The 115,343-nt window shown below is 33.4% G+C and carries 107 protein-coding genes, 1 tRNA gene and 1 pseudogene (2 of these 109 cut by a window edge); 56 read left to right on the top strand and 53 right to left on the bottom strand.

The genetic code is table 11. The features are described 5' to 3' along the window. A protein-coding gene (locus QMA06_RS07000) for a DUF2911 domain-containing protein (protein WP_290206155.1) crosses the window boundary here: on the bottom strand, positions 1-12 show its 5' portion. The gene continues 555 nt to the left of window position 1, outside the view; the window shows 12 of its 567 coding nt (coding positions 1-12); the start codon lies at positions 10-12; its stop codon lies beyond the left edge, outside the window. A gap of 320 nt (positions 13-332) precedes the next feature. Here QMA06_RS07000 and QMA06_RS06995 point away from each other — a divergent pair, with 320 nt between their 5' ends. Both QMA06_RS06995 and QMA06_RS06990 read left to right on the top strand, forming a co-directional pair. Further along, the gene (locus tag QMA06_RS06995) at positions 333-1,016 is read left to right on the top strand and encodes a peptidoglycan DD-metalloendopeptidase family protein (protein WP_290206154.1); all 684 of its coding nucleotides are present in this window, start codon (positions 333-335) and stop codon (positions 1,014-1,016) included. Positions 1,017-1,055: 39 nt separating this feature from the next. After that, the gene (locus QMA06_RS06990; RefSeq protein ID WP_290206153.1) at positions 1,056-2,012 is read left to right on the top strand and encodes a lipid A deacylase LpxR family protein; all 957 of its coding nucleotides are present in this window, start codon (positions 1,056-1,058) and stop codon (positions 2,010-2,012) included. On the opposite strand, the gene QMA06_RS06985 is transcribed toward QMA06_RS06990, so the two are convergent. After that, the gene (locus QMA06_RS06985; RefSeq protein ID WP_290206152.1) at positions 2,002-2,406 is read right to left on the bottom strand and encodes a hypothetical protein; all 405 of its coding nucleotides are present in this window, start codon (positions 2,404-2,406) and stop codon (positions 2,002-2,004) included. The two genes, QMA06_RS06990 and QMA06_RS06985, sit on opposite strands and share 11 nt — an antisense overlap. A gap of 195 nt (positions 2,407-2,601) precedes the next feature. On the opposite strand from QMA06_RS06985, the gene QMA06_RS06980 reads away from it, so the two are divergent. Further along, a complete protein-coding gene (locus QMA06_RS06980; RefSeq protein WP_290206151.1) occupies positions 2,602-3,258 on the top strand; it encodes a hypothetical protein in 657 nt (218 codons plus the stop codon). Positions 3,259-3,317: 59 nt separating this feature from the next. Here QMA06_RS06980 and QMA06_RS06975 read toward each other — a convergent pair whose 3' ends face one another. The 9 genes from QMA06_RS06975 to QMA06_RS06935 form a co-directional block, all read right to left on the bottom strand. Then, a complete protein-coding gene (locus QMA06_RS06975; RefSeq protein ID WP_290206150.1) occupies positions 3,318-7,274 on the bottom strand; it encodes an AsmA family protein in 3,957 nt (1,318 codons plus the stop codon). A gap of 365 nt (positions 7,275-7,639) precedes the next feature. Beyond that, positions 7,640-8,320, bottom strand: a complete 681-nt coding sequence (locus QMA06_RS06970; protein WP_290206149.1) for a hypothetical protein — start codon at positions 8,318-8,320, stop codon at positions 7,640-7,642. Between the two features lie 16 nt (positions 8,321-8,336). Next, on the bottom strand, positions 8,337-9,041 hold the full coding sequence (locus QMA06_RS06965; RefSeq protein ID WP_290206148.1) for a CPBP family intramembrane glutamic endopeptidase: 705 nt from the start codon (positions 9,039-9,041) through the stop codon (positions 8,337-8,339). A gap of 283 nt (positions 9,042-9,324) precedes the next feature. Next, on the bottom strand, positions 9,325-12,681 hold the full coding sequence (gene secA / locus QMA06_RS06960; RefSeq protein ID WP_290206147.1) for a preprotein translocase subunit SecA: 3,357 nt from the start codon (positions 12,679-12,681) through the stop codon (positions 9,325-9,327). Between the two features lie 318 nt (positions 12,682-12,999). After that, the gene (locus tag QMA06_RS06955) at positions 13,000-13,221 is read right to left on the bottom strand and encodes a DUF2795 domain-containing protein (RefSeq protein WP_008272287.1); all 222 of its coding nucleotides are present in this window, start codon (positions 13,219-13,221) and stop codon (positions 13,000-13,002) included. 319 nt (positions 13,222-13,540) lie between these two features. Next, entirely contained in the window at positions 13,541-14,116 is a 576-nt protein-coding gene (locus QMA06_RS06950; protein WP_290206145.1) for a cob(I)yrinic acid a,c-diamide adenosyltransferase, read from the bottom strand. Positions 14,117-14,413: 297 nt separating this feature from the next. Further along, complete coding sequence (locus QMA06_RS06945) at positions 14,414-15,103, bottom strand: ABC transporter ATP-binding protein (protein WP_290206144.1); 690 nt, start codon at positions 15,101-15,103, stop codon at positions 14,414-14,416. Positions 15,104-15,194: 91 nt separating this feature from the next. Then, positions 15,195-15,965, bottom strand: coding sequence for an O-methyltransferase (locus tag QMA06_RS06940; protein ID WP_290206143.1), 771 nt, complete (start codon positions 15,963-15,965; stop codon positions 15,195-15,197). A 92-nt stretch (positions 15,966-16,057) separates the two neighbouring features. Further along, positions 16,058-17,920: an ABC-F family ATP-binding cassette domain-containing protein gene (locus QMA06_RS06935; protein WP_290206142.1), complete on the bottom strand. Its 1,863-nt coding sequence runs from the start codon at positions 17,918-17,920 to the stop codon at positions 16,058-16,060. A 100-nt stretch (positions 17,921-18,020) separates the two neighbouring features. Here QMA06_RS06935 and QMA06_RS06930 point away from each other — a divergent pair, with 100 nt between their 5' ends. Genes QMA06_RS06930 through QMA06_RS06910 form a run of 5 tightly spaced genes read left to right on the top strand, consistent with a single transcriptional unit; the run spans position 18,021 to position 24,178 of the window. Beyond that, positions 18,021-18,821 carry a polysaccharide biosynthesis/export family protein gene (locus QMA06_RS06930; protein WP_290206141.1) on the top strand — a complete coding sequence of 267 codons (801 nt, stop codon included), beginning with the start codon at positions 18,021-18,023 and terminating at the stop codon, positions 18,819-18,821. Positions 18,822-18,827: 6 nt separating this feature from the next. Then, positions 18,828-21,299, top strand: coding sequence for a polysaccharide biosynthesis tyrosine autokinase (locus tag QMA06_RS06925; protein ID WP_290206140.1), 2,472 nt, complete (start codon positions 18,828-18,830; stop codon positions 21,297-21,299). Between the two features lie 19 nt (positions 21,300-21,318). Beyond that, complete coding sequence (locus QMA06_RS06920; protein ID WP_290206139.1) at positions 21,319-21,909, top strand: sugar transferase; 591 nt, start codon at positions 21,319-21,321, stop codon at positions 21,907-21,909. Further along, entirely contained in the window at positions 21,906-23,201 is a 1,296-nt protein-coding gene (locus QMA06_RS06915; RefSeq protein WP_290206138.1) for a nucleotide sugar dehydrogenase, read from the top strand. Before QMA06_RS06920 ends, QMA06_RS06915 begins: the two co-directional genes overlap by 4 nt. Then, positions 23,201-24,178 (top strand): SDR family oxidoreductase, encoded by a 978-nt coding sequence (locus tag QMA06_RS06910; protein ID WP_290206137.1) that lies wholly within the window; start codon positions 23,201-23,203, stop codon positions 24,176-24,178. The genes QMA06_RS06915 and QMA06_RS06910 overlap by 1 nt, the downstream gene beginning before the upstream one ends. Before the next feature lie 278 nt (positions 24,179-24,456). Here the strand turns inward: QMA06_RS06910 and QMA06_RS06905 are convergent, their stop codons facing one another. Next, positions 24,457-25,206 carry a hypothetical protein gene (locus QMA06_RS06905; protein ID WP_290206136.1) on the bottom strand — a complete coding sequence of 250 codons (750 nt, stop codon included), beginning with the start codon at positions 25,204-25,206 and terminating at the stop codon, positions 24,457-24,459. A gap of 609 nt (positions 25,207-25,815) precedes the next feature. Here QMA06_RS06905 and QMA06_RS06900 point away from each other — a divergent pair. The 15 genes from QMA06_RS06900 (at position 25,816) to QMA06_RS06830 (ending at position 40,796) form a co-directional block, all read left to right on the top strand. Next, complete coding sequence (locus QMA06_RS06900) at positions 25,816-26,157, top strand: hypothetical protein (protein ID WP_290206135.1); 342 nt, start codon at positions 25,816-25,818, stop codon at positions 26,155-26,157. Positions 26,158-26,860: 703 nt separating this feature from the next. Continuing rightward, complete coding sequence (locus QMA06_RS06895; RefSeq protein WP_290206134.1) at positions 26,861-27,706, top strand: ABC transporter permease; 846 nt, start codon at positions 26,861-26,863, stop codon at positions 27,704-27,706. Positions 27,707-27,931: 225 nt separating this feature from the next. Then, positions 27,932-29,155: an ABC transporter ATP-binding protein gene (locus QMA06_RS06890; protein ID WP_290206133.1), complete on the top strand. Its 1,224-nt coding sequence runs from the start codon at positions 27,932-27,934 to the stop codon at positions 29,153-29,155. A gap of 3 nt (positions 29,156-29,158) precedes the next feature. Continuing rightward, positions 29,159-29,803: a sulfotransferase gene (locus tag QMA06_RS06885; RefSeq protein ID WP_290206132.1), complete on the top strand. Its 645-nt coding sequence runs from the start codon at positions 29,159-29,161 to the stop codon at positions 29,801-29,803. Then, a complete protein-coding gene (locus QMA06_RS06880) occupies positions 29,800-30,873 on the top strand; it encodes a DegT/DnrJ/EryC1/StrS family aminotransferase (RefSeq protein ID WP_290206131.1) in 1,074 nt (357 codons plus the stop codon). The genes QMA06_RS06885 and QMA06_RS06880 overlap by 4 nt, the downstream gene beginning before the upstream one ends. Further along, the gene (locus QMA06_RS06875) at positions 30,870-32,168 is read left to right on the top strand and encodes a polysaccharide pyruvyl transferase family protein (protein ID WP_290206130.1); all 1,299 of its coding nucleotides are present in this window, start codon (positions 30,870-30,872) and stop codon (positions 32,166-32,168) included. The genes QMA06_RS06880 and QMA06_RS06875 overlap by 4 nt, the downstream gene beginning before the upstream one ends. Beyond that, on the top strand, positions 32,169-32,882 hold the full coding sequence (locus QMA06_RS06870) for a WbqC family protein (RefSeq protein ID WP_290206129.1): 714 nt from the start codon (positions 32,169-32,171) through the stop codon (positions 32,880-32,882). Next, positions 32,875-33,306, top strand: a complete 432-nt coding sequence (locus tag QMA06_RS06865; protein ID WP_290206128.1) for a GNAT family N-acetyltransferase — start codon at positions 32,875-32,877, stop codon at positions 33,304-33,306. Before QMA06_RS06870 ends, QMA06_RS06865 begins: the two co-directional genes overlap by 8 nt. After that, the gene (locus QMA06_RS06860; protein ID WP_290206127.1) at positions 33,299-34,210 is read left to right on the top strand and encodes a glycosyltransferase family 2 protein; all 912 of its coding nucleotides are present in this window, start codon (positions 33,299-33,301) and stop codon (positions 34,208-34,210) included. Before QMA06_RS06865 ends, QMA06_RS06860 begins: the two co-directional genes overlap by 8 nt. Beyond that, positions 34,203-35,348, top strand: coding sequence for a glycosyltransferase family 4 protein (locus QMA06_RS06855; protein ID WP_290206126.1), 1,146 nt, complete (start codon positions 34,203-34,205; stop codon positions 35,346-35,348). The genes QMA06_RS06860 and QMA06_RS06855 overlap by 8 nt, the downstream gene beginning before the upstream one ends. Then, positions 35,338-36,330 (top strand): glycosyltransferase family 2 protein, encoded by a 993-nt coding sequence (locus QMA06_RS06850; protein WP_290206125.1) that lies wholly within the window; start codon positions 35,338-35,340, stop codon positions 36,328-36,330. The genes QMA06_RS06855 and QMA06_RS06850 overlap by 11 nt, the downstream gene beginning before the upstream one ends. Before the next feature lie 82 nt (positions 36,331-36,412). Then, on the top strand, positions 36,413-37,378 hold the full coding sequence (locus QMA06_RS06845) for a glycosyltransferase family 2 protein (RefSeq protein ID WP_290206124.1): 966 nt from the start codon (positions 36,413-36,415) through the stop codon (positions 37,376-37,378). A 31-nt stretch (positions 37,379-37,409) separates the two neighbouring features. Then, entirely contained in the window at positions 37,410-38,633 is a 1,224-nt protein-coding gene (locus tag QMA06_RS06840; protein WP_290206123.1) for a glycosyltransferase, read from the top strand. 98 nt (positions 38,634-38,731) lie between these two features. After that, on the top strand, positions 38,732-39,706 hold the full coding sequence (locus QMA06_RS06835; protein WP_290206122.1) for a sulfotransferase family protein: 975 nt from the start codon (positions 38,732-38,734) through the stop codon (positions 39,704-39,706). Between the two features lie 76 nt (positions 39,707-39,782). Then, the gene (locus tag QMA06_RS06830) at positions 39,783-40,796 is read left to right on the top strand and encodes a hypothetical protein (RefSeq protein ID WP_290206121.1); all 1,014 of its coding nucleotides are present in this window, start codon (positions 39,783-39,785) and stop codon (positions 40,794-40,796) included. A gap of 129 nt (positions 40,797-40,925) precedes the next feature. On the opposite strand, the gene QMA06_RS06825 is transcribed toward QMA06_RS06830, so the two are convergent. The 5 genes from QMA06_RS06825 to QMA06_RS06805 all read right to left on the bottom strand — a co-directional run bounded on the left by QMA06_RS06825 (position 40,926) and on the right by QMA06_RS06805 (position 45,781). After that, positions 40,926-41,798, bottom strand: coding sequence for a hypothetical protein (locus tag QMA06_RS06825; protein WP_290206120.1), 873 nt, complete (start codon positions 41,796-41,798; stop codon positions 40,926-40,928). 3 nt (positions 41,799-41,801) lie between these two features. Then, on the bottom strand, positions 41,802-43,238 hold the full coding sequence (locus tag QMA06_RS06820; protein WP_290206119.1) for an MBOAT family O-acyltransferase: 1,437 nt from the start codon (positions 43,236-43,238) through the stop codon (positions 41,802-41,804). Between the two features lie 6 nt (positions 43,239-43,244). Beyond that, complete coding sequence (locus QMA06_RS06815; protein ID WP_290206118.1) at positions 43,245-44,003, bottom strand: class I SAM-dependent methyltransferase; 759 nt, start codon at positions 44,001-44,003, stop codon at positions 43,245-43,247. A gap of 86 nt (positions 44,004-44,089) precedes the next feature. Further along, positions 44,090-44,809 carry a methyltransferase domain-containing protein gene (locus QMA06_RS06810; RefSeq protein WP_290206117.1) on the bottom strand — a complete coding sequence of 240 codons (720 nt, stop codon included), beginning with the start codon at positions 44,807-44,809 and terminating at the stop codon, positions 44,090-44,092. Positions 44,810-45,037: 228 nt separating this feature from the next. Then, positions 45,038-45,781, bottom strand: coding sequence for a sulfotransferase family protein (locus tag QMA06_RS06805; RefSeq protein ID WP_290206116.1), 744 nt, complete (start codon positions 45,779-45,781; stop codon positions 45,038-45,040). A gap of 223 nt (positions 45,782-46,004) precedes the next feature. On the opposite strand from QMA06_RS06805, the gene QMA06_RS06800 reads away from it, so the two are divergent. The 17 genes from QMA06_RS06800 to QMA06_RS06720 all read left to right on the top strand — a co-directional run bounded on the left by QMA06_RS06800 (position 46,005) and on the right by QMA06_RS06720 (position 66,171). After that, the gene (locus tag QMA06_RS06800) at positions 46,005-46,817 is read left to right on the top strand and encodes a hypothetical protein (RefSeq protein WP_290206115.1); all 813 of its coding nucleotides are present in this window, start codon (positions 46,005-46,007) and stop codon (positions 46,815-46,817) included. Positions 46,818-47,109: 292 nt separating this feature from the next. Next, entirely contained in the window at positions 47,110-48,039 is a 930-nt protein-coding gene (locus tag QMA06_RS06795; protein WP_290206114.1) for a glycosyltransferase family 2 protein, read from the top strand. Between the two features lie 129 nt (positions 48,040-48,168). After that, positions 48,169-49,071: a glycosyltransferase family 2 protein gene (locus QMA06_RS06790; protein ID WP_290206113.1), complete on the top strand. Its 903-nt coding sequence runs from the start codon at positions 48,169-48,171 to the stop codon at positions 49,069-49,071. Between the two features lie 19 nt (positions 49,072-49,090). Beyond that, positions 49,091-49,864: a class I SAM-dependent methyltransferase gene (locus QMA06_RS06785; protein WP_290206112.1), complete on the top strand. Its 774-nt coding sequence runs from the start codon at positions 49,091-49,093 to the stop codon at positions 49,862-49,864. Between the two features lie 164 nt (positions 49,865-50,028). After that, complete coding sequence (locus QMA06_RS06780) at positions 50,029-51,417, top strand: asparagine synthase-related protein (RefSeq protein WP_290206111.1); 1,389 nt, start codon at positions 50,029-50,031, stop codon at positions 51,415-51,417. A gap of 44 nt (positions 51,418-51,461) precedes the next feature. Further along, complete coding sequence (locus QMA06_RS06775) at positions 51,462-52,583, top strand: glycosyltransferase (protein ID WP_290206110.1); 1,122 nt, start codon at positions 51,462-51,464, stop codon at positions 52,581-52,583. A 56-nt stretch (positions 52,584-52,639) separates the two neighbouring features. Beyond that, on the top strand, positions 52,640-53,821 hold the full coding sequence (locus QMA06_RS06770) for a glycosyltransferase family 4 protein (RefSeq protein ID WP_290206109.1): 1,182 nt from the start codon (positions 52,640-52,642) through the stop codon (positions 53,819-53,821). Next, positions 53,818-54,984, top strand: coding sequence for a glycosyltransferase family 4 protein (locus tag QMA06_RS06765; RefSeq protein ID WP_290206108.1), 1,167 nt, complete (start codon positions 53,818-53,820; stop codon positions 54,982-54,984). Before QMA06_RS06770 ends, QMA06_RS06765 begins: the two co-directional genes overlap by 4 nt. Positions 54,985-55,358: 374 nt before the next feature. Next, entirely contained in the window at positions 55,359-56,402 is a 1,044-nt protein-coding gene (locus QMA06_RS06760) for a glycosyltransferase family 4 protein (protein ID WP_290206107.1), read from the top strand. Positions 56,403-56,508: 106 nt separating this feature from the next. After that, complete coding sequence (locus tag QMA06_RS06755; protein WP_290206106.1) at positions 56,509-57,597, top strand: glycosyltransferase family 4 protein; 1,089 nt, start codon at positions 56,509-56,511, stop codon at positions 57,595-57,597. A 37-nt stretch (positions 57,598-57,634) separates the two neighbouring features. Beyond that, on the top strand, positions 57,635-58,963 hold the full coding sequence (locus tag QMA06_RS06750; protein ID WP_290206105.1) for a glycosyltransferase family A protein: 1,329 nt from the start codon (positions 57,635-57,637) through the stop codon (positions 58,961-58,963). Between the two features lie 249 nt (positions 58,964-59,212). Continuing rightward, positions 59,213-60,304 carry a glycosyltransferase family 4 protein gene (locus tag QMA06_RS06745; protein WP_290206104.1) on the top strand — a complete coding sequence of 364 codons (1,092 nt, stop codon included), beginning with the start codon at positions 59,213-59,215 and terminating at the stop codon, positions 60,302-60,304. Further along, the gene (locus QMA06_RS06740) at positions 60,301-61,425 is read left to right on the top strand and encodes a glycosyltransferase (protein ID WP_290206103.1); all 1,125 of its coding nucleotides are present in this window, start codon (positions 60,301-60,303) and stop codon (positions 61,423-61,425) included. Before QMA06_RS06745 ends, QMA06_RS06740 begins: the two co-directional genes overlap by 4 nt. Positions 61,426-61,493: 68 nt before the next feature. Then, on the top strand, positions 61,494-62,300 hold the full coding sequence (locus QMA06_RS06735) for a transglutaminase-like domain-containing protein (RefSeq protein ID WP_290206102.1): 807 nt from the start codon (positions 61,494-61,496) through the stop codon (positions 62,298-62,300). A 93-nt stretch (positions 62,301-62,393) separates the two neighbouring features. Beyond that, positions 62,394-63,758 (top strand): O-antigen ligase family protein, encoded by a 1,365-nt coding sequence (locus QMA06_RS06730; protein WP_290206101.1) that lies wholly within the window; start codon positions 62,394-62,396, stop codon positions 63,756-63,758. Beyond that, positions 63,709-64,725: a glycosyltransferase family 4 protein gene (locus QMA06_RS06725; protein WP_290206100.1), complete on the top strand. Its 1,017-nt coding sequence runs from the start codon at positions 63,709-63,711 to the stop codon at positions 64,723-64,725. Before QMA06_RS06730 ends, QMA06_RS06725 begins: the two co-directional genes overlap by 50 nt. Positions 64,726-64,776: 51 nt before the next feature. Then, entirely contained in the window at positions 64,777-66,171 is a 1,395-nt protein-coding gene (locus tag QMA06_RS06720) for an exopolysaccharide biosynthesis polyprenyl glycosylphosphotransferase (RefSeq protein ID WP_290206099.1), read from the top strand. Between the two features lie 139 nt (positions 66,172-66,310). Here the strand turns inward: QMA06_RS06720 and QMA06_RS06715 are convergent, their stop codons facing one another. Together QMA06_RS06715 and QMA06_RS06710 are read right to left on the bottom strand one after the other, a co-directional pair. Beyond that, positions 66,311-67,501 carry a lipoprotein N-acyltransferase Lnb domain-containing protein gene (locus QMA06_RS06715; RefSeq protein WP_290206098.1) on the bottom strand — a complete coding sequence of 397 codons (1,191 nt, stop codon included), beginning with the start codon at positions 67,499-67,501 and terminating at the stop codon, positions 66,311-66,313. An 8-nt stretch (positions 67,502-67,509) separates the two neighbouring features. Next, positions 67,510-68,580 carry a putative type IX sorting system protein PorV2 gene (locus tag QMA06_RS06710; protein ID WP_290206097.1) on the bottom strand — a complete coding sequence of 357 codons (1,071 nt, stop codon included), beginning with the start codon at positions 68,578-68,580 and terminating at the stop codon, positions 67,510-67,512. Between the two features lie 144 nt (positions 68,581-68,724). Between QMA06_RS06710 and QMA06_RS06705 the strand changes: the two genes are divergently transcribed. Both QMA06_RS06705 and QMA06_RS06700 read left to right on the top strand, forming a co-directional pair. Beyond that, complete coding sequence (locus tag QMA06_RS06705; protein WP_290206096.1) at positions 68,725-69,483, top strand: CDP-alcohol phosphatidyltransferase family protein; 759 nt, start codon at positions 68,725-68,727, stop codon at positions 69,481-69,483. Positions 69,484-69,523: 40 nt separating this feature from the next. Continuing rightward, entirely contained in the window at positions 69,524-70,405 is an 882-nt protein-coding gene (locus tag QMA06_RS06700; RefSeq protein WP_290206095.1) for a DUF808 domain-containing protein, read from the top strand. A gap of 131 nt (positions 70,406-70,536) precedes the next feature. Here the strand turns inward: QMA06_RS06700 and lptB are convergent, their stop codons facing one another. The 4 genes from lptB to QMA06_RS06680 all read right to left on the bottom strand — a co-directional run bounded on the left by lptB (position 70,537) and on the right by QMA06_RS06680 (position 73,617). After that, entirely contained in the window at positions 70,537-71,277 is a 741-nt protein-coding gene (gene lptB / locus QMA06_RS06695) for an LPS export ABC transporter ATP-binding protein (RefSeq protein WP_290206094.1), read from the bottom strand. 160 nt (positions 71,278-71,437) lie between these two features. Then, the gene (locus QMA06_RS06690; RefSeq protein WP_290206093.1) at positions 71,438-71,800 is read right to left on the bottom strand and encodes a carboxymuconolactone decarboxylase family protein; all 363 of its coding nucleotides are present in this window, start codon (positions 71,798-71,800) and stop codon (positions 71,438-71,440) included. Between the two features lie 3 nt (positions 71,801-71,803). Further along, on the bottom strand, positions 71,804-72,652 hold the full coding sequence (tatC, locus tag QMA06_RS06685; protein WP_290206092.1) for a twin-arginine translocase subunit TatC: 849 nt from the start codon (positions 72,650-72,652) through the stop codon (positions 71,804-71,806). Beyond that, positions 72,652-73,617, bottom strand: a complete 966-nt coding sequence (locus QMA06_RS06680) for a KpsF/GutQ family sugar-phosphate isomerase (RefSeq protein ID WP_290206091.1) — start codon at positions 73,615-73,617, stop codon at positions 72,652-72,654. Before QMA06_RS06680 ends, tatC begins: the two co-directional genes overlap by 1 nt. 88 nt (positions 73,618-73,705) lie before the next feature. Between QMA06_RS06680 and recQ the strand changes: the two genes are divergently transcribed. Next, the gene (recQ, locus tag QMA06_RS06675) at positions 73,706-75,907 is read left to right on the top strand and encodes a DNA helicase RecQ (protein WP_290206090.1); all 2,202 of its coding nucleotides are present in this window, start codon (positions 73,706-73,708) and stop codon (positions 75,905-75,907) included. Between the two features lie 187 nt (positions 75,908-76,094). On the opposite strand, the gene QMA06_RS06670 is transcribed toward recQ, so the two are convergent. Then, positions 76,095-76,541 (bottom strand): hypothetical protein, encoded by a 447-nt coding sequence (locus QMA06_RS06670; RefSeq protein WP_290206089.1) that lies wholly within the window; start codon positions 76,539-76,541, stop codon positions 76,095-76,097. Between the two features lie 131 nt (positions 76,542-76,672). Here QMA06_RS06670 and QMA06_RS06665 point away from each other — a divergent pair, with 131 nt between their 5' ends. The 3 genes from QMA06_RS06665 (at position 76,673) to QMA06_RS06655 (ending at position 78,916) form a co-directional block, all read left to right on the top strand. Continuing rightward, positions 76,673-77,605, top strand: coding sequence for a peptidylprolyl isomerase (locus tag QMA06_RS06665; protein WP_290206088.1), 933 nt, complete (start codon positions 76,673-76,675; stop codon positions 77,603-77,605). 87 nt (positions 77,606-77,692) lie between these two features. Next, a complete protein-coding gene (locus tag QMA06_RS06660) occupies positions 77,693-78,394 on the top strand; it encodes a tetratricopeptide repeat protein (protein WP_290206087.1) in 702 nt (233 codons plus the stop codon). Between the two features lie 96 nt (positions 78,395-78,490). Beyond that, a complete protein-coding gene (locus tag QMA06_RS06655; protein ID WP_290206086.1) occupies positions 78,491-78,916 on the top strand; it encodes a hypothetical protein in 426 nt (141 codons plus the stop codon). A 52-nt stretch (positions 78,917-78,968) separates the two neighbouring features. Here the strand turns inward: QMA06_RS06655 and QMA06_RS06650 are convergent, their stop codons facing one another. Further along, complete coding sequence (locus QMA06_RS06650; protein WP_290206085.1) at positions 78,969-79,529, bottom strand: type 1 glutamine amidotransferase domain-containing protein; 561 nt, start codon at positions 79,527-79,529, stop codon at positions 78,969-78,971. 467 nt (positions 79,530-79,996) lie between these two features. Between QMA06_RS06650 and QMA06_RS06645 the strand changes: the two genes are divergently transcribed. Then, positions 79,997-81,469, top strand: coding sequence for a T9SS type A sorting domain-containing protein (locus QMA06_RS06645; RefSeq protein ID WP_290206084.1), 1,473 nt, complete (start codon positions 79,997-79,999; stop codon positions 81,467-81,469). A 301-nt stretch (positions 81,470-81,770) separates the two neighbouring features. On the opposite strand, the gene QMA06_RS06640 is transcribed toward QMA06_RS06645, so the two are convergent. The 7 genes from QMA06_RS06640 to recF all read right to left on the bottom strand — a co-directional run bounded on the left by QMA06_RS06640 (position 81,771) and on the right by recF (position 87,800). Beyond that, positions 81,771-82,205 carry a BLUF domain-containing protein gene (locus tag QMA06_RS06640; protein ID WP_290206083.1) on the bottom strand — a complete coding sequence of 145 codons (435 nt, stop codon included), beginning with the start codon at positions 82,203-82,205 and terminating at the stop codon, positions 81,771-81,773. Between the two features lie 168 nt (positions 82,206-82,373). Further along, positions 82,374-82,733, bottom strand: a complete 360-nt coding sequence (locus tag QMA06_RS06635) for a hypothetical protein (RefSeq protein WP_290206082.1) — start codon at positions 82,731-82,733, stop codon at positions 82,374-82,376. Continuing rightward, complete coding sequence (locus QMA06_RS06630) at positions 82,733-85,147, bottom strand: penicillin acylase family protein (RefSeq protein ID WP_290206081.1); 2,415 nt, start codon at positions 85,145-85,147, stop codon at positions 82,733-82,735. The genes QMA06_RS06635 and QMA06_RS06630 overlap by 1 nt, the downstream gene beginning before the upstream one ends. Positions 85,148-85,245: 98 nt before the next feature. Beyond that, positions 85,246-85,728 carry a CIA30 family protein gene (locus tag QMA06_RS06625; protein ID WP_290206080.1) on the bottom strand — a complete coding sequence of 161 codons (483 nt, stop codon included), beginning with the start codon at positions 85,726-85,728 and terminating at the stop codon, positions 85,246-85,248. Positions 85,729-85,838: 110 nt separating this feature from the next. Beyond that, on the bottom strand, positions 85,839-86,135 hold the full coding sequence (locus QMA06_RS06620) for a DUF721 domain-containing protein (RefSeq protein ID WP_290206079.1): 297 nt from the start codon (positions 86,133-86,135) through the stop codon (positions 85,839-85,841). 90 nt (positions 86,136-86,225) lie between these two features. Further along, complete coding sequence (locus QMA06_RS06615; protein ID WP_290206078.1) at positions 86,226-86,717, bottom strand: lipocalin family protein; 492 nt, start codon at positions 86,715-86,717, stop codon at positions 86,226-86,228. Continuing rightward, positions 86,718-87,800 carry a DNA replication/repair protein RecF gene (gene recF, locus QMA06_RS06610; protein ID WP_290206077.1) on the bottom strand — a complete coding sequence of 361 codons (1,083 nt, stop codon included), beginning with the start codon at positions 87,798-87,800 and terminating at the stop codon, positions 86,718-86,720. A gap of 140 nt (positions 87,801-87,940) precedes the next feature. Between recF and QMA06_RS06605 the strand changes: the two genes are divergently transcribed. From QMA06_RS06605 to QMA06_RS06575, 7 genes are all read left to right on the top strand, one after another. Continuing rightward, on the top strand, positions 87,941-88,705 hold the full coding sequence (locus QMA06_RS06605) for a tetratricopeptide repeat protein (protein ID WP_290206076.1): 765 nt from the start codon (positions 87,941-87,943) through the stop codon (positions 88,703-88,705). A 3-nt stretch (positions 88,706-88,708) separates the two neighbouring features. Beyond that, complete coding sequence (gene ribH, locus QMA06_RS06600) at positions 88,709-89,215, top strand: 6,7-dimethyl-8-ribityllumazine synthase (protein WP_290206075.1); 507 nt, start codon at positions 88,709-88,711, stop codon at positions 89,213-89,215. Positions 89,216-89,670: 455 nt separating this feature from the next. Then, positions 89,671-89,955, top strand: coding sequence for a riboflavin synthase subunit beta (locus QMA06_RS06595; protein WP_290206074.1), 285 nt, complete (start codon positions 89,671-89,673; stop codon positions 89,953-89,955). Then, the gene (gene mutL / locus QMA06_RS06590; RefSeq protein WP_290206073.1) at positions 89,955-91,814 is read left to right on the top strand and encodes a DNA mismatch repair endonuclease MutL; all 1,860 of its coding nucleotides are present in this window, start codon (positions 89,955-89,957) and stop codon (positions 91,812-91,814) included. The genes QMA06_RS06595 and mutL overlap by 1 nt, the downstream gene beginning before the upstream one ends. 3 nt (positions 91,815-91,817) lie before the next feature. Beyond that, positions 91,818-92,570: a rhomboid family intramembrane serine protease gene (locus QMA06_RS06585; RefSeq protein WP_290206072.1), complete on the top strand. Its 753-nt coding sequence runs from the start codon at positions 91,818-91,820 to the stop codon at positions 92,568-92,570. A gap of 2 nt (positions 92,571-92,572) precedes the next feature. Further along, entirely contained in the window at positions 92,573-93,445 is an 873-nt protein-coding gene (locus tag QMA06_RS06580) for a rhomboid family protein (protein ID WP_290206071.1), read from the top strand. A 30-nt stretch (positions 93,446-93,475) separates the two neighbouring features. After that, entirely contained in the window at positions 93,476-94,498 is a 1,023-nt protein-coding gene (locus tag QMA06_RS06575; RefSeq protein WP_290206070.1) for an endonuclease/exonuclease/phosphatase family protein, read from the top strand. Here QMA06_RS06575 and QMA06_RS06570 read toward each other — a convergent pair whose 3' ends face one another. The 14 genes and pseudogenes from QMA06_RS06570 to QMA06_RS06505 form a co-directional block, all read right to left on the bottom strand. Then, entirely contained in the window at positions 94,499-94,807 is a 309-nt protein-coding gene (locus tag QMA06_RS06570) for a DUF6122 family protein (RefSeq protein ID WP_290206069.1), read from the bottom strand. 101 nt (positions 94,808-94,908) lie between these two features. Next, positions 94,909-95,526, bottom strand: a complete 618-nt coding sequence (locus tag QMA06_RS06565) for a WbqC family protein (protein ID WP_290206068.1) — start codon at positions 95,524-95,526, stop codon at positions 94,909-94,911. A gap of 219 nt (positions 95,527-95,745) precedes the next feature. Next, positions 95,746-97,353 (bottom strand): signal peptidase I, encoded by a 1,608-nt coding sequence (lepB, locus tag QMA06_RS06560; RefSeq protein ID WP_290206067.1) that lies wholly within the window; start codon positions 97,351-97,353, stop codon positions 95,746-95,748. Between the two features lie 61 nt (positions 97,354-97,414). After that, positions 97,415-98,116 carry a 4-hydroxy-tetrahydrodipicolinate reductase gene (gene dapB, locus QMA06_RS06555; RefSeq protein WP_290206066.1) on the bottom strand — a complete coding sequence of 234 codons (702 nt, stop codon included), beginning with the start codon at positions 98,114-98,116 and terminating at the stop codon, positions 97,415-97,417. A gap of 29 nt (positions 98,117-98,145) precedes the next feature. Beyond that, positions 98,146-98,748, bottom strand: a complete 603-nt coding sequence (locus tag QMA06_RS06550; protein WP_290206630.1) for a DUF5683 domain-containing protein — start codon at positions 98,746-98,748, stop codon at positions 98,146-98,148. Then, a complete protein-coding gene (locus QMA06_RS06545; RefSeq protein WP_290206065.1) occupies positions 98,738-99,643 on the bottom strand; it encodes a ParB/RepB/Spo0J family partition protein in 906 nt (301 codons plus the stop codon). Before QMA06_RS06545 ends, QMA06_RS06550 begins: the two co-directional genes overlap by 11 nt. Then, complete coding sequence (locus tag QMA06_RS06540) at positions 99,643-100,410, bottom strand: ParA family protein (protein ID WP_290206064.1); 768 nt, start codon at positions 100,408-100,410, stop codon at positions 99,643-99,645. The genes QMA06_RS06545 and QMA06_RS06540 overlap by 1 nt, the downstream gene beginning before the upstream one ends. Positions 100,411-100,741: 331 nt before the next feature. Then, positions 100,742-101,683: an alpha/beta hydrolase gene (locus QMA06_RS06535; RefSeq protein ID WP_290206063.1), complete on the bottom strand. Its 942-nt coding sequence runs from the start codon at positions 101,681-101,683 to the stop codon at positions 100,742-100,744. A gap of 15 nt (positions 101,684-101,698) precedes the next feature. Next, on the bottom strand, positions 101,699-103,822 hold the full coding sequence (scpA, locus tag QMA06_RS06530) for a methylmalonyl-CoA mutase (RefSeq protein ID WP_290206062.1): 2,124 nt from the start codon (positions 103,820-103,822) through the stop codon (positions 101,699-101,701). Between the two features lie 56 nt (positions 103,823-103,878). Then, a complete protein-coding gene (locus QMA06_RS06525) occupies positions 103,879-105,258 on the bottom strand; it encodes a methylmalonyl-CoA mutase subunit beta (protein WP_290206061.1) in 1,380 nt (459 codons plus the stop codon). After that, positions 105,251-105,577 (bottom strand): FtsB family cell division protein, encoded by a 327-nt coding sequence (locus QMA06_RS06520; RefSeq protein WP_290206060.1) that lies wholly within the window; start codon positions 105,575-105,577, stop codon positions 105,251-105,253. Before QMA06_RS06520 ends, QMA06_RS06525 begins: the two co-directional genes overlap by 8 nt. Next, positions 105,577-106,182 (bottom strand): uridine kinase, encoded by a 606-nt coding sequence (gene udk, locus QMA06_RS06515; RefSeq protein ID WP_290206059.1) that lies wholly within the window; start codon positions 106,180-106,182, stop codon positions 105,577-105,579. The genes QMA06_RS06520 and udk overlap by 1 nt, the downstream gene beginning before the upstream one ends. Positions 106,183-106,240: 58 nt before the next feature. Beyond that, positions 106,241-106,684 carry a c-type cytochrome gene (locus QMA06_RS06510; protein ID WP_290206058.1) on the bottom strand — a complete coding sequence of 148 codons (444 nt, stop codon included), beginning with the start codon at positions 106,682-106,684 and terminating at the stop codon, positions 106,241-106,243. Beyond that, positions 106,681-107,780: pseudogene (locus tag QMA06_RS06505) on the bottom strand (PQQ-dependent sugar dehydrogenase). Before QMA06_RS06505 ends, QMA06_RS06510 begins: the two are co-directional and overlap by 4 nt. Positions 107,781-107,881: 101 nt before the next feature. Here QMA06_RS06505 and QMA06_RS06500 point away from each other — a divergent pair. After that, a tRNA-Pro gene (locus QMA06_RS06500) sits at positions 107,882-107,956 on the top strand. A 135-nt stretch (positions 107,957-108,091) separates the two neighbouring features. Here QMA06_RS06500 and QMA06_RS06495 read toward each other — a convergent pair. The 6 genes from QMA06_RS06495 to QMA06_RS06470 form a co-directional block, all read right to left on the bottom strand. Further along, entirely contained in the window at positions 108,092-109,120 is a 1,029-nt protein-coding gene (locus tag QMA06_RS06495; RefSeq protein WP_290206057.1) for a cytochrome-c peroxidase, read from the bottom strand. A gap of 76 nt (positions 109,121-109,196) precedes the next feature. Continuing rightward, positions 109,197-110,066, bottom strand: coding sequence for an MbnP family protein (locus QMA06_RS06490; RefSeq protein ID WP_290206056.1), 870 nt, complete (start codon positions 110,064-110,066; stop codon positions 109,197-109,199). A 38-nt stretch (positions 110,067-110,104) separates the two neighbouring features. Next, positions 110,105-110,467, bottom strand: a complete 363-nt coding sequence (locus QMA06_RS06485; RefSeq protein WP_290206055.1) for a hypothetical protein — start codon at positions 110,465-110,467, stop codon at positions 110,105-110,107. Between the two features lie 27 nt (positions 110,468-110,494). Beyond that, positions 110,495-112,483, bottom strand: coding sequence for a TonB-dependent receptor plug domain-containing protein (locus QMA06_RS06480; protein ID WP_290206054.1), 1,989 nt, complete (start codon positions 112,481-112,483; stop codon positions 110,495-110,497). Positions 112,484-112,485: 2 nt separating this feature from the next. Continuing rightward, positions 112,486-113,409, bottom strand: a complete 924-nt coding sequence (locus QMA06_RS06475) for a hypothetical protein (protein ID WP_290206053.1) — start codon at positions 113,407-113,409, stop codon at positions 112,486-112,488. A 311-nt stretch (positions 113,410-113,720) separates the two neighbouring features. Further along, positions 113,721-114,086, bottom strand: coding sequence for a hypothetical protein (locus QMA06_RS06470; protein ID WP_290206052.1), 366 nt, complete (start codon positions 114,084-114,086; stop codon positions 113,721-113,723). 166 nt (positions 114,087-114,252) lie between these two features. On the opposite strand from QMA06_RS06470, the gene QMA06_RS06465 reads away from it, so the two are divergent. Beyond that, a complete protein-coding gene (locus QMA06_RS06465; RefSeq protein WP_290206051.1) occupies positions 114,253-115,212 on the top strand; it encodes a bile acid:sodium symporter family protein in 960 nt (319 codons plus the stop codon). A 35-nt stretch (positions 115,213-115,247) separates the two neighbouring features. Here QMA06_RS06465 and QMA06_RS06460 read toward each other — a convergent pair whose 3' ends face one another. Next, positions 115,248-115,343, bottom strand: the 3' portion of a protein-coding gene (locus QMA06_RS06460) for a hypothetical protein (protein ID WP_290206050.1). It continues 57 nt past the right edge of the window; 96 of the gene's 153 nt are visible here — the last part of the coding sequence; the start codon falls outside the window, past its right edge — the gene reads right to left on this strand; its stop codon occupies positions 115,248-115,250.

Raw genomic sequence — 115,343 nt, 5'->3', positions numbered from 1 at the left:
GCGTTTTAGCATAATTAACCTTAAGAGATTTTAGTTTAAAATTTCACAAACTTAGGTGTTTAAGAATTAAAGATAATTGAAATCTCTAACTTTATATATACAAACGCCGAATTTTAAGCAAATCTTATAATGTGTTGTTGTTTTTAATAGAAAGCTATGACCACAAATACATATCAGAAATTTTTAAATACTACAGCATTCGCTTACAGAACGCAATTATCATGTAGAAAATAAAGATTGCAAGTGGCATTAAAATAAGATTTTTCGCTTCTCATTTTTTTCTTCTCATTTCTTTAAGATAGTTTACTATTTTTAAAGAAATTTTATTTTTTATGTCTGTTTCAAATTTTGAAGGTTTTTTAAAGTCATTCAAACCGCATCCATTAGTCGATTCTAGTATATCACCAAGTGATTTTATTCACATTAATTTATCACTACATAATTTTAATTTAAGTGCCGTAGATATTTCTTCATCCAACGAATTGCAGCAATTTATTTGGAAGTATATAGCAATACACCAAGCTAAAGTAGCCTATGGCGGATATCTAGAGCAGCGAGGCATTTACCGACGTAGCACATATTTCAACCGAACGAATCATGAAACAGAACGAAATATTCACTTAGGTTTAGATTTATGGTCTGAAGCCAATACACCAATTTTTGCACCCTTAAATGGTACTATTCATAGTTTTAAAAACAATACCAATCACGGTGGTTATGGGCCGACTATTATTTTGAAACACGACATAAATGATGTAGTATTTTACACATTATATGGTCATTTGAGTTTAGAATCTCTATGGCAATTAGAAGTTGGAGTAGAAGTAAAGCAGGGAGAACAAATAGCAACTTTAGGAACTGCAGAAGTGAATGGGGACTACCCACCACATTTACATTTTCAGATTATAAGGGATATTCAGAATTACAAAGGTGATTACCCTGGCGTATGTTCAAAACAAGGTATTGAGTTTTACAAACAAAATTGTCCTGATCCTAATTTGCTTTTAAAAATATAAAAAGAAAACTACGAATATGATATTCTCGTATGTATAAGTATGAGACTAACGTTAATCAGTTTACTCTTTTTGCTTCCCATCGGTCTATTGGCACAAAAAATAGATAATACCATTTCATTTCGCCATATCGAAAAAGATGGCTATTTCAGGTTTCATTACGATAATGATTACTTTGCGGCCACAGATGAAAATTATACCCAAGGCTACAATATTGAATTGGTTTTACCGTGTTTAATAAAAAATCCTATCAATTATATTTTTTTTAAACCAGAAGAATCGTTCATCAAATATGGACTTTCTATAGAACATATTGGGTTTACCCCAAACGATTATGAGCGTGAAACCATACAATTTGGAGACCGACCTTTTGCTTCAGCCATTATGTTAAATAGTTTTACCGTAGCGACTGATACGATCCGTAAAATTAGGAGGTCTCAAACTATGAGTTTAGGGATAATTGGTCCTGCAGCTTTCGGTAAGGAAATGCAAGTAGGCATTCATGAAGCTACAGGAAATAAAATTCCCATGGGTTGGGATAATCAGATTAAAAATGATCTGGTACTAAATTACAGTATTGAATATGAAAAACAACTGTATAAACATCGAAATCTATTTGGATTTCAAGGCAGCGCTTCGGCACAAGTGGGCACCTTGTATACCAATGTATCTGTAGGTTTTAATGTGCAATTAGGTGTTTTAAATTCTGCATTTGATCATTTAGAAAATAAAAGAAAATTCCAAGTTTACTTTTACGGACAACCTAGGTGGAGTGCGATTGGTTATGATGCCACATTGCAAGGTGGTTTGCTCAATAATAAAAGTCCTTATACAATCTCTTCTCAAAACTTAGAGCGCTTTACGGCACAATATAATTATGGTATAGTGGTAAAAACGAAAACGCTTTATTTTGAATATATGAGATCAGCCATCACCAAAGAATTCAATTCGGGTTCGTCTGCAAAATGGGGTGGTATTAGAATTGGATTTACATTGTAATTTGTTTTTGAGCTAAAGTTTTTCCAATTAAGAATCCGGCAATAGCTAATAATCCATCAGATATGGTGAACCACAACTCTTTCGGTAACATAATAATGTTAAAACAGGTTGCAGCGAGCATCAACAAACCAACAATGAATGAGGGTATCATACTTTGTTTAGATATTTTTACGGCTGCAAACATTCCGACAATAATCCCCACAAAATGAGCAATCACTACAAAAATTTTAGAACCGATAGGTATTTTATCCATATTATGTTTGAGCCACTCCATGTCCATGGCATTCGCACCATCAGGAAGTGGAAATAAATTATGACCTATAAGGGATTCAATGATATAAACCGTTAGAGATGCAACAATAAATCCAACGATGGTTGCTAAAATGTTTTTCATGTTTTTTTACTGATTTGTTAGGGATTTCAAGGTAAGAAAAAATAATTATAGGTTTTTATAGTACCCATGTGAATCAAATTTTTTGCTTTGGATAAAATAAGTTGATTTAGAGTAGTATTGTCATTAGCTTTTGTTAATGATTTGATTTAATGCTATTTTTAAAAGCCATAAAATATCAGTTTAAACTAAAATAGGATGACAAAAACAGTATTTCGAATTTTTGATTTAATCAAAAAGGGAGAACTAAAATTCATGATTAATGGTATACTTAAGCGGATTTTGTCAACTAATAAAGCCTTCGGTTTAAAACGAGATCTCAATGTGACTTTTCAAAACCCTGAAGCGCAAATAATTATAAATATAAGGCCTTTTGTTGCAAAAGACAATGAGCATTTTGTAATGGATTTGCAAAATGATGGACTTGTAGATTTCGATATTCCTAATTGTTATGTGGCGACTACTACTGAAGATATTCCTTGTTTTAGACAATGGCTTATTGGTCCTAAACAAAAGAAAAGCATTAAAGAATTTTGGGGTGGAGCTTTCCCAGTATTACAAGATGATGAATTGTTATTAGAAGGTGGTTTCACCGTTCCTAGTTACCGACGTATGGGGATTATGCCATCCGCAATTGCCAAAATTGTAGATAAAAGGCCAAATCTAAATATGAGATGGGTAATAACATTTGTAGGTATAGAAAATATTGCATCTTTAAAAGGTATAGCGCGCTCGGGTTTTGAGCCTTATGTGCTTAGAACCGAAAAATGGTTTTTGTTTAAGCGATCTGTTACTTTTCATGAGATACCAGAACATTTAATGATAAATTATACAAAAACTGTTCTGAAAGCCTAGCATATAATACTGATTCCACCATCTTTAATTATTTTCTATTGTTGTTATGAGCAACAGAATTATTGCTTATCACGTTTCATTTTTCGTAATTTTCTATTACTTAATCTCACTTTAACTTTAATATCACGATGCTTCTCTTTTTCTTCAGTTTTATCTTGAATCATTTGTAAAAAGAACTTAGCACCTGCATTTTCATAACTTGTCTTTTCAGGTAAATTAATACCATCCTTACTTTTTAAATTTTTCCATGGCAAGGCTAACCATATATTCATATATTCATCAAATTTGAATTCACCTTCAGCAAATAAATGGAGGGCAGACGATTGAATCTCAGTTCTAGGAATAATAAGTACTCCATTTTTGATTTCAAATGTTTGAATTATGGGTCTAAAAGTTAATTTTTCAAAACGTTCGTCTTTCATTAAAAACGACTTATTCATTATGGGTTTATAATTGTAAAGTTCTAAACCAGATAAGTTTATGTGAATTTTACCATTTAGCGAATTAATATTTAATTTACCATCATTATTTAATAGTCCCGTAGCGTCCAAATTGAAATTTAGGTTACCTTCTATTTTATCTGTATTTCTCAGAGGCTCATCATTAAAATAATTGAACCTAGTGGCCAGTTCGTTAAGGTTAATAGCGTTTGTTTGCATTGCTATATTAATGGGAATATTGGTTTCATTATTAGTGCCGACATCCACATTCATAGTTAACGATCCTCCATAAAAATTAAGTTGTGTGTTTTTAATTTTAAAATCCCCTTGTTTAGTGAACGAGAGATTAGATCCGAACTCAGTCAAATTCAAATCGTTATGTTTAAGTGTGTCAATCTTTACGTTTACTGTAGGGTAGAATGACGAATTAATTCCAATTAAGGCTGACTTTAATTTTTGAATAGTAAATTTACTATCGCTCGATTTTTTTTGTTGCGATGAGGATTTTGCTAAAAATTCTTTAATATCCGCTGAATTTAAATACGGAGAATAAATTGAAAAATAAGAACTTCGGGTTTCATCTTCTATAGCGTTATTAATAAAATTAGAAAAATGCTTAATAGAGCCCGAGAAAAATACGGAACTTTTACCAGGTAAATCGATATCTAAGCGCTCTAGTCTTGCCGTGTCATCATTGATTTCAATATGTAAACTATCTACAGGTATTCCCAGTGAGGCCGCTTTATAATCTACTAATGCTCTACTAATTTTTAAGTCCCCATATCCTTTAGTATTTAGAATGTTAAGATTTTCAGATTGTGCTTTGTAGTGCCCGTTGAACTCAAAATCACCAGATTTAAAAATAAAGTTTTTCGATTTTAAATAGGCGTTTAAATCTTCGGATTTGCCTTTCGCATTAATCACAAAATCTAAGTCAAAAGGGTTTTTTCTTAACGAATCTTGCTGCTTGGTGAACGCACTAACCTTACCGCGAATGTTAGCTGTAGATTGGTTATAATCAAGGTTTAAATGCCTTAATTTAAGGATGGAATCGTTTTCAAAATAAACAAGTGCTTTGACATTTTTTGTAGTTAAATCTTGATATTTAATGGAGTCAACCGCTAATTCTATTTCTGGACTAAATTTATTTATGTCCTTAAAAAGCCGATATAAGTTGCGTTTAACTTTATCGCGCTTGTTATTGTCTTTTAATGACTCAACGGTAGTTAACCATGAATTACTATCAATAAAAGGTGCGGTAATTTTTAAAAAAATGGCACCTTTTTTTTGCTCCTTGTCAATTAAAAAACTTGGGTAATTCTTAATGTCTCCTTTTAGTTTCAACGGATAAAGTTCTCCAATTTCTAAATTGAATTTTTTTAGTAGCATATCAGATTTATCAACAAAGAGCGCTAAAGAATCGACATCGATATCGAGTTTTGCAGGTTCGTAATAGAGCTTAGTTTTAAGTAAAGTGAAATCGCCTTGTGCAGAGTTTAGCAATTCCCTCACATGTCTTACGTTCCCTTTAACATGGCCTTCAAATCCATAATTCCCAGAGACAAACTTGAAAAGTTGAATGTCAAATAGTTTTTGAAAAACTGTAATGTTGCCCTGCGATGTAGCTTTAGCATTAATATAAATAGCATCTTTTAATTTACTTTCTGTTTCAGGAACAATAATGCTACCTTCTAAGTTTGTTTTGGTCTCCAAATAATTGAAATCAAAATTTTTCAATTGAATGGTTTTAGAGTTGACTAAATCTATTTGAGTTTTTAAATTGTTTATTGTGATGTCTTTATAAGTTAAAGCATCAACATTGATATTAAAACTAGGATGAAATTGGGTGTAAACGGCATCTAAGGTTTCATGTAGGTTTTTACGATCATCGATTTTTTTATCAGATTTTGGTATAAATTGTTTTGATAATGAAATTATGTCGTCGATATTTAGTTTTTTAGAGTTAAGTAATATATTGCTCGTGGTTGGTTTATCAGGATTTTTAGCTAAAAGTCCAGAACTATTTGTTAGTTGCCCCTTTAGAACTAAGTCCTCACCATTAGGAAAATTGACGATTAATTTACGTAATGTGGAATGCGCTCTCTCTAAATCTAGATCTATAATCTCAATAGGCAATTGTAAACCGTTTTTTCTAAGAATGACTTGCGTATCTTTTAATTTAAAATTGCCGGTTGCCTTATTAATAAACTGACGCGCATCTGGTATGTCCCCAGAAACGACAGCTTTTAATTGAAAAGTTCCTCCTTTAAAATCAAAATTGTCGGTTTCAATTAATTTTGCCAATGCTTCATTGCTTCCTGCTAAATTGATATTTGCTTCTATGAAATTTAAAATTTCTGGAGTACTTTGTAAATAGGCATTATTAATACTAACGTCAATATCATCTATATTCGCATCAAAAGTATTGAAGGTTATTTTAAAATCTTTGGTTGACTTTAAAGCACGACGTAAGCTATCCGTTGGATAAATATTATTAGTGAGGTGACCATTAAAAATAACATTTTTAAGATGTATTTTATTATCGATTGCAACGTTATTTTTATTCGTAGAAAAATCTAATTCAATATCTGGATTGCTGCCATAGGCAAATTTCCCGAAGAGTTTAAGGTTGGTATTTATGGGGTTTTGAAAATTGTATTTTTTTATTTCGGTAGACAAATTATTAGGCAATAAGTTTTTAGTCGCTTCAAAATCAGTTTCGGAATTTTCAAGATTAAATTCATATTGGTTGGAGTCTACAAGATCAAAATTTGCACTTAAATTAAATACTTGCTTATCAACTTTAAATAAAAATTTGGGTACGTTAATAATATCGTTTTCTAAATCGATTTTAAATTTCGGATGTCCAGAAACACGAGCTCCGTTAAAATAACTGCCTTTCTTGGTGTTAAAACCAAGATTATTAACGGTAATATTCATTTTTAAGTTGCCGTTGAGCTCTAATTCATCTCCGTTATATGAACCCTCAATTGTATGAATATCTATATTAAAATACTTATCTAACATAGAATCTTTAGTTATGTATTTTACATTGTTCAGTAAAAATGTAGCGCCATTGTCATGTAGCCATTCTGGCATTTGAATACCCTTACGGTTACTATTTTCTTTGTCTTTTTTTAACTGTTCATGGTAGGCTAACGATCTTTTAGAAATGACCTCTGAAGAGATAACCGCATTTTTTATAACGATATTCTCAAATTTAATGTTTCCGCGTAATAAATTTGCAGCTCCAATAACTAGTTTAGCTTCCTCAATTTTTACGCTCGAAAATTTATCTGATATTGTATCTACATTAGTTTGTTCAATGTCTTTTAAGGTAAAGCCCACGTTTGGGAAGTCGCTAATAAAGCTGGCATTCACTTTGCTAATGATTAAAGTACCAGAGTTATTTTCACTATACCACTCTTGTAAAACATCTAGAATCGTATTCCTATTAAACCAACCTATGGTAAAAAGAACAGTAGGTACCAAGATAATAACCAATAAGACAGCAAAAGCCCGCTTACGCCATTTGCGGTAATTGGATTTATTGTTCTTAGGTTTTGGGGTGTCCAAAGTAGAATTTTATGGGAAATTAAGAAGAATATTTGAATTGAAAATATAACGGTTAAAATACTTTCGCAAGTATTCAATCGGAAAAACTTGAAGTATCTATAAGTGATGTGAATATAATATAGCTCTTCTTAACCTATCTCTAGTAATTTAATCATGTCATTGCTATTAAGTCTAAGTATACTAAACCTCCATTTGCAATTTTTTATGGAAATAAACTCAATCAATTAAACTCAATTTTTCTACGTCAACTATATTGATATATAATGTTTAGAATTAAAAAGTGTTTAATTGAATGAGTATTCAGCTACAATCACTCGTCTATTAGAGTAATTTTTTATTCGACTTACTTAATACCTAGGCATTAATTATTTCTCTTCATCAGCTAAAGGAGAAATCATAATATGCGCTCTATGCGTTCCAGGATTCATAATCCAAGGATGATTTGAAGCAACTGGCGCTTCAGGTAAGCCCGTAGATTCCGCTGTAGCCCATGGTAGGTACACCACATAACGGAGTTGTGCTTTATCTACTTTAGATGTTTTAGGATTATATTCAGTGTTTGGTCCGGAGTAGATGTGTAACGTCGCTCCAGTCGTGATATCAAATTTACCAGCTTTCATTTCTTCCTCGCGAATATCAAATATTTCTTGATGTTTCTTTCCTTCCGCCTTTAAGGTTCTTCCTCTAGCCATAAAGGGCTCTAGGTCTTTGTGGTAACAAGCAGCACTAAATCCTTCTTTATTGGGATCGTCTGCAAGAACAATAAATTCATTGTCACCTTCTTTTAAGGTAACAAATTCGCCAGCCATATTGTAACCAATTACTTTACAATTTTCTCGACTTGCTTCTGGTGCAGCCATCAATGCGGTTGCAATTAGGGCATCGTTTGTATCAATAGGTTTTAAGTTTTTATTGACCTCTTTAACCACGCTTTTTTCTGTCGTTTCTCTGTCTTGGGCTTCCGCTGTGGTTGTTTGTGTTTTTTCATTTGAATTACAGGATAATAATACTCCTGTAAGAACTATTGTTTTAAATAAATGTTTCATGTTTACGTGTTGTTTTTTAGTTAACTGTTAAATTTAAGTCGTTTTCTTTTTTTACAAAATAGGTTACATAAATTAAGATTAAGAAAGGTATAATGACCATTCCACTAACAAAATTAAGGAGCGAATTCCATTCCGTTAATTCATGTCCGCCTTTAGCGATTAGGAGCATTTCACCCAAAGGGCCTTGAGAAAAAATGGTGTTATGAATAAAATTCCAGCCTAAGTGAAGCCCAAACGGTAGCAAAATCGATTTGGTTTTATAAAAAGCTAGAGCCCAAGCATAACCCATTACACCAGTTCCAATGAAAATTAAAACCATGGCCACTACATTCCCTATCACTCCCAAAGAGAACCAATGATAAACCCCAAATGCAATTGCCGAAATTAGCAAACTCTTATTTGACCCAATTTTCTGAATTAAAATATATAGTAAAGCTCCTCTAAAAATCAGTTCTTCAGTCAGTACAGATTTAAAATCCCACCAAAATGAATGTAGAATGGTTTGACTTAGAATCGCCTTATTGAAAATCCAATCTGAAGATTTTAAATAGGCCTCTAAATATTGAATAAGAATACAGCACACTGCACTAATTAAAAATCCTATGGAGAATTGTTTTAATCGTTTTGGAACAGGACACATTCCTAGAACTACTAATGTCTTCTTTTCAATTAGACGCAAAAGCAACCACGAAATGGCAATTGCAATTAAGATTCCTAACATTTAGTGGTTGTTTTAAATTGGCTGAACTATTTTTAAAGTTACTAAAATCTATGGACTTCTATTAAATTAAGTTTGAATTACAATAATGAATAAAAAATTAATAGTGCTTCTTTACGAATTCCACAAACTCGGTTTTGGCCACCGCTTCATCATATTTTATAAAAAAATCCTGATGGGTTACATCAGGATTTTAATATTAATCTGCTATTAGAGCAAAATTATGTTAGAATCTTATAATTTTTTCAAGATCACGAAGTTACGAGACTGCGTTGGTAGGAATAAATTACTCAACAAGAACCCATTCTCCTTTGTCAATTAATGGGATAGCTTGTTTGTATTTTACCTCTTTAGCTTCTCCACTCATAACATGTTTAATCGTCACTTTATCATTACGACCAATTTTTGGTTGTTCTCTAACGATGGTTTCCACCACTTGCGGTTGTTGCTGAGAAGCACCTTCGCCAGCACGTCTACTTTGAGAAGCACGTTCGTCTAAATTTTGAATCTCATCTTTCTGAGTTTCTAATTTTTCTTGCTTACGTACTCTGGCTTCCTGAATCGTATTAGCCGTTTCTTGTGGAATTTCTCCTTTAAATAAAAACGATATCACATCCTTATTCACTTGGTCAATCATCAATTTAAACAACTCAAAAGATTCGAACTTATAGATAAGTAATGGATCTTTCTGCTCGTGTACAGCTAACTGAACCGATTGCTTTAATTCGTCCATTTTACGTAAATGCACTTTCCAAGCATCATCAACAATCGCTAAAGTAATGTTCTTTTCAAAATCATTAATTAACTGTGTTCCTTTGGTTTCGTAGGCTTTTTCTAAATCGGTAACTACTTGTAGGTTTTTAACCCCATCTGTAAACGGAACCACGATACGCTTAAATTTATCGCGTTGGGTGTTGTATACATTTTCTATAACAGGAAACGCTAAATCTGCAGCACGTTGCATTTTTTCTCTGTAATGTTTAAACGCTGCTTTATAAATGATTCCTGCGATATCTTGAGCACTCTTTTTTCCAAAATCGGCTTCAGAAATTGGCGATTCCATAGAGAAGTAACGGATGAGTTCAAACTCAAAGTTCTTATAATCGTTAGCATCTTTATTACTAAAGGCAATACCTTCAGAAGTATCAAAAATCATATTGGCCAAATCTACTCTTAGTCGCTCTCCATGTAATGCATTACGACGACGTTTGTACACCACCTCACGTTGGGCGTTCATGACATCATCATATTCTAACAAACGCTTACGAACTCCGAAGTTATTTTCTTCAACTTTTTTCTGAGCACGTTCAATAGATTTAGAAATCATACCATGTTGAATCACTTCGCCTTCTTTCAAGCCCATTCTATCCATCATCTTAGCAATACGCTCAGAACCAAATAGACGCATCAAATTATCTTCAAGAGACACATAAAACTGTGAACTTCCTGGATCTCCTTGACGGCCAGCTCTACCTCGTAACTGTCTATCTACACGACGCGAATCATGACGTTCGGTACCAACGATGGCCAAACCTCCCGCGGCTTTAACTTCTTCACTTAATTTAATATCCGTACCACGACCAGCCATGTTCGTCGCAATGGTCACTTGACCTGCATTACCAGCTTGTGCAACAATGTCGGCTTCTTTTTTATGTTGTTTCGCGTTTAAGACGTTGTGGTTGATTTTTCTAATGCTCAACATTTTTCCTAATAGTTCTGAAATCTCAACGTTGGTTGTACCAATTAATACTGGTCGTCCTGCGTTAGCTAATTCAGTAACTTCATCAATAACAGCATTGTATTTTTCGCGCTTAGTTTTGTATACTAAATCGTCTCTATCATCTCTGGCGATTGGTCTATTAGTTGGAATTTCAACCACATCTAATTTATAGATTTCCCAAAGTTCTCCAGCTTCTGTAACCGCTGTACCTGTCATACCAGACAGTTTACGATACATTCTAAAATAATTTTGAAGCGTTACCGTGGCGAAGGTTTGCGTTGCCGCTTCAATTTTTACATTTTCCTTAGCTTCAATCGCTTGGTGCAGTCCATCCGAATAACGACGACCATCCATAATACGACCCGTTTGCTCATCGACAATCATAACCTTGTTGTCCATAACCACATATTGGTTATCTTTTTCGAAAAGCGCGTAAGCTTTTAATAATTGGTTTAATGTGTGAATACGTTCGGACTTCACACCAAAGTCTCTAAATAAATCTTCCTTTAAATTGGCTTCTTCTTCAGACGATAAGCCTTGGCTTTCAATCTTAGCGATTTCTGTTCCCATTTCTGGCATCACGAAGAAATCTGGATCGTCCTTACCAGATAAAAATTCTACACCTTTATCGGATAATTCAACTTGATTATTTTTTTCGTCAATTACATAATAGAGTTCTGCATCTACTTTAGGCATTTCTCTATTGTTATCTTGCATATAGAAGTTTTCCGTTTTTTGAAGTAGTTGCTTAATACCTTCTTCACTAAGGTATTTAATTAAAGCTTTATTTTTTGGAATACCTCTATAAGCTCTTAATAATTGAAAACCGCCTTCCTTAGTATCACCTGAAGCAATTAACTTTTTTGCTTCGGCTAAAACACCCACTAAATATTTACGTTGTACTTCTTCAATTTGCTGCACTTTTGGTTTTAAAGCATCAAACTCATGCTCATCTCCTCTCGGCACCGGACCAGAAATAATTAATGGGGTACGTGCATCATCGACTAAAACCGAATCAACCTCATCGACAATAGCATAATGATGCGGACGTTGCACTAAATCGTCTGGCGAATGTGCCATGTTATCACGTAAATAATCGAAACCAAATTCGTTATTAGTTCCGTAAGTAATATCTGCGTTATAGGCTTTACGACGTGCATCAGAGTTTGGTGAGTGGTAATCAATACAATCGATACTCATACCATGAAACTGAAAAATTGGTGCCATCCATGCGCTATCACGTTTTGCTAAGTAGTCGTTAACCGTTACTAAGTGAACCCCTTTGCCTGCCAATGCGTTTAAATACACAGGCAATGTAGCTACTAAGGTTTTACCTTCACCAGTTTGCATCTCTGCAATTTTACCTTGGTGCATGGCCACACCACCAATGAGCTGCACATCATAATGTATCATATCCCAGGTAATTGGTTTACCTGCTGCATCCCAAGAATTAGCCCAAATAGCTTGGTCTCCTTCTAAGGTTACATAATCGTGCTCACCAGAAATTTCACGGTCAAAAGCATTTGCTGTAACAGGGATTTGTGTATTATGAACAAAACGTTTCGCCGTTTCTTTAACCACAGCAAAAGCTTCAGGAAGAATATCGTTTAAAACTCCCTCTGTTACTTCGTAAATGTCATCATCAATTTTATCGACTTCTAGGTAGATATCTTCGCGTTCGTCTATATCTTCGGTGACTTTTGCTTTTTCTAAAAGTTCATCTTTTTTAGTTTGAAGCGGTTTTCTGGCTTCTGCAATGGTAGCTTTAAATTCGGCTGTTTTTGCTCTAAGTTCGTCGTGAGATAGGGCTTCGAGCGCTGCTTCAAACGTTTTTATTTTTGCTACGATGGGTTTAATAGCACTAACATCTTGTTTGGATTTATCTCCAACAAAAACTTTAAGTACTTTATCTAAAAAAGTCATATTGTATGTTTTCTAATCGATTGAATGGTTTCAATCTTATTGTTTGTTTCAGTTAGTTTGAAATTATCGTGCTGATATTGTTGTAATAAATTTCAAATTTAGATGTGTTTTAAATTTTAAAACACCCCTAATGAGCTTCGCTCGGTATTTTCGTTAAAAGAATTCTTTCATCTCAATAATCCTCAAGGGGACAATTTTTCAATTGTAAATTCTATAAATCTGATTCCGTTTTAATTTTAAATTAAAATAGCATCCGAAAATAAAAAAAGTCTCTTAGTTAAGATAACGCAAGAGACTTTTTTATAATAATTTTATATGTTAATATTCATCCTCGTTCCAGAGGTAGTCTTCGTCAGTTGGATAGTCTGGCCAAATTTCTTCAATAGAATCGTAAGAATCTCCTTCATCTTCTATTGCTTGTAAATTTTCAACAACCTCTAAAGGTGCTCCTGTTCTAATTGCGTAGTCAATAAGCTCATCTTTGGTTGCTGGCCAAGGTGCATCACTTAAATAAGATGCTAATTCTAATGTCCAATACATAATTGTGTGTGTAATTTAATTTTTGCAAAAATAATTTTTTAGTTGAACAATCCAAGAAAAAATCAAATTAATTCGTAAACGATACTTATTAATTTATCGGTCTCATCAAACATTTATAATGGTGTATTTTAAATAAATCAACGTACACTCATAAATGTTTTATCATTAATACAAAGAACGTGTAATCTTCAACTTTTATATTCGGATATCGTTTGCCTCTGTTATCCTAATCTGAAAATTTATTCTCGGCAAGATCACTTCGTTTTGCAACGCTTGAATAATAAAAAATTTACCTCTAACGAAGCACAACGATTGATCTCTATGATTCTTTTTTTGGAATCCACTTAATCTCTTCAGCTTGTAACTCATGAGACAACTTCCGTGCCAATACAAAAAGGTAGTCAGATAGTCTATTAATATACATTAACGTTTCGGGTTGAAACGGTTCTAAATCATTAAGATGGGACGCCAAGCGCTCTGCTCTACGGCAAACGGTTCTTGCAATGTGACAGAATGACACGGTTTGATGACCCCCAGGCAATACAAAATGCGTCATTGGTGGAAGACTATCTTCCATAAGATCCATTTCTTTTTCTAATCTTTCAATATCCTCATTAGAAATTTTGGGAATGTTTAATCGTTCTTTTCCGCTTTTTAGGGTGGCCTTTTCTGGATCTGTAGCTAATATGGCACCAACTGTAAATAAACGATCTTGAATGTCCATCAGCGTATTTTTATACAATTGGTCAATCTTTTGATCTCTAATTAGGCCAATATGCGAATTTAATTCGTCAATTGTTCCGTAGCTTTCTATTCTTATATGATATTTAGGGACACGTGTGCCTCCGAAAAGTGCAGTTGTACCTTTGTCTCCTGTTTTTGTATATACTTTCATATTTCAAAGTTAAGCGTTTAGAATGATATGTTGAAAGAGAATTTTTTTCATTCCTTTTGTCTCGCTACAAAACGAATCAGTAAACCATAATCAAAATATGGGAAATTGTTAAAGCACCCTTCGCTATCGAAACTTTATGTTTGAAGCTGCGCTTCACAGTTACTTTTCTTCGCTCTCTAATCTGAAATCTGATGATTTCGACTATGTTAAAATTTGAGACTTGACTATTAACAAAGATTTGTCACTTCATTCAAAATGTTGAATGATTCCAAGTTATACCTGTAAACTACGAACTGCTTAATTGTTAAAGGTGTCACTCTCAATAACACCATCACGAAGGCGGATAACACGTTTGGCGTGTGCTGCGATTTCTTCTTCGTGAGTTACCATAATTACAGTATTTCCTGCGGCATGGATTTCATCGAAAAGCGCCATAATTTCGGTACCTGTTTTAGAATCTAGGTTACCTGTGGGTTCATCAGCAAGAATTATAGAGGGTTTGTTGACTAAGGCTCTACCGACGGCAACACGTTGTCTTTGTCCACCAGAAAGTTGATTGGGTTTATGATCCATTCGATCTGCGAGTCCTACATCAGTTAACACTTGAGATGCACGTTCTTCTCTCGCTTGTTTAGACGCGCCTGCATAAACCATAGGCAAGGCCACATTATCTAAAGCCGTAGTTCTTGGTAATAAATTAAATGTTTGAAACACAAAACCAATTTCGGTATTTCTAATATCTGCGAGATCATCGTCTGACATTTCACTTACATCATTACCATTTAGGTTATAAGAACCAGCCGTTGGTGTATCTAAGCAACCTAATAAATTCATAAGTGTGGATTTGCCTGAGCCAGATGGTCCCATAATAGCGACATATTCACCGCGCTTAATGTCTAAATCAATGCCTTTTAAAACATGAACAATCTCTTGGCCTAATTTAAAATCCCTAATGATATTTCTAATTTCAATGACGTTGTCACTCATATTTAAATGGTCTTGTGGTTGCTTATTATATGCTGCAAGATAATGGATTTCGCAGTAATTTGTTTAATAAGACGTTAAAGTTGAGCGATTGTTACACCCTAATTGTAAAATGTTCTTTTACTTGTTCTTTTCTAAAGAATACAAGACCTAAATAGAAGCAATCTATACTGACTGTTACGGCATTGTGAGATTTTATGTATTCCCAGGCTTCAGTCATGCCTTTTGACCAGTAAATATCGTCGAAAACGAAAACGGTTTCATTATGTGTTTTCGGTAATAAGGTTTCAAAATATTTAATTGTGGCTTCTTTATTATGATGACCGTCGAAGAAAATAAAATCAAAACTATCTTCTTTTAATTTAGGGATCGCTTCAGAAAAATTACTAATAAGAAATTGCACATTTGTAATCTGCATATTGTCTAGTTTAGATTTGGCAAAAGTAGACGTAATTGAACAGCCTTCAATAGTTGTAATTTTAGCTTCAGAATTAGCTAAAGCCAAAGCATAGGTTCCCATGCCTAAAGATGTACCTAATTCTAACGTATTTTTAAAATCAAAATATTTTGCAATCCGATAAAGTAATTTCGAATTCGTTTTAGAACTGCTCGATGTTTTTGCCATTTGGCTCACATTCCGCTGTTTAGTGTCAAATATTTTTGAACCTTCTCCCAAATCCTCCACATTAAGTATAGTGTCAGAATTTAATAAATTAGTTCTGTATTGATCTAGTTTTTGATCCTCATCTAATTTAGATTTGTCATACAAGCATTTGGTGACAAAATTATAGACAAAAGGGGAGTGGACACCATGTTGATTGGTGGATCTGATTAGGAATTTTATATATGATATTATTTGGTACACTGTTGTTTTTTCACGCGAAGCGCAAAGAAAAAGACGTTAGAAAATTAAACATTATGACATTTCACTTTTTTCTATGAATGGAACACTAAACCTTAATTTTCAAGTTTCTCAGACAACTCAAACCATCGCATCTCTTTCTCTTCAATTGTATCAATAATAACTTGTAGCTTTTCAGAGAGTTTAGTAATCTCGTCTTGTGATAAATCAGGGTTAAGGAATTTCGCTTCCATTGCCTTTTTATCAAGTTCTAAGGCCCTAATTTTTGATTCTATATTCTTGTATTCTTTTTGTTCGTTATAATCTAATTTTTTGGCTTCGTTTTGTTTTACCGCTTTAGTATTATCCGTTTTTTCTGCTTGTTCAATTTGTTTTGGTTGGCTATTGTCATAAGCTCTAAAATCTGAATAATTCCCAGGAAAATCGTCAACGACACCTTCGCCTCTAAAAACAAACATGTGATCTACAATTTTATCCATAAAGTAACGATCGTGAGAGACAACTAAAAGTACACCGGGGAAATCCATAAGAAAATCTTCAAGGACGTTTAGTGTTACAATATCTAAATCGTTAGTGGGCTCATCGAGTATGAGTACGTTAGGGTTTTGGATTAGAACGGTACACAAATACAGTCGTTTTTGTTCACCTCCACTTAATTTTTCAACAAAATCCCATTGTTTTTTGCGATTGAATAAAAAACGTTCTAATAATTGCTGTGCACTAATTTGTCGGCCTTTTGCTAATGGTATGTAATCCCCAAATTCTTTAATGACATCAATCACTTTTTGGTTGGGTTTAGCCTTAATTCCGCCTTGTGTGTAATAGCCAATTTTTACGGTTTCGCCAATGACAATTTTTCCTGAATCAGGTTGCAACGTCTGCGTTAACAAATTAAGAAATGTGGATTTACCAGTGCCATTTTTCCCGATGATCCCAATACGTTCGCCTTTTTTAAAAGTATATTCAAAACCGTCTAAAATAGTTTTGTCTTTAAAGGATTTTGACACATTATGAAATTCAATAATTTTGCTCCCTAAACGCTCCATGTTTATCTCCAATTGAATTTGGTGATCGTTTCTGCGTTTATGTGCTTTGCTCTTTATTTCGGAAAAATCATCAATTCTACTTTTAGATTTTGTAGTACGCGCTTTTGGTTGGCGACGCATCCATTCGAGTTCTTTTTTGTAGAGTTGTTTTGCTTTGCCAACTTCGGTGGCTTGGTTTTCAATTCTAGCTTCTTTCTTTTCTAAATAATACGAATAATTTCCTTTGTAGGTAAATAATTCACCTTGGTCTAACTCTATGATTTCATTACAAACACGCTCTAAAAAATAACGGTCGTGCGTTACCATAAATAAAGTCTGTTGTGTTTTAGCGAAATACTCTTCTAGCCATTCAATCATTTCTAAATCGAGATGGTTGGTAGGCTCATCTAAAATTAATATATCTGGCTTGCTTAAAAGGGCTTGCGCTAACGCTAAACGCTTTTTCTGTCCTCCAGAAAGTGTTTTCACCTTTAACGTAAGGTCCTCTAATTTTAATTGCGATAAGGTTTGTTGGTATTGCGTTTCAAATTCCCAAGCATTGTTTCTGTCCATCGCCTCAAACGCTTTTTGGTAGACGTCAGTATCCTCTGGATTCTTTAACGCTTTTTCATAAGCTTCAATAACTTTAATGGTTGGGATGTCTGAGGCAAAAATGGTTTCTTCAAGCGTAAGATTAGCGTCTAAATCGGGTTCTTGATCTAAGAAAGCCAATCGTAATCCGTTTCTAATCACTATTTGACCATTATCTGGAGACTCTTTTCCTGCTAAAATATTTAGTATAGACGTTTTTCCGCTTCCGTTTTTAGCGACAAAAGCAATTTTTTGGTCTTTATGAATACTGAATGATAAATCTTTGAAAAGCACTAGCTCTCCATAAGACTTTGATATGTTTTCGACGTTGAGGTAATTCAAACTTTTTTTTACAAAGAACGGAAATAAACCAAAAAGAATAGTAATAGTTTTGATATTACTATTGATACATTATATTTGTCTTTAAAGATTTGTAATATTTATGAAGCGCATAAAGCTTTTAATTCTCTTATTGAGTTGTGTAATTGTGTCCTCTTGTATTCCCCATAAAGACACGATATATCTTCAGAACAAAGCAGACTCTACAAACGACAGTATTCCAAATAATCTTACGGAAATTCAGAAACCTTATCGGGTTCAAGTTAATGATATATTAAATGTTAGAGTAAAAGCACTCGACCAGGAAACGGTATCTATATTAAATCCAACGGGAGAAGGCAATTTAAATGCCAGTAGTGCAGAGCGTGCTTTTTTTGATGGTTTTACGGTAGATGTGCATGGTAATATTAGAATTCCTACCCTCGGTTACGTTAATGTATTGGGTTTTACAACTGAGGAAATAGAAAAGAAAATTGAAACACAATTGTTAGAAGAGCAATTTAAAGAAACCGCTAATATTTTTGTTTCGGTAAAATTGGCTGGTCTACGCTATACGGCTAATGGCGAGGTTGGATCCCCTGGAAGTCAGGTGTTATTTACAGAACGTGTTAATATTTTTGAAGCCATTGCCAATGTGGGTGAAATACCTGTTACTGGAAATAAGAAGGACGTATTGATTATTCGTCAATATCCACAAGGTCAGAAAATCCATCATCTCGATTTAACAGATATTAGAGTGATGCAATCTCCCTATTATTACATACAGCCTAATGATATTATTTATGTAAAACCATTAGTTCAAAAATCAATAGGTACCGGCACAACTGCCATATCTAGTATTGCTACGATAGCTTCGATTATGTCTTTAATCACCACTGGAATCTTACTTTATTCACGCCTATAATTTACTATGAGAGATTACGATGAGATAGAAGAACAAGAGTCACAAAATATAAGTTTTGACTTTAGAGGTTATCTGTTTAAAGTATTAAACCTTTGGAAATTTGTGCTCGTTTGCGTCGGGGTCGCCATGCTGATAGCCTACTTTATAAACGTTAGAAAGCAGAACGTTTACAAACTAGATTCTTTAATATCGGTCGATAATGATCAAAACCCATTCTTTACTGCAAATACCAGTATATCTTTTAATTGGGGCGGTGCATCTGGAAAAGTAGGGAAGGTGATGACCGCTATAAAAACACGTACGCATAATGAAATAGTCGTCGATTCCCTTCAATATTACATGGAGTATTTGCAAGAAGGCAAGTATCGAAAAATAGATATTTATAAAAAGGCTCCTTTTGAATTTATTATCGATAAATCTAAGGCGCAGGTGTTAAATTACCCTGTTGGTATTCGGTTTTTTAATGCTAACGAATTTGAGGTGTTTACGGCTTTTGAAGGTACAAGTGCATCAGGTCAACAATACAATGATAAATCTAGAACCAGGGTTAAGATGCCGGAAGGACCCTTTACCAAAACCTATAAAAGTGGTGAGGTTATCGATTTGTCATTTCTTCATGGTAAAATCATAATTAAGCCTACTGCAAATATAAAATCAGGAGACGAATACTTTTTGAAGTTTAGTAATTTCGATGGTGTTGTTAATGGTTATAAGTCTAGAATAATTATTGGGTCGTTTGCGTCCTCATCGGCTTCTATTTTAAGATTGCAACTTGCTGGAAATAACAAAGACAAAATCGTTGATTTTCTTAATACAACTTCCGTAATTTTAAGTAAAACAGAATTAGAACGCAAAAATTTATATGCCACAAATACCATAAAGTTTATTGATAGTAGTTTGGCGGCTGTCAACGTAGATCTCAAAGATTTTACGGATGAAATGAATGACTTTAGACGGGATAACAAGGTGTTTAATGTGAGCACGGAAATATCTCAAATTTCAGAAGAGTTGCGTCAATTTGAATTAGCAAAGCAAGAAGAAGAGTCAAAATTAGAATATTTAAACAATCTTGAAGTTTATTTAAATACCAAAACAGATTATACAAATATAGCCGCACCGACTAGTGTTGGTATTGATGAAGGAAATATATTAAGTGGTGTTTCTAAAATTGTTTCGTTAGCTGCAGAACGTCAAAATCTAGAGTATACTACAAAAGAAAGTTCTGGACTTTTTAAAGAAATAGATCGTCGCATCGATTCTGAAAAAAATGTATTGCTTGAAACTATAGACGCTACAAAAGAAACCATTGGTGTAAGGATAGGAACGTTACATCGGAATATTGCGAATTTAGAAGCGAAATTGAGTGGTTTACCTGAGGATGAACAACAATTTTTAAAGATTCAACGGAAATTAGACATCAGTCAAGATGCCTATAATATTTATATGGCTAAACGCAGTGAAGCCGCTATTGTAAAAGCTGCAAATATTTCGGACATCACCATTATTGATGAGGCTAAAGATATAGGGGGAGGCTTAATAGGGCCTAATAAAACCCTGAATTATATGATGGCGTTAATGATGGGATTCTTTACTCCTATGCTGTTGATATTTTTCTTGTACTTGTTAGATAATACCATACACGGCTCTGATGAGATCACAAGAATGTCTAAAATTCCTATTCTAGGTTTAGTCGGGAAATACCGTTATAAAAATAACTTAGTCGCTTTCGAAAAACCGAAGTCAGCAGTGGCGGAATCGTTTAGAGCCATTAGATCGAGTTTACAATTTATATTTAAAAAGCAGTTAACGGAGAGCAAGGCCAATACCTTGATGGTGACCTCTTCCGTTAGTGGTGAAGGAAAAACATTTACGTCTATTAATATTGCGACTGTTTATGCCCTTTCTGGAAAAAAGACGATGTTATTAGGTCTAGATTTACGGAAACCAAAAATCTTTGATGATTTTAACATGACCAATGATAAAGGTGTCGTCAATTATTTGATTGGTGATGGCACTTTGGACGAAATAACGACGCATACACATATTGACAACTTAGATGTTATTCCTTCGGGGCCTATTCCTCCTAATCCTTCTGAATTATTAATGAGTGGTAATTTAAAAACACTGATCCATACTCTAAAACAAGAGTATGACATGATTGTTTTAGATACGCCACCTTTAGGCTTGGTAACAGATGCTTTAGAGTTGGTGCAATATACAGATGCCACCATTTTTATGTTGCGATTGGACTATACGAAAAAAGGCATGCTACAGTTGGTTAATGCTAAATACCGTACAGGTGAATTAAAAAATGTGAGTTTTGTGCTTAACTTTTATAAGCACAAGAACAATCACAATTATGGTTACGGCTATGGGTATGGTTATGGTTACGGCTATGGTGTTTATGGGAATTCTTATCATGAAAAAGATAAGCCATCACTATTTAAACGATTTAAAAATTTCTTAAGAAGAATATAACCTGTTTTAATCCTTTATTTTGATTACCAAAACCCAACTTCAGGTTAAACGTGTATTTGATGTGGTTTTAGTTGTAGCGTTACTCCCACTTTTAACCATACCGGTGCTGTTATTAATTATTATAGCTTCATTTGATACGCAACAATTCGGGGTATTTTCACAATATCGTGTAGGTCAACATGCTAAGCTCTTCAGAATCTATAAAATTAGAACGTTAAAAGGCAGTAATCATCAACTGGGTCGAATTGAATATAGTGCTACTAGACTAGGCAAATACTTAAGACGTTCTAAACTCGACGAATTTCCTCAACTATTTAATGTGCTTGTAGGCGATATGAGTTTTGTAGGGCCTAGACCGGACTTGCAGGGATTTGCGGATACATTAGAATCAGACGATAGAATTATTTTAGTCGTTAAACCAGGTATTACTGGTCCTGCTACATTAAAATACAGAGATGAAGAGCGTATTTTAAAACAACAATCAGATCCAAATGCCTACAATAGAACGGTTATTTGGGCTGATAAAGTGAAAATCAATAAAAAGTACGTTCAAAATTATAGTTTTTACTTAGATTTGACACTTATTTTAAAATCCATTTTAAACAAATGACACAATCAGAAGATAAAATTGCAATTATAGGATTAGGTTATGTCGGCTTACCTCTTGCTGTAGAATTCGCAAAGCAATTCTTTGTAGTTGGTTTCGATATTAATAAACAACGTATCACCGAATTAAATACGGGTTTAGATAAAACACTTGAGGTTGATAATGACCATTTAAAATCTGTTTTAACAACGGATTTAAATGCAGACAAGGGCTTATATATTACAGATAATATTGAGGTTTTAGAGACTACGAACATTTACATTATTACCGTACCAACACCAACGGATGCCTTAAACAAGCCTGTATTTACTCCTTTAATTAAGGCTAGTGAAACGGTAGGAAAAACCATGTCTAAAAACGATATTGTAATTTATGAATCTACAGTCTATCCTGGAGCCACTGAAGATATATGTGTTCCTATTTTAGCAGACGTCTCTGGACTAACCTATAATACAGATTTTTTTGCAGGGTATTCGCCAGAACGTATTAATCCGGGTGACAAGGAGCATACGGTAACAAAAATTTTGAAGGTAACGTCGGGTTCAACACCTGAAATTGCCCAAAAAGTTAATGATTTATATCTCAAAGTGATTACCGCTGGTACCCATTTAGCACCTTCCATTAAGGTTGCTGAAGCCGCTAAAGTTATTGAAAATTCTCAGCGTGATATTAATATCGCATTTGTAAATGAATTGTCTAAGATATTCAGATTATTGGATATTGATACTAAGGACGTTTTAGAAGCTGCAGGCACTAAGTGGAATTTCTTAAAATTCTCACCAGGTTTAGTCGGTGGTCATTGTATAGGAGTGGACCCTTATTACTTAGCTCAAAAAGCTATAGAATCTGGTTATAATCCTGAAATTATTTTAGCAGGTCGTAAGATGAATGATAGTATGGGAAGTTATGTGGCTACCGAGACGGTTAAAATGATGATTAAAAAAGGAGCGACCATCAAAGATTCGAAGGCTTTAGTTTTAGGCATCACGTTTAAAGAAAATTGTCCTGATATTAGAAATTCTCGTGTTATTGATATTATTGAAGAATTAGAAACTTATCACGTTAATGTAGATGTGTATGATCCCTGGGCTTCAAAAGAAGAAGTTAAGAACGAGTACAATCTCGATTTAATAAGCGATTTTGAAGTTTTAAGTTCAGATTACGATGCAGTCATATTAGCCGTTTCTCATAACGAGTTTTTAAAATTAGATATTACAAAATTAAAATCACAAACAGGTGTTGTATTTGACGTGAAGTCCTTACTTCCTATAGACACCGTAGACGCCAGATTATAATGTATTCAAACCCATATCACACGACCGACCTATCTCAATTAAGTTTTTTAATCACGGGAGGTGGAGGCTTCATTGGCTCAAATTTAACGGAATATTTATTAAAATATAAGGCGAAAAAAGTAAGGGTATTGGATAATTTTTCCAATGGTCATCTTGAAAACTTAACTGAATTCATGGATAATCCCGCTTTCGAATTGATTGAAGGTGATATTAGAGATTTAGAGACGTGTAAAAAAGCAATGGATGGGATAGATTATGTATCTCACCAAGCTGCTTTAGGTTCTGTGCCACGTTCTATTAATGATCCGGCAACGACCAATGAAGTTAATATCTCTGGGTTTTTAAATATGATGATTGCTTTAAAAGATAGTCCAACCGTAAAACGTATGGTTTATGCGGCTTCTAGTTCAACTTACGGAGATAGTAAAGCCTTACCAAAGGTAGAAGAGACTATAGGGAAGCCATTATCTCCTTATGCTGTAACAAAATATGTCAATGAATTGTATGCCGATGTTTTTGGTACTACTTATAATACGGATGTTATTGGCTTACGTTATTTTAATGTTTTTGGACCAAAACAAAGCCCCGATGGTGCTTATGCAGCAGTTATTCCTTTATTTATGCAAGCCTTAAAAGATGATGCCTCTCCTAATATTAATGGAGATGGTGAGCAGACTAGGGATTTTACATTTATCGATAATGTAATACAAGCTAATGTCAAAGGCTTTTTTGCTTCTGAAGCGGCTAAGAATGAGGTTTTTAATGTGGCCTGTGGTGAGCGTATTACTATTAATTATTTATGGGAGTCGCTGCGACTTGCTGCTGACTCTGATTTAAAAGCGACTTATGGTCCTAACAGGCAAGGAGATGTGAGGGATTCTTTGGCTGATATATCAAAAGGAGAAAAGCTTCTAGGCTATAAACCTCAATATACGGTTCGGGAAGGCTTGGGGATTACTTGGGATAGTTTTGCTTGAACACCCATTTCTTTGCCTTCGTTCCACTATAGCAAATTCATACCTCCCTTTGAAAAAAAGAGGGGAGCTGGATGGGGTTGTACTAATGAGCTTTGGTTTTTAGAATTTTACTTTTTGGGTTATTTATGCTTTTAAAATAAAGGTGGCGGTTTGTGCTGTGACGTGCAGTTTAATTTATAATTCTTTACCCTGCCGAAGTAAGTTGAGACGGTGGGTTTTGATTTATATAACAAAAAAAGCTGTCTTTATAGACAGCTTTTCGATTTGTGCATGTGTGTTTACAATACCTCTATTAACTGAAGTGCATTGAATGCACCATTATTTAAAGGGTATTGAACATTGTTTACCTCTTGAAAGAATGCGACTTTTAAGAAATACATTTGATTTCCAGTGCCGGTTGGTGCCGCTGGAGGTGTTAACGTAACCGATGTTGTTGTACCATTAATGGGTAGGTTTTCGGTAGGACTAATTTGCAAATCCTTTTCACCTGTTTCAAAATCTAAATTTAGAAATCCAGTATTGAAACTCACGTGGGTAGCGCCTCCTGGTTTTCCTAAATCGTGATTGGGGGTTAGGTCAACGATGTTCACCTCACCAGTTACCGAATCTAAAGTGAAATCGGATAATAACACGGCACTCATTTGCGCATTGTTATTAAAGTCAAAATTTTTTAAATGGGCTTTGCCTTCTGGCGTTGCCAATCCGACCGCAACTTGCCTTTGCCCACGAACCGAGGTAAGGTCTTCATTTTTAACATAACTCATGGTCTGACCTAAGCGTGAAGTTACACGGTTATCCTTGGCATCTGCCACTAAGTTTAGAATGGCACGGCGCAAAAGTTTCCCACTTTTTGCACAGTGACCGAATTCTGTACCATTTTCTCGGGTTCTTGCAAATGCAGGATCGTTTTTAATACGGTTAGCACTTACGCCTCCTTTGGTTCTTACTAAGTACCCGTCTTTGCCCTTATAAAAGGTAAGATCGTCTAGGGTTCCTTCGATCTTGATTAAGCTTCTTAATTTAGCCATACGACTTGGGTTTTTAAAATATTAATAAAAATTTTTATAAATAGTTCATATTAAACTTCAGTTTTCACGGGCGCCTAAGTGTTTTAGAAGTTTGCATATCCACTATTGATACGGTAAATTTAGTGAGGTAAAAGAGCTTTTAATTTTCACATTGCCGATATTGCGTATGAGGGCATGTTGTTGCCGATTGTGACTTTTATTTCCGTATTTGCACTTATGAGTTCTGTTATTAAAATATTTACTGTATTCTCTTGACTCACTAATTATACATTTTCCATACACTATCCATACACTATCCATACACTATCCATACACTATCCAGGCAGTACTTATATAGCATCTATAGCATTAATGTGCCCTATCTTTTAATTTGAGTCCTCTTATGTAAAATTTTTCTAAATTTATATCGTTCAAATACATATATAATCGTTGAAAGTTTGTAAAACTTTAATTTAATAAGTTTTTTCTGATATTTTAATGTGTTTTGTCGAAAAGAAATGTTTTTAAACGTTTGATATGTAGATGATTGCGTAAATTACAGTCAATTAAACATTGAACTTAAACCCTCCCCAAATGGAAAAAAAGAAGCTTTTTTTAATCTCCACAGATGTGCAACATATTACAGGATTGAGTATGCGTTCTGCACGAAACATTATGCAGTTTATACGCGATGAACGTCGCTTAGGAAAGCAACAGCTAGTACATATTTATGAATTTTGTACTGTATTTAATCTTCCTGTTAGTGTGATATTTGACTATGTAAATACGAGTATTTATTCTAAAAAGCCTATTGATGATGAGTCATTACGCGATGATTATCTAAAAAGATCCCTTGAAAACGGATATGATAGTTATTTGAAACACAAGGATTTTGAAATTTGTATGACGGCAAAGGATTTAAAGACCTATTCGGATGTGACTGATTTGGATGATGAGACTGATGTTGCTTAATGATTGAACACCTTTTTCTTGACTCTGTTTTTCCGTAATTATGGCTATGCTTGGGTTTGCTCTTTTTTTTAATAGTCCACTGGACAATTTCAATGCGCTCAGTCGTCCTCTTTGCCGCTGGGCTGTGAATGTTAATCTTAAATTGGTTTTGTTTTTAAATTTTTGGTGTTTGTTATGGGTTTTGGGAGACCCCTTTCTTCACTTTGTGCTTCGGGAATTTTGCCTATGCCCCAGCTCGCCACTTCACTAAAACAGTCCACAGAACTATTTCTTTACGCTCGGTCGCTTCTTTGAAAAAAAGAGGGGAGCTAGGTGAGGTTGTACTATTTAGCTTTGGTTTTTGGGATTTTCCTTTTTTGGGTTATTTATGCTTTTCTTTATAATCAAGGTGGCGATTTGTGGTCGGTGGTCTGAGCTGTGACCTGCTGTTAATTTTATAAGTTTTTTTCTTATAAATAGAACCCAAAATTTTGTTGTTTTCATTATTTGTTCTGGTCTCCAATATGTGCTCATCCATATTAAAAAAAAAAGGAGGTGGCTAAACCTCCGAAAAAGGTTTGGTCGGTGGATTTGATTTTTACCCTGAATCAGGACTATTGAAAAGCATATTTTATTCTACTGACCATCTTTCTGTTTCTTAATGGAATTAGTATATTAGCCCAATTGAAAAAAAGGATACTTTCCTTAATATTTGTAATAAGGTATGGCTTTAGAAACTCGAGTTTATCAGAAAGAACGAACCATAAAATTTGGTGCGCTTTTGAGAGCGAGCTTAGGTAATATGTTTCAATCACGGTTTTTAGCGCGTCAATTGGCAGAACGTGATATTAAAGCCATGTACAGACAATCATATCTAGGAATTATTTGGGCTTTTATAATGCCACTAACCACTGCTGCTGTGTGGATATTTTTAAACAGTAGTGGTACGATTAGATTATCGGATACTGGTATTCCCTATCCTGTATTTGCGTTTTCAGGTACTTTGATTTGGTCCATTATAGTCGCTTCAATTAATTCTCCAATGCAGAGTACACAAGCTGCTAAGGGGATTTTGACAAAAATTAATTTCCCAAAAGAAGCGTTGTTGCTCTCAGGTATTTATAAGTTATTATTTGATACGTCTATTAAAATAATCATTTTAGTTTTATTTGTGCTTATATATGGTGTTGGATTGCAATGGAGTTTACTCTTTTTTCCAATTGCTATTTTAGGTGCCATTATTTTTGGAACGACTGTGGGCTTATTTTTAACACCTATAGGGCTTTTGTATAAAGATATAGGTAAAATTATCACCTTTGGTATGCAATTTTTAATGTATGTAACACCTGTCGTTTACGCTATTCCTAAAACAGGTATTATGAAAACTATTATGACCTGGAATCCTATTACACCTATTTTATTAACTGCAAGAGATTTGGTTGTTGGTTTTACACCAGTCCATCTTAATTATTTTTTGGTGGTATTGGCTGTATGTATTCCGTTTTTGTTTTTAGGGTTGATTATTTATCGTATTTCAATTCCAATTATTGTGGAACGGTTGAGTGCGTAGTGGTAAAGTTAGGTATGAGGAATTAGGAATGAGGAATTAGGTGGTTAGAGGAGAACTCGAAGTTGAACTTGAAAAAGAAGTTTGAAGTTGGAAGTGAACTCTTCCACCTTTGATTTCTTTTAGGGAAAACAAATCCACATTCCCTTGAAAAAAGGGAAGGAGCTTGAGATGAGCAGGGAGCGTTTTAAGATAAGGTATATAGATAGAAAAGATTAATACATTTAGATGTCTGATAAAAATGAAATAGTAGTTGATGATGAGATTCTTGTAAGGGTTGAAGGTTTGAGCAAAAAGTTTTGCAAGGAACTTAAATCTAGCCTTTGGTATGGACTAAAAGATTTGGTGAGTGGTGTCTCAGGTTCTAGTGAAGACCGCTTATTGCGCCCTAAAGAGTTTTGGGCGGTTAAGGATATTAGTTTTGAACTGCGACGTGGTGAGTGTTTAGGTTTAATTGGCCATAATGGAGCAGGTAAAAGTACCTTGTTAAAAATATTGAACGGACTTATTAACCCAGATGCAGGTAAAGTTATCATGAAAGGCCGGGTTGGGGCGCTTATAGAATTGGGTGCTGGATTTAATCCTATTCTAAGTGGTCGTGAAAATATTTATAACAATGGCGCCATCTTAGGATTTAGCCGTAAAGAGATAGATAGTAAGCTAGATACCATTATTGCTTTTGCCGAGCTGGAAGAATTTATAGATATGCCCGTACAGCATTACAGTTCTGGTATGAAAGTACGCTTAGGTTTTGCCGTTGCCGCACAAATGGAACCCGATGTTTTAATTATAGATGAGGTTTTGGCTGTAGGAGATTTAGGCTTTGTTCTAAAGTGTTTTAAAACGATAGATACTATTTTACCTAACACAGCGATTATTTTTGTGAGTCATAGCATGCCTATGATCTCTCGTATATGTTCTCAAATTATTCTAATGGAACATGGTGCATCAAAGTTTCAAGGAGACGATGTGGGTAAAGCCATTGATTTGTATTATACTCGCTTTGCCTCTAATGATAGTAATGTGGTTTTTGATGATGGAAGTGTAGTTTTGGATAAAGTAGATATTTTAAATGTAAAAAAAGAGCATGGTCTAGCGCAATTAAATTGGGGTGATGATTTATGTATTGATTTATCATTTAAGAACAGAAGCTTAAAAAAATTACCTGCTTTTAATATCACTATTTTTGATAAAGAACAACGGCCTGTGGCTTTATTAACGCCAAATATGTCTTCATCTGAAATAGAATTTAATACAAATGAGATTCGATTTAAAATAATTCACAAAAAGTTACAGCTTTCTAAGGGTATTTATAGTGTTAATATTTCTGTTAGTAATTTGGAGAATAAAGCCCCTTTTTTAAGAATAAATAGTGTTTTAGATTTTCAAATGATAAATGATGTAGAAACTTGGCCACCTTTTTTATTGGAAGCTAATTATTCAAGGAAATAGAATATGAATTTTCTAAGAAAAAACAAACCAAAAATATTCTGTATAGGTCAAAATAAAACAGGAACTACGTCTTTAGAATCTTTTTTTAAGGACCATGGTTTTAAAGTGGGGAATCAGCGTAAGGCAGAACTATTGATTGATGCTTATATAAAAAGGGATTGGCAACCTATATTAACATACTGTAAGACCGCTCAAGTATTTCAAGATATACCATTTAGCAACGATTATTTATATATTTTATTAGATCATTATTTTCCTAATGCTAAATTTATTTTAACAGAACGTACTACTTCAGAAGATTGGTATAATTCTATTACAAAGTTTCACAGTAAACTTTTTGGTAAAGACGGTAGAATACCTACAAAAGATGATTTGCAAAATGGTACATATATTTATAAAGGTTTTATTTGGAAATCTTTTTATGAGAAATATGGGGAAACGGTTAATGATATCTACAATAAAGAAAAGTTGATTGATGCATATGAAGTTAGGAATAAGGGCATTAGAAATTATTTTAAAAATAAAAACAATTTATTGATTCTTGATGTCGCAGAAACTGATAGCGTGATTAAACTCGCAGATTTTATAGGAGCAACTCCAAAGTACTCAACATTCCCTTGGGAAAATAAAACGAATGAATTAAAGTGATAAACATTACCAAAACTTTTTTACCTACACAAGAAGAGTATAATGCTATCTTAAAACGTGCATGGGATACAGGTTGGATGACTAACCGTGGAGTTTTGGTGCAAGAATTAGAAGCTAAATTAAAAACGTATTTAGATATTCCTCATATAATAGCAACTACAAACGGTACTTTACCCATACAAATTGCTATAAAAGCATTGGGATTAACCGGAGACATTATTACCACGCCTTTTAGTTATGTTGCCACCACTAGCAGTATAGTTTGGGAAGGTTGCAAACCGGTATTTGTAGATATTCACCCAGACTATCTAACTATCGATGAAACTAAAATAGAAGCTGCTATCACAGATAAAACATCAGCTATCTTGGCTACCCATGTCTTTGGAAACCCTTGTGCAGTTGAGGATATTGAACAAGTTGCAAAAAAGCACAATTTGAAAGTTATTTATGATGCTGCGCATTGTTTTGGAGTAACTTTCAAAGGCAAAAGTATATTTGAATATGGAGATGTTAGTACCTGTAGCTTTCATGCAACTAAATTGTTTCATACAGGTGAAGGTGGTGCTATGTTTGCTCAGTCTAAAGAATTACATGATAGATTATATTATTATCACAATTTTGGTCATAAAAATAAAGAAGAATATCATGGCTTAGGCATTAATGCGAAGATGAGTGAACTTCAAGCAGCATTAGGTTTAGCAGTTTTCCCATACATGGAAACAATTATTGAAGAAAGAAAAAAAATAGTAGATTTTTATAATGAAAATATTAATTTTGAATTATATGATAAACTAAGAATACGAGAGGATGTCCTATGGAATTTTTCCTATTTTCCTATTGTTTTTGATAGTGAAGACTCACTTTTAAGAGTCTTAAAGCAATTAAATAATATAGATGTTTTTCCAAGGCGCTATTTTTATCCTAGCTTGGAGAATTTACCGTATATAAATAAGAGAAATTGTGAAGTTGCTAGTGATATATCAAAAAAAATACTATGCTTACCGTTATTTGTGGGTTTACAAGAGGAGGACTTAATTAAAATTACAGAAATTATTAATAATCATATATGAAAATTCTTGTTATAGGTCAGTGCACGCTGCATTGGGGCAGAATGGAGTTTGGTAATATAGGTAATTACTATATTATGGAACCGTTTTTTAGATTGCTTCACAAGGAGTTTCCTAATGCAACAATTAGTACGACCTTTCAAATGTCAAATCGATTTTGTATTGATGAAAATATCGAATCTTTACCCATGGAATTATATTATTCTTGGGAAAACGATTTAGAAAAAGCAAATCATGAATTAACAATTGCTGAAAAATATTTAATAACGGGTATTCCTGAATCTACACCTTACATTGATCTTGTAAAAGAAATGGATTTAGTTATTGATTTCAGCGGAGATATTTGGGGTGATAATGCTGATTTTTTAGGTAAAGATAGATTTTTAGTTGGTTTAATTAAAGATAGGGTGACTCAGATATATGCGAAAAAGACCGTTATGATTGCTGGTTCTCCGGGACCTTTTAAAAACAAAGAACATATAGATTTTGCAAAAGAAGTCTATAAAAACTTTGATTTGGTTACTAACCGAGAATTTATAAGTAAAGGGTTATTAAATAATTATGGCTTTGATACTTCTAAAACATATAGCCTGGCCTGTCCTGCTTTTAGATTTGAACCTGCTTCAAAAGAGAAGCTAAATGGCTTTCGTGAGTTAGACAATATTTTATCTCATAAACGAAAAAGTATAGGGTTTTTAATTTGCGGGTGGAATTTTACCGAAGGTCCATTTGATAAATGGCCTAGGCCAGATTCTGATTATCTCGTTTTTGCTGAAGCAATAGAAGAATTTAGTAAAAAAAATAAGGATGTGGATATTTATTTAATGTCACATTCTAATGGTTTTCCTTTACCACCAGAAACGTTTCAATTAATCCACGGCAGGGATTACCCTATAATGAAACAGCTAAAATCTGTGCTTGATAAAAGAGAAAAGATACATAATGTTCATTTGCTTAATGGTGTTTATGATGCTTGGCAAACAAAATCTCTTTTAGGACAGTTTGATATGGTTGTTAGTGGAAGAGTACACGCAGCTGTTGGAGCAATGAGTCAATGTGTTCCAACTGTTGTTATAGATTATGGACATGAACCTAAAGCACATAAATTAAGAGGTTTTGCGGCTGTTGCAGGGCAAGAAAGCTTTGTTGCTTCTCCAGATAAGGTGAATGATTTAATAGCAAAAATAGATGAAGTTTGGAGTAATATAGAGGATGTAAAAAACAGTTTGGAAATTAACATTCCTAAGGTACAATCTTTGAGTTCTAAAAATTTTGAAATGTTGAAAACATTATTTTAGATGAAAAATAAAAAAATTGCAGTAATGCAACCTTATTTTTTGCCTTATTTAGGATATTTTCAGCTTATTAATTCTGTAGATGAGTTTGTTATTTACGATAATATTCAATTTACAAAAAGGGGGTGGTTTCATAGAAATAGGATCCTTGAAGGTGGTAAGCCAAAATATATAACACTTCCTTTAAAAAAAGATTCTGATTACTTACATGTTAAGGACAGGTTTTTAGCTGACGATTTTGAAAAGCATAAAAATAAAATCTTAGCAAGAATACAGAATGCATATTGCAAAGCTCCTTATTATGATAATGTATTTCCTGTTATTGAAAAGTTAATGTCTTACAATTCAAATAATCTTTTTGAATTTAACTTAAACTCCATTCGCATTCTATGCGACGTTTTAAAAATTGATACTAAGATTCGGATATCTTCTAGTATTGATATTGATCATGGTCTAAAGTCTGAAAAAAAGGTTATAGCCTTGTGTAAAGCTTTAGAAGCAAATCATTATATTAATCCAGAAGGAGGAATTCAGCTTTATAGAAAAGAGGACTTTGAAATTTATAATATTAGTTTGAGTTTTTTAAAGTTTAAACCGACTTTATATCAACAAAATATTCCAGATTTTCAATCACATTTGTCTATAATTGATGTATTGATGTTTAATTCCTCAGACGAGGTTAATGAATTTTTATTTAAAGACTATGAGATTGTCTAATATAGAATTAAACAGAAGTGATGAGGTTAGTGTAAAAGATCATTTAAATAAATGTGATGTGTACTTTAAACCCAAACTTTCATCATACGTTGATATTGACATGTATTCAAAAAAACTTATTAAGTCTGCAAATCGGCTTGAGGTTTGGGATGGTTCTTATTTAATCGCTTTATTAGCTTATTACAAGAAAGAAGATAAAATATATATAAGTAATTTAAGTGTAGACTATAATTATTTTGGAAATTCAATTGGTTTTAATTTATTAACCTATTTAATAGGGAAATATAAAAAAATGAATATTTTAAATATTTCATTAGAAGTATTTAAAGAGAATAAAAAGGCTTTAAAGTTTTATAAATTGAATGACTTTTATATTATAAACCAGGATGATAATAAGTTTTTATTAAATTATGATTATGTCTAATCCTATTGTAAGTGTGTGCTGTATTACCTATAACCATCAAAAATATATTGAGAAATGTTTAGAGGGTTTTTTAATGCAGCAAACCAATTTTGATTTTGAGATTTTAATACATGATGACGCTTCTACTGATAAAACAGCAACTATAATAAGGGAATATGAAAAGCAATATCCAGATATAATAAAGCCTATTTATCAAAAAGAAAATCAATATTCAAAGGGTGTTTCTATAAGTAAAACGTATAATTACCCAAGAGCCCAAGGCAAATATATAGCCTTATGCGAAGGCGATGATTATTGGACAGATCCTTTGAAGTTGCAGAAGCAAGTTGATTTTTTAGAGAATAATCAGGATTATGGTATATGTTTTCATAATGTTCTTGAATTAAATACACTTAATAAAGAAACACAAAAAGTTATTCCAAATGTATTGAAAAATCATACCTATTCTATTTATGACTACATTCAAAATAATAAAACGGCTACCTGTTCTATACTTTTTAAAGCTGAATTATTTAACCCCGTTCCTTCTTGGTTTCAACAATTACCATTTGGTGATTTAGGATTGATTTTATTTGTTTTAAAAAATTCTAACAACCAAAAGGGATATGTTTTAAAAGATATCATGGGAGTTTACCGAATACATGCAGGTGGTGTTCATGGAAGTTTGCAGGAAAATTCTAAAACATTAATTTCCGCTTTTAAACAACATATTACGTTTATAACAATAATAAAAAAAAATCTTTTATGTGAAATGTTATATAAAAAACATATTCTTAAAAAGTATATAAAGGCTTATTCAAATTTAATGGTTTTATATAGAAAAGAAGGAGATAAAATTAATTATTGGAAGTTTAAACTATTGAAAATGTTTAAACAAATTAACATAAAACTTTGTTATGAATAAACTTTTAGTAATAACCCACGATACTACAAGAACAGGCGCACCTATGGTGGTACTTCATTTTTTACGATGGTTAAAAGTGCATCATTCTAATATTACAGTAGATGTTTTAGCATTAAAAGGGGGTAATATGGAAGAGGATTTTAAAGCAAATTGTTCAAGCTATTATAATTATGCTTTAGAAACCAAAAGTGGAGCGTTGTACTATTTAGAGCGTGTTCTAAATAAAATACATATTCGTAGCCCAAGAAATAGAAAAGACGTTATTTTAACTAATATAGCTAACAGACAGTATGATATTATTTATGCTAACACTATTCTATCTATACCAATTGCTATTCGTTTAAAATCATTATATAGTAAAAGTAAGGTCATTTCTCATGTTCATGAGCTTGAGGTTGTTATAAAAAGTTATTTGCCTAATTTAAATGTTTACTTACCACACATTACGCAAATTATAGTACCAGCAAAAATAGTGAAAGAAAACCTAATTAAAAATTGGGATGTAAATGAAAATATTATTAATGTGGTCTATGAATGTGCACAAATAGAGGTGCCACTAAAGTTACAGCCTAAGAAGGAACTCTCTAATTTTGTGGTTGGGGCATCTGGTACAGTCCATTGGAGAAAAGGTTACGATATATTTTTGTTAGTTGCTAGCCATATAAAAGAGCATTATCCAGAAGCTAAAATTATTTTTCAATGGGTAGGTCGTTTGTCTCGAAAAAGTCAACATATAATTGAAGAAGATATAAGAAAATTAAGGCTTGAAGATTGTGTCAATTTTATAGGCGAAGTAAACAGTACTAGTATTTATTTTAATGATTTTGATGTATTCTTAATGCCATCCAGAGAAGATCCTTTTCCATTAGTTTGTATCGAAGTTGGTTTGCTAGGCAAACCCATAATTAGTTTTGATCAAGCAGTAGGAACTAACGAAGTCTTAGAACAAGGAGGTGGGTTCATAGTACCTTATTTAGATATTAAAGCTATGGCCGAAAAAATTATGATTTATTTCCACCAACGCGTATTAATTAAAGAGCATGGTAATATAAATAAAGAGGAGTTCGGCAAGTTTACACCAAAGCACATTTGTCCTCAATTATATAATATTATAGAAACAGAATTACATGGCACCTAAAGTTTCCATAATCATCCCTAATTTCAATCATATTAATTATTTACCGCAACGTTTAGATTCTGTTTTTAACCAAACCTATCAGGATTTTGAGGTGATACTGCTCGATGATGCTTCAACTGATGGTAGCGCAGATATATTAAAAACTTACCAAAACCATCCTAATGTTAGTCATGTTATATTGAATACGGTCAATTCAGGCGGTCCTTTTAAGCAATGGAAAAAAGGTATTGAATTGGCAAAAGGCAAGTATATCTGGATTGCAGAAAGTGATGATGTTGCACATACCTTCTTTTTAGAAGAAACGGTTAAATTTGCTGAATCTAAACAAGATTTAGGGCTAGTTTTCGTGGCTTCAGAAGTTATTAATAAGGATGATAAATTAAAGGAAAAAAAGATGAAACCAGCTTCTAAAACTACTGGTTTTACTATAGAATCCTTAGAGGATATTTCTAACTACTTAATTAAAGAGCAATCTATCCCTAATGCTAGTGGAGTCTTGTTTAATACTAAGATTTTAGAAAGTATTAATCTGATTGACTTGGAGAATTTTAGGAACACAGGAGACCGATATGCTTATATACAGATTGCCTTAAAATCTAAAATTTATTTTTTAGATGACGCTTTAAATTACTTTAGAATGCATGGACTTAATACTACCAAAAGAAATAAAGTAAATAATAAGTTATATTATGATAGACTTTTAATTGTTGAAGGAGTAATTCCTTCTTTCGTTGGGAATAAATTTGCGTGTGCAAATCTTAAACAATTTTACTTCAAACAAATTTTTATTTGTTTAAAAGCGGGCTTTTTAAAAAAGGTGAATTCCGTAAATTATAAAATGTTTAAATATGGTTTAATAAGTTTTGGTGACTTTTTAATATTACTTTTTTTAAGTTTATTTTCTATGATTTTTCAAAAAAAACTTCCTTATCGCATTAAGAATTATTATAAAATCAGATTTTTAGATGAGAGTTTTTCATAATTAGCTGTATTTTATATTGTAAATCTTAGTATGTAAAAGTATTCCGCTAATTTTACTCTTTTAATATCATTAAAATCCACGAATGCAACCATTAGTAAGTATTATCATTCCAACCTATAATTCAAAAAAATATTTAAAAGAGACAGTCAATAGTGCTTTAAACCAAACCTATAAACTAATTGAAATTATAGTAATAGATGACGGCTCAACTGATGGTACTGAAACCATGTTTACTAATTTTGAAAAGCAAGGAATTGCCTGTTATCGAGTAAAAAATGGTGGAGCGTCTAGTGCTCGTAATTATGGCTTAAGTAAGGCGAATGGAGATTACATTCAGTTTTTAGATGCCGATGATATTCTTCATGAATCTAAAATAGAAAAACAGCTACAATTAATGCAGTTACATGATGCTGATATTTGTTATTCGCCTTGGATTGATTTTAAAGTTAGCATCAATGATTACCAAGATGAATTTAAATTTTCAAGGTTAGATCATGGTACAATGCGAACAGGTAAGGAGCTAATGTCAAGTTTTGGAATGGACAATTGGTTTATAAATACCTTGTCATGGCTAGTTAAACGAGATATAGTTGATAAGGCTGGGCTATGGGATGTTGATATTATAAATAATAATGATGGTGAATATTTTTCGAGAGTTTTATTTTATGCGATACGTGTGGTTTGTTGTAATGAACATTTAGCCTATTATAGGCGTACACCTAATAGTTTGGGTAAGTTGAATAGTGTTTTAAAAATAGAAGCATCATTTAACAGTTATCAAAAAATAGAAACATTATTATGTTCATGTAATGATGTGAAATTAATGAGTTATCCTAAGCGAATGTATTACATGCAATACAAACGCATAAAAAAGAATTATCCAAATTTAGCCAAACGCGCTGCTAAAAACTTTGATAGAATTAAGGCGCCTTCTTTTTTAAGTAAAAAAAAGTATTATTGGATCTTTATCAATAGATTTGGGTTGTATAATGGAACTAAATTATATACATTTTTACAGCCTATTTGGGGATTATTAAAAAGGAATTAATCTGCAGTTATAAAGATTATTTATAGAAATTATGAAAACCATCTGCTTTGTAGTCCATAGTTTTCCTTCTGTTTCAGAAACATTTGTGGTCAATCAGATTGTTGGCGCAAAAATGCAAGGGTATTCCGTATGTATATTAACTCACACATTGGGTGCAATAGAACAATCGTCTCAACGCAATCTTATAGAAAAGCACGACTTGCTTAGTAACACTATAGTTTTAGATTATAAAATTCCTAAAACCAAATTCAAGCAACTAGTTACAGGGTTGATTCCTTTAATTAAAAATTTTAAATTTTGGATAAAGCCAGTACAAGTATCCTTAAAACATCGCATTCTCAATTGGCCATTTTTACTAAAGTTTTATCGTCAATTAAAAGACATTGATGTGTTTCATATACAATACGCTATGATGGGTACAGGTATTGCAGAAATGACGAAGACTGGCTTATTAAAAGCGAAAGTAATTACGACGTTTCATGGGCACGATGCTCATTTTAAGAATGAAAACGAATTAAAACAGTTGCAGAGTACATATAAGATATTGTTTAACGTATCAAATTATGTGACGGTAAATACGCCATATTTGAAAACTAAACTAATGACACTAGGTTGTAACGGAGAGAAATTGCGTGTAATACGGATGGCCATTGATGTGGATTATTTTAAAAGTGACCAAACAAAAATGTTGCCCACTAAAAGTAAACTAAAACTAATTTCTGTTGGGCGACTTATTGAGTTTAAAGGGTTTGCCTTTGCTATTAAAGCTATTAAGCTTTTAGTAGATAAAGGGATGAATATTCACTATACTATTGTGGGAGAAGGTGAATTGTATAACCAAATACAAGAACAGATTCAAGCTTTAAATCTTAATAAACATGTGGATTTGGTTGGTAAAAAAAGTCAAGATGAGATAAAAATGGCATTACAAGAGCACCATATCTATTTAATGAGTTCTATTACAAATGCTAAAGGGAGGTGTGAAACACAAGGGGTAGTAACTGCAGAAGCACAAGCTATGGGATTGCCTGTTGTGGCATTTAATAGTGGAGGCATTCCTTATACCATAGTGGATGGTGAAACAGGTTTTTTAGTGCCAGAAAAGAATGTGGAAGCGTATGCCAATGCTATAGTAGAGCTACTAAAAGATTCTGATAGATATCAAATTATGAGCCAGCAAGCCCGAGAATTTGTAGTCAAAAATTTTTCAAATAAGCGTATGATAGATCATTTTGTTAACCTATATGAAAATTAAGTGTTACAAATTATAATGTATATTGGTTTCAAATTGACGTTATACACTGCTCAATTTTTTTATCTCAAATAAATCGAGTTATATAATTAAGAATATCTATGAATAATTGGATTGCCAAAGACACAGATTTATTGCCTGATTTTATAATTGGTGGAGCCATGAAAAGTGGTACAAGCACCATACATCGTATTTTAGATCAGCATCCCAACGTTTTTATTCCCAAAAAGGAAATCGGCTTTTTTGATATTGATAACATTTTAGAACATAGCGATTTTAATTTTTTTGCTGAAAACAAATGGGTGAGCCAATCGATGGAACAAAACCCAAATACCATGTGGGACTGGTATTATGAAAAATTTAAGGGAAAAGAGAAGTTAATAAAAGGAGAAGACTCCACGACATACCTGGCTTCTAAAATAGCTGCAGAACGCATTTCTTTGCAAAAGAAAGACATCAAACTTATTTTTGTTTTGCGGCAGCCAAGTTTACGTGCCTATTCTAACTATTATCATCTTTTACGTACAGGAAGAGCTACACATAGTTTTGAAGATACGATAAGATTTAATCCATTTACGGTAATCAACAGAAGTCTATACAAAGATCAAATAGAGAATTTTTATAAGTTTATTCCCAAATCTAGAATTAAAATTATTGTATTTGAAGATTTAATTTCTAATCAAAAGGCTGTAATAAAAGATTTGTGCCAATTTTTAAATCTAAACTTTGAAGAATTACCAAAGGAAGTCTTAAATATACACGCCAATAAAGCTAGTGTTCCCAAAAGTATTATTCGTCAATTTCAAAAAAATGCTTTACTGCGAAGTTTAGCCAATGCAAAATATGCTAACGATTTACCTTTTAAGTCACTAACTGAAGTAGAGCAACGACCATTTATTGTTAAAGCTATTAACAAGGTACATGCTAAGATTAATCCAAAACTAGCGATTAAACCACCCGAAATTCATCCTGAAACCAAACGGTTTTTGGATACCTATTTCTATAATCAATTATTAGGGTTAGACGAACTAATTAAACAAGATGTATTATCGAAATGGTTTAATGTTAAACAATAGCATTTTTAAATATATTTAGTGACTTAATATAAAAATATGATTTAGTAAAAATAAAAACATTCCAAATTAATACTTAATGAATAGATTTTTTATAAAATGTATATTGTTTTTGCTTCCAATAATTGGTTTGTTATCCTGTGATATTTTTTCACCAATTGATGCATTCACGCATCGACCGTGGGAAGCTTTGCTTTTTGGATCCAACAAATCAATGTATTATTATCCAAATCAAAATTTGACGAAACAATCTGTAGGTGATTTATGTCATCATACGGAATTTGCAATTAAAAAAAATGAGAAATGGATTACAGATAAGTTAGGTTATAGAAATAATACATTCATTAAAAGTCCTGAAGTTTTGATAATTGGTGATTCATTTATAGTAGGTTCAAGTATTACGCAAGACTCAACTATAACAAACGTACTAGCAAATGAATTTAATCGTAAAGTCTATAATATTGCGCCAGCAAATTTTGAAGATTTTATAGATTTATTGAATTCTGGAGTAATAGAAAAACCTAAAATTGTTATTTACGCATTAAATGAGAAAGGAGTACCATCTCCTATAAAAATGGCCAACAAAAAGAGAGTTATTAAAGACGTTTCATCGTTTTCAGTTTTTAAAGATAAAGTAAAGCGATTATATTCTTTAAAATATTTGAAATCTAGATTATTTGGAAAGCATGGACAAGGAGTTCCTGGAATGCTTGATTCAAGTATGTTTTTTTTGAATGGAAAAGAACAAAAATACCCTTACGATCAAGTCATAAATGTGGCTAGTACTATACAATCCTATAAAGCATATTCTGAGTCGATAGATATCGATTTTATATTTCTTCCCTTGCCGATTAAAGAAACGGTTTATTATGATAAAATACCTTTACATACGCAGCCAGATTACTTATTACAATTAGATTCAATACTTCACCGTGAAAAAGTTAAAACAATTAATACTTTAGAATTATTTAATAATTATCGTAATTCAAATTCTGATTTAATTTATCACTTAGATGATACGCATTGGAATGCTAGAGGAGTAGAATTGGTTACAGAAAAAATAGTAAAAATAGTCCAGATTAATAAACAATAGAGTTTAGAATAGACAACAGGTACAAATTGTGTTTTACTGCTCCCAAGAAAACCATTTACATAAAACTTCAGGTGAAATAGTTTCTAAAATGGTAGCGAATTGGATTAAACAGAACTAAAAAAAAACACATTAATAGTTTTGTTCTTCAAACCATTTCGAAAATTTATTTGCGCCTTTAGAATTGAGATGTTCTAGGTCTTTAAATTCAATATCTTCTGTCGGGAAATCTTTAAAATCCAAAAACGGTATAGTGCTAAAGTTTTCCTTGCGAAAAGTTTGAAATAAATCTTCATAATTGTGTCCGTCAAACTGGTTATGATAGGGACTTCTTACAAAAATTAATTTGATGTTTTTATTAGTGCATAGACGCTCTATTTTTTTTAAATACAAAATATCATATTTGGATAGTTCTCTCTCCTTAAGTGTAAATTGCTTTTTTTGGTCAAACTTGTGCGTCATTAAAAGCGAATCAATTTTAGAGCCCTCATTATGTCTATAGCCACCAATAAAGTCAATATAATTATACTGTTTTTTCACGATCCGCTGTAGATTCGTAGGGATAGCTTTTATCAATTCTTGTTGATAAGACAACCCATTGATGGTAGCTAGTAAATAATGATCTTTTAGATCAAAGAATGGAAGATAATTAGGAATCTGATGTTTTTTCCATAGTTTAGAATCCTCCCATGATAATATGGTTTTTGGATTGAATTCTATGTACACCGTATCAACTTGAGGGTTTTGATTTACAATCTTCTTTAATTTTTGGTAGCCGTAAAAATAAGATTCACCAGGATCGGCTAAATTTTTAAGATTAGAAATAAGAGTGTCATTGAAAGTTCCTGCAGGATGCGAGTTGCCTATAACGATTTTAGTGGTGTTCTCCTTAAGTTTAAAGTTAGAACTTAAATTTATAATATAATTGCTAACCACCACCAATACGAAGATACTTCCGTAAAGTATCATAAAAAATAGAACGGTATTTTTTATAAATAACTTCATTTATTAAAACTGAAAATAGATAAAAGTTTTTTCGTTTCTACTAAATAATAAAATAAGAATTACCAATGCGTAGTAAAACCCAAGTCTTATTGGGCGTTTCCATTTAAAACCTAAAGTTTCAATAGCATATTCGTCGCGTCTGCCTAGCCATTCTATACCAATAAATACAACTAATAAGATCAACACATTGGTCGGTCTAACTTCAGGAATAGAAAGTAAAGATTTGTTAAAAACACCTTTAATATATAGGAAGGCATGGGTTATCGTTTCTGCCCTAAAAAAGATCCACGCTAAGGTCGTTAACCCAAACGTGAGCACGATAAGTAATAAGGATTTAAGAGAGGGCCATTTTTTGTTTAATGCAACAATCTCTAGATGATTTCTGTTATTATTGGTTAATAATAAGGGCAGAAAGTAAATGGCATTTAAAAGTCCCCAAACTATAAAGGTCCAATTGGCTCCATGCAAAAACCCGCTGACAATAAAGATGATAAAAACATTTCTAATTACTTTTGTTTTACTGCCTCTGCTACCACCTAACGGGATGTATAAATAATCTCTAAACCACGTAGAAAGCGAAATATGCCATCGTCTCCAAAATTCTGCCATGTCTCTAGAAAAGTAAGGAAAGGCAAAATTTTGCATCAGGTTAAAACCAAAGAGTCTAGCCGTACCAATGGCAATATCGGAATACCCTGAAAAATCGCCGTAAATCTGAAAAGCAAAAAAGACGGCACCAAGCACTAAAGTACTGCCAGAATAATCTTGATGATTATCGAATATAGTGTTAACAACAGTAGCGCAGTTATCTGCAATGACCATTTTTTTAAAAAGTCCCCAAAGAATTTGTCGCAATCCGTTAACAGCATTATGATAAACAAAGGTTCTTTTTTTGTAAAATTGCGGCAGTAAATTAGTGGCACGTTCTATAGGACCGGCCACTAATTGCGGAAAGAAGCTTACAAAAGCTCCAAAGGCTATTAAATTTTTAGTAGGTTCTAACTTGTTGCGATAAACATCTATACTATAGCTCAGCGTCTGAAACGTGTAAAAGCTAATCCCTACAGGTAGAATTATATTTAAAGACCTTGCATCTAAAGGGTGACCAAAAAATGAATAGGCCGTAATAAAATTATCTAGAAAAAAATTATAATATTTAAAAAAGGCTAAAAATCCAAGATTAACAAGAATACTGATCCATAATAGGATTTTACGTTTACTTGTTTTAGTTTCTTTCCCTAAATAAATACCTATGGTGTAATCTACGAGGGTGCTAAATACTATTAAGGATAAAAAGCGCCAATCCCACCAGCCATAGAATACATAACTGGCAATAACAATTAATAGGTTTTGAAGTTTTAAATTTTTATTGGTAACAAACCAATACAGTAAAAATACTATTGGCAAAAAAATAGCAAAATCTATGGAGTTGAAAAGCATAGTGTTTTATTTTCTTATCAGCTTTCTCACTTTTTGAATGATATAGTAGGATATGGAATGCGAATGCACATACTTAATTTTTTTAGCCGATGGACTTTTTATTTTGTTCGCCCAGACCCAGTCGGAATCTTCTTGAATGATGAAATTTCCATAATTGGGATGTTGCATTACCAATAGCTCAAATATAGCTTTGATATGAGGTGTTGTTAATTCTTTTTCAGAGAGACGTCTATGTGATATACCATCAGTTGCATCTTTTCTGAGGTCTGCTCTAGAATAGGTCCATTTATAATCGTCCCAAATAATCCATCCGTTTTCCTTTAATAGTTTATCGCAAAGAAAAAAGGAACTACTATCAATGGTCCAATTTTTTGGGCCATCAATGATGATTAAGTCATATTTTGGTTTACAAATATTATGAGCATTGTCAGAGTTAGATTTTATGTCATTATGCAAAAACCAGTTATAACCAGATTGCATTCTATGTATTTCTACATTGTTATTTAAACCTAAACTATTTAGCTGCTCTTCAACCGAAGGCTTAAAACTGTCTTTAACTTCTATTAAATCGACACAAGTAAGGCTTCCTCCACCAATTTCCTCTAGAGCCGCTGCCATATAACAGCTTGCCGTTCCATGAGCAATACCAAGTTCTAGAATGTGAGAAGGTTTATTTTTTATAATAAAATCGTAAAGTGACTTAGCATTGTTTTTTGAGATGTAAGGGACATCTTTAACTTTATTATAAACGTGTTCAAATGTCATAGTTTTTTAATTAAAATTATTATAATAAATTAAATTTGCGTAAAGCTCTGTCCGCGTGTTCATTGTCTGAAGTATATAAAATTATGCTATTCTAGCCATTTATTTATTCTATTAAATATTCTCTTTAATAGGCTCGATTTTTTATGATGATTTTCTATGGCATGACAACCCACCCAATTTTGGCGATTGGCATCATTATAAGGGTCAATATAAGATTTGCTTTCTGGTATTACACCAAGCCAAATGGCTTTATTTTTTGTGGCGATACAAAATAAATAAACAGAGGCATTTTTATGTGAGTTGAAGGAACAATACATCATATCCATACCGTTTTCTTTAAAAAGTTTATCCATTGTAAGCGGAGTAAACCTCCAGAAATCTCCATAATCTGCATGCATTTCTTGAAGAAAAGGAACAACTACTATAGCAACATCTTTAGTCATTGCACACAGATTCTTAAAAGCTGTATGGACTTCATAAATATGTTCTAGCACTGTATGATTAAAAACCACATCAAAATTGTTCACCAACGCAGTAGGTAAAGTCTCGGTGAGATCTAAAAATATTTCATTTTCAAAATTCTGAAATCCTCTTGCTTCACTTTTATAATTGGTAATACTATAGCTATTTGCATTAGAAAAATAGTCTTTATAGTGTTTGCCTTCTTTGTCAATATCCTTCCAACCGCTAACATTAGCTATATGACCGGAAAACAAATGTGCAAATTTCAATAACTCTCGATTACTCCAAACCCTTGGAAGCCGAAAAGCACGATCTATATTTTTATAATAATCATCTCTTTTCATAATTTTATAATAGCATTATTGATTGACTGCTTAATATAGTTAAAAACCAAAAGTAAATTTTTTTGAAAAAATTGAGGTAACAAAGTCTAAATTAAATTATTGCAAATACAAGATCACATCATCGCTGCTTCTAAAACGGTGCAGTTGAAGAGATGAATAGTAGTCTTTTATTATAAAAAAGATCTTTATCAATTTGAATTTTACTAAGCTTATATAAAAAAGATAATCTCAAGAGGGTTTGTATTTAAAAACATGAAAATCAGGTTGGTATATTGAGTGAATTTTTTTTAATTGAAATGAATTGGGGTTTTCGAGAATATTCTTCTTTCTAGCATGAGGCATTATTGATATTATACGACTAGGCTCATCGTATATATTTTCTAAAATTATTGGTAGATCGGAAGAAATGTTTTCCATTTTACCAATAAAATCATATTTATTTATATCAAAAAATAATAAATCTTTTTGCAATGACCAATGAGCATTATGATAAATCCCGCCATTTTCTAAATAAAATAAAAATTCATCAAAAGTGATATCATCATTTTCATTCTTATTCAAAGCTCTTAAAATTAGTTTTCTTTGCGGAGCATTTTTGTTTTTTACTTTATCTAAATAAGCTGAAGTTATTCTAGAAACAGGATTTCTAACCAAGGTGAATTTATAAAGATTTTGGAGTTGTTTCAGTTGTTGAAAATCTAAATCATTTATATAGGTAAAGTAGTTATTTTTTATAATTTGAACTTCATCCAATGACTTCAATTTAACGCCACTTTCTTTAGCATATAAACTTGCAATCACAGTAGAATTAGCAGCTTTGGGAATTCTGTTGTAAAAATAATTTTCTTTAAATGAAATAATTGTTCTACTGCCTACTATCTTAAAAGGTAAATCACCTTTGTACATTTTTCTAATTTTCCAACGTACAAATTTAGATTTTTGGTTAGCCAATTTAAGTTTTAGAATTTTCATTATAATATAATTTTAAACTAAGATTACTTGAGCGAATTTATATGTGTCAAAAAATAAATACAATGTTAATTCGATTAAAGTCTAATTATTTGATGGAGTAAGTACTGCGTTGTTAAAATATTTTGAAAAGAATTAAATCCCTAAAGGTTAAAGATAAATCAATTAGTTTAGTCTTGAATTTTAAAACTTCATATTTTTACGGGTAAATAATACATTATATTGAATGTCTTCAAATATAGAAAAATCAATCACCATTATAGTTAGGACAACAGGTGAATCCACAACTGAGATTTTAGTTAAGCAATTGCAAAAGCAAATTACAGAACAAGATAGCTTGCTCATAATAGATAAAGAGGAGTGTTTTGAAGACAAATTAAAAAATGGTTTTAAACTTGGAGTTGAAGAAAATAAGGCATTTACTGTATTTATAGATGCTGATATTCTATTAAGACATAATGCAATTAAAAAAATTAAAAAATTAACGAATAAACTTAAAGATTCCGATTTAGGGTTTGGTTTGCGTTTATGGGATCGATTTTATGACAGACCAAAATTCAGAGGACTTCATGTTTATAGAACAAATTTACTAGAAAAGGCTATTTTATATGTTCCTGAACCTAATGTGAAGTTAAGACCAGAATCATTTACAAAACAAAAAATGAAAGAAGACGGACATGACTGGAGGAACGGAATTTCATTTTACGTAGCTGGAATTCATGACTTTTTTCAAAATTCAGAAGATATTTATTATAAGTTTTTAATCAGATCTAAAAGATCAAGAAATGATTTATTCGAGTTAAAGAAAAAATTTCGTTTAGCTCGTGAAACCGATTATAAAATTGCGCTTCAAGGAATCTTAGATGGTGAACAAATGACAGACATAACCAATAATAAATTTTTATATAAAAACACACCTACCAACTTACCTAAGTTAAATTTAGGTTTTAACCATATAAACAAATCAACTGATCTAATAATTATAAAAAAGCTAATTAAGCATTATCGCATTAACCGTTTATTTTGGAAGTCTATTTAAAAAGTTGTTAAGTTAGAATCTAATTAGTGCAAGGACTTTAAAAAAGACACGAAATATTCTTTTCATTAATGAATGCTGTATGTATTCTTAGTCATAAATAACGCATGATTATGATGTTAATTTCTTAAGATTTACGTATTATAAATTTACTTCGTTTTTAGAATTTATTCTCACTAGTAAATGCCTAATTGGTTTATGGTTAAATTAAATAAACCTTATATATTTGAAATTCGTTTAAACAATCTTAAAAACAAATTATGAATTTTTTTAAAAGCGGCATAAAAAAGCAACTATGTCTTTAAGTATCATTACACCACATTATAACGATTTTGAAGGTTTGCAAAGACTCTATGATTGTTTGATAAATCAGACAAATTCAGATTGGGAATGGATTATTGTTGATGACTTTTCAGATAAAACAGAACTTGTAAATATAGAAAATTGGTTATCGAATACAGTTGATAAAAGAGTTCGGTTTATTAAAAACCCACAAAAAACTAACGCTTCGGTATGTAGAAATATAGGGGCAGAAGCAGCTAATTTTGAAAATTTGGTTTTTTTGGATGCTGACGATTATATATCTAAGACTTTTGTCCATAATAGGGATATTATATGTAATGAATTTGTAGTCTATAAAAATAGAGCTGTAATTGATCGTAATGGCACCCAAGAACATAGACCAAGCTTGAATAAAAACTATTTAGACAGTTTTTTAAACGCCAAATTTTTATGGCAAACCACTGCTATTCTGTGGCATAAGTCGTTTTTTAATAAAATTGGTAAGTTTGATCCTAATTTACATCGTTTACAAGATGTGGAGCTCTCTATAAGGGCATTATATGCTTCCAAAAACTATGAGGTTATTGATAATGCTATTGATTTTTTTTACTGCACAAAACCAATTCGTTTAAAGTCTGATATTGTAAAAAAATCTTGTGCCTCCGTAAATTATTTAATTTTAAAGCTCCATAGTAACTATAATTTAGAGGCTTATAGGCAATCTTTACTGAAGTCTTACTACTATGCGTGCGTTAAAGGATTACACCGCTGTAAAAACAGCAAAGATGTTGTTTATGTAAAAGAGAGTCTCAACTTATTTTATAATAAGCGCTATATTAACTTCTATAAATATTCTATTGGAAATATACTTTTGTTTTGTTACAAGCATCATATTATTTCTGATGACTTATTTATAAGCGCCAATCGGTATTTATTTAAATAAGACTGATAAATAATAATAAAACCATCAGTACCATTATTAGATGAATTGTAAATTACGTATTTTTCGCACCAATCTTAAATTTAGTTGTACAATTCGCGTTTTAGTAAAAGGTCTTATTGCCGTACATTAATGATAAAAGTTTCTGTTATATTGCCCATATACAATGGAGAAGCGACCCTCTCAAATACTTTAGACAGTTTGGTGGCACAAACTTTTAAGGATTTTGAGGTTATTGCTTGTATTGATGGAACTACAGATAAATCAGAATCTATTTTAAAGGATTATGCTTTAAAATTTAAAAAACTCAGCATTCTACATAATACAATTAATAGAGGGTTAGGGCCAACCATGAACCGTTTAGTTTATAACGCTTCTGGGACTTATATAGCCGTAGCAGAGCAAGATGATTATTATTATCCAGAACGTTTACAATTACAGGTCGATGTCTTAGATAAAAATTTGGAAATAGGCTTAGTTTCTGGTATTGCTGAGTTTAAAAGTGGTGATCAGGTACATGGTCAGTTTCCTGGACTATTAGTTCATGGTAAACAATACCCAAGAGGCGTAGATATGTTTTTGCTCAATTATAAATATCATATAAAGGTCGTAAATAGCTGTATGATGTTTCGGAAATCTGTTCATGTAGAAAATGGTCTATATTTTACGCAGCATTATCCTAGTATCAGTGTAGATTGGACGTACGTGCTGCGATTCTCTCTTCTTTCTAATATTCACGGTATTCATAATGTATTGGTAGGGTTGGATCGTCGTTCTGATAGAGATTCGGTGACATCCAACAAACAGAAACAATTTAAAGCAACCAGAGAGTTATTGAGAGCTTTTGCTTATGAGTATCCAGATATAATTAATAAAGAAGTTTACAACTATGCTATGAGAAGTCAATATGTATTAGAAATTAGTTCAAAATCTGGAATTTCTTATATAATGACTTGGTTATTTTATTTTATAAAATACCCTTTTGAAAAGCGCTATATTGCTAGTATAAAGAAAAGACTATTGCAAAAATTATAAATTTATTTTAACTGAAAATATGATGTTTTTAAAGCAGTATTTTGTGGATTTGCTCAATACCTATCGCATAGGTAAAAGTGTATATTCTGATGCGTATTTTAAAAGAACGGCTCAATTATCTGTCCTCGAAAACTTAAAGAAACCAAGACGCACCACTATTATAAATCATCTTATCACTGTGGTAAACGCTCAAAATTATCTTGAAATTGGAGTAAGGGATCCTGGAAAAAACTTTAATAGAATTCAGTGTAAAAATAAATTTTCTGTGGATCCAGGTATCGAGTTTGAAGACAATCCAGTAGATTTTAAAATGACATCGGATACATTTTTTAAGAAATTGAATAACGATGAACTGGAAATAAAATCGAATATTAAGTTTGATGTTATATTTATTGATGGCTTGCATATCTCTGATCAAGTAGAAAAAGATATTTTAAATAGTCTCAATTTTATAGACGATGATGGCTTTATAATTTTACACGATTGTAATCCTCCTTCGGAATACCATCAAAGAGAGACCTATAATTTTATGTACTCTCCTGCTCGAAATTTTTGGAATGGTACCACATGGAAAGCACTTTACAAATTTAGACACGCTAATGGTTTATATTCCATTTGTTTTGATTGTGATTGGGGTGTTGGAGTTATATCGAAAAAACAATATCCTGGTTTTAATACGCTTAAAGGTGACATTGAAAATAAATTTTACGAATTTTCAGTCTTAAATGAGCATAGAGCACAACACTTAAATTTACAATCTTTTGAAAATTGGATAACATTGTTAAAAGACTAATAAAAACTTGCTCTACAATTGAAAACGTTTAGGATCATTCAGTTTTATATGTTTAAACCTATATGTCCCTGTTTCTCAGAATCTACTTATTTTAAATATAGTCTTACTTAAGGAAGCATAATGGATTGCACTATATTTTATTATATTAGTCCTCAAATTTCGCCATGACCATTACGACATCTATAATTCCAAATAAATTGCAATTTGCAAAGAAGGCCGAGGTAGAACATGCGCTAAATTATGAGGCGATATGTATTTTTATAGCTACGGGGTTTTTTATGGATGACGATACCTATTGGAAAGATTTGGTATGTTTAGCACCAGGACATAAACATGAGTTGGATGAAAACGGCTACTTGATTAAAAGTGAACCAACCTATCAATGGCATTACACTCCAAGAGATATTACGTTTGAAGAAGCACTTAATGAATACGTTGCTTTACTTACAGAAATAACCAAGGAGCAAGTTGGTAACTCTAAAGTTATATTGCCACTTTCGGGAGGATTGGACAGTAGAAGTCAAGCACTTATTTTTAAGAATTTACCTAATTCAGTACAATCTTTTAGTTATGCTTTTGAAGGTGGTTACCCTGAGCATCAGATCGCAAAGCAAATTGCCGCCAATTGTGGTTTTAATTTTGAAGCTTTTACCATCCCAAAAGGCTATTTATGGGATGTTGTAGAGGAGATGTCTCAATTGATTGGTGGTTATTCTGAATTTACCCATCCAAGGCAAATGGCCGTATTACCCGAATTAAAACAGATGGAAGGCGTGTTTTCGTTAGGTCATTGGGGCGATGTGTTGTTTGATCGTGGAGTGCCAGAAGGAACACAAGCCTCTGAGATTATTCCCTTATTACTAAAAAAAATGGTAAAGCCTAAAGGTATGGAGCTTGCTGAAAAATTATGGGATTACTGGAACCTTAGTGGTGATTTTAAAACGTATTTATTAAATCGTGTTGAAGTTGGTTTAGAAAAGATAAAAATTGAAGATATCAGTGCAAAAGTTAGAGCGTTTAAATCGAGTCAATGGGCACATCGGTGGACGACAACTAATTTGTGCATTTTTGAGGCAGCACATCCGATAAATATGCCTTATTACGATAATCGTATGTGCGAGTTTATTTGCTCTATACCCGAAGCCTATTTAGCAGATAGACGTCTTCAGATTGCGCATCTAAAACAAGACCGTACTTTAGCAAACATTACCTGGCAAGAGCAGAAACCGTTCAATCTTAATACGTATCAATACAATAAAACACCTTATAATTTACCTTATCGTATATCAAATAAAGTTAAACGTGTAATAAAAAGTCAATTAGGAAACCCATATATTCAACGCAATTGGGAATTACAATTTTTAGGAGAAGATAATGCTAAGCGTTTAGAAAACCATTTGTTTAATATTAATTTTAATCGGTGGATTCCTAAAGCATTTATCAATGAGACATATGAAGATTTTAAACATAAAGATGCTATTGGTGGTTCGCATGCCATTAGTATGCTGTTAACCTTGTCTTCATGGCATCAACAGAATTTTAATGATTTATAAATATCCAATTGTCAATAACACAATTTAAGACATATAGTTAATCAATGAATGATAAGCATATAAGAATTTTATATACCATTCCAAATTTTAATACCGCTGGTAGTGGTAAATCTGTTTATGATTTGGTGAGTGGTTTAGATAGATCTATTTTTGAACCCGAAATTTGTTGTTTTCATAATAAAGGAGCTTTTTTTAAAGAGGTTGAAGCTTTAGGAGTGAAAATCCATATTTTTCCTTTTACATCAGCATATAAACCGCGATTAGGATTTTTATCTCGAGTTTTCAAAATTCGAAATTTTTTTAAAACACATCAGTTTGATGTGATTCACTCTTGGCATTGGAGCTCGGATATTTCTGAGCCTTTGGCCGCGAAGTTAGCAGGTATTCCTTATGTTTATACTAAAAAAGCAATGGGCTGGGAAAGTCGATATTGGAAATGGCGTTCTCAATTAAGTTCTAAAGTTATTGTAGTTAATGAAGATATGATGTCATTTTATTTTTCTAAAATGCTTCATAAAGCAGTTCAATTTCCGTTAGCGATAGATGTTAATCGTTACCAACCTACTTTAGGCTCTGATGTTATGAGGGAGCAATTAGGATTATCAGTTAATGATTTTGTAATTATCTCCGTTGCTAATTTAGTTGAGGTGAAAGGTATTGAGACCTTGTTAGATGCCGTAAATCAATTGGATAATCCAAAAATAAAAGTGTTAGTTGTTGGAGGTGATTCTAGTGATTATGCAGTGATGTTAAAATCAAAATATAAAGCATATTCACATATCAAATTTATTGGAAAACAACTAGATGTCCGCCCATATTTGGCATTGTCCGATTTATTTGTAATACCTACAAAGGATGAAGGCAGAAGAGAAGGGATCCCAAATGCACCTTTAGAAGCTATGGCTATGAATCGTATTGTGTTAGGCTCTAATATATCTGGAATAAGAGATATTTTAAAAGTATTTCCAGATTGTATGTTCCAAGCTGATGATATTTCTGATTTGAAAGATAAAATTAAAACAATAATGAATCTATCAGAAGATAAGAGGTTAGCGTTAGAAACTCAGATGAGAAGGCGTGTTGTTGATGAGTTCTCAATTGAAGACTTTATAGAACGTCATCAATCGTTATATCAAGAACTCGTAAAGTCCAATTTATCTTCCTAAATATTAAAAAGCATAGTGTTTAAAAGATTTATAACTTTAGAGCTTTAATTCATATTTTGAAAAAACGTCAATCAATTGCTATATATTCTGGTGTTAGTCAAAGCACTACTTTCATTGAACGCTTAATTAAAGGCCTGGTAAAAGCAAATACTAATGTATATGTTTTTGGTTCTCATATAGAAAAACCAACGCATCATAAAAATATCACTTATATCACTTATGGTCAAAAATGGCATAAACTTGTAGTGCTGATTAAGTACAGCATATTGCTATTCATTTTTAAGCTTAAAGAGAAAAAAAGATTGGATGCAATAATTGAAGCTAGTGGTAAGGGAAGTTATCTATTAAGATTAAAATATTATCCTGTATTATATCATAGACCAGACATATTCCATATCCAATGGGCTAAAAGTTTGGAAGATTGGATTTGGGTTGAAGGTTTTGGGATGAAAGTAGTCTTGAGTTTAAGAGGTGCTCATATTAATTATTCTCCAATTATAGATAAACAATTAGCAACTCTTTATAAATTGCATTTCCCTAAAATTTCTGCGTTTCATGCAGTGTCTAAAGCGATAGCTAAGGAAGCGACAAAATATGGAGCTGATGCCGATAAGATTAAAGTCATTAAAAGTGGTTTGAATTTCGATGATTTTTCCTTTGAATTGAAATTGTATAATTCAGAAACACCATTAGAAATTATATCTGTAGGACGAGATCATTGGAAAAAGAATTACAAATTGGCCCTAGATGCCTTGTTTGAATTAAAACAACTAGAAAAAGCATTTCATTATACAATAATCGGTGTAAAAAATAATGAAGCGCTACTACACCAACGCTCACAACTTAGATTAGAAGAAAATGTTAGTTTCATTGACTCATTAGCATTTAGTGAAGTTCAAGAAGCTATAAAGAAAGCGGATGTGATGTTATTACCAAGTGTAGAGGAAGGCATAGCAAATGTGGTTTTAGAGGCCATGGCTTTAGGAACCTTAGTGGTAAGTACTACTTGTGGCGGCATGGCGGAAGTGGTATTTCCTAATGAAACAGGGTTTTTAGTGCCAAACCGAAATGTAGTAACGATGTATAAAACACTTATTGAAGTCTCAGAATTGTCTATAGAAGATTACCAACGCATAACAACACAAGCCAAAGCATTTGTAGAAAATTATCATAATGAAAATCAAATGGTCACTGAAATGCAGTCTTTCTATAAAACTTTAAAACCTCAAATTTTATGATTATAGGGGTTGTGCTAGGTTCAGCACCAGGTTATTCGGAAACATTTTTTAGTTCTAAAATACAGGGCTTACAGCAATCAGGTCATCAAGTGCTTTTATTTAGTGGTGATAATTCTAACGATTTTAAATTATGTCCTGTAATTTTATTTCCAAAACAGTATCAAAGCCGATTTAAACAAGCTGTAATATTAATTTGGGTGTATCTTAGTCTTCTTCCTTTTTTTAAATCCGTTTTTAAATTTGTAAAAATGGAGCGTCATGATGGGATATCTTGGATTAGGATTTCTAAAAGTTTATATAGTTACGCACCGATTTTTAAGAATAAGTTAGATTGGTTACATTTTGGATTTGGGACTTTGGCGCTCGGTGGTGAGAATTTGGCAGCTTCCAAACAAGCAAAAATGGCAGTTAGTTTTAGAGGTTTTGATATTGGTGTTTATCCCATAAAACATCCTCATTGTTATCGGCGATTATGGGATAAAGTTTTTAAAATTCATGTGATTTCAGATGATATTGCTCAATTGACTTATCAACATGGTTTTAAAGATCAAGCCCCAATTGTAAAAATTACTCCAGCAATAGATACCAAATATTTTTCTGAATCTAATAAAACCTTAATAGATACACCTATACAAATGGTAACTATAGCGAGATTACATTGGAAAAAAGGTTTAAATTATACCTTGGAAGCATTGTCGATATTAAAGAAAGCAGGATTTTCATTTCAATATCGTATTATAGGTACAGGTTCTGAAATCGAAACTTTGAAATTTACTTGTTATCAGTTGGGTTTGGAAAAGGAAGTGTTATTTTTAGGCAAATTGGCGCATCTTGAAGTAAAACAACAATTAGAGCAATCACAAATTTATATTCAATATAGTGTACAAGAAGGATTTTGTAATGCGGTTTTAGAAGCACAAGCCATGGGCTTATTGTGTGTGGTTAGTGATGCAGAAGGGTTGCAAGAAAATGTATTACATAATCAAACAGGATGGGTTGTTCCTAAACGTCAACCTCAATTATTGGCTGATAAAATTATCGAAGTAATAGAATTAACTGAGGCTAAAAAGAAGCATATAATTGAGCGTGCTATATTACGTGTTAAAAAGGAATTTAATATACAAAAGCAACAGCAAGAATTTTTACATTTTTACGAGGAATAATTTATTTTAATAAATAATAACAGATTAAAATATCCTTTAAAAGGACGTCTTAATAGTGAGCATTTTAATAATATTATAATATATAACATTATAAGTTTTGTGATTCTAAGAGAAAGCCTAAAGAATTAGTAAGCACTACTTAAATAATATTATATTTACCAAGCAATCAAAAAAAAATAAACATGCCAAAGAGTGCCGTAGAAAGTATAAATAAAAATTATAATCTACTGAAACAATAATGTGCATTTGTTGAATACTATTCAAGCTAAAATATTTTAAATGGTTAAAATGTCACTATTAGAAGTATTAGCTTTTTTTTTAAGACTATATAATAATGTATTGAAATGAAGACTTGTTTTCTTTCATATAATTTAATGAATAATTCCACTGCTGATTATTTTATTACTTTGAGCAATAAATTATCTAAGGATAATAAGGTAGTTGTTTTAACAAGTAAGATTCGTAAGACAAATATAACTTTAGATGAAAGTATAACTATTTTAAAATGGCCCACTAAACGACCAACTACTTGGAAAGGGTTTTGGTTTCTTTGTAAGTTAGTGCGAGATTATAAGCCAGACATAATGATTTCCATGTTTAGTTTTGTCAATCTGTTTTTAATAGTAGGTTGGTTGTATCGTATAAAAATTAGGGTAGCATGGATACGAACTTTAAGTTCGCAATACGCGCAAAAAAAGCACAAAGTTTATAGAAAGTCAGTAATTTATGGTTTATCAACGGATATTATAACAAATTCTGTAGCTACAAAAAAAGACGTTTCCAGTTTTTTTTATATACCAGATCGTAAAATAACAGTGCTTCCTAATTCAGTAAAAGACTATAGCGATTCCTTGCAAGATATAATGACAGCCACCGAAAGTTTACTTTATGTGGGAAGACTTCACCCAAGTAAAGGTATTGATGTTTTAATACAGTCTTTTTCACAGTTGTTAAATCATTTTCCAAAGCTGCGATTAGTAATTATTGGACATGGTCATATTTTAAATGATCTCGTTAAACTTACAGAATCTTTAGGCGTTTCTAACCGTGTCTCATTTTTAGGTGAGAAGGATAAAGAAACAGTATTAAAAGCCTATAAAAAATCTTATTGTACAATTATTCCTAGTCATTCCGAGGCCTTTGGCTTTACAGTAATAGAAGCGATGAGTGTTGGAACTTGTGTTATCGGAGCTAATAATACGGGCATAAAAGAAATTATTATTCATGAAGAAACAGGATTATTGTTTGAAACGGGGAACATAGACGATTTGACATTACAATTAGGACGTATTTTAAACGATAAAGATTTTAGAAATAACCTAGCGCGTAATGGTTATCAAAGATTTTTCAATAAGTACGAGAATACTTATGCCATTAATAGAGATTCCGAATTTTTTAAAAGGAAGCTGTCGTCGTAGATAATAAAAATATAAGAAGAGTAAAAATAATGGCAGATTTTTGATTTTGGCTTAAGGTCTCATCGAGTTTACCATTGCTCGATTAAAATAATATAAGAACTGTTAATTGAAAATTCTAATCCTCTATACATATAACAAAGGTTTACTTTCAGAATTTTTTCAAGAACTATCTGAAAAACTTTATTCCGACGGTTTTGATGTCGATAATTTTTACTTAAAAAACAAAAGTGTATTTTTTACGCAGAACGGGGTGTCAATTTATGGCGAAAAACGTCGTGGTTTTTTTTCTAATTATAAAGCTATATATAAAGTTATTAAGCATAGTCAACCAGATGTTGTAATTTCTAATTTTAGTTATATAAATCCTGCAGTTTTATTCGGAAAATTATTGGGTGTTAAACGAAATATAGCATGGTTTCATACGGCTTTTGGACATACAAAACCTAATTTATTAAAAGTATGGAATAAGACGGTTTATTTAAATATGGCAGATGTGGTATTGGCAAACTCGAAATCCTTACAACATGAAATGCACAGTGTTTATAAGGTGTCTAAAGAAAAAATAAAGCGCGTTCCTTTTTGGACCAATATTGTTAATTATCAAAATGATACTCACGCATTACCAATAGAAAGAAGTGGGGATATAATTAATATTGGATGTCCAGGTCGACTGGTAGCCGATAAAAATCACAGTCTAGTTATACGAGCTATGCATCAATTAAAACAAAGCCGCGAACAACTTTTTCATCTATACATAGCGGGTAGTGGGATTTACGAACATCAATTACAACAATTGGTTAAGAAGTTGAACTTAGAGCAAGACGTCACCTTTTTAGGTCTGTTGGATGTTAGTGCCATGACTGAATTTTATAAAACGATGGATGTCGTTGTACTTCCAAGTTTACACGAAGCCTTTGGTTTAGTTTTTATAGAAACCATAGCTTTAGGCACCCCTGTTTTAGTATCAAATGCGTTTGGAGCATTGAGTTTTATTGACGTAGAAAAATTTCCTTTGGAAGACTTTTGTTTCAATCCAGAGTCTATCCAAGAATTAATTAATAAATTGAGCCTTTTTATAGAAACAAAGGGTTTGAAATCTCAATATTTTAAATTCATGTATGAGCAAACTTTTGAAAAAGAGCATATTTATAATCAGATCAAGTCTATTATTTTAGATCAAAATGGAACGACCTAATAACTTATATCCTAATTAAAACTTTAGCCATACTCTAATGCCATTCCAATTTCTAACATACTTACAACCTACTCATTATTTTAGATTATTTAATAAACGAGGTGCAAGTGTATTTCCACAAGTAGAACATCTACCTAAAATAGTTTTGAAACAACTTGTTGCGGATGCTGGTTTTGCAACTGATATTGCAAGAGATTACGATTTGTCATGGCAGGCTATACAATTGGGATATATTGGAGATGTACCGACCTATACAACGTTTGAGTCTGTGCCGTTAGAAGATAATTACCGATTTATCAGAAAAAATTTTCATTCTGTATGGGTATTTTTTGTTTTACTATTGCGTTTGTTTTCTTTTCACAATCCTATTAAAGAAATTAAGACTTGGTCTCGTACTAAGCGTGTAAACCAAATAAAAAATAGGGGTGAATTTATTACTTATAAAAATTGGATCTCATTTGATTCAACATTAGTAGAATCTAATCCGCTCGTTAGTGTGGTGATCCCTACTTTAAATCGTTATGATTATTTAAAGGCGGTGTTGAAAGATTTAGAGTTGCAAGATTATTCTAATTTTGAAGTTATAGTAGTCGATCAGTCCGATAATTTTAACGAAGCGTTTTATAACTCATTTAATCTTAATTTTCAAATTATAAACCAGAAGGAGAAAGCACTTTGGTTGGCTAGGAATACAGCCGTTAAGGCTAGTAACGGAACGTTTATTGCTTTATCTGAAGATGATGTACGTATAAAACCAGATTGGATAAAGATGCATCTAAAATGTTTAGAGTTTTTTAAAGCTGAGGTTTCGGCAGGTGTTTTTTATCCTGAAGGTCAGCAGATTCCCAAATCACGTTCCTTTTTTGCAGTTGCCTCACAATTTGCAACCGGAAATGCCATGCTGCAAAAATCAGTTTTTAAATCCGTTGGTTTATTTGATCGGCAATTTGAAAAACAACGTATGGGTGATGGTGAATTTGGCATGCGCATCTATCTTGAAGGCTTAAAAAGTATATCAAACCCATTAGCGTCTTGCATCGATGTTAAAGCTGGTGTAGGTGGTTTACGGGAAATGGGCAGTTGGGATGCGTTTAGGCCGTCTAATTTTTTTGCTCCCAGACCTATACCTAGTGTTTTGTATTATTTTAGAGCCTATTTTGGAGATGCAGCTGCAAGATTAGCCTTATTACGTACCGTACCTATTTCTATATTTCCGTATCAATTTAAAAAAAATAAACCCTTATTAATCGTAGGTGTTTTTGTTTCTTTGTTGCTGATGCCTTTGGTGCTCTTTCAGGTGATTAAATCTTGGAGAATGGCTACAACGAAATTGCGAGAAGGAGCGCTGATTGAAACGTTTGATTGAAAATGGGTTTGGGATTGGAATGCTGATGCATCGTTTATCGTTGGTTTCTTAACTCGTTTGTTTAAAAGTGCTTCGCCTTTTAGGTCAAACCTTCCGATTTTTGCTGGCGCAAAAACCACCTTCCTTCGGCTGAAGGAAGGAGCATTTGGGAGCGTGAAGCTATTATGTGTTGGGTAGTTGTTAAAAATCAAAGCCACTTTCTTTTGAATCCCGAAGTAGTCGGGAGAAAAGGAGTTGAAAAATTGTAAATTGAACAGAAAGATTCTTATAGTCACTTCAGAGTTTCCACCACAACCGGGTGGTATAGGTAATCATGCTTATAATTTGGCCACCTATTTAAAAGCTAATGGCTGCATTGTGAGTGTTATAGCTGATCAACGCTCTGAAAACGGAACAGAAGAAGATTATTTCGATGCGACTTTAGATTTTTCCGTTGTTCGTGTTAAGCGTTATCGATGGCGTTTTATAATGTATCTCAAGCGTATTATCCTTACATTTTCAGCTTTTAAACGTGCTACGCACGTTATTGCGACAGGAAAATTTTCGCTTTGGAATGTTGGATTTTGTAGTTACTTTTTTAAACAAAAAACGATGGCTATAATTCACGGTACAGAAGTGAATTTTAAATTAGCTTTACTTCGGAAATCTATTGATTTTTCATTAAAACGTTTCGATCATATTGTAGCGGTATCTAGCTATACTAAAATGCTTGTAAGTCATTTAGACAAGGTAGTTTCTGTAATTCCGAATGGTATCAACGTTTCAGAATGGAATAATACTAAATCAAAACTTTCATTACAAGGCGCCCCAGTTTTAACTACTGTGGGTCGTGTAAGTTCACGTAAAGGACAATTAAATGTTATAAGGCATTTACCTGAATTGATAAAAAATTTTCCTAATTTACATTATCACTGTGTTGGTATTCCTACAGAGGCGGATGCTTTTTTGGGAGTGGCCAAATCCTTAAATATAACCTCTCATGTTACGTTTCACGGCAGTGTAAAAGATAGAAGATTGAAGCAAATGTTAGAGGCTACTGATATATTCATTATGTTGAGTTCGGAAAGTGCTACTGGCGATGTAGAAGGCTTTGGAATTGCTATATTGGAAGCTAATGCTATGGGAGTCCCTGCCATTGGTTCTACGGAATGTGGTATAGAAGATGCGATTTACCCACATCAATCGGGCCTATTAATTGATGCAGACGATCCCAATCAATTAGTTTCAGCGGTTAATGAGATTTTAGGTAATATGCCTAAATTTAGGACGGAAGCCAAAATGTGGGCGCAATCTCACGATTGGGATGTCATTGTAGAGAATTATTTAAAATTACTATCATGAGCATATTAACTATTATTTCTCATACCGAACATTATAAAAGTGCAGAGGGTAGTATTGTAGGCCTAGGTTCAACGGTTACAGAACTCAATCATTTAGTTACTGTTTTTGATGAAATTAGACATGTAGCCATGTTACACCAAGGCGTTGCACCAGCGAGTGCCTTGCCTTATACGTCAGAAAAAATCACATTTATTCCTATTACAGCGGTAGGAGGCTCGACTCTTCGTGATAAATTTGGGATAATCAGGCAAGCCTTTAATACTATAGGGGTCATTAGACGCTCTTTAAAAGGCAGTGATTATTTTCAATTTAGAGCGCCTACAGGAATAGGTGTTTTTATAATTCCGTATTTAATTTTATTCACCTCAAAAAAAGGATGGTTTAAATACGCTGGGAATTGGAAGCAGCCGTCGGCTCCTTTAGCTTATCAGTTTCAAAAATGGCTGTTAATAAACCAATCACGACCAGTAACGATTAATGGTTTTTGGGACAAGCAACATAAACATTGTTTGAGTTTCGAAAATCCTTGTTTGACGCAAAAGGAAATTGCATCTGGTCAGCGTATCCTAACTTCTAAACACTTAGAGTTTCCTTTAGAACTTTGTTTTGTGGGACGGATGGAAAATGCTAAAGGTGTAGATTTAATACTCAAGTCATTAAAAAGTTTAAATGATGAAGCGCGTCTTAAAATAGGTGTGGTCCATCTGGTTGGGTCTGGAACGCAAATGCATGCGTACCGAAATGCAGTTGAAGCACTTTCATTGCCGGTAATGTTTCATGGTTATTTGTCGAGAACAGAAGTTCATGATATATATAAGCGGTCTCATGCTATTTTGCTACCATCAGCGTCTGAAGGGTTTCCTAAAGTTATTGCTGAAGCTATGAACTATGGTTGTGTACCCATAGTATCTAACGTATCCTCTATAAGTCATTATATAAAAGATAAGACAAATGGTTTTTTGATGACTGATATAACGGTCCCAGCTCTGAATGTATGCCTTCTTAATTTACTTGATATGGATAAACGTGCTTATAGCCAAATGATTAGTGTTACTGGTGGGTTTATTTCGGCGTTCAGTTATGCCCATTACAATCAACGATTGCTAACTGATATTTTATAAACAAAATCCTAGCAATTTAAAAAAGAAATGATAAATTTAACGCAAACTAATTCACTGTTAATAGATTAATGCTATTTAAAAAACTTCGCTGGACAATAAAGCGACATCCTTTTCTTTATCTAACTCGATTTCGTTTACTGTCTAAAAACTCAGATGAAAGCGCAATAGCCTCCATTTCTTATAATACGTTTAATCATCAGAAGGATATTCCAGATTACTTTAATGAGATTAATGCTAAAATTTTTCCTCACGGAAAGCCTGATGCCGATTTGGAATTAGTAAAACAAATAGTAATTTGGTTATTTAATAATACTAAAGTAGGACCAGGTTTAAGTGAGCCATCCGATAAGGCACTTGAAACTATGTTGTATGGTAAAGGTGGAGTTTGTAGTGATATGGCACAAATTTTTAATAATTTTTGCGTCATTAATAATTTGCAAGTGCGCGAGTGGGGTACAACTAGTGCTCCATTTAGTAGAGAAAATGGTGGGCATTCGTTCAATGAAGTATATATCAATGAATTTAATAAATGGGTGTTGGTCGATCCCTCTTGGGGCATGCTATTTTATAATGATCAAAATCAACCATTGTCTGTTATTGAACTTTATGAATTGTCTCGAACCAACCAAAATTTAAGCTTTAGATCTTTTATTGAAGGTAAAATTATAGAAATAGACCATGTAATGAAAAATTACTTGAATACCGATGTCACTCCTTTTTTAATTTGTGATTATAGAAATAAAACTTATGATCGCTATTTAAAAATTACAAGACCATTTATACCAGTGTTTGTGGTTCATTTTATGGTCTATATTTTAGGCAAAAGCTATCATTATAAATTTCCCATAGACGATTATAAAAAAATTTTCACTTAGATCGATGTGTGAATGTTATAATTCTCAATAGAATATCTATTTTACACTACCTTGCAATCCGAGTCATAATTTTATAACCTGCAACATTTTAGTTTGAAAACCAATATTACTTATATATCTGCTGTTGGTGTCCATGCAGCTTTAGGGTTTATTATTTATTTAAACGAAAGCATTGCTAAACTCTATTTTCTTAGTGCATTATTATACTTTTTATATGGTATCATTATGGTTGCCAATAAGGATAAAACTCTTGAGGTATTAAAAGCTTGTGCTTATTTTGTTGGTGCTGAAGTTTTTTTTAGAACCACAAAAGCTTCCATTTCTTATGAAGCTGGTAAATACATCGTAATTATGTTTGTTTTGATAGGCATGTTTTATAAAGGTGTTTCTGGAAAAGGCTATCCCTATTTTATATATCTTATGTTTTTGGTTCCGTCAGTTTTTGTGGCTTCAACCACCTTAAGTTTTGACGCTAACTTTAGAACTAATATTGCTTTTGTACTTAGCGGTCCTGTATGTTTAGGTTTGGCAGCTCTGTTTTGTTATAATAAACATGTCACATTTAAACAGATGTCTCAAATATTATTATTCTTATTACTTCCGATTATAGCACATACCGTATATATTTATTTTTATGCACCGGATTTAAAGGATATTATTACAGGAACGGGATCCAATAGGTCAGCAGCGGGCGGATTTGGCGCGAATCAAGTAGCAACTGCATTAGGCTTAGGCATGTTTGTATTAGGAATTCGTGTTTTCATAAATTCACCAACCATAGGGATTAAACTATTTAATATCGCAATTTTAATTTTGATGTCTTATCGTGCTATAGTAACATTTAGTAGAGGTGGTGTGATTGCAGCCTTATTATGTATAGGCATTTTTTTATTTATGTATTTCCTTCAAGCAAAATCTAAGGCTCGAAATCGTATTTTAGGAATATTTGTTTTATTTGTTGGTGCAATGGTTTTATCTTGGATTATAAGTTCAAATCAATCAAGTGGGATGCTAGAAAAACGTTATGCTAATCAAAACGCTCGAGGGGTTGATAAAACGGATATCACCACAGGACGAGGTGAATTATTCATGGGTGAATTGGAAGGTTTCATAACTAATCCTTTTTTTGGTATTGGCTCTAGTCGTGCTAAAGATCAACGTATTGAAGAGGATGGACAAGGTGTAACATCTCACAATGAAGTCAGTCGTACATTGGCAGAACATGGCATTTTCGGTCTGATTATATTAATAATACTTCTTATAAAACCATTAGATTTGAGATCAAGCAATAAACAGAATTATTATTTTTATGCACTTTTAGCATTTTGGTTTGCTACAATAAATCATTCTTCTATGCGTATTGCAGCTCCAGCTTTTATATACGCTTTAGCCTTATTAAACGTGAAACATGAAAAACGTCCTATACATAGGAAACAACTTAAAGACCAAAACGTCTAATATTTCAGGTATTCAAACTTTAGGTGCTCTACTTGAACAGGAGGGTTATACCATGTATTATGCATCTTCTAAAGCCAATAAACTCCTTCGGCTTTTGGATATGATTTGGAGTATTCTAAAATTCCATAAAAACGTAGATTTTGTTCTCATTGATACGTACAGTACCGTTAACTTTTATTACGCTTTAGTTATTAGTCAACTATGTCGATTATTAAAAATTAAGTATGTCCCCATTTTACATGGTGGCAATCTTGAACATCGATTGAAAGACAGTTCTAGATTTAGTGGTCTTATTTTTAATAACGCCTATACGTTAGTGGCGCCGTCAGGCTTTCTCAAAACAGTTTTTGAAACGTATGGGTATAAGAATATAATCTACATACCTAATACCTTTGAAATTACTAACTATACATTTCAACATCGCGATTTAAATACTCCACGATTATTATGGGTACGATCGTTTTCAGAAATATACAATCCGAAATTGGCTATTCACGTGTTTAATGCCTTAAAAAAAAATCAACCTCATGCCACCTTGTGTATGGTAGGTCCGGATTCGGATGGCTCTTTAGTAGAGGTTAAGCAATTGGCATCACAACTTCATCTAAAGGTTGAATTTACAGGCAAATTAACTAAGCGCGATTGGATAGCTCTATCAAAGGATTATAATGTATTTATAAATACCACTAATTTTGATAATACACCGCTAAGTGTTATTGAAGCTATGGCTTTAGGTTTACCCATTGTGTCAACCAATGTAGGTGGATTACCTTATTTAATTACAGATGCTGTTGATGGTATGTTGGTGGCGCCAGACCTTACTGCTGCTATGGTAGAAGCCATTAATACACTCCAATTAGATGAAGACCTCCGAATTCGGTTGGTGACTAATGCGCGAAAAAAAGTTGAAAACTTTGATTGGAACGCTATAAAGTTGAAATGGAACGCTCTTTTTTTGTCCGAATAACCTGTAATAATTCATGAGACTTATTATATTTACGGCATAGTTTTTTAAATAATGTTTAAAAATAAAGGTATCCATTTTGAAGTTTCAGAACGTAAAATTCTCCTTAGAATTTTGGATTTGGTTATCGTATTCTTAGGGGTTTATGCCTTAAGCCTTTGTTTTGATTTCGAATATTTAAAAGTTAGTGCGGATAACAGCATCGCTATAGTATTATTAGGTGTTTACATTTCTGTTTTCGGTACTATTTTTGAACTTTACGATTTGCAGAAAGCAAGTCGATTAGACACCACTTTTAAAAACATTGTAATTACGATTTCTACCGTGGTCTTGTTTTATTTGTTAACACCGGTTTTATCACCTTTTCTTCCAGATGAACGTTTGCAAATTGTATATTTTTATTTCACGTTAATAATTTCGATTCTTTTATGGCGCTTAATTTATATTAATTTAATTGAGTCACCTCGCTTTTATAAACGTGTGCTATTGGTGGGTGAAGTATCTAAGATAGAAGGTTTGATTAAAGCATTAGATACTACAGATCCGAATTATAAAATTGTTGGTTTTATAAATAGTGAAATTCCGTCCTCAGAATCCGTAAGATTTAAAGGGGTGAAAGAATTTGAATCTAAGAATATTTTACAGATTATAGATAAGGAAGGCGTTTCAGAAATTTTAATTGCAAGTTTTAATCCCGAAGCCATCACAGACGATGTTTATCACCATTTAATGTTGTTGCTAGAACGTGGATTTAAGTTACGGGATTATACACAAGTGTATGAAGAATTGCTTCAAAAAGTACCCATTCAATTTATAGGTAAGGATTTTTACAAATATTTCCCGTTCAGTCGGAGTAATGAAAATCAACTGTACATATTTTTTCATCGTACTTTCGATATTTTGTTTTCGATCATTGGTTTACTATTAGGCGCTTTGCTTTTACCATTTATTTTAGTCGGAAATGTAATAGGAAATAAAGGACCATTATTTTATTTTCAAGAACGCGTGGGGAAAAACAGTGAAAAATTTAATATAATTAAGTTGAGAACTATGGTTATTAACGCTGAAGAACACGGTGTTACATGGGCCAAAAAGAATGATACTAGAATAACAGCGTTTGGTAAATTTTTAAGACGATCGCGGTTGGATGAAATCCCACAATTTTATAATGTCTTAAAAGGCGATATGAGTATTATCGGTCCACGTCCAGAGCGCCCATTCTTTGTCGATGAATTATCGCGTGTCATTCCTTTTTATCAAACACGACATATCATAAAACCAGGTTTAACTGGTTGGGCGCAGGTAAGTACAAGATACGGTTCATCCGTTGACGATAGCCTTACCAAACTGCAATACGATCTCTATTATATTAAACACCGAAGCGTATTTTTAGATTTTAGTATTATCATTAAGACTTTAAGCACTATTCTTTATTATAGAGGACAGTAGATAGGAATTAAGAATTAAGAATTAGGACGTATGACGTGGGACGCTTAAAGTTTTAAATATGACTCACGTCGTTGGAGGGATAAGCTTAGCGTTTAAAATCGCTCGAAACGACGTCACTTCACACTTTACCGATTATAGATTACTGCATAGAGGCTTTTCCACGGATATCGTTACACCATTTTAGTAAATAAATATAACGCATCAATAGCGCTATGAGTAATGGAATTAAACCAATAGCAAATACCTGAACCCCAATTAACCAATGTAAGGTCATAAGACAGAGCATAATTATTAAGAATTTCAAGTAGCTTTTAAACCAATGTTTTATTTTTGGTTTTGTTAATTGTACTATAACCAAAATATTAAGCGGAAATGCCCATAGTAGGTTGTAGTTGTGAGCTGTGGCAGAATGGTCTGTTGCAAACCATAAAAAAAGCACTAGACCACCAATAAGTCCAGTGACGGAAAAAATTACCAAATCTAACCATTTAGTGCGTCGATGGTTTTTATAATCTTTATAGGTTAAATATAAAATAGCAAGGGCTAATAATCCCATAACCATCAAAGGACTAAACAGAAAATTTAAAGTCGTCCGTTTCTCCTTTCTTTCAAAAAGCGTCGAAGCGTTCTTAACCAAACGCTCAGTACCATTAATTGTGGCGTCCTTAAACATGGTATGAATATAGTGGGGCAAAAACATATGTTCTCGAAGCGACGCTTTTCTGTCTATAACACTCCCTAGCGCGATATCTATACCAAAACTGCCCCACGTATTTAAACCAACATGATCGTGAATTAACGATCTAAAGGTTTTCAACTCAAACCGTTCGGGCGGCTGAAATTCAATTTTTCGATTGGCGGTATTAATAGTGACATCTCTTATTTTGGTCGCGCAATTATCATAAAAAAAATCGTATAAATAGCGTCTGTTTTCTGGTTTATAATTGTTTTCTAAAACGTTGAATAATTCTTGTTTTTCTTGAATTGTAAGATTTAATATTTGTTCTTTTATCGTACGATTATTTTGGGAGTAATGGTAAAAAATATCTGAAAATTGATGTCTACTAATAAGGTAGTTTAGTTTTCCTTGCGCAAATTTTAAGTAAAAATTAGGAGCATCAAAATCGTATTCGCCATAACCATAGACGACATCTATTCCTAACTTGTTATCTTTTATTCTGAAACCATTATGTCCGAAGGCATCATTTAATGATTCTCCTGGGCCTATAGTTAGTACCGATATTTTTGCATCGTCCGACAGTTGGAATTGCTGTGCAAATGTTGAGGCCACCGTAATTAATAAAATAAATGAGAGTAACTTTAATTTCATAAAAAGATCTATCTAAAGACACTAAAGTCTATTTTTAAAGAAAACACATTGGAATACAGCGCTGCACTTTGGTCTCCAATATCCGTGAACGCATAATCAATATAAATCCCTTTGTATTTAAAACCCACACCGAAGTTCGGTTGAAACGTAACTTGTTCTGAATTATCAATTTGGATCTCATTCTGAAAATTACCAACACCTCCTCTTAAAAACACCAAATCCGTATAGCCAAATTCAAAACCCAACGCCGGATTAATGCTGGCGAAAGATGTAGAAATAATATCATTATTTTCTGCAAAACGCATATTTAAATTTACAGCCGCTAGTAAAGAATAATCGTAGTGAAAAATCCATTTTTTAGACATGCCAAGTTGCAGTTTTGGTATGGTGATTTCTGTAGTTTCTGGTAGTTCTTGGTTTTCGCCGTCAACCGCTCCACTAATCTGTTCAAATTTATCTTCGTCAATAGACCAGGCATTGTAAGTCGTAGAAATGTCTCTTGCCATTAAACCAAACTTCCAGTCGTTTTTACTTTCAAATTGAATACCGGCATCTAATCCAAAACCCCATGACGAGGCAAAATCGCCTATAATTCGACGAATTATTTTAGCATTAACTCCAAAATTTAATCCATCTAACGGTAATTTTTTCGCGTAAGAAAAGGTTAGTCCGTAATCTGCGGTTGAAAACGTACTTATTCTATCGTAATTAATATTTCCTTGGTCATCTATTAGTTGCGTAGTGTCTAGAATATCATCGACACCAAATCTTATTAAAGAAATGCCTAATGCACTTTCCGTATCTAAAGGCATCGCATAAGCTATGTAGTTATAATTGGCAATATTAGCAAAATAGCTAGAATGCATTAAGGAGAGTTGATTATCTTCCAGGTGTACCAAGCCTGCTGGATTCCAATACCCAGAATTGACGTCGGCAGTTTGAGATACCACCGCATTACTCATACCCAATGCAGCCGCATCAACACCGATATTCATAAATTCGTTAGAATATTTTCGTGTCGTCTGAGCCGTACCGATAAGCGTAGTAAGTGTTAAGAGAATTACATAGTAATTTTTCAACAGCAAAATTTTTTTACAAAGATGCACATTATTTTTCTATCTATTTAACTCTATATCTGTCTTAATATTGTTTTCTTTTAGTGCAATTTTAAAAAATATAAGAATAGACGCAATTACTTTTATATTTTTACAAAAACTAATTTTATGAGTTTGAAACGACACGTTCCGAATATAGTAACCCTCCTAAATTTATTTTCGGGGTGTATTGCTTTAATATTTGCGGTGTATGGCAACTTTGTAGCCGCCGCTTTATTTGTGTTTTTAGGCATATTTTTCGATTTTTTTGATGGACTGTTAGCACGAAAATTGAACGTACAAAGCCCATTAGGTATTCAATTAGATTCCCTTGCGGATTTAGTCACTAGTGGAGTAGTGCCTGGTGTGATAATGTTTAAACTTATTTCGTTAGCAACAGACGCACCAGATTTTAGTATATATTCAGATAGCTGGAACTCCTCATTTCACTGGAAAGGCTTTAAAATGTCTCTATTGCCTTTAATAGGTTTATTTATAGCTTTGGCTTCGGCGTATCGCTTGGCAAAATTTAATTTAGATGAAGATCAGCAAAGTTATTTTAAGGGGCTGCCAGTTCCTGCTAATACTTTAGTCATATTATCATTACCGATGATTTTAGAATACCAGAATAATGATATTATTAATGACATTATTATAAATCAATGGTTCTTAATTGGTTTAACACTTTTAAGTTGCTATTTATTGAATTCGAATATTAAATTATTTGCTTTGAAATTCAAAAATTGGGGTTTTAAGGATAATGCCGTGAGGTATATTTTTCTAATCTTAAGTGTAGTATTGATAGTGGTACTTCACTTTGCCGCTATACCACTTATTATAGCGTTGTATATTATAATGTCATTATTAACCAGGTCTAAAATAGCGTAGTTCATTAAGATTCGCTTCATTCCAAAAACACTTATAATTTATGGCTTCAGGATTTTTTGCATTACTAGATGATATTGCGGTTTTAATGGATGATATCGCTGCGATGACCAAAATTACCACCAAAAAAACGGCAGGAATTTTAGGGGACGATTTGGCCGTTAATGCAGAAAAAGCCTCTGGATTTGTATCGTCTAGAGAGATCCCTGTGTTATGGGCCATTACCAAAGGTTCCTTTTTAAACAAGTTAATTATACTACCACTAGCCTTTTTGATGAGTGCTTTTATACCTTGGGCCGTGATTGTGGTATTGGTGCTTGGTGGTTTTTACTTGGCGTATGAAGGAGCTGAAAAGATCTACGAATTTTTTGTGCCACACCCTAAAAACGTTAAAGTTGATCTTAAGAAGGATTATACTGATAACGAGCTTTTAGATATGGAGAAAGCGAAGATAAAATCTGCTATTGTCACCGATTTTATCTTGTCTGTAGAAATTGTAATTATTGCTTTAGGCACCGTTTCCAACGAACCGTTAACGACACAAATAATAGTCGTTTCTATAGTCGCATTAATCGCTACTGTCGGCGTTTATGGCATTGTAGCTTTAATTGTTAGGATGGATGATTTGGGCTTAAAACTAATTGGTAAAAGTAATGGTAAAAGTGGAGTCTTATTTTCTATAGGCACCTTTTTGGTGTGGGCATTACCTAAGATTATAAAAAGTTTATCCATCATAGGGACGATTGCTTTAATATTAGTGGCTGGCGGCATATTTGTACATAATATCGCATTCTTGCATCACTTTTTAGAACAACTACCCTCAATTATAAGAGATTTTATTGTAGGCTTATTGGCAGGTGGCGTTTGTTTATTGGTTGTTAATGGTGTAAAATCATTTCTTCCAAAGAAAAGTAAACAGCATTAAAATTTGCTTTGATATATCAATGATGACTATTGGGGTAACCGCCCGAAGACAGGCACATAATTACATTAATGTTTAGTACCACGCTTTTATAGCATTGCTAATAAGAGGAAACGTTTATGAGACTTAATCCGTTAAAACTCCAACTTCTTTTTACGCAGTTCAAAATTTTGACCTAGATACACCTTTCTCACCATTTCATCGCTAGCCAATTCTTCTGGTTTACCAGCCTTGAGAATTTTGCCTTCAAACATTAAGTACGTTCTATCCGTAATAGCTAAGGTTTCTTGAACATTATGGTCGGTAATTAAAATGCCAATATTCTTTTTGGTCAATTTGGCCACAATACGTTGAATATCCTCGACAGCAACAGGATCGACACCAGCAAAGGGTTCATCTAGAAGTATAAAATTAGGGTCAGTAGCCAAGGCTCGTGCAATTTCGGTTCGTCGTCTTTCTCCGCCAGAAAGTAAATCTCCTCTGTTGGTTCTAATATGGCCTAAGCCAAATTCTTCAATCAACGATTCCATTTTAGCATTCTGTTCCTTTTTACTGAGTTTAGTAAGTTGTAGAACACTAAGAATATTATCTTCGACACTTAACTTTCTAAACACGGACGCTTCTTGAGCTAAATACCCAATACCATTTTGCGCACGCTTGTACATCGGGAATTTGGTAATGTTGGTATTATCTAAAAAGATGTTGCCGCCATTAGGTTTAATAATCCCAACAATCATATAAAAAGAGGTGGTCTTACCAGCACCATTAGGGCCCAACAAACCAACAATCTCACCTTGATTAACTTCTAATGAGACATCTTTAACCACTTTTCGTCCGCTGTAGGACTTCATTAAATGTTCTGCTCTTAACTTCATAGACTTAAAAAGAATGCTAAATTTAATAAAATCATATAGATTCTATTCGCTTTGCTATTCATTTGTTAAAAGTTTAACCTTTTAACAATCACGATTGCATAAGTAGAATTTTTACAAGGCGTTTCCAATTTAAACCCAAAGGGAACGCCTTGAAAAAACATTATACGTTTACTTTGCTGTGCTGATTTTCTAAAGCTTCCCAATATTCGTGAGCACGTCGCAAATGCGGAATTACTATGGTACCACCGACTAAGGTAGCGATCCCAAGGGCTTCACTTATTTCAGCTTTTGTTAAACCTTCTTTGTGGGAAGATTCTAAGTGGTATTTCACACAATCATCACATCTCAAAACCGTAGATGCCACCAAGCCTAAAAGCTCTTTGGTCTTTTTATCTAAAGCTCCTTCTTGAAAGGCATTGGTGTCAAGGTTAAAAATGCGTTTTACAATTTTGTTGTTATCAGCTAATATTTTATCATTCATTTTAGCACGATAAATATTGAATTCTTCTATAATATCAGACATACGTTAGGACTTAACTTTATTTTTTTTATTTTCTTTTGCTGTTTTTCTGGCTTGATTTCTAACCACAATGGCAGAAATATAAATACTTACTTGGTACAAAATTAATATAGGTATGGCCACAATAACCTGACTAGCAATATCTGGCGGTGTAATTACAGCCGATAGCACCAATACAATTACTAATGCGAACTTTCTATATTTCTTTAAAAACTGAGGGGTTACTAAACCCACTTTAGTTAAAAAGTATACGATTATGGGTAACTCAAATACAAATCCGGCCGCGATAGCTGAAGAGCGGACAATGGCAATGACCGAACTAATATCAAATTCGTTAGAAATCTGGTCACTAATTTGATAGTTTGCTAAGAAATTAATGGATAATGGGGTAACGATGTAATAACCAAAAAGCACTCCAGTAAAAAATAATAAAGAAGCAATAACTATAAAGCCTCGAGAATTCTTACGTTCGCTCGATTTTAATCCAGGGCTTATAAAGCTCCATAATTGATAAAGAACATAGGGAAAAGAAATTATAAATCCAGCATAGATAGACGTCCAAATGTGTGCAGAAAACTGGCCAGCAACGGTCCTATTTTGAATTATAAAAGGGAATTCCTCTGCGCAAAATGTGGTGTCCGTCATGCCCAAAAATTGCGACACTTTACACAAACCTTCATAGGTAGGGAAATTCATGTGCGTAGGCCCAAAGATTATGACATCAAAGATAAATTTCTTAAAAATAAAGGCAATTATTGCCGCGACTCCAATGCTTAAAGTAGCTCTAACTAAATGCCATCTTAAATCTTCGAGATGGTCTAAAAAAGACATCTCATCCACTTGTTTTTTTGCCATTATATAATACCTTCTTTAATTAAATCGTGAAGGTGAACTACTCCAGAATATTTGCCATTATGCTCTACTAATAATTGAGAAATACCATGAGTTTCCATTACTTCCTTTGCATCTACAGCCATCGCATCTTCCGAAATCCTTCTCGGATTGTTGCTCATGATATCTTTGGCTTTTAACCCAGAAATGTCATCACTTTTACTGAGCATTCGCCTTAAATCACCGTCGGTAATAATACCGATAATTTGATCGTTCTCAACCACCGCTGTAACACCAAGCCTCTTTTCGGTGATTTCTACTATCACTTCTTTTAGCGCCGCTTCTAAGCCCACTTGCGGTTTTTGATTTTGCGATGATAAATCGTTAACGCGCAAGTATAAGCGTTTGCCCAATGCACCACCAGGATGGTATTTTGCAAAATCTTTGCTTGAAAATCCACGTAGTTCTAATAAGCAAATGGCTAAAGCATCTCCCATAACTAACTGAGCTGTGGTACTTGTTGTCGGAGCTAAGTTATTGGGGCAAGCTTCTTGTTCGACATAAGCATTTAAAATAAAATCAGCTTGAAGCCCTAAAAACGAATCTTTATGACCGGTAATCGCAATCATTTTATTTTTTGCATTCTTAATAAGTGGTACTAAAACTTTTATTTCGGGGGTGTTTCCACTTTTAGAAATACAAATCACCACATCGTCTTCTAAAATTAATCCGAGGTCTCCATGTATAGCATCTGCCGCATGCATAAAAACAGCTGGTGTACCAGTAGAATTCAACGTCGCAACGATTTTGTTAGCGATGATTGCACTTTTACCAATTCCTGTAATAATTACACGACCTTGCGACTGATATATCAATTCTACAGCATCGGCAAAATCTTCCGTTAGTAAATTCGATAAATTATTTATAGCTTTACTTTCTAATTTTATCGTTGCTCTTGCTGTTTTTAAGATGGTTTCTTTAGTGTTCAAAACTTATTATTTATTGAGTTTTTTAAGTATAAAGAATTTATTATCTTTAAACTTGTTGCAAATGTATATAAAATACCAATAGGGATTAATGAGTATTGCAGAAATTGACTTACACTCCGCATTAAAAAAGTACTTTGGATTTTCGGGATTCAAAGGCCTACAAGAAGAAGTAATTAAAAACGTCGTAGCTGGTAATAACACTTTTGTTATTATGCCCACTGGTGGTGGAAAATCATTATGTTACCAATTGCCAGCATTAATTAAAGAAGGTACTGCTATTGTAGTATCTCCATTAATTGCACTCATGAAAAATCAGGTGGATGCTATTAGAGCTGTATCTGAAAATGAAGGTGTGGCGCATGTTTTAAATTCTTCGCTAAATAAAACAGAAGTAAAACGTGTAAAAGATGATATTACCAATGGTATTACTAAATTACTTTATGTAGCCCCAGAATCTTTGACAAAAGAGGAGTATGTAGACTTTTTAAGGACGGTTAAAATTTCTTTTATGGCCGTAGATGAAGCACATTGTATTAGTGAATGGGGGCACGATTTTAGACCTGAATACAGAAATCTTAAAACTATTATTAAACGAATTGGAGACAATATTCCAATCGTTGGACTTACGGCCACGGCTACAGAAAAAGTACAGGAAGATATTTTAAAGAGTTTGGGCATGCCAAATGCGGTGACTTTTAAAGCTTCCTTTAATAGACCAAACCTTTATTATGAAGTACGACCAAAAACAAAAAATGTCGACTCTGACATTATCCGTTTTGTAAAACAGAATGAAGGAAAATCTGGAATTATCTATTGTTTAAGTCGAAAACGTGTAGAAGAATTATCACAAGTATTACAGGTTAATGGTATAAAAGCAGTCCCGTATCATGCTGGTTTGGATGCTAAAACGCGTGTAAAACATCAAGATATGTTCTTAATGGAAGATACGGATGTTGTGGTGGCCACCATAGCCTTTGGTATGGGAATTGATAAACCCGATGTGCGTTTTGTAATTCATCATGATATTCCTAAAAGTATAGAAAGTTATTATCAAGAGACTGGTCGGGCAGGTCGAGATGGTGGCGAAGGGCATTGTTTGGCTTATTACGCCTATAAGGATATCGAGAAACTTGAAAAATTTATGGCAGGAAAACCTGTCGCGGAGCAAGAAATAGGACATGCGTTGTTACAAGAGGTCGTTGCTTTTTCTGAGACTTCTGTGTCTAGACGTAAATTTATACTGCATTATTTCGGTGAAGAATTTGATAATGCAACCGGAGAAGGAGGCGATATGGATGATAATGTGCGCCACCCTAAGAAGCAAGTTGAAGCACAAGACGATGTTCAAACACTATTAGATACCGTTCAAAAAACCAATGAAAAATATAAGGCCAAAGATTTAGTTCAAGTTCTTGTCGGAAAATCGAATGCCCTTATTTCTTCACATAAAACGGATTTACAAGAGCATTTTGGTGTTGGGAAAAATAAAGACCCAAGATATTGGATGGCTTTAATTCGGCAAGTTATAGTTGCGCGCTATTTAAAGAAGGATATCGAAACTTACGGAGTTTTAAGGCTGAGTAAAAGCGGTTTGGATTTTATTACTAATCCAGAATCCTTTAAAATGGCCGAAGACCATGTGTTTGACGAGACTACGAACGACGGCATCATTACTAATGCTAAAGCAGGTGGAGCTGTTGCCGATGAGAAATTAATGAAAATGCTAAAGGATTTGCGGAAGCGCAATGCCAAACGATTAGGAGTGCCCCCATTTGTTATTTTTCAAGATCCTTCCTTAGAAGATATGGCTCTTAAGTATCCTATTACTATAGAAGAATTAACTAATGTGCATGGAGTAGGGGAAAGTAAGGCCAAAAAATACGGTAAAGATTTTGTGGGCTTAATAGCCAATTATGTTGAGGATAATGATATCATGCGGCCAGATGATATGGTGGTGAAATCAACAGGAATGAACTCAGCCATTAAATTGTACATCATTCAAAACGTTGATAGAAAATTACCATTAAGTGATATTGCTTCGTCGAAAGGTATGGAAATGAAGGCTTTTATTAAGGAAATGGAATCTATCGTCTTTTCAGGAACCAAGTTGAATATTAATTATTGGATTGATGAAATTTTAGATGAAGATCAACAAGAAGAAATTCATGATTATTTTATGGAATCCGAAAGCGATAAAATAGACGATGCTATAGAAGAATTCGATGGAGATTATGATGATGAAGAATTACGCCTGTATCGTATAAAATTTATGAGTGAAGTGGCAAATTAATAGTTGGTTTTAGTAGGTAGTAGGCGTTAGTTCGATCGGAAAAAGCTTTTAGAAGTTGGTCGTAGCAAGTAAGCATTGTTTAATAAAGCTATCTATCATAATAGTCATTGGTGTTGATTGGTGATAATCACTTAAACACTAATGCGCACCCATGTATATCTACTGTAAACGCATTAACTTTAATGATCTATTCCTCTTCGTCCGAAACTATGAACTTGGTAAATAAAATATGATGCTTCTTTACGTTCAATTGAACACTACGCGGTTGTGCAGTTTCTAATAGTTTAATGTCATTTTCTTCGATTTGAAAATCAATTTTTGTGACCTGTCTACCTTTAATGTCAGAACTCTCAGACTCAAATTCTGGCATATCTGAATTAAGTTCTAATTCAAAATTATCACTTTTAAAGACGAGTACGGCACCGTTTTTTGACTTCACATTTAGTTGCCCTACTACAACCGTTTGAAAGAAGTAATACCCTCCTAACTCGTTTAAACCAGCATAAAGCACATTATTTTCAGAAATTCCATAAGGCCTGTTATCTACATCTTTTACAATAGCTTCAATGGTGTCTCCAGATTTCGATTTAGTTTCAGAAGTTGTAGTGCCAAAGAGTTTAGATAAAAAAGCCATAATATTTTAATTTCAACAAAACTAACTTTAAAATTCTAATTCTCAAATTTACAGGTATAAACTTAAGGTGTTGCGCTTCAAACTTTCAACTCAGTTTCCTATCTTTGCACTCTCAAATAAAAAAGAACGAAATGCAAGACGGATTATACGCAAAATTTCACACATCAAAAGGTGAGATATTAGTGAATTTAGAGTTTGAAAAAACTCCGGGAACAGTAGGAAATTTTGTGGCTTTGGCAGAAGGTAATTTAGAAAATTCTGTAAAACCACAAGGTACACCCTACTATGATGGTTTAAAATTCCATAGAGTAATTCCAGATTTTATGATTCAGGGAGGGTGTCCTCAAGGTACTGGAACAGGAAATCCTGGATATAAATTTGATGATGAATTTCATCCAGAATTAAAACATTCTGGCCCTGGTGTCTTAGCTATGGCAAACTCAGGTCCTGGTACTAATGGAAGTCAGTTTTATATTACACATGTGGCCACAGATTGGTTGGACGGTAAGCATACAGTCTTTGGCAATGTGGTTGAAGGACAAGACGTTGTGGATGCCATATCGCAAGGTGATATCATTGAACGTTTAGAAATTGTACGACAAGGAGATGCAGCTAAAAACTTTAACGCTGTGGAAGCTTTTAGAACTTTCGAAGGATCTCGTGAAAAACGTATTGCTGAGGAGCGTGACGCTGCCAGAGCAGAATTAGATAAATTAGCTGAAGGTTTTGAAGAAACTGAATCTGGTTTACGTTATAAAATTATTCAAAAAGGAGACGGCACTAAAGCTGAAAAAGGCAATACGGTTTCTGTACATTATAAAGGACAATTGGCTGATGGTACCGTTTTCGATTCGTCTTACAAGAGAAACTCTCCGTTAGATTTTCAAGTGGGCGTAGGTCAAGTGATTCCTGGTTGGGATGAAGGTATTTGTTTACTGAACGTCGGTGATAAAGCTCGTTTGGTAATTCCTAGTGATTTGGCTTATGGTGCTGCAGGAGCAGGCGGAGTAATTCCACCAAATGCCACCTTAATATTTGATGTTGAATTAATGGGCGTTAGCTAATTAGTTAGCCATACGTAACAAAACTTTAATAAAATCGTCTCACTTATAGTGGGACTTTTTTTGTTCTAAACCAAACCAATTCAAGTTATGAAACTAAAGATACTTCTTTTCACATGCACTATTTTTTTTATTTTCAATTGTTCTAACAACATCGATTATTCAGAAGCATTTATAAAAGAAACTTCAGGAATCTACTTATATAATCCAGATGATATAATTGAAGTGACCTATGAGAATAATACGCTCTTTCTTAATTGGAGAGGAGGAAAAATAAAACCTGTGGCTTTAGATCAAAACGAATTTTTTGTACCTGATATGTATCAGAAATTTCGATTTGTTCAACATTCAGAAACTAAAAAGTGGTATTTGTCCATAATTCCTGAAGATGATGAGGGAGCCATAACTTACGATTATCAAAAGGTTCCTAGCGATTACAAAACACCCAGCACACATTTTAAAGAAGGCCATTATGAAAAAGCACTTGAAGGCTATTTAAAAATAAAGGAGCAAGACTCTACCAGTAGTTTTATAAATGAATGGGATTTTAATAATATGGGCTATGAGCACCTCGGAAATCACGACTACGAAAAAGCCATTGAAATTTTAAAAATAAATGCGACTTTGCATCCTAATAGTGCTAACGTTTACGATAGTCTGGCGGAGGCTTACTTACATAACGGAGATAGCATGGAAGCCTATATCCACTATAAAAAAACTTTAGAAATTTCGCCTAAAAACAAAAGCGCTCAACAATTTGTAACCAAAAATAAAATTAAATATGAAAATTAGTTGTCTTTTTGGTCAGGTCATGGTGTTTCGTTGAAAAAATGTTTTAATTTTTGGGATCTTACTTTATTTTTGAATGCACATTCTATATTATCCTAAATGGTAAGCATTAAACAAACATGTTGGTATAATGAAGTTCTCACCGAGTTAAACTATAAATTCGGGAATGTTTTTATTTTTGGTGGTTTTGTGATATCTGAAATTAATGAAGGGGTATGCTTTTCTTGGGAAAATCATGGAAAACTTATAGTTGATGATGTGATTAAGGTGACTAAGAATGAAAGTAGCGATTTGATTTATATATCTCACAAGATTAATTCTTACTCCGTAGACCCTTGGGGCTGGCTCGGATTTTTTAGAAGTAACTTTAATCTAAACGGGTACGGTGTTATTGGTTATACGAGTCATAGCTTTGTAAATACAGTTATAGAAAGCTTATTTTTTAAACATAAAATTAATCGGTTCAGTAACCTTGAGACTGCTATAAACTGGGCAAAAGAACATAATTGTAAAATTAAAACATAACAAAAAGCACCTCTATAAGGTGCTTTCTTAAATTATTATTTATGATCGGTAATTATGCAGTCTGCATTTCATGTTTACCTTCATAAATCTCTTCAACTAATTTTGAAGTAAATGCTGGTAAATCCTTTGGATTTCTACTTGTTACCAAGCCTTCGTCAACAACGACTTCGCTATCTTCCCATTTCGCCCCTGCATTAATCATATCTCTTTTAATTGATGCATACGAGGTTATTTTTCTGTCTTTTAAGACATCAGCTTCTGCTAATAACCATGGAGCATGGCATATAGCAGCTACTGGTTTATGATTCTTAAAAAAAGATTTTATAAAACTTATTGCATCCTTATTTTGTCTTAGGGTATCTGGATTCATTACTCCGCCAGGTAATACCAAAGCGTTATAATCTGATTCGGAAACCTCGCTCAATGTTTTATCTACATTGTATTCGTTACTCCAGTTACCGTCTTTCCAAGCTTTAATTTTTCCAGATTCTTCTGAAATTATATGAACATCGGCCCCAGCTTCTTTTAAAGCATTTAAAGGTTCTTTTAATTCACTTTCTTCAAATCCATTTGTTGCTAATATTGCGACTTTCTTTTTATTTAAATTTTCCATTTGTGATATTATATTTTTGATTATTAGTAATTTAATTCACTACTAAGATAAAAGAAATGGAAGGCTAGGACGAATTAGAAGCGTCACTTAACTTCGATTTAATAGTTAATGTTAAGGAAGATTCCTTTAATGTTAAAAGGGGAAATTTACGTTAAAATATTTAACGTAATCCCATCATTATTGCGTTAAAGAATAACGTGAATGCATTCACCTACACATTTATTTTTTAATATTTAAAATGTATCGAAATCTTATATACGATGGATTATTAAAAAATTGTAATCGTAATTAATTTATTCACTATTAATAAAATGTGGATTAATAGAAAGCCATAACATTCAGATAAGTACGAAGCGTTATTGAAAAAAGACCTTAATATTTGTAAGAAATTTATATTAAAACGCGGTTTTTAACAGTCTGTACAGTCCATTTTATTTAATTTTATCGAAATTAAAAAAACACAATTTATGAAACATTTTTTACTCAATTTATTTACTGTTTTTGGTTTTGTCGGGTTACTGTCCGCACAATATACCACACCAGATACTGGTATGACCTACAGTTTAGATGATCTAGTTGCGGAAAGTCCGGCTACTATTTCAGTATCGGGAAGCACCTATTCTCTAACTAGCGACCTCACCATCTCAGCAACGGATACATTTTTAATTGCTACAGACGCCACTTTAGAAATTGGTGCAGATGTGAGAATTACGATTTTCGGAACGTTCAATGTTAGTGCTGACAATGCTGTTTTTACAGCTATTGATCCGGCGGCACCTTACGATGGTTTTCGTTTCGAAGAGTTTTCTGAGATAAATATTCAAAATGCAACGATAGAGTACGGGGGTGGCTTACGTGTATTAACGGAAACGTTTACTATTAATAGTTGTTTGATTACAAATAATGTATCGGGTGTTTCTTCTGGTGGAACCATTGGACTTTCTAGAGGGACGCCTCAAATAACAAATAATATGATAACGTTCAACGAGACACCAGCTATTAATTCTGGAGCAAATTTATCCGTTTCCCCTTATATTTATAATAATTATATAGAAGGTAACAATCAAGCAAATTCAAATAGACCTCAAATAAATATGGGGCCGTCTTTACCAGACACGCCAATACAAATTGTTGAAAATACTATAAAAGGTGATCGTAATCTAGATAGAGCAGGCGGAATTTCAGTTTCCAATTTATTTGGTTCAGGAGTTGTTAACGCGATTATTGATAACAACACTATAGTCGATAACCGTTACGGACTTACAATTGCTGGTAGTAACTCATTTGCTTATATAAGAAATAATGTCATTGACAATAATAACACGGAGACCGTTCCTTTTAATGGTGGAAGTGGTATTTCATTAAATTCAACTACCGCTACAATGGAAGTTATTGCTAGTGGCAATGCCATTCGTGGTAATTTATGGGGCATTACAGTTATTGGACAAGCCTCTATAAACTTAGGTGATAACATAAGTAATGTAGGGCAGAACGTGTTTTCAAACAATGGGAATGGTGGTGCTATTTATGCGCTTTTTAATAATACGCCTAATCCAATCATGGCAATGCATAATTGTTGGGATTCAGAAAATGTACCAAATACACTGGCAGATGCTGAAGCGGTAATTTCGCATGAAAATGATGATGCGTCTTTAGGCTTAGTCACCTTCGATCCTGTAGATTGTGCATTTCTAAGTGTGGATGATTTGGATATTAAGGATATCGCTATTTATCCTAATCCAAGTCATGGTCAACTGAATGTGGATAACAATAAGTCGTTTAACCGATTGAATATATATAGTGTTGATGGGAAATTGATTACTGAAAAAACACTTCGGATAGGTGCTAATGGCTTAGACCTTAATTTAAATCCTGGTATATATTTGCTAGAATTAAAAGGTGAGAATGCTAGAGTAATTAAAAAGCTGGTGATAAGATAGTATTCTTAGATCTTAAAATATTAAAGAGAAGCCGTCCGAAAAGAAATTTTTGGATGGCTTTTTTGGTTTCTAACAACAATTTTTATCTCTAAAGTAATGAATGGAAATTTATAATTTACTAATGAAATCCACTAACTTAATACGCTTAATTACCTCAAAAAGCAGAAACATGCAAGCGATAAGTTTCAACAATAGACTAGGATTAATTGTTCAATATATGATGCTTATTTTTTGTATAAATCCTGTCAAGGTTGAGGAATTGTTTGAAGTCGTATCGTTTAACTATAGAATAGCCTATTAATTAGGCATTCTCATAGTATTCAACCGAGCCATTTTCTAATATTCTACGTACCTGTCCCCAAAATGTTAGTAAAGAATTCGACGCTTTATCTGTAAGTTTCGAAAGCATTAATAAATTATTTACAAATTGTATAACATAGGAATCATTGGGGCGGTGATATGCCATATTCCAACCCGTAAAATATCGACTGCTAATTTGGTTTTCATAGAGTAAGGTTATATTGTGATGTCTGCGGTCGCTTTTGATTTTCTCAAATACTTCACAAACGTGTTCTTTCTCTCCTTCTAAAATTTGAACAAAACTATTATTGTGATATATGAGACATCCAGAAATTCCCCTTTTTTTATTCGTTGCTGTTGCCTCTTCTAGAATATTTTCCAAATCTTCAATGGTAAGACCGGGTGTTGATTGAGAATGGTAATTCAGTTGGTACATGTATTCTATATTTATAAAACGCCCCAATTAGCTGTAAATAAATAATGAGCTAAAGGAAGTAGTGTACTAAATTTGAGATACCAGAGGAATCACGTCACTACTATAATCGTATTAAGAAAACAAATCTACACTATTTGAAGTAATTATGATTTTTATTTTAGAAAGTTATTAAGATTTCGCGCTTAACACTAAACCTAATTGCTTTCCAAACACAGCAGAAATTCCGCTAGCTAATCCACCAACAAGTCCTGTAAGTATAATTAATATAAAAGGATTGCCACCTAATGGTAATAGCACGGCTATACGTTGCGCCAAGGTATAATCATTACCATTACTTAATATAAAACTATACACAGACCAAAAGAGTAGAATCGCTAAAAACGGCACAAAGAATACTGCAGCTTTTTTAAGTGGTATAAATAGCGCTGTTGCAAAGGCCGCAACCATTACTGACCACCACGGTAAAAATAAAGAACAGAGAAATGCTAGTATAATAGTAAGTATAAAATTGATAATATTCTTGCTCATTACTTAGTCGGTATTAAGGTTTGTGTGCCGATAATAGCATCAGTTGCTTTATCACTTTGTAAAAAATTTAGCTTATGGTATTTGCCAGCAGCCCAATCGTCTATAAAATTATCGTAATATTTACTGCCAGGATTTCCAGATTGTCCCCCTGGATAAATGCCTAAAGCGGTCGGTGGTGAGGTCATTTCTACAATCATTCTCCAAGAAGGACCCCAATTTTCTGATGTAGCATTTACAATGTTTTTGCCACCTCCAATCGGAATATCGAATCGAGAGAAAGCAGGTAGAGCTTGTAATAAATGGCCCACGAATGTGCCTTTGTAATCCACCCAATTGAGATCTCCATTATCTGCTTTCCAGGTGTTGAGATTTTTAACGGCTTCACTAAAACTTAAATTGAATAGATCTTTCGCCGTTTCTTTTTCTGGTGTACTCAAAATATCCATGAAGGCGTTGTCGCCATTATTTTTCAATAAATAAATCGTTTGATACGTAAATGGTGGTGTGATCACTGTATCTTCAATATCGAACTCATCCCAAACCATATCGTAAAGCACATCGTACCATGCCTCCCAAATACTTGGGCCAATTTCTTCCATATCGTTATTGAATTGCCATTTTGATGCTATTTCATAAATTTCCTTTTCCTCTTTAGTGAAATTAGAAATATTCATTGTTTTAAGCATATACGGCATCAGTTCGGAAGCTTTAAGGTTATAATTATTATTGTGTAAATTCTTAAAATCTTGAATATTAAATTTTTCTTTTGAATCGAAAAAATCGTTAATCACACGGTTTCTATATGTTTCATATCCATCGTTAAATACGAAATAAGGATAGGCTTCATCAACCGGCGATTGGTTGGCAGAACTTACATATCCACGTGCAGGGTTTTTAGTATGCGCATTAAATTGCTGTGGTATAAAACCTTGCCAGTCATTTTCTGGTTGACTACCATCCATTATAAATTTACCTTGGCCTTCCCATTTGTTAGGTAATTTTCCCTGAATCCAAAGCGCAATATCACCTTCGGTTGAAGCAAATACAAAGTTTTGAGCAGGTGCCGTATAATTCTCTAATGCTTTTACGTAATCGTTATAATTTTTGCTTTTATTGAGATCTAAGAACGTCTTTTGGTTATTACCACCGATATGTCCAATCCACTTCATGGCATATCCCATTTTTTCATTATCAGAGTTAAAATTTTTGTCAAAAACCACCGGTCCATGATGTGTAAAGCGAATAGAATCTGTATAAGCTTCTTGTCCTTTAATATTAATTGTTTCTACCCTGTAGGTCACATCTTTCCAATCCTCATTGTATTTATATTTTGTGCTCTTATTATTAAACTCAATTTTATACCAGTCTATCACATCTCTTGTGGCGTTAGTTTCTCCCCAAGAAATATGTTGATTAAAACCAGAAATAACCCCTAAAGCGCCAGGGAGCGTTGCACCAAAAGCGTTATGATGTGGCGTGCTTAATTGCATAACAAACCAAATGGACGGTAAATTTAGACCTAAGTGTGGATCATTCGCCAAAATGGGGTTACCAGAATATGATTTTTCTCCAGAAACTGCCCAATTGTTACTTCCATAATTTGGATCGGGCTTTTCAATGGTTTCAGAAAGCGAATCTAAAACGGGTTCATTATTATTTGGTAGTGGAGTTTGTGGTACATCGATAAAACTCCAGTCTGTTTCTTTCGGAATTATGGGATCTGTGATATCGAAGAAATCCGGAAACAATAAATCAAAACGTTCTTTACCAAATAAACGCAAAGCATTGGTGTATTCTATATCCTCATCTCCACCCGCCAACATCTTAGTCATGTACATTAATAATAGGGCTGTTTTTTTAGGTGACCAAGCTTCTGGTTGGTAGTCTAATAATTTATATTCTACCGGAAGGTGATTAGGCTTTAATTGATTGATATAACTATTAACACCGTCAGAATAAGCTTGGACGAACGCCTTGGTTTGTTCATCTTCATTCATTTTTAAAATAGCTTGCTCAGCACCATACATCATACCTCGTCGGCGCTCTTGGCGATCATAGCTCAACGCATCTTCTCCAATAATTTCGGATAAGCGACCTGCTGCGGCATACGTTTGAAATTCCATTTGCCATAGTCTATGCTTAGCTGTTATATAACCTTGTGCTCGGTATAAGTCGCGTTCGTTTTGTGCAAATACGTGTGGAATTAATTGTGCATCATAATGAACCGTAACTTTATCTTTTAATTCAGATATAAAAATGTCTCCCGATATGGTTTCATCGGTTTCATTTTGCCAAACCCCAGAATAGGGGTTTAGAAATTTTCCTATAGGTGGAATGGCACCGAGTTTGGTATTTAATACAAAAAATACACCTATAGTTAATATGAAAGATAGGGTGAGTTTGAAATACTTCATGTAGTTGAATTATAGTCGGATTTAAAAATAGGGAATAATTTGATAGCGTTTCAAACGAATCGTACTAATCTTTAAAAGATAATTTTAAAAGTGTTTTATTATTTTAGAGAAATATTATCAATGAGTAGTTTAAAATTTTCTTCTTCTTTATTGCCGAATAAAAAAGCAATTTCTTCCATTTGGTTTCCATCAAAATTAGGAATATCTAATTTACGTCCTCTATAAGCGGCATACATTTCTGAAAAAGGGATCTCAATAGTTTGCCAATTTTCAGTCGTATTGAATTCATAGATATAAGAATGACGATTGTTTTGTTGATCCTTAACACGAAATTGATAAGGCTTTCCATCACCTTTTATTTTAATTACAAACTTTGAGTAATCAGCTGTTGTTTTGGTCTTGAAATTATAGCGTAAGGATGAAAATCCTCCATTATTTTTTAAGGATATTTTACCTATAAATTTACCGTGACCTTCCTCGTTGATTATAAAATCACCATTAGAACGCCCACCCATAACTACATCGTCTAAGATTTTCCAGTTTGATATATCGCTATCTTTTGTAAAATTAAAAATCGTCATAGTTTGTAGCATGAAAATTATAAATATGCTTTTAAATAGTGTCATGTTATAAAGGTAAGGAGCATCTCGGAAAGTAAGAACTGATTTATCAAAATTTTATTATTTAAACGTTAGCGAAGTACGAGCTTCTTAACCACTTCTTTTCTAAGTGATTCGTTAAGCATTTTGATGATTTTATCAGTGCCATAACTTAATTCCTCGCGCAGTACACTAGAGCTAAGTTGTACATAAAGGGTATCGTGTTTTAGTTCAATGGCTGTGGTGTAATTATTAACTCCGTTACCCATTAAATTGGCCCAGGCTTCTCGTACATCCACTTTGTCTAAACCTGTCTGTAGATTGTTGGTTTGCACAAATTCCTTAAGTATGTCTTGTATCGGTTGGTTATCGTTCTTACGTTTTGCCATAGTGTTACGTTTAAATATTATTTAAGCTGTTGTCTCAAACTATTTTTATAGTGACCTATTTTTATCACTATTTATAATACAAATTACAAACTACTCTTCTAAATCTAATTGTAACGGTGTATACCGTTTATATAAATATATGTTATCATCTGCATTAATAATCCGAAGTTGTTCAGTGTTGGCCTCTAACACCGTTTCCTTCCAGTTGGTATAAGGTGTATTATAATAGATATGTAATTCGTTGTTCTCAAGTTTTAATTCAATGGCTTCAGCATCATTAGAAGAATAGTACGTATCGTTAATGCCTGGATTCAATTTTTTTCGGAAGCCTTTTAAACTGTCGTTTACACTTATGTAATCTATGGTTTCATTGAAATTATATTCTTTTTTGCTGCCATCTGGCATCATGACTTCCTGTATCTCCCAATAACCCTCTATATGTTGAATGTAGTTCTCAGGATTTTTTGAGCAACTAATAAATAACAATCCTAATAATAGAAATGTCGTTATCCAATTAGATCGGTTATCAACGATGCGCTTAATGAATGATTTAAAATGAACATTTTTACTTTTAATTTTCATCTATTTCAGCTTAAAAATTTTATAAGATTGATGCGTTTGTTTTATCACTTCTTCAGTGCGTTCGGCATGCGTATCGCTAATAAATATTTGCCCGAAATGTGCATCATCTACTAAGTTAATAATTTGGGCAACTCGGTTTTCATCTAGCTTATCAAAAATATCATCTAACAATAAAATTGGTGAGACTCCACTCTGTTGCTTAATAAAATCGAATTGGGCCAACTTTAAGGCAATTAAAAACGATTTTTGTTGGCCTTGGCTTCCAAATTTTTTAATCGGGAAATCGTCAATCGAAAAGACTAAATCATCTTTGTGAGTTCCCACGCTGGTATATTGTAAAGCTTTGTCCTTATTGATAGTTTTGTTTAGTAAATCTTTTAATTCATCATCAAACAAGTCACTTTTATAGGTTAAATCAATAGCTTCTTTGCTTTGGCTAATGGCTTCATAACGCGATTTAAAAATTGGTATGAACGTTTTTAAAAATGCATCTCGTTTCTTAAAAATTTCGCTACCATAAGTATGAAGCTGTTCATTATATATAGAAAGCGTATCCGCATTAAACGTATTATTCAGCGCAAAATACTTTAATAGTGCGTTTCGTTGTGTTAGTACCTTATTATAATTAATAAGATCTGCTAAATAACTTTTGTCACTTTGCGATATAACGCTATCAATAAATTTACGACGCGTATCACTACCTTCGATAATGAGATCACGGTCTGCTGGTGATATAATAACTAAAGGTATAAAACCAATATGTTCACTAAACTTTTCATAGGCTTTAGCATTACGTTTAATTACTTTTTTTTGACCTCGTTTTAAGGAAACAATGATTTTCTCGTCGCGGTCATTTTTAGTAAAATGGCCGTCAACCACAAAAAATTCAGCATTATGATTAATATTCTGAACGGCGATAGGGTTAAAGTAACTTTTTCCGAAAGCGAGATGGTAAATAGCGTCGAGCGCATTTGTTTTCCCGATGCCATTAGCACCAACAAAACAATTGATTTTGGCATCGAAATCGAAATCCTGACTTTCAAAATTTTTATAATTAATTAAGGATAGTGTGTTTAGATTCATGAAAAACGAATAGTTTCCTTGATTTTAGTGCTATGGTAAAGCTTTTTGTGCTTGTCATTAATAATTCAAAAATAACAAATAAATAGGTTTTTAAATCCCAATAAAAATTTTATTTTTGCGCACGCACAAAATGACAAGTTATGGCAACGTATAAGAAAAGAGGCTACAAACCAAAAACCAAAAAGGAGAAGGAAGAAATTGTTGAAGATGACTCAACAACAGCTGAAGTATTTAATACTTTAGATGAAGGAGCTTCTCGGACTGAGGAATGGGCTGTTCAGAACCAGAAATATATTATCGGTATCGTTGGAGCTGTGGCTTTAGTGGTTTTAGGTTATTTAGGATACAATAAAATTGTTGCTGAGCCTAAGGCAAAAGATGCTATGAATGAGATGTATACGGCTAAAACGTATTTTGATGAAGCTGTTAATGGTACGTCTTCAGATTCACTTTACAGAATGTCTTTAGAGGGTGGTGAAGGTAAGTATGGTATGTTAGATATTATTAGTGAGTATGGTGGAACTCCTGCAGCTAATCAAGCTAATTATTATGCTGGTATGGCTTATTTAAATCTTAAAGATTATCAAAATGCCATTACACATTTAGGTGATTTTTCTAGTGATGATAAAATGTTAAATCCTATAGCAAAAGGGGGTATTGGTGATGCTTTTGTTCAGTTAGAACAACCTGAAGAAGCTATAGGCTATTATGAAGAAGCGTTTAAAGCAAATACTAACGATTTTACCACACCATTATATTTAATGAAAGCGGCAAGAGTTGCTATTGGTTTGGGACAGAATGAAAAGGCGTTGGATTATTTAACACGAATTAAATCTGAGTTTTCAGCATCGAGTGAGGCTAAAGACGCAGATGTATTAATAGGAAAAGTAGAAGCAAGCTTATAGTATATGGCAACTGCAAATCATAATTTATCGAATTACGATAAAGCTACAATCCCAAACGCGAAAGATTTTCGGTTTGGGATTGTTGTTTCAGAATGGAATGATAACATAACCGAAGGTTTATGGCAAGGTGCTTTTGAGGCACTTATAGATTGTGGAGCGATTAAGCAAAATATTGTCCGCTGGAATGTTCCGGGCACGTTTGAACTCACTTATGGCGCAGCCCGAATGAGTAAAAGTATTTATGCTGATTCTGGCATGTTAGATGCTATTATTGTGATTGGTTGTGTTATTCAAGGAGAAACCAAACATTTCGATTTTGTTTGCGAAGGAGTTACTCAAGGGATCAAAGATCTTAACCTTAAGGGTGATATTCCTGTAATATTCTGCGTGCTTACCGATAATAATATGCAACAATCCATTGATCGCTCTGGTGGGAAACATGGTAATAAAGGTACAGAAGCTGCAATTGCGGCAATTAAGATGGCGGCTTTACGTAAAGAAACGGTTTAAGTCTTCTGTTGGCAGTTTTCAGTCAACAATCCACGGTCCTCAAACAATTTTATAGAATCCTATTGGATTTGGGTGAAATTTAATTTTGCCTATGATTTGCTACCTATAACCTTCAGCTTATTGCCTACTAACTCTGGCATCCTTTTTGTTCATAATTTTAAGGAATCCTTAGGCTTTGTTTTCTTGTATTTTCTGTACTTTTGGTATTAATCAAGTTTAATTTAGAGGTTAATTGTTTAATCAGAGAAAAAATAAACGTTTTACATACAAATCGCGACTTCAGGATTCCGATAACAGAAAGTCGAAAGACGACTTGGAGACTAAATGGGATGACATTAGGGGCAATGGCAAAAGACAAAATCGTGTCTTAACGTCGTTACCTAGTTTAATAATTATGTTAGTCTTACTTTTTGTTTTAATTTATATTCTCAACGGATATATTAAATAAGGAAATTATGGGATTAATGAAATTGAAAAAGAATCGAAAGTATAATTATAAACCTCGTTTTTACAAAGGAGAAGGTAGTCCTTTTGAGCTTAAGCATAAATTCGATGATCAAAGAACAACTGTGAACCCTGCAAAAGGAATAAAAGGAAAATTAAATGCTGCTTTAGACGATTATAATCATAATCCGGATACTAATGTAAATAAGCGTGTTCTTCTTATTATAGCTATTTTAGTGTTTTTGTTTTTATTCATTATAGGTTTTGACCTCTCTATTTTCCTTCCCAAAAGCTAATGTCAGATATTATTCAACTTTTACCAGACCATGTTGCCAACCAAATTGCAGCTGGTGAGGTAGTGCAACGACCTGCGTCTGTAGTTAAAGAACTACTGGAGAATGCTATCGATGCCAATGCTACCGAAATAAAACTTATTATTAAAGATGCTGGCAAAACTCTAGTACAAGTTATTGACAACGGCAAAGGCATGAGCGTGACAGATGCGCGACTCAGTTTTGAGCGTCATGCGACTTCAAAAATTAAAGCTGCAGAAGATTTATTTCAACTCAATACCAAAGGGTTTAGGGGTGAAGCTCTAGCGAGTATTGCTGCTATTGCACATGTGGAGTTGAAAACAAAACAAGACGATGACGATTTAGGAACCGCCATTGTTATTGAGGGTAGTGAAGTAAAATCGCAAGACGTTTTCGTAACGCCAACAGGAACTTCGGTTGCCGTAAAGCATTTGTTTTTTAATATTCCTGCAAGACGTAATTTTTTAAAATCCGATACTGTAGAGCTTCGGCATATCACAGATGAATTTCATCGCGTGTCTTTAGCGCATCCAAATATAGCCTTCGCATTCTATCATAATGGAAGTGATTTATTTAATGTACCACAAGAAAATTACAGACAACGCGTGGTGCATATTTTTGGAACAAAAACCAATGAAAAGTTAGTACCCGTAGAAGAAGAAACAGAAGTGCTGAAAATTTCAGGTTTTGTAGGGAAACCTAATTTTTCAAAGAAAACAAAGTCTGAACAATTCTTCTTTGTGAATCAACGTTTTATTAAGAGTCCATATTTAAACCATGCTATAAAATCGGCTTTTGAGGGTTTATTAAAAGATGGTTATCATCCCAGTTATTTTTTGAATCTTACTGTAGATCCAAAGTCTATCGATATTAATATTCATCCTACGAAAACTGAAATTAAGTTTGATGATGAGCACACGCTTTATGCGATTTTACGTTCTGCGGTAAAACACAGTTTAGGTCAATTTAATATTGCACCTGTATTAGATTTTGAACATCAGAGCAGTTTAAACACTCCTTATAATTATAAGGATAAATCAGCTGCTGCTCCGGCTATTGAAGTCGATCGAAACTTTAATCCGTTTTCGAATGAGCCGGGTCACAGTAGACAAAAAGTGAGTAATAATTCAGGTTTTACCTCTGCACCAAAATCGTCTTGGGAAAGTTTGTATGTTGGACTTGAGTCTAAGAGCAATACATCACAATCCGATTTTAGTGAGGTAACCTTTGAAAGCGATTCTAAAAACACATCTATTTTTAGCGATTCAACTATAGAGACTAAAAAAACAACTTTTCAATTACAGCAAAAGTTTATTGTAAGTACTTTGAAATCTGGTATGTTGGTTATTGATCAAAATAGGGCACATCAACGGATTTTATATGAGAACTTTTTAAGACATATCACTATAAAGGAAGCGACAAGTCAACAATTATTGTTTCCGTTGCAATTACATTTCACACCTAACGAAACGAAAATTATTGAAGAACTAAAAGCTGATTTAGAACACACGGGCTTTGTATTTTCAGAATTGACAGCTAAAGAAATCCGAATTACAGGTGTCCCTGTCGGAGTTCCTGAGAGTGAGGTGTCTATAATTTTAGAGCAATTAATTAGTGACGTGGAAAACGATGTGCCAGATACTAATTTTAGTGCAGCGGATTTATTAGCAAAATCTATGGCTAAAAGTTTGGCGATTAAAAACGGGCAGTCGCTAAATAGTACAGAACAAGAACATATGGTAAATAGTTTATTTGCCTGTAAGGAACCTAATGTATCACCAACCAATAGACCAACGTTTATCACAATGGCGGTTGATGATATTGAAAAAAAATTTATGTAACGTATGAGACAAGGCATAACAGATGCGGTTAAACATTTACTAATTATTAATGTGGTAATGTTTGTAGGAACTTTGGCAATTGGTAATGGAGTTGCTTTCTATCAGTGGTTTGCTCTTTATTTTCCTCAAAGTCCTGCCTTTCAGCCCTGGCAAGTCGTAACGCACATGTTTATGCACGGCAATTTTATGCATATTGCATTTAATATGTTTGCATTGTGGATGTTTGGTACCGCTGTAGAACAGATTTTTGGTTGGCAAAAGTTTATCATATTTTATTTGCTCTCTGGTTTGGGAGCCGCAGTGATTCAAATTGCCTTTTTATATTTTCAATTTAATTCGGGTTTGTCGACTTTAATAGAAAACGGGATGTCTCAACCTGAAATTATGGAAATTCTTAGTGAGGGGAAATATAATACGGCCTGGGTGCAAATATTAGGAGACAACTTTGATAGTTTTGTTGGTGCGTTCAATAGTACAATGGTAGGTGCATCTGGTGCCATTATGGGAGTTTTAGTGGCATTTGGGATGTTGTTTCCAGAGTCGAAACTCATGCTTATTTTTCTTCCAATACCAATCAAGGCAAAATATTTTATTCCTGCTATTATCGCTTTAGACTTATTTTCGGCAATCTCTGGGAATTCCATATTTAGTCCGAGTAATACGGCTTACATGGCGCACGTTGGTGGTGCTCTCACAGGGTTTTTATTAATGTATTTTTGGAAGAAAAATGAAAAGGATAAATACCGTTGGAATTAATTATGACTACAGTTCAAGATTTAAAATACAAGTTTAACAATCTCGATGTTTTTGGTAAAATCATTGCCATTAATGTGGTGGTTTTTTTGGTTGGCTTGATATTCAGTTCATTATTTCGGATTGATTTATTTAACTATTTTGAATTACCCTCCGACATCGTTGATTTTTTATTGCAACCTTGGTCTATAATTTCTTATGCATTTTTACATAATGGCATATGGCATTTAGCGTTTAATATGTTATTTCTGTATTATTTATCGAGAGTAACCACAAATTTGTTTCGGTCTAAAATGATTTTGAATGTCTACTTCTTAGGAATTATTTCTGGTGGAATAGCTTATTTATCGTTTACTAATCTTGTACCCACTACACTTTTTTCTGGTAGAGGAGTATTAGTCGGTGCGTCTGCCGGTGTTAGTGCCTTGTTGCTTTTTGTAGCGGCTTATATGCCAAATAGTGAAATACGATTGTTTAATGTTTTTAATGTAAAATGGAAACATATTGCCATGGTTTTAGTGGGCTTAGATTTGGTGAGGATGTTATCGGGACAAAATCAAGGAGGATTTGTAGCACATTTTGGAGGTTATATTTTGGGGTATGTGTATGCTACTAAACTTTTAAAAGGTACAGATATCGGCACAGGATTTGAGCGTAGTATGGATTCGTTTACAAATTTGTTTAAGCCAAAATCTAAACTTAAAACCGTTCATAAAAATAAAACACAAACTAAAGCTAAACGTAAGACTAAAACTGATTCTGATGCGTTAAGTAAGCAGAAAAAAATAGATAACATTCTTGATAAAATTAGTAAAAGCGGGTATGAAAGTTTAACAGCCGACGAGAAAGCGTTTTTATTTAAAGTAGGCAAAGATTAATACTATTTAATTTTTGGAGAGCCAAAAACTATGAAAGGATTAAAATTTGGTAGTAAAATTATATTTGTAATCAATTCGTTGGTCGCCTTTTTATTACTTATCTCTTATATTTTACCTTACATTCCGCCAAAAAGTTTCGCCACATTATCGGTACTAAGTTTAGGTGTACCCTTGCTTATTTTGCTTAATTCGCTCTTTTTTATTTATTGGTTACTCCGTGTAAAAAAACAATTGCTCTTATCTTTAGTAGTGCTCATGCTAGGCTGGAATTATATCAATTCTATGTACAAATTTTCGGCTTCTACTGATATTAAAGATGATGATAATTTTTCAGTGATGTCTTATAATGTAAGACTATTTAATAGGTTTGATTGGTTACCTAAGAAAAAGGTTAAAGAAGAAATTTTAGCATTTATTCAAAAGGAACGTCCAGATATTTTATGTCTTCAAGAATATAGAACAGGAGACCCTATTGATTTAGAAGGGTATAATAATTTTAATGCAAGGCCAACTCAGGGCATTAAACCAGGACAAACCATTTTTTCTAAGTTCCCAATTATAAATTCAGGTTCATTAGAGTTTCCTAATACCTATAATAATGCGATTTTTGTTGATATCGTAAGACGTCAAGATACAATCCGCGTTTATACATTTCATTTACAATCTTCCGGAATTGAAACTGATGTTGAAAAATTAAAACAAGAAACCTCTAGCCATTTGTTTAAACAAGTTGGTTCTACGTTTAAAGCGCAACAAGATCAAGTGGATTTATTTTTAGCCCATAAAGATAAAACTAAGTATAAAACGATTATCACGGGCGATTTTAATAATACAGCCTATTCTTATATTTATAGAAAAGTCATCGGTGATGAATTTAAAGATACGTTTGAGGAAGCCGGCAATGGCTTTGGAAGAACTTACGATTTTAAATTTTTTCCTATGAGAATTGATTTTATTTTGGCCGATAAAGCGTTTACGGTAAATGGATTTAAAACCTACGACGTACTATTATCTGATCATTATCCTATAAAAACTACACTCACCTTACCGTAGCTACATTAAGCTGCAATCTGCTATATCTGCCATAATATGAATAACCAACCCTAGGCCAATAATTCTTGTCTTTTTAGGAATTAACAAAATAAAATAAACCGCAATCGCATAATAGGAGTGAAGTGGGTGAAAATTAATACTACAACGGTTAGGATCGAATATCGGATTTGCTAATAAATGATCTAAATCTATTAACATCCCTAAAATCATTATACCATAAGCCTTCAGCCAAAACTTTCTGTAAAATAAAATGGCAACGACCAATGGTAGACCAAAATGTATACCGTAATGCACTGTTGATTGAAGCATAATTAATTGTTTTTACTCAACATATTTTAAAATCTTTTCAATTGACCAATGTAAAATAGACTTGAAAAATAATTTTTTGGAGCAGATTTTAATATTGGTTTTTACTTTATATATAGTTGTTGTTTCAAATACATTTCCGAATTAGGACCTTCATTAAAGAGCAAATCTAAAATACTAAGATTAGAGATAAAACCATGTTTCTCTGTAAAAACTTGTGTGTAAGGCTGAAATGAGGGCACTTTAAAATTACGTTTAGCTAAATTTCTTAGGTCTGTTTTTCCTTTGGGTTCTAATTCAAAGGTAGAATTATGAGTAGGGTTAATTTTAAATTGTAAAGCATTTTGAAGCACATCGAAGCATTTTAAATTGAAATCTAAGATATATTCAAATTGTTTTTCAAAAAGCGGCATTAAGTCATCGATATAGAATTCGAAGAAAGGGGACATGCTATAAGCAGATTGTAAGGACTTTAAATGTAAAACCTGCCATTGTTCTTCATTGGCGATTTTTACATCTTTATATAATTGCCGATTTTTTTGGGAATAACTAACAGGAACGGTTAAAGCTAACTTGCCATTGGCAGCATAAATTTCAGTGCGATTTCGAAACGATTGCTTTTGATAATTGTCGCTGACCTCAAAATAAACGGTATCAGCATTCACTATGGCCCAAAAATGTGCAAGATTTGGGAAATATGTAGGGTAAATGAGACTGTTCATGATGACGTACTAAATAGGTTTTTACACTAATGAATTATAATATTTGGATTTGCAATCCACTTATAAAGCGCTCTCCTTTTTTCATATTAACAATTGTACAAAGACAATACATATTGTTTAGCACATTAATAGTCCGTAACGGAAATAGGCTCTATAAGCCAACCATTTATATATATAGCGAATAAAAAATGAAACTCTATTCTTCCACCTAAAAGATCATCAGATTTCCTTAGCCTTTTTCTTCTTTCTCCATTTATTAAAAAGTGTAATTCCTAAGACAAGAATTATAAAAGGAATGAGATAGGAGGTGCGTTCATGACCACCACTTACTGTAGTGAAAATTCTATCCCATCGGAAACTCCAGTTTTTAATACCATCATTAATCCCATCGATGCTCATCCAAATAAACACCGGTTTACCAAAAACATGATTATTAGGTACAAATCCCCAGTATCTGCTATCAATGGAATTGTGCCTATTATCACCCATCATCCAATAATAATCTTGTTTAAAGGTATATGACGTTGCAGGTTGGTCGTTAATAAAAATTTGGTTGCCTCTTGTAACTACCTTATTGCCTTCGTACTCTCCAATGGTACGTTTATATATGGAAATATTGTCCATATCCAAGTTTACCGTGGCACCAGCTTTTGGAATCCATAGTGGGCCGAAATTATCTGCATTCCAGCTGTAATTTGGATCTCGAGGAAACATATTTCCGTTCTCACCTTTAGGTTGTTTAATAGGTGTAACCGAGGCCACTTCAGGATGTAGTTTTAATTGTGCAATAGCTTCATCGGTAGCGGCAGGAATTCTATAAGAATCTTCTGTTGTACCATACCCTAGACCATCTGTGATATCATATTTTTTTAGAATTTCAAAAATTCTTGCAGGTTGTAACTGGCGTTTAAAGGTTATATCATAGGAAAACTGAAGGTGAGATCTCGGAGGTAATTTATTTTGTTTACCATTGATAAAAACATAACCGTTTCTTATTTCTAAAGTATCTCCCGCAACACCAACGCAACGCTTAACTAAGTTGGTTTTTTTATCTATAGGTTTATAGTAATTACGATCTGGGTTGAAATCGTTCATGCTCAGCAATGTATCTGCTGGTTGGTTAAAAACTACGATATCATTTCTTTCAACATCTTCAAAGCCAGGTAATCTAAAAAATGGCAATTGGAGTTTGTTCATCCAAGAGGTATTCCGTTCTTCGTAATTATCATTAAATAAATACGATTTTTGCCCTATTACAGGAATTGTATCATGAACCATTGGTGCGCCCACTGTGGTCATTGGAGTTCTCGCTCCATAATGAAATTTACTCACAATAAGAAAGTCTCCGACCAACAATGACTTCTCTAAAGATGACGATGGAATGACAAAGGGTTGAAAGAAATAAGTGTGAACAATAGTTGCAGCCACAATAGCGAATAGGACAGAGGTAATCCATTCTCCTGTAGAAGTCTTTGGCTTAAGCTTTCTATCTTCAATATAATGCACATCAGTTAGGTAATTTAAATAGTACAAATAAAAACCTAAAGTAATTATGCATAAGAGGGCATCAATTTTTGAGTCTTTTCCGAATGCTCGCGCTGTTTCCACCCATACTGCAGGAATCATAATAAGATTAACAATAGGTAAAAACATTAAAATGACCCACCACCACGGCCGTGAAATAATTTTCATTAATATCACTGCGTTATAGACAGGTACAAAAGCTTCCCATGCTTTTCGGTTCGCTTTAATATATAATTTCCATGTCCCTAAGCCATGTATAATTTGTAAAATAAGTAGAAAGAAAAACCACTGTGTCCAGCTCATAATATGATATTTATTCTCGTAAGTTGAAAATTATTTCAATTTGTTTCAAAATCTCGGCAAGTTAACCAATGTTTAACACATCTTTCATGCTAAATACGCCTTTTTTGTCTTTAATCCATTCGGCTGCAATAATAGCGCCCATCGCAAAACCTTGTCTGCTGTGTGCGGTGTGTTTAATGCTAATAGAATCGATTTCAGAACTATATGTAATTTCATGCGTTCCAGGAACGTTTTCTATGCGCTTGGCTGCAATATGAATCTCGTTGGACTTTGGTTGGTCTAGGGTCCAATTAGTATAGTTATTAAACTTAATTATTTGTTCGGCTAACGTTATTGCGGTACCGCTTGGTGCATCTAATTTTTGTGTGTGGTGAATTTCCTCTATTTCGGTAGAATATTCCGTAAAGCCGGCCATTAACTCACTTAGTTTTTTATTGAGTTCAAAAAATAGATTAACGCCTAAACTAAAATTTGAAGCATATAAAAAAGTACCATTTTTAGATTTGCAGTAGTCTAAAATTTCATCGTATTTATCTAACCAACCGGTTGTGCCAGAAACCACGGGAACGCCAGCGTCTAATGCTTTTTTAATATTATTAACGGCCGCTGAGGGTACACTAAAGTCAATAGCAACGTCCGCATCTGAGAAGTTGTAATCTGAATTTGCATCAGCTATTTTAAGTGTAATAGTATGGTTTCGATTAAGTGCAATGGACTCAATATTTTTGCCCATTCTACCATATCCAAGTAAAGCTATTTTCATTATTATAAAAATTGAGTGTCCGTACGAACTTAAAATTTAAAATTTAGAGTTACTCCTAAATCGCCAGTATTTTCCATTTCATTATACTGATAATGTGGGCTTAAACTTAAGTTTTTGTCTACATTAAACTGAAGTAAATGAGCATCTACATTAGCGTCAATGATGTTTAATGCATACAATCCGAACGTAATTAATAGAGACAACTCTTTATTTTTTCTAAAATGATCTTGTCCTCTAATAAGCCCATCTTTAGATATTAAAGGCGTATCGCCCGAACCATAAAATTCATCATCTTTAAAACCTGCTAACCGGCTCTTATAGGCGTCTCTATAACGGTCGTACTGTTTATCATTTCTAACGTAGAAGTAAACGCCTGCGCCTATTGCACCCCAAACAATTGGGATTTTCCAATACCTCTTGTTGTAAGCCTGACCTAATCCAGGAAGGATTGCAGAGTAAAAGGCGGCTTTTGCTGGCCGTAATGGGTCAATCTCTTTTTTAACTAACGATTCGTTTGCAATAATCGGACTTTCTTCAATAGAAACACTTGTACTATCGATTTCATTTTGAGAAAAAGAGAATAGCATTGAAAACACGCACAGTAAAAGACAGAAAACCTCTTTATTTATTATCACGCTGTACTAATTTTTTAATACGGTTGAAATCTTCTTCCGAATGAAAAGGAATTGTAATTTTTCCTCGCCCATTGTTGGCTACTTTTACATCTATCTTATGACCAAAATAATCCGAAAAGTCCTTCATGCCTTTTTTGATGTACTTTGGAATTTCAACTTTGGTATCAGCTGTTTTTGATGGAATATCTGTGTTCAATTCCTTTACCAATTGTTCTGTAGCTCTAACAGATAATTTGTTGGTGATAATTTTTTCGTAAACCTCGAGCTGGTCAATTTGATCTTCAATATTAACCATGGCTCTACCATGACCCATACTTATAAAGCCATCTCGCATACCAGTTTGGATAATAGGATCTAATTTTAATAACCGTAAGTAGTTGGCAATTGTAGATCGTTTTTTGCCTACACGTTCGCTCATTTGCTCCTGAGTTAAATCGATCTCGTCAATTAAGCGTTGGTAAGACAACGCAATTTCTATAGGATCTAAATCTTGGCGTTGAATATTTTCAACCAAAGCCATTTCTAAGGACTCTTGGTCATTGGCAATTCTGATGTATGCCGGAATCGTCTCTAAGCCAATTAGTTTAGAGGCTCTAAAACGACGTTCACCAGAAACTAATTGGTAGTTGTTGAACGCTAATTTTCTAACCGTAATTGGTTGTATAACTCCTAATTCTCGAATAGAAGAGGCCAGTTCTCTTAAGGTTTCTTCGTTAAAATTTGTTCTTGGTTGAAATGGATTGACCTCAATACTTTCAATATCGAGTTCCACAATATTTCCAACGACTTTATCAGCATTTTTGTCTTCTGCGGAATTAATATCGTTTTCTGGATCTTTCAATAGCGCCGAAAGTCCTCTACCTAAAGCTTGTTTTTTTGTTGCCTTCGCCATTATAATTCATTTTTCTTAATCAATTCTTTTGCTAAGCTCAAATAATTGGCAGCTCCTTTGCTACTCACGTCATAATTGATGATGCTTTCCCCAAAACTCGGAGCCTCACCCAAACGCACATTCCGTTGAATAATAGTCTCAAAAACCATTTCATTAAAATGTTTCTGAACTTCTTCAACCACTTGATTGGATAAACGTAATCGAGAATCGAACATGGTTAATAGCATCCCTTCAATGTCTAACGCTTCATTATGGATTTTCTGTACACTTTTTATAGTATTTAACAGTTTGCCCAAACCTTCTAAGGCAAAATATTCACATTGTATAGGGATGATTACTGAATTTGCTGCGGTTAAAGCGTTAAGCGTTAATAGTCCTAATGATGGAGCACAATCAATCAAAATATAATCATAATCTGATTTTAAATCTTCAATCGCTTTTTTAAGCATATACTCACGTGCTTCCTTGTCTACCAATTCAATTTCAATGGCTACAAGGTCGATGTGTGCAGGTATTACATCTACATTTGGCGCATTAGAAGCTACAATAGCATCTTTTGCTTTAGCGGAATGTTCCACAACTTGATACGACCCTATTTCAACCGTATCGACATCGATGCCTAAACCTGAACTTGCGTTGGCTTGTGGATCGGCATCTATAAGTAATACCTTCTTCTCTAAAACTCCCAGAGAAGCTGCTAAATTTACTGAGGTCGTGGTTTTACCAACTCCTCCCTTTTGATTTGCTATTGCAATGATTTTACCCATTAAATGATTTGGTTATATATAAGGGCTTAAAATTACGATTATTTACGAGGATAGAAAATTGAAGTTGTTAACAGTTGCATAAAAAAGATTATCCATAAACCTTGCCTGTTCGAATATTCCTAAGCGATAGCGTTGTGAATTTATTTGGGCCTAGAGATGCAGCTTATTGATCTTCGGAAAGTTTACTTTCTAGCAAAATTTCATTGAAATAATTAAACTGTTTTTTAAGGTTTGGAAGAGCGCATGTAAAGAAACTAGCGGATTTATAATAATGAATTGTCAACACTAAAAGCGGCATCGTTTTTAGTTTAATAAACAATTATAATTCCCGTTAGTTGTCAGATGAATAACTTTGTTTTTTGATGAATTCTAAAACGGTATTAAAATATTTATCACCACCTACGGTCCAAATATTTGAGTGTCCGGCCGAGTCAAGTAGTACAAATTGTTTATCTCTACTTTTAATTTTTGCGAAAACAGTTTTACCAAACTGAACATCCATAGCGACATCTTTGCCGCCGTGTACAATTAAAACAGGCTGTGTAATCCGTTCACTATATTTTATTGGGCTAGCATCATCAGGATTAAAATCACCAATCTTACCCGCTCTATTAACGAGGTAATTTGTAAGCCAAGTAAAGTTAAGTGTGGTGTGACGTTCAAAATAATCGTGAAAATTAGATTTTAAATCGGTGTATATACTTTCTGTAATTCCAAATTTAATACGGTTGTCAATTCCCATAGCTTGTAGTGCAATTGCCCCACCAACGGAGTGTCCCCAAACGCCTATGTTGTTTAGATTTTCATTTTTAATTAATATATCAATCAATTTTTTAACATCCTTCTTCTCCTTTACACCAAACGTTAAGAATTTACCATCGCTTTCCCCAAACGCTCTAATATCTAAGGCTACAGAGTTAAAACCGTTATTTGCTAAAAACTCGCTAACTCCTAAAAAACGACTTTTGTTAGCACCTGTACCATGTAATAAAATAACGGTAGCTTTAGCATGGTCTAAGTTAGAATAGGTTAATAGTGCTGTTAGCTTAAGATTATCAAAAGAGGTTATGCATAGTTTTTTTCGTTTGAAAGTAGCCTTCTCATTTTTCGTAAAAAAGACGCTATCTATTTTTGGTTTTTTCATAACACCTTGCATACTGCCTCTCTTTTGGGTAATGAAACGGGGGAATACAAAGTGAATGAATAAAGCTCCGAGAAATAATAAAATTGGAAAAATAATTTTTATGATTTTGGTTTTGCGTTTTTTAATCATTTATTAAATTTTATACTAATCCATCAAAATCTCCAAAATCTGAATTGCGGCATCGCTAATTCTAGTACCAGGACCAAAAACAGCTATGGCTCCTGCGTCGAATAAATATTGGTAATCTTGCTTGGGAATTACACCACCAACGATCACCATTATATCCTCACGCCCATAGTTTTTAAGTTCTTCTAGTACTTGAGGTACAAGTGTTTTATGACCTGCCGCTAAGGACGATACGCCTAATATATGTACGTCATTTTCGACAGCTTGTCTGGCGGCCTCTTTAGGGGTTTGGAAAAGTGGTCCAATATCCACGTCAAAGCCAACATCTGCATAACCAGTGGCCACAACTTTCGCGCCTCTGTCGTGCCCATCTTGTCCCATTTTCGCAATCATTATTCGTGGTCTACGTCCGTCTTGCTCTGCAAAGCGATCTGCTAATTCTCTTGCTTTTTGAAAGCTTTTGTCTTCTTTAATTTCTTTGCTATACACTCCTGAAAAAGATTTAATTTTAGCTTTATAACGACCGAATTCAGCTTCTAGTGCGTCGCTTATTTCGCCAAGTGTAGCACGTTTCCTTGCTGCATCTACTGCTAAAGCTAGTAAATTATCTTTACCTGTTTTAGCAGAGTCGGTTAATTTTGATAAAGCTTTAGATACGGCATCCGTATTTCGGTTGGCTTTAATGCTTTCTAGGCGTTCAATTTGTTGTAAGCGCACAGTTTGATTGTCAACCTCTAGTGTAGATATTGGGTCTTCTTGTGTTAATCTGTACTGGTTGACCCCAACAATTATGTCTTGTCCAGAATCAATACGAGCCTGTTTTCGTGCCGCAGCTTCTTCTATTCGTAACTTCGGAATTCCAGCTTCAATCGCTTTGGTCATACCACCTAATTCTTCCACTTCTTGGATAAGTTTCCAGGCTTCGTTAACAATGTCATCTGTTAGTTTTTCAACATAATAACTGCCCGCCCATGGGTCTACGGTTTTTGTGATGTGTGTTTCTTCCTGTAGGTAAATCTGGGTGTTTCTGGCAATACGTGCTGAAAAATCAGTTGGTAATGCAATAGCTTCATCTAAGGCGTTGGTGTGAAGACTTTGAGTGCCACCAAAGGCCGCCGCAGATGCTTCAATACATGTTCTGGCCACGTTATTAAATGGGTCTTGCTCAGTTAAACTCCAGCCAGAGGTTTGACAGTGTGTTCTTAGCGCTAAAGATTTTTGATTTTTAGGATTAAATTGCTTGACTAATTTAGCCCATAACATTCGTGCAGCACGCATCTTAGCAATTTCCATAAAGTGATTCATACCAATCGCCCAAAAGAAAGATAGGCGAGGAGCGAAAGTGTCGATGTCCATGCCTGCGTCGAGCCCTTTTCTAATGTACTCTAATCCATCGGCTAACGTGTACGCTAGTTCGATATCGCAGGTAGCGCCAGCTTCTTGCATGTGGTAGCCTGAAATACTGATACTATTGAATTTTGGCATGTTTTGACTGGTATATTCAAAAATATCAGAGATAATCTTCATTGATGGAGTAGGTGGGTAAATGTAGGTATTACGGACCATAAACTCTTTTAAGATGTCATTCTGAATTGTGCCTGTTAATTGTTCTGGTTTTACACCTTGTTCTTCTGCAGCTACAATATAAAATGCCATGATGGGTAACACTGCACCGTTCATGGTCATGGAAACCGACATCTTATCGAGCGGAATTTGATCGAAAAGAATTTTCATATCTTCTACAGAGTCGATTGCAACACCTGCTTTGCCAACATCGCCAACCACGCGTTCGTGGTCAGAATCGTAGCCTCTATGCGTTGCTAAGTCGAAAGCAACGGATAATCCTTTTTGTCCTGCAGCTAAATTTCGCCTATAAAATGCATTACTTTCTTCTGCAGTAGAGAATCCAGCATATTGTCTAATAGTCCATGGTCGACGAACGTACATGCTTGAGTAAGGGCCTCGAAGATTAGGAGCGATTCCGGCGATGAAATTAAGGTGTTCTAAATCTTTAATGTCATCCTTCGAATAGGTTGACTTGACCGTAATATTTTCGGCGGTTAAAAAGTTGGAATCCGCTTCAGTTTTTAAGTTTTTTATTTCGGACTTTAAAGTTATATGTTGAAGATTTTTTCTTGACATTTTGAATGTGGTTTTAAAGGTGTAAAGGCTGCTATAGGTATTTTCTATAGTGGGTTTTACTCTTCATTTAATCTTTTGATTTCCAGTTTTTCAGATAGTCTTTTCTCAATAATTGGTTCAATTAATGTTTTGCGCTTTTTAATCTGTAAAAATGGGCTTATTTCTAAGTCATTTTTCATTTTGTCTGCTAAATTAGGATGCTTATTAGTTCCTAACAATACTAATTTTTCAGTGTTAAAATCGGCTTGCTCTTTAGTGGCACTTTCTTTAATTTTTCGCTGTATCGTGCCTTCTTTTAATTGATTTAAAAAACCTCCATTCGTTTCAATATCTTTAAAAACATCTAATGCTTTTTGGGCCAATTGTTCCGTTAAATTTTCTATATAATAAGCTCCGTCTGCAGGATTATTAACCTTGTCAAAATAGCTTTCATTCTTTAAAACTAAGAGCTGATTTCTAGAGATGCGTTCTCCAAATTCATTGGGTTTATGAAATAACACGTCATAGGGCAAATTATAAACGACGTCTGCACCACCGAGAATTGCACTCATGCATTCGGTTGTGGTTCGTAACATATTAACGTTATAATCGTAAATGGTTTTATTGCGTTTGCTCGGTGTGGCTATAATTCTACAATCTGTATGAACACCATATTCCGAAGCTAATGTCTCCCACAATTGGCGCAAGGCTCTGATTTTTGCAATTTCAAAGAAATAATTTGAGCCTGTTGCTATATTGAAAGTTACTGTAACGTCCTTTAGTGAAGCCGTTTTGCTATTTTCAAAATAATGTAAGTATTCATTGGCCTGCGCTAAACCGTAAGCTAATTGTTGTACATTGGTTGCACCTGCATTTTGGTATAAGCTAAGATCGATGCTTAGTTGCTTGGTTGAATTTGAAATGGTTTCAAGTTTCTTGTGATCGTCGTTGAGGTTGTGAAACCAATTCCCGGTTTTTGCGAGGTTGCCAATGATGTCGGTGTGGACATTTACTGAAGATTCATCAACTGCGCGCTGCGTAACATCTAGGATATTTTTGACATATTTTTCAGAAAGAAAATCACATTTAACATCAACACTTATTTTAATGACATCAATATTTTGAAACAAATCTTCAACGTTTACCTCTTCAGATTCAATAATGAACAGTATATGTTCTGCTCCACGACTAATAGCATCAATGGCTTTGAGGTTAGCGGCTTTGGCGTTGGTAACCGTAATGGATTGAGAGATTTTCCATTCGGTAGCTCTGCTTTTTGAAACTTTTGGTAATGTTTCAAATTCATCGGCATGGTAGAATGGTTTAACATCAATACCCTCATCCGTTTTCCAAATTAAGGTATCGTTATAATCTGCACCTTTAAGGTCCATCTGAATTTTTTGTTTCCAAGCTTTAGAAGAAACGGGTTTAAAATCTGTAAACAATGATTTATTCATTTTCTTTTTGTTTCGCAATACTGTCTTCGTATTCTATGATATAGATGTCTTCGTTGGGCTTTTTCATATAATAATTTTCACGTGCGGTTCGCTCAATACCTTCCTCCGTGCTTAGAGCATTTATGGCCTTATCGTCTTTAGCCATTTCATTTTTATAATGCTCTTTTTGGTATTCTAATTCCTGGATGTCTGTGTTTAATTCGTGATGAAAAAGCCAAGAATGCGCATCAAAAAATAACATCCATATCACAAAGACCACCAAAACTAAGGTGTAAACATTTTTAAATGGTTTAAGATATTTAGAATTAAAAAATCCCATTATAGTTTTTCGTTGATTATAGTTTTAACAATATCTACGGCAACTGTATTGTATTTGTTATTAGGAATGATGATATCTGCATACTCCTTCATAGGTTCAATAAACTGTTGATGCATCGGTTTTAATGTGCTTTGGTAGCGTTGTAAAACTTCGTTAATATCTCTTCCGCGTTCTGTAATATCTCGTTTTAAACGACGAATTAATCGCTCGTCTGAATCAGCATGTACAAATATCTTAATATCGAATAACTCGCGAATTTCAGGATGAGATAGGATTAAAATCCCTTCAACAATCATTACTTTTCTAGGTTTAGTTACAATAATATCGCCAGTTCGATTGTGTTTTACAAACGAATAAACCGGTTGATTGATGCTGTTGCCTGCTCTTAATTCTTTAAGGTGTTGCTCTAAAAGTTCAAAATCAATTGATCTAGGATGGTCGAAATTAATTTTAACACGTTCTTCAAAACTTAAATGAGAAGTGTCTTTGTAATAAGAGTCTTGAGAAATCACTCCAACTTCTCCTTCTGGCAATTCTTTTAAAATTGTGTTGACTACAGTAGTTTTTCCGCAGCCTGTACCACCTGCAATTCCTATAATAAGCATGTCTATTTATGATTTATTTGAGAGCTACAAATTTAATTATTTATGTATATAATATGGGTTATAACTCGGAAACTTTCTCGGCGGTAACATAATTGTCTATTGTGTTTCCCCAACTATTATTTATGTAATTCATTACATCGGCGACTTCCTTATCAGAGAGTCCTAAAGGTGCCATGGTACTATTATAAGTAATTCCATTAACCACGATTTCTCCAGACATTCCAAATTTTACCGCTTTCATGCTCTCTGTTTGGTTATTTCTTAAATAATCTGAATCAGCCAACGGAGGAAAGGCTTGCGGCACACCTCTGCCGTTTGGCATGTGGCATGTTGTACACATATCGTTATAAATTAATTGGCCGCGCTCTATACTTTCTTGAAGTTTTGATTGATCTTGATTAGTGATTTTATGATTGTAATCTTTGAGATTAGATTTTTTTGAATTGGAATTACATGAGAGTAGAGTTGCAACAGCAATTCCTATGATGATTGTCTTCTTCATTTCTTTATCAATTTTACGATACCTAAATTTTCAATGCCGACGTAAATAAAGCCATCAGGTCCTTGTTCTACAGATCTAACACGACCTAAACCATCGAGGAGGCGTTCTTCTTTTATGACTTCATTTTCATTGAGCGTGCACATGTCTAAATACTGAAATTTTAAGGATCCAATGAGTAAATTTCCATTCCAGTCGTCATATTATCACTATTAATAAATGCCATTCCACTTGGCGCGATTGATGGATCCCAATAGTGAAACGGTTGTGTCATGCCTTCCTTTTCAGTAATATCTGTAAACGATGTACCACTATAATTTATGCCGTAACTAATTATAGGCCAACCATAATTTTTTCCCTGTTCGATGATGTTAATCTCGTCTCCGCCACGTGGACCGTGTTCGTGAGTCCATATTTCGTTTGTTTCAGGGTGCAGTGTCATGCCTTGTGGGTTTCTATGTCCGTATGAGTATATAGCTGTTCTGGAGTTACCATCATTAACAAAAGGATTGTTTTCTGGGATTGAACCATCGTCGTTAATTCTATAAACTTTTCCACCGTCTCTAGTGATATCTTGTGGGTTCTCATCTCTATTGCCGCGATCACCAATTGTGAAGTATAAATAGTTATTAGTGTCGAAAACCAATCGTGATCCAAAATGTTGCCCTTTGGTTGTGTTCGGTGTAGCTTTATATAAAATTTCAAGATCAGTTAAACTATTATTATTTAGTTTAGCACGTGCGATAGCTGTATTTCCTCCTGATTCGTCCCCATCTGAAGACGCATAAGAAAAATAAATCCACCCATTGGTGTTGTAATTGGGGTGCAAAATAATATCCATGAGTCCTCCTTGGCCACGAACATAAATTTCTGGTAAGCCTGTAATGCTGGTTTTAGTACCATTCTTAAAATGAATTAGTTCACCTGATTTTTCGGTAATGAGCATGGATTCGTCTGGAAGAAAAGTGAAACCCCAAGGAATATTAAGATCTGCTACTATAACCTCGTGGCTATTTTGAGTATTTATTGGATTTTTATCTTGAGCACATGCTAGTGTACTGCATAGAATTAAACCTATAATCATGCTTTTTAGTCCCATATATAAAATGTCTTAAAAATATTTGTTTTAAAATTAAGTAAATATTGTTGACTTCTAAAGAAAACCTTTATATTTGCAGTCCGAAATAAATAAATATTTTTCGGGGTGTAGCGTAGCCCGGTTATCGCGCCACGTTTGGGACGTGGAGGCCGCAGGTTCGAATCCTGCCACCCCGACTTAAATCAAAGAAACCTTGTAATTTTTAAAATTGCAAGGTTTTTTGTTGTTATTGACTTTAGTTGATTCGGTTTTGTTTAAAATAAATAAATCTTATTGTGAATGTTTACTGTACAATTAGTTCTTTATAGTATTTAATCATTAATACCTAAAAACTCAACATCGCTTAATGTTGTCATAAACGCGATAAGATTAGATTTTTCTTCCTCGGTAAGTGGAATTCTATTGTTATTATTTTTTAAAATAGGATCTAGGTTATCAGAATCTACAACACCATTATCTAAATAATCGAGTACAGCTCTTAATGTCGGAAATTGCCCGAAACTGCCGTAAGGTGCTGTGTGTTCAATATTTCTTAATGTTGGTACCCGAAAACTCAAGTAATCATCAATATCGCCAGTCACTCGCGCGCGTCCAGCTTCTTCAGTGTTTGGGTTTATGGGGAATCCTATGTTTCTAAAACTTTGATCTGTAAATAATGCTGTGCTGTGACAACTCGCACATTTGTTTTCGAAGATTAAAGCACCTTCAGCTTCATGTGCTGAATACGTTTCGCCTTCATTTCTTTGTATTCTATCGTATTTACTATTAGCTGAAATTAAGGTGTATTCGTATTGTGCAATACTGTTATATATTCTGTCTGCTGTAACGTCTTCATCACCAAAAGCTTTTTCAAATAAATCTTCATAATCGGGATCATTTTCAATTTTACCAATGACTTCTAAAATGGAAGAATCCATCTCTTCATGTGTAATAATTGGAACTAAAGACTGATTTTCTAATTGAAGTTTACTGCCATCCCAATTATAAAAATTCATAAATGCTAAATTCTGAATTGGAGGAGTATTTCTGAATCCAATTCTTCCTTCAACTCCTACAGCTAATGTATTATGGTCTGCAAAAGCACTTGTTTGCACATGACAACTAGAGCATGAAACCGTATTATTGATGCTGAATCTTTTTTCTGTAAATAATTTTTCACCCAATTCAACACCAAAGGTTGTTGGTTTATTGGAGTAAAATGAACTGTTTAATAATGGAAAATTTGCTGGAATATTAAAGTCTATCTCAGGATTATCAAAAGGAGTAGACTCATAATTATCGTCATTGCTACAAGACGTTACTAATACAATTACGGCTAAAATAGATGCTATATTTTTCATTTTGAAGTTGTTTGTAGACCTAAAATTAAAATAGAGTCGCCTAAAAAGTGTACTCCAGGCGACTCTAAAATAAAGGTTAGTTTTCTACGCTAATGATAGAGAACATACCAGAGCTTGTTGTGTTTGCTTCACCACCAATATTATCAACGTACTTCATCATTTCAGTAGATGTATGAGCACTTGGTGTGGCATTGTTAGTAATGTCTGCTGTTGAAACTATGGTCACTGTATGACTGTCTCCACTTAATAAGTAATCAAAATCTGCTTTGATTGCTATTGTTGGAGCATTATTTCCAACAGTTGCAGTTGTAGGAAGTGATAACGTTATATTTCTATAAGCATCAGCACCTTGAACAAAATTACCATCTGCATCATCAGTTAATGTGCTTCCAGAGTGGAAAGATAATTCTTTGTTGTCTGTGTCATAGAACCCTTCAATTTTAGTAAAACGGTAGCCCGTTCCCCATTCCCAATGCATTTCAGTTTCATTTGAACCTGCTTTTGCATAAAATTCAGGGAAGCTAACTTGATCTAAGGTATTTAAATCAGATCTTACTCCTAAACCAAATTTTATTTCAGTATAATCTCCAACAGGAATATCATTTAATACATAACTCAATGTTTCAGGGTTGGCTTGATTAATAACAGTGGCGCCATTATCTAAATCATTTGTATTGTATGGGATTTCAGTGCCATCTGCTTTGATTAAACGGATGTTACTTACAACATATTTAACTTCCGAAAAATGGTGAACTTGTCCTGCTTCTGATGTATTCACAGTTGCTGAACTCGATGTAGCATCACCAAGAACGATAGGTGTGTTTCCGAAAGTATTATTGAATTCTAATGTGACATTATTTGCAACAGCATTATCATCTTCACTACTACAAGATGCGAAAGCAACTAATACTGCTGCTGATAAAATATATTTTTTAAGATTTTTCATTTTTGAAATTTATGTTAATTGGTATGTTTTTTTTAATATTAAATATGTTTGAAATCAACGCTTAGCATTGGTGGAGGTACCAAAATTTCTAGATAGGGTTCCTTGTGGTGAAACTCTACATATCTCATTTTTATCTTGTTATCAATGACGTTTGGGGTTTCTATTTCAAATTCGGGATTTGAATCGAAAGCCAAATCGAAATTTTTGGTAGTCATTATTTTTTCAGAATCGCTTTGCTCAGTTTTTTGTAATTCTTTACTTAAATGACACTTACCATTACATTGTAATTCGGGTTTGTTAATGTTGACGCAAAATTCTTTTATGATAGCTTGTTGGTTCAGTTTAAAGTGCATAATAACAACGGCTTGTTGCGAAACAACAAACAGAAAAATCAAGGTCATTATGTAACTAAAAATTTTGTACATCAATTAAAAATTGAATTTTAAAGAGGTAAAAATATTACGTCCCATTCTTGGGATATTTCCCCAATCGGCATACGTGCTGTAATATTCATTTAATAGGTTTTCTGCTCCAACTTGAACAACGGTTTTGTAAGCTGCAATTCTGAAGGTATAATCTGCAGATAAATTCCATATGGTATATGACGGTGTTTGATCTTCTCCGTATTCTGGACTGTAATTAATTTGTTCTAAATCTCCATTTACAGAGGTTTGAAAATTGAATTTTTTATATTTATAATGCAGCGATGATTGATAACTTAAAGGTCTAATGAAAGGTAAATTATGTTCGTTTTCATCTTTTCCACGAGCATATGTCAGAATGCCTTTCCAGTGTAAATTGTCTAAAATGGTGTAGCTCGTATTTAATGAGAAATTGAATAACGTTGAATGATCTAAAGATGTGTAGCCTTTAACACCAATAGATTGATAATTCATTGGGCTACCTAAACTTAAAATACGACCAATGATATAATTTTCAATATAGAAATAATTCACATTAGCTTGAAAGCTCAACTTATCATTTGAAAACCCTGCACTAGCATTAGCTTCATAGGAAATTTCATTATCTAAATCTGGATTTCCAATATAATCGTAGCGATCAAAACTATTGTAAATGTAATAGCCATAACCTTCAGAAACAGATGGAGCTCTGTGGCCATAACCACCACCAACAGAAAAATTGAAATTCTCAATATTTAATTGATAACCTGCGTGTAAACTCGGTAAGATTCGTGTTTTTTCTTGAGGTGTTCCTGGATGGAAAATCCAGTTGAATTCTACATATTTAGAGTGGTTGTAATTCATGCCTAGAGAACCTCCAAAATTTAATTGACTCTTATCTGATATTTCCCAAGAGTTGCTTAGGGATAGTCCGGCAAAAGTCGTCGTCACACCTGGCCAGCTATAAGCAAACATCGTTCGTTCACTGCGATCTTGTGGATACATGCGCATTTCTGCTGTAGATAAATTATTATAAGCATTCAGCTGAATTTCGGAACTGAATTTATTGCTTTTTAAATTGGCTTTAGATAATAAGCCGTAAGTGGTGCTCCAACCTGGCATATCCATATGCACAAGGTTTTCGGGACGTGTGGTATCGTCCATGTAATGTTCAATAGCATTAAAATAGATTTTTGTGTCTAAGGCTCTAAATAATCCATCTTCAAACAATTGCTTATAAGTTGCTGAGGTAATTAATGCTCTAGATAACCATAAATCCATTGGCAACGCAGGATAGCCCACATCATTAGCTTGGTCATAAATAGCTTCCACTTTTACTGAGGATAATTCACTTGTTTTATACGCTAACCCTAATGATGCATTGAACTTAGTGAATTGAGAATGCTCAACGTCGTCGTTATTGCCATCACTATAGTTTTCGGATTTTCGGTAGGCTAAACTTCCATCAGCTACAAATTTTTCACTAGAGTAGGAGGCATTCGCTAAGTTGAAAAATTGCTTATTGTTGAATTCAAATCCGGTTTGGTAAGACCCATTCCATTGATTATAGCGATTGAATGGAGTGCTTTTTCGTTTTAAATCTATACTTCCGGCAACCGTTGCACCATGCATACTACCTTCTTGTCCAGATTTTATATCAATTTTAGATAAATTATTACTTTCTACATAAGACGTAATAGGGTCCATCTTGTCCGTACAGGCTCCAAAAACATGCATACCATCAATGGTAATGGTAGAACGTTCAGAACTCATGTTGTTCAATAATGGCTCCCAAGCATAAGCTCCACGTTTTATAAAACTGATGTTATCGGAAGAGGCTAAAAATTCATCAACGGAAACAGCCATTTTCATCTCTGTTTCAATTTTCTTTTTGAGTATGGTGATTAATTGGACTTCATCTAATGCTATAATGCTGTCCTTCTTTTTTTTAGTGTCTTGTGCAGTAGAAAAAAGCCCAACAAACAGTAATAAGATTATCGTGATTAATGTCTTCATTCTTAAAATAGTATATCGATATGCAGTTCGCTTTTTGTTCCTTCAACACCTGGCGTGAACTCCGTTGAAACTTCTGTGCCTTTGATGATCTCACCGTACGAATTCTGTAGTCTGAAATTTAAGGTCCAGTTTCCGGTCATTGTATAATTAACCACTCCATAATATAAACCATCGTCTTGTTGTGTTAGATCTTCATTGTTTGGAGACGAATGATTTCCCATGGAAGGTTCTGGCATTCTTGGATCTAATAACAGGGTGTAATTTGAAACTTCAGAATATGAAAATTGTGATGGATCGAGAAAAGTGCCTGCTTCATTTGAAGGTTGGTTGTATTTATAAATACCTGCAACCAATTCGTTTTCTGCAATTTTAGGTTTCTGAGGTGCTACTAAAGCGATAATATAGTGTTCACCATCACTTCCTGTAAATTCAGTCATGTTTAAGTTCATGTTAATTTGCGCTTCAATAATTATATCTTGGATTACTGAATAGGTTTGTCCGTTATCTGTAAATGAAATATAAAATTTCCAGTCTTCTGAATCATTGGTTTTACTAGTAAATACTGAATAGCCAGCGTAATAATCGTCTTCAGTATTATATTCTAAATTATACTGATGCGGACAAGAATTGCTGCTGCCATTATAGGTCGTTACAATGGGCAAAAACGTGATCTCAGAAGCACTTAAACTTTCGTTAGTTTGAGTATTAGTAATGTTTAAACGAATGTCGTTATAGCCTTTGTAAAAGGTTCCGTTTAAGGCTTCGATACTAATATGATAATTATCTTCAGTTATAGAAACCACTTCTTCAAAATTAAAATGCTCAGTAACTATAGTGCTTATTTCAGATTCGTAATCGGTTTTATTTAGGGTACAGGATGTCACTACAGCACATAGTGTAGCCACAAAAAGCATGAATTTTTTCATCACTTATGGGTGTTTTATTTAAAAAAATATTGAAACTGTAGCAGGCTCAGATAGCATTGACTAATGCCGTTTGAAAATTAATAGCATCACATCAAATTAAGCGTGTAGGACGACAATTGTTGTCATAATTACAGCTACAGGAAATAAATAGAAAACTCGAGTATACAGAATTGATTATGTCAGTTTTAGAGTAACACAAACTTATACGGCTTAATTACTTCTAATTAAAAGTGCATAAGGAATTGCGTCACCATTTTGTATAACATTTAGCTAAACAAGGGTTCTATAAGTAAAAGAGTTTCTATTTAAAATTAAACCAGTGGAGGATGAAAAATAAAATTCATAAAATCGAATTTATAAATTTTATTATACATTGGTTCTACTTGTGAATTTTGTTTGTTTGCAACAATAACTAAATTGTTGTCAAATATATCTTGATAAAAAACTACTTGCTGTTCTTTAGAAGCCGCATGGCTTTTATCATTACTTTTTTCGGAGTCTGAAGCTTTGGCTAATTCTTGCTTTAAATGGCATTTACCATTACAAGCTAATTCGGGCTTGTCTTGATTAACACAAAGTTCATTTTTAATATAATCATAAAAAGCAGCGTATTCCACAAATGGAATCGTCGGTTTCAAAAGCATAAATAATGCTAAAAAAAGAGTTGCTGTTTTCACAACACGAAGTTCTAATTTTTTTTAAAAACTTCCTAATTTTTTAAATGTGTTATTTGATTAGTATCAAACGATTTAGTTTTGATACTAATTAAGACCGCTAGCTAGTCTTAAATGTAATTATTTGATGTTATTTTAGCGCATAATATAAAGCCATCAGAGTCTACGCATGAGCCTTAAGATTGATAAATTCGTCCTATCTATTATTGTCGTGATACTATTTGCTTATTTTTTTCCTGAATGGGGAATAGAAAGTAGTAGAATTCCTCTAAACACTATCAGTGCAATAGGAATTTCGTTGATATTCTTCTTTTATGGTCTTAAACTAAACCCAACACAACTCAAAGCTGGACTTAAAAATTGGAAATTACATTTTTTAGTTCAGGGATCTACATTTTTATTGTTTCCGTTGTTGGTTTTATTGTTGCGTCCATTTATTGAAAATGAAGCCCAAGACACAATTTGGTTAGCGTTCTTTTTCTTGGCTGCATTACCATCAACAGTATCGTCGTCTGTAGTAATGGTGTCTATAGCGAAAGGAAATATTCCTGCAGCGATTTTTAATGCGAGTATTTCAGGGATTATAGGTATTCTTATTACTCCGCTTTGGATGGGGTTATTTATAGATCATACCCAAACTGATTTTGATTTTACTGCTATTTATCTCAAACTTATGGTTCAGATTATTTTGCCTGTAGTTCTGGGTCTTTTTTTACAGCGTTTTCTTGGAGATTTCGCTCGTAAACACAGTAGTAAATTAACGTTATTTGATAAGTCTATTATTCTTTTAATCATCTATAAGAGTTTTGCAGCTTCATTTTACAATAACATGTTTAGTGTTGTTTCAATTGTAGATCTATTCTTACTACTTATTGGAGTAATTGTGTTATTTGTAATTGTTTATTCACTAACAGGCTTAATAGCTAGGAAATTACATCTTAATAAGGAAGATCAAATTACAGCACAATTTTGCGGCACTAAAAAATCGTTAGTCCATGGGACTGTATTTTCAAAAATATTATTCGGGAATATGGCTACTTTGGGTATTATGCTGCTGCCATTAATGTTATTTCATGCCACACAAATTTTAATTATTAGTATTTTGGCAACAAAAAAAGCAAACAGTTAAATTATAAAACTTAACGAATTTGCTTATCTTATTTATTAGAACCACTCAAAGTGGATGCCTGAAGCAATTACAGCAGCAACTAATATTACTAGAACAATAATTATAAATCGCGCTCCAAACTTCGTTTTCTC

Origin of the sequence: Winogradskyella bathintestinalis (assembly GCF_030407435.1) — a bacterium.
GTDB classification, from domain to species: domain Bacteria; phylum Bacteroidota; class Bacteroidia; order Flavobacteriales; family Flavobacteriaceae; genus Winogradskyella; species Winogradskyella bathintestinalis.
The sequence above is the reverse complement of the archived record's forward strand: the minus strand, read 5'-3'. Positions and strand labels throughout refer to the sequence as shown.

Bases quoted from the DNA above. Each gene is read 5' to 3' on its own strand.
- QMA06_RS06995 (WP_290206154.1), top strand. From the start codon at position 333: ATGTCTGTTTCAAATTTTGAAGGTTTTTTAAAGTCATTCAAACCGCAT.
- QMA06_RS06990 (WP_290206153.1), top strand. From the start codon at position 1,056: ATGAGACTAACGTTAATCAGTTTACTCTTTTTGCTTCCCATCGGTCTA.
- QMA06_RS06985 (WP_290206152.1), bottom strand. From the start codon at position 2,406: ATGAAAAACATTTTAGCAACCATCGTTGGATTTATTGTTGCATCTCTA.
- QMA06_RS06980 (WP_290206151.1), top strand. From the start codon at position 2,602: ATGACAAAAACAGTATTTCGAATTTTTGATTTAATCAAAAAGGGAGAA.
- QMA06_RS06970 (WP_290206149.1), bottom strand. From the start codon at position 8,320: ATGAAACATTTATTTAAAACAATAGTTCTTACAGGAGTATTATTATCC.
- QMA06_RS06965 (WP_290206148.1), bottom strand. From the start codon at position 9,041: ATGTTAGGAATCTTAATTGCAATTGCCATTTCGTGGTTGCTTTTGCGT.
- secA (WP_290206147.1), bottom strand. From the start codon at position 12,681: ATGACTTTTTTAGATAAAGTACTTAAAGTTTTTGTTGGAGATAAATCC.
- QMA06_RS06955 (WP_008272287.1), bottom strand. From the start codon at position 13,221: ATGTATTGGACATTAGAATTAGCATCTTATTTAAGTGATGCACCTTGG.
- QMA06_RS06950 (WP_290206145.1), bottom strand. From the start codon at position 14,116: ATGAAAGTATATACAAAAACAGGAGACAAAGGTACAACTGCACTTTTC.
- QMA06_RS06945 (WP_290206144.1), bottom strand. From the start codon at position 15,103: ATGAGTGACAACGTCATTGAAATTAGAAATATCATTAGGGATTTTAAA.
- QMA06_RS06930 (WP_290206141.1), top strand. From the start codon at position 18,021: ATGAAGCGCATAAAGCTTTTAATTCTCTTATTGAGTTGTGTAATTGTG.
- QMA06_RS06925 (WP_290206140.1), top strand. From the start codon at position 18,828: ATGAGAGATTACGATGAGATAGAAGAACAAGAGTCACAAAATATAAGT.
- QMA06_RS06915 (WP_290206138.1), top strand. From the start codon at position 21,906: ATGACACAATCAGAAGATAAAATTGCAATTATAGGATTAGGTTATGTC.
- QMA06_RS06910 (WP_290206137.1), top strand. From the start codon at position 23,201: ATGTATTCAAACCCATATCACACGACCGACCTATCTCAATTAAGTTTT.
- QMA06_RS06905 (WP_290206136.1), bottom strand. From the start codon at position 25,206: ATGGCTAAATTAAGAAGCTTAATCAAGATCGAAGGAACCCTAGACGAT.
- QMA06_RS06895 (WP_290206134.1), top strand. From the start codon at position 26,861: ATGGCTTTAGAAACTCGAGTTTATCAGAAAGAACGAACCATAAAATTT.
- QMA06_RS06890 (WP_290206133.1), top strand. From the start codon at position 27,932: ATGTCTGATAAAAATGAAATAGTAGTTGATGATGAGATTCTTGTAAGG.
- QMA06_RS06885 (WP_290206132.1), top strand. From the start codon at position 29,159: ATGAATTTTCTAAGAAAAAACAAACCAAAAATATTCTGTATAGGTCAA.
- QMA06_RS06875 (WP_290206130.1), top strand. From the start codon at position 30,870: ATGAAAATTCTTGTTATAGGTCAGTGCACGCTGCATTGGGGCAGAATG.
- QMA06_RS06870 (WP_290206129.1), top strand. From the start codon at position 32,169: ATGAAAAATAAAAAAATTGCAGTAATGCAACCTTATTTTTTGCCTTAT.
- QMA06_RS06860 (WP_290206127.1), top strand. From the start codon at position 33,299: ATGTCTAATCCTATTGTAAGTGTGTGCTGTATTACCTATAACCATCAA.
- QMA06_RS06855 (WP_290206126.1), top strand. From the start codon at position 34,203: ATGAATAAACTTTTAGTAATAACCCACGATACTACAAGAACAGGCGCA.
- QMA06_RS06850 (WP_290206125.1), top strand. From the start codon at position 35,338: ATGGCACCTAAAGTTTCCATAATCATCCCTAATTTCAATCATATTAAT.
- QMA06_RS06845 (WP_290206124.1), top strand. From the start codon at position 36,413: ATGCAACCATTAGTAAGTATTATCATTCCAACCTATAATTCAAAAAAA.
- QMA06_RS06840 (WP_290206123.1), top strand. From the start codon at position 37,410: ATGAAAACCATCTGCTTTGTAGTCCATAGTTTTCCTTCTGTTTCAGAA.
- QMA06_RS06835 (WP_290206122.1), top strand. From the start codon at position 38,732: ATGAATAATTGGATTGCCAAAGACACAGATTTATTGCCTGATTTTATA.
- QMA06_RS06830 (WP_290206121.1), top strand. From the start codon at position 39,783: ATGAATAGATTTTTTATAAAATGTATATTGTTTTTGCTTCCAATAATT.
- QMA06_RS06825 (WP_290206120.1), bottom strand. From the start codon at position 41,798: ATGAAGTTATTTATAAAAAATACCGTTCTATTTTTTATGATACTTTAC.
- QMA06_RS06820 (WP_290206119.1), bottom strand. From the start codon at position 43,238: ATGCTTTTCAACTCCATAGATTTTGCTATTTTTTTGCCAATAGTATTT.
- QMA06_RS06815 (WP_290206118.1), bottom strand. From the start codon at position 44,003: ATGACATTTGAACACGTTTATAATAAAGTTAAAGATGTCCCTTACATC.
- QMA06_RS06810 (WP_290206117.1), bottom strand. From the start codon at position 44,809: ATGAAAAGAGATGATTATTATAAAAATATAGATCGTGCTTTTCGGCTT.
- QMA06_RS06805 (WP_290206116.1), bottom strand. From the start codon at position 45,781: ATGAAAATTCTAAAACTTAAATTGGCTAACCAAAAATCTAAATTTGTA.
- QMA06_RS06800 (WP_290206115.1), top strand. From the start codon at position 46,005: ATGTCTTCAAATATAGAAAAATCAATCACCATTATAGTTAGGACAACA.
- QMA06_RS06795 (WP_290206114.1), top strand. From the start codon at position 47,110: ATGTCTTTAAGTATCATTACACCACATTATAACGATTTTGAAGGTTTG.
- QMA06_RS06790 (WP_290206113.1), top strand. From the start codon at position 48,169: ATGATAAAAGTTTCTGTTATATTGCCCATATACAATGGAGAAGCGACC.
- QMA06_RS06785 (WP_290206112.1), top strand. From the start codon at position 49,091: ATGATGTTTTTAAAGCAGTATTTTGTGGATTTGCTCAATACCTATCGC.
- QMA06_RS06780 (WP_290206111.1), top strand. From the start codon at position 50,029: ATGACCATTACGACATCTATAATTCCAAATAAATTGCAATTTGCAAAG.
- QMA06_RS06775 (WP_290206110.1), top strand. From the start codon at position 51,462: ATGAATGATAAGCATATAAGAATTTTATATACCATTCCAAATTTTAAT.
- QMA06_RS06765 (WP_290206108.1), top strand. From the start codon at position 53,818: ATGATTATAGGGGTTGTGCTAGGTTCAGCACCAGGTTATTCGGAAACA.
- QMA06_RS06760 (WP_290206107.1), top strand. From the start codon at position 55,359: ATGAATAATTCCACTGCTGATTATTTTATTACTTTGAGCAATAAATTA.
- QMA06_RS06750 (WP_290206105.1), top strand. From the start codon at position 57,635: ATGCCATTCCAATTTCTAACATACTTACAACCTACTCATTATTTTAGA.
- QMA06_RS06740 (WP_290206103.1), top strand. From the start codon at position 60,301: ATGAGCATATTAACTATTATTTCTCATACCGAACATTATAAAAGTGCA.
- QMA06_RS06735 (WP_290206102.1), top strand. From the start codon at position 61,494: ATGCTATTTAAAAAACTTCGCTGGACAATAAAGCGACATCCTTTTCTT.
- QMA06_RS06725 (WP_290206100.1), top strand. From the start codon at position 63,709: ATGAAAAACGTCCTATACATAGGAAACAACTTAAAGACCAAAACGTCT.
- QMA06_RS06720 (WP_290206099.1), top strand. From the start codon at position 64,777: ATGTTTAAAAATAAAGGTATCCATTTTGAAGTTTCAGAACGTAAAATT.
- QMA06_RS06715 (WP_290206098.1), bottom strand. From the start codon at position 67,501: ATGAAATTAAAGTTACTCTCATTTATTTTATTAATTACGGTGGCCTCA.
- QMA06_RS06705 (WP_290206096.1), top strand. From the start codon at position 68,725: ATGAGTTTGAAACGACACGTTCCGAATATAGTAACCCTCCTAAATTTA.
- QMA06_RS06700 (WP_290206095.1), top strand. From the start codon at position 69,524: ATGGCTTCAGGATTTTTTGCATTACTAGATGATATTGCGGTTTTAATG.
- lptB (WP_290206094.1), bottom strand. From the start codon at position 71,277: ATGAAGTTAAGAGCAGAACATTTAATGAAGTCCTACAGCGGACGAAAA.
- QMA06_RS06690 (WP_290206093.1), bottom strand. From the start codon at position 71,800: ATGTCTGATATTATAGAAGAATTCAATATTTATCGTGCTAAAATGAAT.
- tatC (WP_290206092.1), bottom strand. From the start codon at position 72,652: ATGGCAAAAAAACAAGTGGATGAGATGTCTTTTTTAGACCATCTCGAA.
- recQ (WP_290206090.1), top strand. From the start codon at position 73,706: ATGAGTATTGCAGAAATTGACTTACACTCCGCATTAAAAAAGTACTTT.
- QMA06_RS06670 (WP_290206089.1), bottom strand. From the start codon at position 76,541: ATGGCTTTTTTATCTAAACTCTTTGGCACTACAACTTCTGAAACTAAA.
- QMA06_RS06665 (WP_290206088.1), top strand. From the start codon at position 76,673: ATGCAAGACGGATTATACGCAAAATTTCACACATCAAAAGGTGAGATA.
- QMA06_RS06660 (WP_290206087.1), top strand. From the start codon at position 77,693: ATGAAACTAAAGATACTTCTTTTCACATGCACTATTTTTTTTATTTTC.
- QMA06_RS06655 (WP_290206086.1), top strand. From the start codon at position 78,491: ATGGTAAGCATTAAACAAACATGTTGGTATAATGAAGTTCTCACCGAG.
- QMA06_RS06650 (WP_290206085.1), bottom strand. From the start codon at position 79,529: ATGGAAAATTTAAATAAAAAGAAAGTCGCAATATTAGCAACAAATGGA.
- QMA06_RS06645 (WP_290206084.1), top strand. From the start codon at position 79,997: ATGAAACATTTTTTACTCAATTTATTTACTGTTTTTGGTTTTGTCGGG.
- QMA06_RS06640 (WP_290206083.1), bottom strand. From the start codon at position 82,205: ATGTACCAACTGAATTACCATTCTCAATCAACACCCGGTCTTACCATT.
- QMA06_RS06635 (WP_290206082.1), bottom strand. From the start codon at position 82,733: ATGAGCAAGAATATTATCAATTTTATACTTACTATTATACTAGCATTT.
- QMA06_RS06630 (WP_290206081.1), bottom strand. From the start codon at position 85,147: ATGAAGTATTTCAAACTCACCCTATCTTTCATATTAACTATAGGTGTA.
- QMA06_RS06625 (WP_290206080.1), bottom strand. From the start codon at position 85,728: ATGACGATTTTTAATTTTACAAAAGATAGCGATATATCAAACTGGAAA.
- QMA06_RS06620 (WP_290206079.1), bottom strand. From the start codon at position 86,135: ATGGCAAAACGTAAGAACGATAACCAACCGATACAAGACATACTTAAG.
- QMA06_RS06615 (WP_290206078.1), bottom strand. From the start codon at position 86,717: ATGAAAATTAAAAGTAAAAATGTTCATTTTAAATCATTCATTAAGCGC.
- recF (WP_290206077.1), bottom strand. From the start codon at position 87,800: ATGAATCTAAACACACTATCCTTAATTAATTATAAAAATTTTGAAAGT.
- QMA06_RS06605 (WP_290206076.1), top strand. From the start codon at position 87,941: ATGGCAACGTATAAGAAAAGAGGCTACAAACCAAAAACCAAAAAGGAG.
- ribH (WP_290206075.1), top strand. From the start codon at position 88,709: ATGGCAACTGCAAATCATAATTTATCGAATTACGATAAAGCTACAATC.
- QMA06_RS06595 (WP_290206074.1), top strand. From the start codon at position 89,671: ATGGGATTAATGAAATTGAAAAAGAATCGAAAGTATAATTATAAACCT.
- mutL (WP_290206073.1), top strand. From the start codon at position 89,955: ATGTCAGATATTATTCAACTTTTACCAGACCATGTTGCCAACCAAATT.
- QMA06_RS06585 (WP_290206072.1), top strand. From the start codon at position 91,818: ATGAGACAAGGCATAACAGATGCGGTTAAACATTTACTAATTATTAAT.
- QMA06_RS06580 (WP_290206071.1), top strand. From the start codon at position 92,573: ATGACTACAGTTCAAGATTTAAAATACAAGTTTAACAATCTCGATGTT.
- QMA06_RS06575 (WP_290206070.1), top strand. From the start codon at position 93,476: ATGAAAGGATTAAAATTTGGTAGTAAAATTATATTTGTAATCAATTCG.
- QMA06_RS06570 (WP_290206069.1), bottom strand. From the start codon at position 94,807: ATGCTTCAATCAACAGTGCATTACGGTATACATTTTGGTCTACCATTG.
- QMA06_RS06565 (WP_290206068.1), bottom strand. From the start codon at position 95,526: ATGAACAGTCTCATTTACCCTACATATTTCCCAAATCTTGCACATTTT.
- lepB (WP_290206067.1), bottom strand. From the start codon at position 97,353: ATGAGCTGGACACAGTGGTTTTTCTTTCTACTTATTTTACAAATTATA.
- dapB (WP_290206066.1), bottom strand. From the start codon at position 98,116: ATGAAAATAGCTTTACTTGGATATGGTAGAATGGGCAAAAATATTGAG.
- QMA06_RS06545 (WP_290206065.1), bottom strand. From the start codon at position 99,643: ATGGCGAAGGCAACAAAAAAACAAGCTTTAGGTAGAGGACTTTCGGCG.
- QMA06_RS06540 (WP_290206064.1), bottom strand. From the start codon at position 100,410: ATGGGTAAAATCATTGCAATAGCAAATCAAAAGGGAGGAGTTGGTAAA.
- QMA06_RS06535 (WP_290206063.1), bottom strand. From the start codon at position 101,683: ATGATTAAAAAACGCAAAACCAAAATCATAAAAATTATTTTTCCAATT.
- scpA (WP_290206062.1), bottom strand. From the start codon at position 103,822: ATGTCAAGAAAAAATCTTCAACATATAACTTTAAAGTCCGAAATAAAA.
- QMA06_RS06525 (WP_290206061.1), bottom strand. From the start codon at position 105,258: ATGAATAAATCATTGTTTACAGATTTTAAACCCGTTTCTTCTAAAGCT.
- QMA06_RS06520 (WP_290206060.1), bottom strand. From the start codon at position 105,577: ATGGGATTTTTTAATTCTAAATATCTTAAACCATTTAAAAATGTTTAC.
- udk (WP_290206059.1), bottom strand. From the start codon at position 106,182: ATGCTTATTATAGGAATTGCAGGTGGTACAGGCTGCGGAAAAACTACT.
- QMA06_RS06510 (WP_290206058.1), bottom strand. From the start codon at position 106,684: ATGAAGAAGACAATCATCATAGGAATTGCTGTTGCAACTCTACTCTCA.
- QMA06_RS06495 (WP_290206057.1), bottom strand. From the start codon at position 109,120: ATGAAAAATATAGCATCTATTTTAGCCGTAATTGTATTAGTAACGTCT.
- QMA06_RS06490 (WP_290206056.1), bottom strand. From the start codon at position 110,066: ATGAAAAATCTTAAAAAATATATTTTATCAGCAGCAGTATTAGTTGCT.
- QMA06_RS06485 (WP_290206055.1), bottom strand. From the start codon at position 110,467: ATGACCTTGATTTTTCTGTTTGTTGTTTCGCAACAAGCCGTTGTTATT.
- QMA06_RS06480 (WP_290206054.1), bottom strand. From the start codon at position 112,483: ATGAAGACATTAATCACGATAATCTTATTACTGTTTGTTGGGCTTTTT.
- QMA06_RS06475 (WP_290206053.1), bottom strand. From the start codon at position 113,409: ATGAAAAAATTCATGCTTTTTGTGGCTACACTATGTGCTGTAGTGACA.
- QMA06_RS06465 (WP_290206051.1), top strand. From the start codon at position 114,253: ATGAGCCTTAAGATTGATAAATTCGTCCTATCTATTATTGTCGTGATA.